We start from the raw sequence: 112139 nt of genomic DNA on the forward strand, positions 1-112139 counted from the left end.
CTGTCGATGATGTCGAAACCTTCCTCGAGGAAGATTTCCACCAGCTCGGGGTCGCGCTCTTCATGCCAGTTGGCCAGCGTGGTGCTTTGCGGCTCTGGCTCTGGCTCTGGCTCTGGCTCTGGCTCTGGCTCTGGCTCTGGCTCGACGATAGCCTCGACCAGAGGTGGCAGTTCGTCTTCGGGCAATACCAGCTCGACTTCGTCGATCAGCGGCAACTCTGCCTCAGGCTCTGCCTGGGGCGCTTCTTCGAGCACGATCTCGTCTTCGACCAGGGCTAGAGGCGGCAGCTCGACGCTGTCCGGCTCCACTATTTCGAGCGACTCGGCAGGTTCGTCGTCCGGCGTCGGCTCAACCTGAGCCGCGGCGGCCGACAGACTCTGCGGCGTACCACCCTGGCGGAACTGACGAATTGCCTGAATCAGGTCGTCACCAGAAACCAGCGGCTGGCGGGCCTGCAACTGATCGAGCATTTGCGCCAGGCGATCATGGCTTTGCTGCAACAGGCTGCCCAGCGCCGGCGAATAGTTGTAACGGCGATCAACCAGGCCCTCGTAGAGCGACTCCAGTTCGTGACCAAGGTCGCCAATCGGGCGAATCGCGGCCATGCGTGCACCACCCTTGAGGGTGTGCAGATCACGCTGCAGCGATGACAACGGCAGGGTGTTGTCCGGCTCACTGAGCCAGCGCTCCAGCGCCTGACCGGCGCTGTCGAGAATATCCACAGCCTCTTCGAGGAAGATTTCGACCATTTCTTCATCAAGGTCGGCGTCGACAGGGCTGAAGCCCAGTTCGGCCTCGGCCTGCAGCTCCAGGCCAGCGTCCTCGACGATTGCCGGCTCGACGGGCGTCTCTTGCCACTGCACCGGTTCTGCCTCAGCTTGCTCCAGCTCGGCAGTGGCCTGATCCAGCTCGATGATTTCCAGCCCCTCGGCGCCAGGCGCCAGCAAGGCCAGGGTACGCGGATCGATGGCTTCGCCCAGCAAATCACGCAGCGCCTGCACCCGCTCGGGTTGCGGACTGACCTCCAAGGCGGCAGCGACCTGATCCATCATGCCGATCAGCGCTTCGTGGGCCTTCTCCGCCTCATCGAAGAAGCGTTCGCTGACGGCCAGGCTGCCCTCCTCGACGGCGCCATAAAGATCCAGCAGGGCTTCGCAGAGTTCGTCGATCTGCGGCAGCTCGGCCATTTCGGCGCCACGGCCGAGGGTCGTCAGCTCCTCCAGCAGCGCAGACAGCTCCTGACGCTCGGACGGATGCTCACGCCATTTGCGCAGCAGGTCCTCGGCATCCAGCAAGATGTCCATGCCTTCGGCGAGGAAGATGCTGATCATCTGCGGATCGCGGCTGTCGCCGCTCTGCGCCATACGCTCGTCTTCGGCGCTTGCGAGACGCTCCTGATGCAGGGCCTGGACGCGGGCAAGAAATGCCTCGGCACCAGGAATAGGGGCCAGAGGCTGCGTCTCGAGATTGTCGAGACCTATACGGAACACGCCCTCGGCGCTGCTCAACAACTCGGCAGCCGCCAGGTCCACCTGAATCAGGTTGGTCTTGAACTCCTTGACCAGCTTCTCCAGCGGCGCAGCGATTTCTGCCACCGGTAGGATGCCGGCCATATAGGCACTGCCCTTGAGGGTGTGCAGCGCGCGCTGCAGGTCGTCGGTGACTGGCTGCGGCAGTTCCTGCGCGCAATCGGCGAGAAAACCCACCAGGGTGTCCAGATGGGTTTCCGCCTCGTTGCGGAAGATTTCCAGCAACTGCGGATCGAGGGGCTCGCCATCGAGAGGCGAGCCATTGAGGGGCTCGGCGTCGAGCGGTTGGTCGTCGACCGACTCGACCGGCTCGACGACATCGGTAGCGTCGTCAACGCCCGCGGGCTCGGCTACCTGCTGGGTGGCCGGGGCGTCAGATTTTGGGGGCGTCAGTCCCTTGGCCAGAGCATGTGCGGTGGCCGCCAGTAGATCGACATCGTCGCGCTGACGCTGCGCTTTGGCAGCAAATTCCTCGACCAGCGCCGGCATCAGCGCCACTACGTCGAGCACCACCCGCTGCACCGGCTCGTTTGGCTCGATGCTGCGGTCCAGCACGCGGTTGAGCAGGTTCTCGATGGACCAGCCCAGCTCGCCGATGATCAGCGCGCGCACCATGCGGCCGCTGCCCTTGAGCGTATGGAAGGCGCGACGCACTTCGATCAGCGCGTCCTTGTTGTCAGTATCGGCCTGCCACTGCGGCAGGTATTCGGCGATGGTTTCCAGCACTTCGCCGACTTCTTCGATAAAGACTTCCAGCAACTCTTCATCCACCGGCTCTTCATCGGCTGGCGGCGGCAAAAGGCTCGGCGGCACATCGGCGGCAGGCGGATTGATCGCCTGGACCGGCGCGGCCATCACGTCAGCCATTGACAGCGGCTTCTCTGCCACTGGTTCCTCGAGCTGGATTTGCGGCGCGCTGGGCAGCTCGACTTCCGGCAGTTCCAGGTCGGAAAGTTCCAGCTCGTCCCACTGATTCGCTTCGCCCAGCTGCTCCAGGCTCAACTCTTCGAGCTCCAGCGCCGGATCGGCCTGGGCGTCGAACAACGGCGCGGCAATGATATCTTCGCCCTGCGCAGTGGGCAGCTCTTCGAGCTCACCCAGTTCGAAGGTGAAGCTCTCGGCGCTCTCGCTCACTTCCGGCAGGTCAGGCGCGACGTCGATCAGCTCCAGCTCGGCACCGACTTCGTCAGGTGCATCGACCGACTCGAAAGCCAGCGGCTCGACCTCGGCGAGGGGCTCCTCGAGCTGTTCGTCCTCGGCGCCCAGCAGTTCGATTTCCTGCAGCGGGTCGGCCAGCGGTGCCAGGCTTTCCTCCTGCGGTTCGACGCGGTCGAGAATCGACGGCTTTTCCTTGAGCGGATAACCCAGTGATTCCAGGCTCTCCTCGGCGACGTCGAGAATCAGGTCGCCCTGCGTGCCATGGTCCTCGGCCAGACGCTCGAGGTAGTACTCGACGCTGGTGATGGCATCGGCCAGGGTATCCAGACTCTGCCAGTTGGGCACGGCCTTGCGCGCCAGCAGTTGCTCCTGGATGTAGCGGTTGCAGGCATTGAGCAGGTCGGCAGCGCGCTGCAGCGGAATCATCGCCAGGCCGCCACGAACCTGCGTCAGCAGGCCGGGTACACGCGCCAGGTGCTCGTGGTTCCACTGCGAGGCGATGAATTCGATGATCGCGTCCTTGGCCTGCTCCAGACCATTGCGCGCTTCCTTGATCACCAGCTGATGAATCTGCGCCACGTCGGTGGTGGGCAGATGGCTCTGTTCGTTCTTGCTGTCATCGCTCGGGCCGACCATGCCGGCCAGCGTCGCTTCGACGTAGAGCAGCGCACCGGCGACATCCATCAAGACGGCGTCGTTGGGCTCGCGCTGACCGAGAGACAGGCTGTGGACCACGTCGATCTGGTCGAGAATGACCTTGCGCGGCTGACCGAAGCCCAGCACCGCGAGGGTATCGGCGATCTGTTTCAGCGGTGCCAGCAGGGCGTCCAGCTCGCTGGGGCGAGTACGGTCGCTGCGCACGAACAGGTCCAGGCTGTCCTTGACCCGCACCAGCTCTTCGCAGAGAGCGGCCACCACAGAACGCATGGCATCGCGGTCGGGACCGGCCAGACGGGCACGTTCCTCATCCACCACCTCGTTGTCGGGCAGCGCTTCGTCGAGACGATACTGTTCCTTCAGCGCGCGAATACGGGGCGACTGCGCCGGCGCCTTGGCCACGTAGAACAGCAGGTTCTTGGTCAGTTCGTCGGTAGCGGGCTGGTTGATGCCATCGGCACCCTGCTCGACCAGACGCTTGAGTTCCTTGTCGACCTGACGCAGCAAGGTACGCACCGAGGTACCGTTGACCACGCTGCCGTTGGCCAGACCTTCGACCATGCCGGAAGCGATTTGCCACAGGCCGCCCAGCGGGGCGTCCTTGCACAGCGTTTCCAGGCGAGCGAAGACGCGCGCCATGTAACCGAGATTGGTGGCCAGATCCTGATTGCGGATCACGCCGACGAGGGCCATTTGCAGCATCTGCCGCAGTTTGCGCAACAGCACGGGAAGCTCGGCGGTACGCAGGCGAGCCAGGCTATCGGATGGCAGCGCCGGCAGGCGCGCGGACATGTCCGGGGAGAACAGGCTGGTTTCCGACAGCAGCTTCTCGCCACGGGCGGCGCGCAGGTCGTTGAGCAGCGGCAGCACGACCATGGGCAGGTCGCGGCGAGCGGTCTGGATACGGTCGAGGTACACCGGCAATTGCAGAATGGCCTGCATCAGCACTTCCAGGGCTTCGCCCTGGTTGGCCACGCGACCCTCCATCAGTGCCTTGGCCAACTGCTCCATTTCTTCGGCGAGCAACGCGGCGCCGTAGAACTCGACCATCTGCAAGGTGCCGTGAACCTGGTGCACGTAGGTCAAGCAGAAGCGCATGCGCGTAGGGTCCTGCGGGTTCTCGACGAACGCCTCCAGGGCTTGCCGCGCCTGCTTCAGGGTTTCCCCGATCTCGCCTTTGACCCACTCCAGGGCGACATAATCATGCCGATCACCCATAGCCACTCCACTCATAAACTTGGCCTTATCCCTTGCGGGTAAACGCCAGAACTCGCTCGTCGGCTACCGGCACCAGTTGCGGGTGCTGCCAACCGGCTACTTCGCCCACGCCCACGACCAGCAGGCCACCCGGCGCCAGGCTTTCGGCCAGGCGATTGAGGATGTCGCGGCGACGCCAGCGGCGGAAATAGATCAGCAAGTTCTGACAGAAAATCACATCCATGCCGGACATCGGCGCCTTGGCCAGTTCCAACACATTGAGCTTGGCGCAACACACACGCGCTGCCAGGCTCGGTACCACCTTGAAGCGTCCATCGGCCTGGGCGAGAAAGTAGCGCTCGCGCAGCTCGTCACTCACCTGCTCCAGGCGTCGTGCCGAGTAGCACGCCTCGCGTGCCTTGCTCAGTGCGCCCTGACTGATATCCGTACCGGTCACCGCGAAGTGCTCGGGTAACTCGCTGCCCTGAAGAACCTCCGCGGCCAGAATCGCCAGCGAATAAGGCTCTTCACCACTGGAGCAACCCACGCTCCACAATTCCCAGGGTTTGCCCAGGCCTGCCGCCAGACGCTCCTGCAGATACTGCGAGAGCACCTCGAAGGAAGGCGGGTGACGAAGGAAGCGGGTTTCCTGCACGGTCAGACGATCCAGCAGGGTCGACCACTCCACCGCGCCACGCGGGCCGTCGGTGACCTGACGGTAATAGCTGGCGTAATCCGTGACGCCCAGTTCGCGCATACGTGCACTCAGGTTGGTCTGCAGAAAGGCGCGCCGCTGCTCGCTGATCACCACACCGGTACGCGCCTCAAGCAACGTCTGCCAGTCGTGAAAATCGGCTTGCGACATATCGGCCACCGGGCGCAATGCCCAAACGCCCGCTGACTGCATACCTTCGCCCTGAGTCATGGCTGTATAGCGAAGGCTGCCGCCAGCCTCCGCACTCCTTTATCAGGCGTCTGGCAGGGTGAAACCGGACACCGACTTGCGCATCTCACTGGCCATCTTGGCCAGGTTACCAATGCTCTTGGCGGTGGCGGTGGTACCCGAGGACGTCTGCGAAGTGATCTCCTGGATCACGTTCATGGTGTTGGAAATGTGGCCGGCCGAAGAGGCCTGCTGACGGGCGGCGTTGGAAATGTTCTGGATGAGGGCCGCGAGGGTTTTCGATACCTTCTCGATCTCTTCCAGTGCCACACCGGCGTCCTGCGCCAGGCGAGCACCGCGAACCACTTCGGAAGTCGTCTGCTCCATGGAGATAACGGCTTCGTTGGTGTCGGTCTGAATGGTCTTTACCAGCGCCTCGATCTGCTTGGTCGCCGCCGAGGAACGTTCTGCGAGGCGTTGTACCTCGTCCGCTACCACGGCGAAGCCGCGGCCTGCATCACCGGCCATGGAGGCCTGGATCGCGGCGTTCAGTGCGAGGATGTTGGTCTGGTCGGCAATGTCGTTAATCAGGCTAACGATGTCACCGATCTCCTGGGACGATTCACCGAGGCGCTTGATCCGCTTCGAGGTGTCCTGGATCTGCTCACGGATGTTATCCATGCCGGTGATGGTGTTGTGTACGACTTCGTTACCCTTGTTGGCGATGGCTACGGAACGTTCCGCTACCGCGGAGGATTCCGAGGCGTTCGCCGATACCTGGTCAATCGACACGGCCATTTCGTTGATCGCCGCAGATGCACCGGCGATTTCCTGGGCCTGGTGCTCGGACGCTTCAGCCAGGTGCATCGCCGTGGCCTGGGTTTCCTGGGCCGCACCGGCTACCTGAACGGCGGTCAGGTTGATGGTGGCTACCAGGTCGCGCAGCTGGTCGATGGAGTAGTTGATGGAGTCAGCGATGGCACCGGTGAAGTCTTCGGTTACCGTCGCGGCCACGGTCAGGTCACCGTCGGCGAGGTCGGCGATTTCGTCGAGCAGACGCAGAATCGCGGCCTGGTTGCGTTCGTTCTTCTCGGCGGTCTCGGCCAGACGACGGTTGGTTTCACGCACCATCACCAGAGCGGTGAGGATGATCGAACCCAGTGCCAGGGCACCCAGCACGTAGCCGAACAGGGTATTGATGGCACGGCCCGAGGCCAGGTCTTCGAAACCGACGGCCAGCTCGGACGCCTTGTCCAGCAGGGTCTGCGACACGGTGAAGATGGAGCTCGCCGATTCACGTACCTGGAACAGTTCCGGCGAAGTCTCGAGAATCTCGTCCACCGAACCGGATACGAATTCGAACAGTTCGGAAATCTCGGCCAGACGCTCGAGAGCCTCCTCGTCGGTCACCTGACTGATTTCCATCGCCGCGTTGCCTTCGAGCATCGCAGCCAGTACACGACCGAACAGGCTGGCATCACGACCGAACATGTCGGCGGCCTGTACCGAGTCTTCGTCACCGGCCAGTACCTTGTTCACCGAGCCGAGGATACGTTCGGCCAGCAGCGACTGACGCTGGGCCACAGAGACCTGGGCTGCCGGCGCACCGCTCTCCAGCAGAATGTCGACCACTTCCTCGTACTCGACCTGCAGCTGCGGAATGGTTTCCGCCAGGGTGGCGGCTACCTGGTGCAGCGACAGTACGGTCTGCTCACTGGCGATAATGGCGTCAGTGTTCTGCCGCAGGCTGTCCCAGTCCTGTTGCACCGCAGCCATCTGCGCTTGCACCGAAGAGGGCGCCGGAGGCAAGCCGGTATTGGCATCGCCATCGGTCAGGTAGCTCCAGCGCTGCTGGAAGTCGTTACGCGCAGCACGCAGCAGGCCGAAGGCCTCTGCCTTGCCCGCCGCAGCCTCAGTGGCGTTGTTGGCGATACGCTGGGACAGTACCCGCAGCTCACCGGAGTGGCTGATGTACTCGGTATCGTAGTTGGACTGGGTATTGATGTAGGCGAAGTTCGCGAACAACAGCACGATGGAAACAATGAGCACGACGAACAGCGCCGCGATCAGCGTGCTGCTACGTGCTCCGACCAACAAATTACCTGCATTGAATTTTTTCATTTTCTGGCCCCCGCCTGGACCGACCGCACTACGGTTCCCATGTAACGCCAAAGGGTCGGAAGAACCGACCCAACCGAAAATCCACAGGCCTTCTAAAAACCACCTGCGTTGGCAACACTGCGTTGAAAGCAACCTCGAAATGCGCACTTACAGTAGCAAGCTGCACTTTCCGACCGCTTTCGCCTTGTCTTACCTGCCTCGACTCGGGCTTCCTGCTTCGCCCTACCTTCTGCATCCGTGCAGTCGTTGCCTACACTTTGAACGGCCTGCTAATACGCGACATCGAGAAAGACCTGATCGACTGCCAGCGCATGAGGGCTGAACACCAACCAGGGTTGTTCCCGCTGAAAAACACCATGAATGAACGGTGCAATGCTCGCCTCGAGAGGCGGCAACTGCTCGGAAAATGCATCCACGGGAAAATGTTGCATGCCGAAAACCTCGTCGACCGTAAGGCCAGCGAAGATTTCCTGATGGTCGACCACCAGCACTCGCCGCAGCTTGCGCAGCGGCGACAGTTCATTACCGAAGAATCCGCACAGGTCCATGACCGGCAGCAGACGGCCACGCACGTTGGCCACCCCTTTGACCCAGCCCTTCACACCCGGCAGCAGGGTGTAGCGCGGCTCGTGCAGCACTTCACCCACTTCTCCCATCGGCGCGACGAAGAACCGCTCGCCCATGCGAAAACCGATACCGCTCCAAGTCTGTACCGCTGCCTGCTGCGACGGCAGGCCAGCCGCCAGGACTCGGCAACGCTGATCAATCTCAAGGAGAATCTGGAAAGGAGTCTGCACGGACATGCCAGCCTTGGCCTTCTTTTTATTTAGTACGCGGACAGCACGGCATCAGCCGGCCAGCACCGCATTGAGGGTCTTCAGCAAGGTGTCTTCGTCGATCGGCTTGGTCAGGTAGTCCTTGGCGCCCTGGCGCTTGCCCCAGACCTTGTCGGTTTCCTGATCCTTGGTGGTGACGATGATCACCGGGATGTGACTGGTCTCGGCGTCCTTGGTCAGCTGACGGGTCGCCTGAAAGCCGTTGAGGCCGGGCATGACGATGTCCATCAGCACCGCGTCGGGTTTCTCCTGGCGAGCCAGAGCCACGCCATCGGCGCCGTTTTCCGCCTTGAGCACCTGATGACCATGCTTTTCCAGCATGGCGGTCAGCTTGTACATCTCGGTCGGGGAGTCATCAACAATCAGAATTCGAGCCATGGTGTTTCCCAATACAGAAGTGGCGTACGGCGGTCAGGCCGGAACGTCAGGAGGCTTGTTCCACTGGGGTGAAGTCGGGTACGTGAGCCTTGATAGCACCGAGCAGCTCTTCCTTGCTGAAAGGCTTGGTCAGGTACTGATCGGAGCCGACGATACGCCCCTTGGCCTTGTCGAACAGACCGTCCTTGGAGGACAGCATGATCACTGGCGTGGACTTGAAAGCACTGTTGTTCTTGATCAGGGCACAGGTCTGATACCCATCGAGACGCGGCATCATGATGTCGACAAAGATGATGCTGGGATGCGTGTCGGCAATCTTGGCCAGGGCATCAAAGCCATCGACCGCGGTGATGACATCACAACCCACTTTTTTCAGCAGAGTTTCAGCGGTGCGACGAATCGTTTTCGAATCGTCGATCACCATCACTTTCAAACCCTCGGTATGCTGTTCCATGTTCGCCCTACCATCGCCTCGGTGAGTCGTTATATTCGCGTTATCAGTATGCCTGAGGCCCAGTCTTCGATGGGGCTTGACCCAATCGTCGGGCCTTTTTAGCACACTCTCCAGATGCAATCTATAAGCCTGCCAGGGCAGCGCCGCCCTTGACCACGCGGCCCGGCCGGCGCCACCCTGACAGTCATCGTTCGGCGCAGCCAACCCGGCCTTCGCCCTTATCTCACGGAGTTTAACCCCCCATGAGCCTTCGTCTCGGGATCGTCATGGATCCTATTGCCAGCATCTCCTTCAAGAAGGACAGCTCGCTGGCCATGTTGCTGGCCGCTCAAGCACGCGGCTGGTCGCTGTTCTACATGGAGCAGCAGGACCTCTATCAGGTCCGTGGCCAGGCCCGCGCCCGCCTGCGTTCTCTGGAAGTGTTCAACGATCCGCAGCGCTGGTTCACCCTTGGCACGGAACAGGACACGCCGCTCGCCGAGCTGGACGTGATCCTGATGCGCAAGGACCCGCCCTTCGATAACGAATTCGTTTACTCCACCTACCTGCTCGAGCAGGCGGAGCGCGACGGCGTACTGGTAGTCAATCGACCGCAGAGTCTGCGCGACTGCAATGAAAAGCTCTTCGCCACCCAGTTTCCTCAATACACACCAGCGACTCTGGTAAGCCGGCGTCCCGACATTGTGCGCCAGTTTGCCAATGAGCACCGTGACATCATTCTCAAACCCCTTGATGGCATGGGCGGATCGCAGATATTTCGCCACCGCGAGGGCGACCCGAATCTTTCGGTGATTCTGGAAACCCTGACCCTGCACGGCCACCAGCAGGTCATGGCGCAGGCCTACCTGCCGGCGATCAAGGACGGCGACAAGCGCATCCTGATGATAGACGGGGAACCGGTACCCTATTGCCTGGCACGCATTCCGGCCGCCGGAGAGACTCGCGGCAACCTGGCCGCAGGCGGCCGTGGCGAGGCGCGACCGCTGACCGAACGTGATCGCGAAATTGCCGCAGCAGTCGGCCCTACGCTACGCGAAAAAGGGCTGATCTTCGTCGGGCTCGATGTGATTGGCGATCATCTGACAGAAATCAACGTCACCAGCCCGACCTGTATCCGCGAGATCGATGCCGCATTCGACACCCGTATCGGTGAACAACTGATGGACTGCATTGCGCGCAAACGCGGGTTAAAAGCTTGACGCAGGTGGCAGCCTGGCGCCTGCAACTTGCAGGCGCCTACTGCTACCCGGCAGACTGCGCGGCATTCGAAAGCAGACCCGATACGCGATGAACGCAGCAGCCTCCCTACCGACCGCCCCCTCCGCCACCGCCCGACCGGCGGACCGCCTGGGATTCACCCTGTTTCTCGCGGCAGCGCTGCACGCGGCGCTGATCCTCGGCATCGGTTTCACCCTGGAGTCGCCGCCAGAAATCAGCAAGACGCTGGAAATCACCCTCTCGACCTTCAAGAGCGAAGAAAAGCCCAAGGAAGCGGATTTCCTGGCGCAGGACAACCAGCAGGGCAGCGGCACGCTGGAACACGCCGCAGCCCCCAAGACCACCGAACAGGCGCCTTTCCAGGACAGCGAGGTGCGCAAGGTGACGCCGCCCGCGACCCCGCAGCAGCCCGCCACCAAGCAGGAAGCGCCCAAGGCCGCGGTCGCCACGCGCGCACCGCAGCAGCAGAAAACTCCGGTCAAACGCGAAGAAGCCAAGCCGGTCCCGGAAACGCGCCCGGCGCCGGTATTCGACTCCGCGCAACTGTCCGCAGAGATCGCCAGCCTGGAAGCCGAGCTGGCACAGGAAGTTCAGGCCTATGCCAAGCGGCCGAAGATCCATCGCCTCAACGCCGCCTCGACCATGCGCGACAAGGGCGCCTGGTACAAGGACGAATGGCGCAAGAAGGTCGAGCGCATCGGCAACCTCAATTACCCCGACGATGCCCGTCGCCAGCGCATCTACGGCAGTCTGCGCCTGCTGGTATCGATCAATCGCGACGGCTCGCTGTACGAAGTGCAGGTACTGGAGTCCTCCGGCCAGGCCGTGCTCGATCAAGCCGCGCAACGCATCGTGCGCCTGGCCGCGCCCTATGCGCCCTTCACCGGCGACCTGGCCGATATCGACCGCCTGGAAATCATCCGCACCTGGCGCTTCGAGCGCGGTGATCGACTGTCGAGCAACTAGACCAGCCTGATCAGCGGTGCGCGCGGCGCACCCCACGGGTCGACGCCTGCAACCCGGATGAAATCCGCGAACGTGCTGTCTCGGTTCTCCTGCTTACGCTTGTAGCTTGCCGCCCGTCGTTCCAAACTAGGCGCCATGAAGAAATCAGCCCCCACTTCGCTCAAGCACCACTTCCTGATTGCCATGCCGCACATGGCCGATCCGCATTTCGCTCAGACCGTCACCTACCTGGTCGAACACAACGAGCAGGGCGCGATGGGTCTGGTGATCAACAAGCCCAATGGCCTGAACCTGGCCGATGTGCTGGAGCAATTGCGCCCTGACGAAGAACCGGCGGCGCTGTGCCACAGCCTGCCGATCTTCGCCGGCGGCCCGGTACAGATCGACCGCGGTTTCGTTCTGCACCCCGCGGGCCCGCAGTTTCAGGCAACCCTGGAATTGGGCGAGCTGGGCCTGTCGACTTCGCAAGACGTATTGTTCGCCATCGCCGACGGCAGTGGCCCGGATCGCTACCTGATCACCCTCGGCTACGCCGGCTGGGATGCCGGGCAGCTGGAAGCCGAACTGTCCGAGAACGCCTGGCTGACCTGCCCCGCCGACAGCAGCATTCTTTTCGACCTGCCGTTCGATCAACGCCTCAATGCCGCAGCGGCGCGCCTGGGAGTCAACCTCAGCCTGCTGACTTCACAGGTCGGACACGCCTGATGAGTGACAAGCCACTGCGCCTGTTGCTGGGCTTCGACTACGGCACCAAGCAGATCGGCGTCGCCGTCGGCCAGGTGATCACTGGCCAGGCCCGCGAACTCTGCATACTCAAGGCACAGAACGGGGTACCGGACTGGAGCCGCGTCGAGGCGCTGATCAAGGAATGGCAGCCGGACGCCGTGGTGGTCGGCCTGCCGCTGAACATGGACGGCACGCCGAGCGAGATGAGCGCCCGCGCCGAGAAATTCGCCCGGCGCCTCAATGGCCGCTTCAACTTGCCGGCCTACACCCACGACGAACGCCTGACCACCTTCGAGGCCAAGGGCCAGCGCCTGCGCGAAGGCCAGAGCGGCGGTTATCGTGAACGCCCGGTCGATGCCATTGCCGCCGCCCTGCTGTTGCAAGGCTGGCTAGAGGAAAACTGTCCGGGCTGAGCGAGTCGGCCCGCACCAAGGAGTTTCGCCATGCTACCGAACCCCAACGACCTGCTGCCGGCCATGGCCAGCGCCCTGACCCAGCACCTGAACCAGCGCCAGATCAGCGAGCCGCGTTTCATCGGCATCCGCACCGGCGGCGTCTGGGTCGCCCGGGCCCTGCTCGCCGCCCTGGGGCGCGATGACGCGCTGGGCGTGCTCGACGTGTCCTTCTACCGCGATGATTTCACCCAGAACGGCCTGCACCCACAGGTGCAGCCCTCCGAGCTGCCGTTCGAGATCGAAGGCCAGCATCTGGTGCTGATCGACGACGTATTGATGAGCGGCCGCACCATACGCGCCGCACTGAACGAGCTGTTCGACTACGGCCGCCCGGCCAGCGTGACCCTGGTCAGCCTGCTCGACCTGAACGCCCGCGAATTGCCGATCCGCCCCGACGTGGTCGGTGCCACCCTGTCGCTGGCGGCCAACGCGCGGGTAAAATTGTCCGGCCCCACGCCGCTGACCCTCGAACTCCAGACGCTCGCCAACTGAGACTCCCCGCGATGACGCCACTCGCCGCCAAGCGCCCGCTACAGCTGAACGACCAAGGTCAGCTGCGCCATTTCCTCTCACTCGACGGCCTGCCCCGCGAGCTGTTGACCGAAATCCTCGACACCGCCGACTCCTTCCTCGAAGTCGGCGCACGTGCGGTGAAGAAGGTCCCGCTGCTGCGCGGCAAGACCGTGTGCAACGTGTTCTTCGAGAACTCCACGCGCACCCGCACCACCTTCGAACTGGCCGCCCAGCGCCTGTCGGCCGACGTCATCAGCCTCAACGTGTCGACCAGCTCCACCAGCAAGGGCGAGACGCTGTTCGATACCCTGCGCAACCTCGAGGCCATGGCCGCCGACATCTTCGTCGTGCGCCATGCCGACTCCGGCGCGGCGCACTTCATCGCCGAGCACGTGTGCCCGAACCTGGCGATCATCAACGGCGGCGACGGCCGTCATGCGCACCCGACCCAGGGCATGCTCGACATGCTCACCATCCGCCGCCACAAGGGCGACTTCGACAAGCTCTCGGTGGCCATCGTCGGCGACATCCTGCACTCACGGGTGGCGCGCTCGAACATGCTGGCGCTGAAGACCCTGGGCTGCCCGGACATCCGCGTCATCGCGCCCAAGACCCTGCTGCCCATCGGCCTGGAGCAAAGCTACGGCGTGCGCGTGTTCAGCGACGCCAACGAAGGCCTCAAGGATGTCGACGTGGTGATCATGCTGCGCCTGCAGCGCGAGCGCATGCAGGGCGGCCTGCTGCCCAGCGAGGGTGAGTTCTACCGCCTGTTCGGCCTCACCGAACAACGCCTCAAGCTGGCCAAGCCAGACGCCCTGGTCATGCACCCGGGCCCGATCAACCGTGGCGTGGAGATCGAGTCGGCGGTGGCCGACGGTCCGCAGTCGGTGATCCTCAATCAGGTCACCTACGGTATCGCCATCCGCATGGCCGTGCTGTCGATGGCCATGAGCGGGCAGAACGCCCAACGTCAACTCAACGCCGAGGAGGCCAACTGATGCGTACCGCAATCCTCGGCGCCCGCGTGATCGACCCGGCCAGCGGCCTGGATCAGGTCAGCGACCTCTATATCGATGGCGGTAAGCTGATCGCCACTGGTCAGGCGCCCACTGGTTTCGTCGCCGATCAGACCCTCGACGCTCAGGGCCTGATCGCCGCCCCCGGCCTGGTCGATCTGTCCGTGGCCCTGCGCGAGCCGGGCTATAGCCGCAAGGGCAGCATCGCCACGGAAACCCTGGCCGCAGCGGCCGGCGGCGTCACCAGTCTGTGCTGCCCACCCTTCACCAAGCCGGTACTGGATACTTCGGCCGTGGCCGAGCTGATTCTCGACCGCGCCCGTGAAGCGGGGCACACCAAGGTCTTCCCCATTGGCGCGCTGAGCAAGGGGCTGGCCGGCGAGCAGCTGGCCGAACTGGTCGCCCTGCGCGATGCCGGCTGCGTGGCCTTCGGCAACGGCCTGGACAACTTCCGCAGCAGCCGTACCCTGCGCCGCGCACTGGAATATGCGGCCACCTTCGACCTGCAGGTGATCTTCCATTCGCAGGACGCCGACCTGGCCGAAGGCGGCCTGGCCCATGAAGGCCCGACCGCCAGCTTCCTCGGCCTGGCCGGCATCCCTGAAACCGCCGAGACCGTGGCACTGGCCCGCGACCTGCTGCTGGTAGAACAGAGCGGCGTGCGCGCGCACTTCAGCCAGATCACCAGCGCCCGCGGCGCCGAACTGATCGCCAATGCCCAGGCCCGTGGCCTGCCGGTGACCGCCGATGTGGCGCTGTACCAGCTGATCCTCACCGACGAGGCATTGATCGACTTCTCCAGCCTCTATCACGTACAGCCGCCACTGCGCTCGCGTGCCGACCGCGACGGCCTGCGCGAAGCGGTAAAGGCCGGGGTGATCTCGGCCATCGCCAGCCACCACCAGCCGCACGAGCGCGATGCCAAGTTGGCGCCCTTCGCCGCCACCGAACCGGGCATCAGCAGCGTGCAGTTGCTGCTGCCGCTGGCCCTTAGCCTGGTGCAGGACGGCCTGCTGGATCTGCCGACGCTGCTGGCACGCCTGTCCAGCGGTCCGGCCACCGCACTGCGCCTGCCGGCCGGCAGCCTGAGCGTAGGCGGCGCTGCCGATATCGTGCTGTTCGATGCGCAAGCCTCGACCGTCGCCGGTGAGCAGTGGTACTCCAAGGGCAGCAACTGCCCCTTCATCGGCCATTGCCTGCCAGGCGCGGTGCGCTACACGCTGGTCGACGGGCATATCAGCTACCAGGGCTGAGCCGACACAAGCCCGCCAGCAGGCGGGCTTGCCAGCAGGATGTCGCGGGGCCGCCTAGGCCATGCGCACCAGCCTTCAGAAAACAGCGGTGCGCACGGCGCACCCTACCCCCGGTCCATTGTCCCGCTAACGCCCCGCCCATCCGCAACACACCTCACTCTCGCCACGACATTGGACGAATGAGTGACTCGACGGTCATGATCCACGTCAGGTTAGGCAGCCGAAATTTTCCAAATGCCACCGCCCTATGACCCTGCTCGCGCCCAGATGCGCCGGCCCGGCGTCGCGCTGGCCTTGTTCAGGAGCTTTTGATTTATGTCGCGCTTACCTGTGATCGTGGGTTTTGGGGGTTACAACGCAGCCGGGCGCAGCTCCTTCCACCATGGTTTCCGTCGCACCGTGCAGGAGTCGCTGGAACCCCAGGCGCGCCAGGAAACCCTGGCCGGGCTGGCACAGATGATGAAACTGGTGCGCGTGGTCGATGGCCAGTACCAGGATCAGGACGGCCAGCCGCTGAGCCTGGCCGAGATTGAAAGCCGCTACGCCAAGGAGATTCTGGCCGGCACCCTGGTGCGCCGCCTCGAGAAGCAGCACCTCGACCCGGACGCAGCCCACTGGCAGAAGAGCATCAGCGTTGCACCCAGCAACGGCGCCAGCCTGAGCTTTATCACCCAGCGCAAACAACTGCCCGAGCCGCTGCCGGCCAACTGGTCGCTGGAAGAACTCGAAGGCAATGAAGTACGCGTCACCCTGCACGACAGTTGCGAATTCAAGGTCGACAGCTACCGCCCGCTGGCGGTGAAGTCCGCCGGCCAGTTGCCCACCGGCTTCGAGCCGAGCGAGCTGTACAACGCACGCTTTCACCCACGCGGCCTGGCCATGACCGTGGTCGGCGTCACCGACGCCCTGCGCTCGGTGGGCATCGACTGGCAGCGCATCGTCCAGCACGTCGCACCGGACGAAATCGCCGTGTTCGCCAGTTGCATCATGAGCCAGCTCGACGAAAACGGCTTCGGCGGCATGATGCAGTCGCGCCTCAAGGGCGGTCGCGTCACCGCCAAGCAACTGGCCCTGGGCCTGAACACCATGCCGGCCGACTTCATCAACGCCTACGTGCTCGGCAGCGTCGGCACCACCGGCAGCATTACCGGCGCCTGCGCCACCTTCCTTTACAACCTGCAGAAGGGCATCGAGCAGATCGCCTCGGGCAAGGCACGCGTGGTCATCGTCGGCAGCAGCGAGGCGCCGATCAATCAGGAATGCATCGAGGGTTACGGCGCCATGGGCGCACTGGCCACCGAAGAAGGCCTGCGCCAGATCGAGGGCAAGAGCGAGGTAGATTTCCGCCGCGCCAGCCGCCCGTTCGGCGACAACTGCGGCTTCACCCTGGCCGAGGCCTGCCAGTTCGTGGTGCTGATGGACGACGAGCTGGCCCTGGAACTGGGTGCCGACATCCATGGCGCCGTGCCGGACGTGTTCATCAACGCCGACGGTTTCAAGAAGTCCATCTCCGCTCCCGGCCCGGGCAACTACTTGACCGTGGCCAAGGCCGTGGCCAGCGCCGTGCAACTGCTCGGCCTGGACGCCGTGCGTAGCCGCAGCTTCGTCCATGCCCACGGCTCCAGCACCCCGGCCAACCGCGTCACCGAGTCGGAGATTCTCGACCGCGTCGCCAGCGCCTTCGGTATCGAGCAATGGCCGGTCACCGCAGTGAAGGCCTTCGTCGGTCATTCCCTGGCCACCGCCAGCGGCGACCAGGTGATCGCGGCCCTCGGCGCCTTCAAGTACGGCATCGTGCCGGGCATCAAGACCATCGACGCCGTCGCCGGCGACGTGCATCAGGATCACCTGAGCCTGTCCACCGAAGACCGTAAAGTGGGTGAGCACGCGCTGGACGTGGCCTTCATCAACTCCAAGGGTTTTGGCGGCAACAACGCCAGCGCCCTGGTGCTGGCCCCGCACGTGACCGAGCGCATGCTGCGCAAGCGTCATGGCCAGGCCGCCTTCGACGCCTACCTGGCGCGCCGCGAGAGCACCCGTGCCGCCGCTGCCGCCTACGACCAGCAGGCGCTGCAAGGCAAGCTGGACATCATCTACAACTTCGGCAACGACATGATCGACGACCAGGCGATCTCCATCACCACCGAAGAAGTGAAGGTGCCGGGCTTCGACCAGCCGCTGGTGTTCAAGAAAGACGCGCGCTACAGCGATATGCTCGACTGAGCCTGTCGCATTCCCGTAGGGCGGGTGCAACCCGCCAATATCACGGCGGGTTTCACCCGCCCTACGATTAAAGCGCCCGCGCCAGTTCGATCAGCTCGCCACGCCATTCGGCGGCGGCCGGCAAGGCCAGGAACGAGGGATTGAGGAAGGATTCGCGCGCCTCGTAGGTGAGCACTTCACCGGCCAGATTCAGCACCTCGCCACCCGCCCCTTCCAGCACGCCCTGCGCTGCAGCGGTATCCCACTGGGAGGTGGGCGCCAGGCGCGGATAGCAGTCGGCATTGCCTTCGGCCAGCAGGCAGAACTTCAGCGAACTGCCGATATTGGCCAGCGCCGGCTCACCGAAACGGGCAGCCAGGCACGCGAGCAAGGTTTCCTGCGCCGGGCTGGAATGACGCTTGCTGGCCACCAGGGTGAACCCTTGCGCGGGCGCCAGACGCACGCTGATCGACTGCTCGCTGCCTGGCACCTCGCTGCGCCAGGCACCCAACCCCGCGCCACCGTAGTAGCAGCGACCATTGGCGGGAATGCCGACCACGCCAAAGACCACGCGGCCGCGCTCGATCAGCGCGACATTGACGGTGAACTCTTCGGAGCCGGCGATAAATTCCTTGGTGCCATCGAGCGGATCGACCAGCCACCAGCGCGTCCAGGCGGCGCGCTCGGCCAGCGGGATATCAGCGGCCTCTTCCGACAGTACCGGCACGTCCGGCGCCAGCGCCTGCAGGCCATCGAGCAGAATGTGATGCGCGGCCAGATCGGCAGCGGTCACCGGCGAGGCATCGGCCTTCTCCATCACGGCCACGTCGCTGCGCCAGTGAGGCAGGGTCGCCGCGCCGGCTTCGCGCACCAGTTCGATCACCCGGGGAATATAGGGATGGCTCACAGGCTGAACTCCCCGCGCTGGGTCAGCAGGTCGCGCACCAGATACAGCGCCGCCAGGGCACGCCCTTCGCTGAACTGCTCGTGCTGGGCCAGGCTGGATAGCTCGCGCAGGCTGATGCGATCGACCCGCATCGGCTCGGGCTCGTCACCGGGCAGGCGTTCCTCGTAGAGATTGCGCGCCAGTACCACCTGAATCTTCTGGCTCATATAGCCGGGCGACAGGCTCAGCTCGGTGATGTACTCCAGCTCGTGCGCGCCGAACCCGGCTTCTTCCTTGAGCTCGCGATTGGCCGCCACCAGCACGTCCTCACCCGGTTCGATCAGCCCCTTGGGCAGCGACAGCTGATAGTCGTCGGTGCCGCCGCAATACTCCTCGATCAGCACCGCGTGTTCGGCGTCGAGCATCGCCACCACCATCACCGCGCCGTAGCCCGAGCCCTTGCCGACCAGTCGCTCATAGGTGCGCTCCGTGCCGTTGGAGAAGCGCAACTGCACTTCCTCGACACGAAACAGGCGGCTACTGGCGACGATTTCGCGGGCGAGGACCGTGGGTTTTTGGCGCATGAGGCAACTCCTTGGCGGGACCGAGCGGGTTATCATACAGCGGCTTTTCGCATTATCCCTGACCGAGATTGCATCAAGGCGAAACCATCGCCTCAACAGAGACGCGCGCATGCCCGCACTGCCCTGGCACCAGATCGACACCGTCCTGCTGGATATGGACGGCACCCTGCTCGACCTGCACTTCGACAACCACTTCTGGCTCACCCACCTGCCGCAGCGTTACGCCGAGCATCATGGCGTCAGCCTGGCGCTGGCGCAGGCCGAACTGCTGCCGCTGTTTCGCGAGCATGCCGGTACGCTGAACTGGTACTGCACCGACTTCTGGAGCCGCGAGCTGAAGTTGTCGATCCGCGAGCTCAAGCGCGAGGTCGCCCACCTGATCGCTCTGCGCCCGGATGCCGAATTCTTTCTGCGCGCCCTACGCGAAGCCGGCAAGCGCGTGGTGCTGATCACCAACGCGCACCGCGACTCGCTGTCGCTGAAGATGGAGCGCGTCGAACTGGCGCCCTGGTTCGAGCGCCTGATCAGCTCCCACGACTATGGTTTTCCCAAAGAGGATCAACAGTTCTGGTTCGCCCTGCGCCAGGACGTCGACTTCGACCCGGCGCGCAGCCTGTTCATCGACGACAGCCTGCCGATCCTGCGTAGCGCCGGCCAATTCGGCGTCACCCATCTGCTTGCCGTGCGCCAGCCGGACAGCCAGGCCGGGCCGAAGGACACCGAGGAGTTCGCCGCAGTGGAGGATTACCGGGAGTTGCTGCTGGGGCTACCTGCGACGCACTCGCCATAGGAGCCGGCTTGCCGGCGATTCCGGAAGACTTCGGTAGCCGGCAAGGCCAGGCGCCCCGCTACTCCTGCGGGGAGGCGGGTTTATTCGGGAATGCGCAATACCTGCCCCGGGTAGATTTTGTCCGGGTGACTGAGCATCGGCTTGTTGGCCTCGAATATCTTCATGTAGGCGTTGGCATCGCCGTACTCGGCCTTGGCGATTGCGCTCAGTGTGTCGCCCTTCTTCACCGTAACGAAGCGCGCTGCTGGCGCAGGCGTGGTCACGCTGATCTGGTCATCGACTTCACCAACACCGGCGACGTTGCCCAGCGCCAGGAGGATCTTTTCCTTCTCTTCCTGGCTGGCCACTTCGCCACGGGCGATGACCTTGTCGCCCTCGACACTGACCTCGATATTCGGGTTACCCAGGCCAACCTTGGTAACGTGTGCCTTGAGCGATTCGGCGGCCTGCGCCTCCTGACCCACCAGCGACTCCCAGAGCTTGACCCCGGCGTCTTTGACAAAGGCAAACAGACTCATGGCAATTCCTCTCGTTCCTTGTGAATGACCGGGCAAGGCGCCCGAAGAGCAAAGTCTAGTTCAGGAAACACCCCTGATTAGCATTCGCGCATTAGAATCCGGGCAAACCAGGAGCCCCCATGGACATAAAGCAGCTGAAATTTCTCGTCGCCCTCGACGAGACCCGCCACTTCGGTCAGGCCGCTGCACGTTGCCACGTGACCCAGCCGACGCTGTCCATGCGCCTGCGCCAGCTGGAAGACGAACTGGGACTGGAGCTGGTGCGCCGTGGCCAGCGTTTCGAGGGGTTCAGCGCCGAAGGTGAGCGCATCCTGGCCTGGGCGCGCAGCCTGCTGGCGGCGCAGGATGGCCTGCTTGCCGAGGCAGCCGCCTGCCGTGGCCATCTGGTCGGCACCTTGCGCCTGGGCGTGGTGCCCCTGGCCAGTTTCGACCCCATGCGCCTGGTCAGTTTGTTCGCCGAGCGTCACCCCGGGCTGCGCTTTCAGTTGCACGCACTGAGCAGCGATCAGATTCTTGAGGGGCTGGTACGTAATCAGCTCGACCTCGGCCTGTCCTATCTCGACCGACTCGACCGTGAGCACTTCGCCAGCCTGGAGCTGGCCGAAGCACGTATGGGTCTGCTCTACGATCAGCGCCACTTCCACTTCGTCAGCAGCAGTCTGCGCTGGGAGCAGTTGGCCAATCTGCCCCTGGGCCTGCTCTCCACCGGCATGCACTTTCGCCAGTCCATCGATCACAGCTTCCGGGCTCGCGGCCTCAGCCCGCAGGTACGCCTAGAGGCCGATGCCGTGCACCACCTGACTCAAGCGGTCAGCGCCGGCCTGTGCTGCAGCGTCATGCCGTTGCCGGCCGACGGCGCTCCGACCGACGGTCATCTGCGCCTTCTGCCCATTGAGGACGCCCATACCCTGGCAGCTCAGGGCCTGATCATGCGGCGTAGCGCCCCTGCCTCACCGCTCGCGCAAGCCTGCTTCGAAGAGGCACGAGAGTGGCTGGCGGACGCTTGATAGATTTGCTCGATCAACACATCAAAGCCAACGATTAGACGCTCCCCACCCATGGGCCTAGGCTTAGCTGTGTCAATCTGTCACAGAGCTCGCCTCGATGGCCAAGCCAGCCGCACAGCCGCACATTGTCAGTGCCTATACCTACGCCGAACTCGGTGACGGTCGTGCGCAGCACGCTGCACTGGCCGAGGAATGTGCCCTGGCGATCAGCTACAACGACCTGAACCAGGCCGTGATGATGGTTTCCCCGCATCATCTGGAAGATTTTGCCGTAGGTTTCAGTCTTGGCAACGACCTGATCAAGTCAATCGACGACATCTATGACATCCAGTTACGCGGCCTCGGTGACAGCCGCGAAGCCCGCCTGCAAGTCAGCAGTCGCGCCTTCTGGGCACTCAAGCAGCAACGCCGGCAAATGGCCGGCACCAGCGGTTGCGGCCTGTGCGGCGTGGATGCTCTCGAACAGGCCTTGCCGGCCCTGACCGCCCTGCCCGGCGCCGCGCTGCCGCCACTGGAACACCTGACCGGTCTGCGCGAGCGCATCGCTGAGCAACAGCAACTGGCACGCCACAGCGGCGCGCTGCACGCCGCCCTGTTCATCGATGCCAGCGGCGAGATTCGTCTGTGCCGCGAAGACATCGGCCGCCATAACGCGCTGGACAAGCTGATCGGCGCCATCGCCCGCGAGCGCATCGCCACCCTTGGCGGCTTCGCCCTGGTTACCAGTCGCTGCAGCCTGGAGCTGCTGCACAAGGCGGTACGCGCCGGCATCGACACACTGGTGAGCCTGTCCGCCCCCACCGCCCTGACCGTGGACTGGGCGCGGCGTCACCGCCTCAACCTGATCCACCTGCCTCATCACAGCACGCCGCGGGTCTACAGCCCCGCGCCTGACGAAGAAGAACGACCATGAGCCTGCAACCCGTCAATCCCCGTTACAAACCCTACAGCGGCCCAGCCGCCGGTTGGGGCGCGCTGAACGCCGTCACCCGTTTCTGGCTGGACAGCAAACAGCCGTTCAAGAACCTGCGCGCGCTGCTCAAGACCAACCAGAACGGTGGCTTCGACTGCCCCGGCTGCGCCTGGGGCGATTCGCCCGAGGACGGTCACATCAAGTTCTGCGAAAACGGCGCCAAGGCGGTCAACTGGGAGGCCACCAAGCGCCGCGTGGATGCGTCCTTCTTCGCCCGCTACACGGTCAGCCAACTGCGTGAGCAGAGTGACTACTGGCTCGAGTACCAGGGTCGCCTGACCCATCCGATGCGTTACGACGCCAGCACCGATCGCTACGTGCAGACCAGCTGGGATGACGCCTTCGCCCTGATCGCCCAGCACCTCAAGGCACTGCCGAGCCCGGATCATGCCGAGTTCTATACCTCCGGCCGGGCCAGCAACGAGGCCGCGTTTCTCTACCAGCTGTTCGTCCGTGCCTACGGCACCAACAACTTCCCCGACTGCTCGAACATGTGTCACGAGGCCAGCGGCGTCGCCCTGGGCCAGAGCGTGGGGATCGGCAAGGGCAGCGTGACCTTCGCTGACTTCGAGCATGCCGATGCCATCTTCGTGCTCGGCCAGAACCCAGGCACCAACCACCCGCGCATGCTCGAGCCGCTGCGCGAAGCGGTCAAACGCGGTGCCCAGGTGGTCTGCTTCAACCCGCTGAAGGAACGTGGCCTGGAGCGCTTCCAGCATCCGCAGCACGCGCTGGAGATGCTCACCAACGGTTCCGAACCGCTGAATACCGCGTTCTTCCGGCCGGCGCTGGGTGGCGACATGGCCGCCCTGCGCGGCATCGCCAAGTTCCTCCTGCAGTGGGAGCGCGAGGCGCAGTCCAAGGGCGAACCGGCGGTGTTCGACCATGCCTTCATCGCCGAGCATACCGATGGCGTTGAGGCCTACCTGCAGTTGCTCGACGACAGCAGTTGGCAAGCGCTGGAAGCCCAGTCCGGCCTGAGCCTGCTGGAGATCGAACAGGCAGCACGCATGTACCGCCGCGCCGAGCGGGTGATCATCTGCTGGGCCATGGGCATCACCCAGCACCACCATTCGGTGGCCACCATCCAGGAAATCGTCAACCTGCAACTGCTGCGCGGCAACCTCGGCCGCCCGGGCGCCGGCCTGTGCCCGGTGCGCGGCCACAGCAACGTGCAGGGCGACCGCACCATGGGCATCAACGACCGCCCGCCGGTGACGCTGCTCGATGCCCTCGAAAAGCGCTTCCAGTTCAAGGTGCCGCGCGAGAACGGCCACAACACGGTCGAGGCGATCAACGCCATGATCGACGGCCAGGCCAAGGTGTTCATCGGCCTCGGCGGCAACTTCGCCCAGGCCACACCGGACAGCCCGCGCACGCACAAGGCACTGCAGAGCTGCGACCTGACCGTGCAGATCAGCACCAAGCTCAACCGCAGCCACCTCACCGTGGGCGGTGACGCGCTGATCCTGCCATGCCTGGGCCGTACCGATATCGACCACCAGGCCGGTGGCCCGCAGGCGGTGACGGTGGAAGACTCGTTCAGCATGATCCACGCCTCCTACGGCCAGCTCGAACCGCTGTCCGGCAGCGAGATGCGCTCGGAGCCGGCCATCGTCGCCGGTATCGCCAAGGCCACCCTGGGCAACCACCCGGTGGATTGGGACGCACTGATCGCCGACTACGACCGCATCCGCGAGCTGATCGCCGACACCATTCCCGGCTTCCACGACTTCAACCAGCGCGTCGCTCACCCCGGTGGTTTCTACCTCGGCAACTCGGCCGGCGCGCGGCAATGGAAAACCGCTTCCGGCAAGGCCAACTTCAAGGCCAATGCCCTGCTCGCCGACCTGCTGCCGCCGCAGGTGCGCGAGAGTGGCGAAACCCCGGATCTGATCCTGCAGACCCTGCGCTCGCACGACCAGTACAACACCACGGTGTATGGCCTCGATGACCGCTACCGTGGCGTGCGTGGTCAGCGCGACGTGCTCTTCGCCAACGAGGCGGACATCCTTCGCCTAGGCTTCAAGCCTGGCCAGAAGGTGGACATCCGCTCGCTGTGGAACGATGGCATCGAGCGTCGCGTCAGCGGCTTCACACTGCTCGCCTTCGACATCCCGGCCGGCCAGGCAGCCGCCTACTTCCCAGAGGCCAACCCGCTGGTGCCGCTGGAAAGCGCAGGTGTCGGCAGCAGTACGCCGACGTCGAAGTTCGTCGCTATTCGTCTGCAGGCGGCAAGCGCCGGCAACCTGCTGGGCAGCAGCGCAGCGAGCTGACCGGCGGCCAGGAACCTCGTACAGAAATCGTCGGTCAATGGCGTAACGCTCGCCATCTGGCGGTTTCTGTAATCGAGGTGTCCATGAAGTCTCTGCAACTCTTCTTTCTTTCCCTTGGCCTGAGCAGCGGTGGCTTCGCCTTCGCTGGCAGCACCGAAGCCGGTTTGGGCGGCGCCCTGGGTGGCGCTGTGGGGGCGATGGTTGGCCAGCAGGTTGGTGGCAACACGGGCGCAGCAGTCGGTGCCGGTCTCGGTGGTGCGGCCGGTAGCATGGTTGGTGCAGACCGTCGCAGCCGTACCGAAGCGGCCATTGGCGGCGCGCTGGGCGCTGCGGGTGGCAATGTCGTCGGCCAGCAGGTCGGTGGCAACACCGGCGGCGTGGTCGGTGCTGCAGTTGGCGGCGGCGCCGGTGGCGCGCTGGGCAACTACATGGGCAATGCCAGCTACGACGATGATCGTCGCGGCAAGCACCACCGTTACCATGGCAAGAAACACAAGAAACACCACAAACACTGGCGCCGTCACTGACGGATGCTGAGTACCCAGGGTTCATGGCGTCGGCCGAAGGCCACTTCGACCTGCGCCTTGAACCCTGTTTGGTCGTAGTTGCGCTCCCAGCCACGCGCCAGTTCGCGATAGCTGTAGGGAACGCTCAGACGATCGTTCTCCAGGCGAATGCTCGCGCCATAGCCGCCCTCCGAACCCTGGCGATAGGGTTCGATCCGCCCGGCCAGCAACACCTGGCGCTGCCGATCCGGCCAGCGCTGACGCAGTAACTGCGCATCCACGCCCGCATCCACCAGCATCAGACGGCTGGCCTGCTGCTCGACGAACTGCAGGCGACGCCGGCGATCATCGCGCGCCTGCTGCAACACCTCACTCTCGGGTTTGGCCTGCAGTTCGGCTTCAGCAGCACTCAATGCCTGACCGGCCTGCTCGACCTGGCTGCGGTACAGCGGCCCATCCAGCTCCAGCACCAGCCAGACTTCGCGTGCGGGCTGCCTGTTCAAGGCTTGCTCATCGCTCGCAGAGAAACCCAATTCGCGCAGCTTGGCCTCATTCAGCCAGGGCAGTTGCCAGCTCTCACCGGGGCGCTGCCAGCTCAGTTGCAGGCGCAGCACGCCATCGTCCTCATCGCGCAACCAACTGCCATGAACGCGCTGCAGCTCACGTTCACTGAGCAGCAGCTGCGCCTCGGGCTCGCCACTGCGGTTGTACCAGACGCCGCCCAGGGCGACGGCGTTGCTCAGCAGCACCACACCGAGACCAAGCCACACGGCCCGCTTCATTGCGCACCTCCTGGCGCGCTGCGCCGCCAGCGTTGCAGCACCACCAGCAGTAGCACAGCGATCAAACCGAGCAGGAGGAAGAACAGGTAGCGCGGCAGCAGTTGCCACCACCAGTCGAACAGTTTGGCGAAGAGCATGATCAGCGCGAAGACCAGACCGGTATTGACCACGTCCCCCCAGCCACGGCGAATGCCCAGCCATATCGTGAGCCCGGCCAGGACGAAGCCGAGCGTTTGATAGAACGCCTCGATCCAGCCTGTCGACCAGTCGAGATAGCTGCCGCTCCCCCAGTAGGACAGCACCAGCACCGGAGCGAGCAGATAGAGCAGACCGACCACTCGGTAGCAGGCGGCAAAGCCCGGATAGCGCCGCTGATCGAGCCATTGTGGCACCAGCAGCAGCGCCGCCAGCGGCAGGAACAGCTCCGGCCGTTCGCCCAACGACCACCAGTGCCAGCCCGCCCAGTCGCCAAGACGCGCAGCGACGAACAGACCGAAGCAGAGCAACGCCACCACCAGCAGCAGGCGCTGGCGGCACTGGTAGGCCAGCAGCAGCGCCAACGCTCCCCAGGGCACAAGGGCCTTGTCCGACGGGGTGATATTGAAGATCTGCCCGAGCATCGACAGGTTCAGCACGAAGCAGACGAACGCCAGCACGGCCGCCAGCTTGGCGTAGTAGCCAGAGGTATCGCGCGCCTGCAGCCAGAAGCACAGCAGCAGGCTGCCGAGGGTGCTGCCGAGGAGGATGGCGACTTGCGCAATGGCGTCGAACAGCCCCCAGAACTGGTAGAACAGGAAGAACAGCCCGGCCGCCAGCGCCAGCGCGCCGAACAGCGAGGCCAGGCGCATGCCCAGCGACAACTGGCGCGCACGGGCATCGGCATCAATGTCCAGGGTCTGCCGGTAGTGCGTCAACAACTGGCGATGATGGGCGGTGACCGCCTGTTCCTGCGCCTCACTCAGTTGCAACACCTGCTCGCGGCGCAGCTCGTCCAGCTCCTCGCGAAAGGCGGTGATGCGAGCGGCGCGTCGCTGCGCCTGCTCACGCTCGAGTTCGGACATGGACACTCCCTGGCGGATAAATTGTCCACAGCCTAGCAGTTGCGCCGAGCTAGGTCGTGAGCAGATGCTCCATCGCCGCGCGCAAGGTATCGGGTATCGCCACCGGGCGATTGCTCGCTCGGTCGACAAACACATGGACGAAGCGTCCAGCGGCGCAGGCCTGCTCCTCGCCGGCCTTGAAGATCGCCAGCTCGTACTGCACCGAGCTGTTGCCCAGCTTGCCGATGCGCAGCCCGACCTCGATGGCATCGGGGAAGGCGATGGAGGCGAAGTAGTCGCAGCTGGAGCTGACCACGAAGCCCACCACCGCGCCGTCGTGGATGTCCAGGCCGCCCTCGGCGATCAGGTAGGCATTCACCGCGCTGTCGAAGTAGCTGTAATAGGTCACGTTGTTGACGTGGCCATAGATGTCGTTGTCGTGCCAGCGCGTGGTGATCGGCTGGAAGTGGCGGTAATCGCCGCGCAGGTGTTGGGGTTGGTTCATCGATGATCCTTGGGTTGGAGTCGCGGCTAAAGCCCCTCCCACAGAACCGGAACCTTTGTGGGAGGGGCTTTAGCCGCGGCCTGAATCAGTAGGCAGCCTGATAAACGGCCAGGGCCTGCTGCTCGTTCATCTCGCGCGGATTGTTCACCAGCAGACGCTGCTGCAGCATGGCGTCCGCCGCCAGCGTGGGCAACATCGCCTCGCTCACGCCGGCATCGCGCAGGCGCGTCGGCAGGCCGCTGCGCTGGCTGAAGCCGGCCAGTGCCTCGATCAGTTGTTCGGCCTGCGTCGCCGCACTGCCCGCACGCAGACGCTCACCCACTACCAGCGGCGCCAGCTCGGCATACAGCGGTGCAGCGACCGGCGCATTGAAGGCCAGCACCTGTGGCAACACCAGGGCGTTGGACAGCCCATGGGGAATATGGAAATGCCCACCCAGCGGATAGGCCAGCGCATGCACCGCCGCCACCGGCGCGTTGGCGAACGCCTGCCCGGCGAGGCAAGCGCCGAGCAGCATGGCCTGGCGCGCCTGGCGGTTGCCGCCGTTGTGCACCACCTCATCGAGATTGGCCGCCAGCAAACGCAGCGCCTCGCGCGCCAGCAGGTCCGAAAGCGGGTTCTTCTTCAGCGCGCTGGTGTAGGCCTCGATGGCATGCACCATGGCGTCAATGCCGGTGGCAGCGGTAACCGCTGCCGGCAGGCCCAGGGTCAGGTCGGCATCGAGCAGCGCCAGATCCGGCAGCAGCAGCGGCGAAACCACTCCCATCTTGGTGGTCTCTCCGGTGGTGACGATGGCGATCGGTGTCACCTCGGAGCCGGTACCGGCGGTGGTCGGCACCTGGATCAGCGGCAGGCGCCGCCCGCGAGCATTGCCCACGCCATAGATCTCGCTCAGCGCCTGGCCGCAGTCAGGGTGCGCCAGCAACGCCACCAGCTTGGCCACATCCATCGAGCTGCCGCCACCGAAACCGACCACCAGCTCTGCCTGCCCCTCGCGGGCCTGGGCCACGGCGGCCAGCACCACGGCCTCGGGCGGGTCGGCCAGCACCTGGTCGAATACCTGCACGCTCATGCCAGCGCGGGCGAAGCCCGGCAGCAAGGGTTCCAGCAGGCCGAGACGGGTGATACCGGGATCGGTGACGATCAGCACGCGCTGGGCGCCGCGCTCGCGGCAGAGTTCGGCCATACGCAGGCTGGCGCCGGATTCGCAGAGAATCTGCGCGGTGGTGGCGAAGCTGAAGGGATGCATTGGGTTGCTCCTCTTGTTGTGGCCCGGATGGAATCCGGGGGTCGGTCGTACAAATGTCCCCGGATTGCATCCGGGCTACGCCGCTGCACGTCTCACGTGTAGGGTGCGCCGCGCGCACCAATAACCCGCGCTAGAACGCGAAGCTCTCCTCGTCCATGGCCATCAGACAATCCGCCCCGCCCAGCAAAGCTTCGCGGTGCGCGCTGGCACGCGGCAGCACGCGGCGCAGGTAGAACTGCGCGCTGTGCAGCTTGGCCTGGTAGAACTCCGTCTCGCCGCTGTCCGCCTCCAGCGCATCCTGCGCCCGCGCCGCGGCCTGCAGCCAGAAGCCGGCCAGCAGCAGGTAAGCCGAATACTGGAGAAAATCCACCGAGGTGGCGCCGATCTCCTGCGGGTCGCGCTGACAGGCGGCGATCACCGCACTGCTCAGCTCACGCCATTCGCCGAGACGCGCCTGCACCATGGCCGCCATCTGCGCCAGCGCCGGGCGATTGGCCTGCGCGTCGCACAATTCGCTGAACTCGGCCTGCAGCGCAGACAGTTCGGTGCCACCGTCGCCCAGCAATTTACGGCGGATATAGTCCAGCGCCTGGATACCATTGGTCCCTTCGTAAAGCTGGGTGATGCGACTGTCGCGCATCAACTGCTCCATGCCCCACTCGCGGATGAAGCCGTGCCCGCCGTAAACCTGCACGCCGTGGCTGGCCACTTCCTGGCCCATATCGGTGAAGAACGCCTTGACGATGGGGATCAGCAGCGCCGCGCGCTTGCCGGCCGCCTTGCGTGCCTCGGCCGACTCGGCGCCGTGCTCCAGGTCGAGCTGGCGTGCGGTGTAGGCAGCCAGCATGCGGCTGCCCTCGACCAGGGTCTTCTGGGTCAGCAGCATGCGCCGCACGTCGGGATGCACGATGATCGGATCGGCCGCCTTGTCCGGTGCCTGCACGCCCGCCAGGCCACGCGACTGCAGGCGTTCGCGGGCGTAGCGCAGAGCGCCCTGGAAGGCTGCCTCGCCAATGCCCAGGCCCTGCAGGCCGACCTGAAAGCGCGCGTCGTTCATCATGGTGAACATGCAGGCCAGGCCCTGGTTGGCCTCGCCCACCAACCAACCGGTGGCACCGTCGAAGTTCATCACGCAGGTGGAGGCCCCCTTGATGCCCATCTTGTGCTCGATGGCGCCACACGACAGCGTGTTGCGTTCGCCCGGCGTGCCGTCGGCGGTGGCGATGAACTTCGGCACCAGCAGCAGCGAAATACCCTTCACCCCCGCCGGTGCATCCGGCAGGCGCGCCAGCACCAGATGGATGATGTTTTCGGAGATGTCCTGCTCGCCGCCGCTGATAAAGATCTTGCTGCCGCTGACCTTGTAGCTGCCATCGGCCTGCGGCTCGGCGCGGGTACGCAGCAGGGCCAGGTCGGTGCCGGCCTGCGGCTCGGTCAGGCACATGGTGCCGGTCCACTGGCCGCTGACCAGCTTGCCCAGGTAAGTCTGCTTGAGCGCTTCGCTACCGTGCTTGTGCAGCGCCAGTACGGCGCCTTCGGTCAGCCCGGAGTAGACACGAAAGGACAGCGAGGCGCCCATCAGCATCTCGTGAAAGGCGAAGGCCACCAGCTGCGGAAAGCCCTGGCCGCCATACTCCACCGGCCCGGTCATGCTCGCCCAGCCGTTGTCCACGTACTGCCGGTAGGCATCGGCAAAGCCCTTGGGCGTGCTGACCTGGCCATTCTCCAGGCGGCAGCCCTCCTCATCGCTGTTGCGATTGAGCGGCGCGACCTCACCGGCGGCGAAGGCCGCAGCCTCCTCCAGCACGCCGTCGATCAGCTCGCGATCCAGGCCGTTGCCCAGGCGCTCGCAGTGGCCGGCAGCGTCGAACAGCTCGTGCAGCACGAAGCGCATATCGCGCAATGGCGCCTGATAACTCATACCTCGCCCTCCTGTACGTCAGCGAAACGCTTGTTGTCGCCCGCCAGGCGCTCGATCAACGCCGCCGGCTGCCAGTGGTTGCCAAAGCGTTCGGCCAGTTGCAGCAGCCGTTGGCGAATTGCGCCGACACCCTCGCCATCTGCCCAGGCCATTGGGCCGCCGCGCTCGGCGGGAAAGCCGTAACCGTTGAGGTAGACCAGATCGATATCACGGCTGTTGGCGGCGATGTTCCCCTCGAGAATCTTCGCCCCCTCGTTGACCAATGCCAGCAGGCAACGCTCGAGAATTTCCTCGTTGCCGATCTCACGGCGGGTTAACCCCAGGCGCTCCGATTGCATCTGCACCAGACCGTCGACGACCGGGTCATGCTCGGCCTGGCGGCTGCCGGGCGCGTAGAGGTAGTAACCCTTGCCGCTCTTCTGGCCGAAGCGGCCCAGTTCGCACAGGCGGTTGTCCACCTGCACCGCCGGATCGTCCTGGCCCTGGCCGGCCAGTTCACGGGCGCGCCACTCCAGGTCGATACCGACCACGTCGTACATGCGAAACGGCCCCATGGCGAAACCGAAAGCCTGCAGCGCGGCATCCACCTGATGCGGCCAGGCGCCTTCGAGCAGCAGCATGCGCGCCTCGCGCACGTAGGTATGCAGCATGCGGTTGCCGATGAAACCGTGACAGTTGCCGGCCACCACCGCCACCTTGCCCATGCGCTCGCCGAGTTCCTGAGCGGCCTGCAGCACGGCAGGCGCAGTTCTGGCACCACGCACGATTTCCAGCAGTTTCATGATGTGCGCCGGGCTGAAGAAGTGCAGACCCAGAACCGATTCCGGCCGCGAGGTGACTGCGGCGATGGCGTCGACATCCAGCGCCGAGGTGTTGCTGGCGAGGATGGCGCCGGGCTTCAGCACCGCGTCCAGCTCGCGGAAGATGCGCTGCTTGAGCTCGAGATTCTCGTAAACCGCCTCGATCACCAGATCGGCATCAGCCAGCGCCGCATAACCGTCCACCCCCTCGACGCGGGCTCGCCGCGCCGCGGCTTCGGCGGAATAGATACGGCCCTTGGCGACGTTGTGCGCCCAGGTCTGCTCGGCCATCTCCAGCCCCTGCTCGACCATCTGCGGGTTGTTGTCCAGCCACAGCACACGCAGGCCGGCATTGGCCAGGCTGATGACGATACCGCGGCCCATGGTGCCGGCGCCGATCACGGCAGCACAGCGAAGCGGCGAGACGACTTTATTCATTGTTGTTCCTCTCGTGCACAAACAGAAAAGCTTGGGTCACGATAAGCAAGCCGCTACTATTTTTGAAATTTAGTCTTGTGATACGACGTATTCAGTAGATGAATTTCACCAACTTCGACCTCAACCTGCTGCGGGTGCTCGACGCCCTGCTGCGCGAGCAGAACGTTTCGCGCGCCGCAGAACGCCTGGCGCTGAGCCAGCCGGCGGTGAGCAACGCGCTCAATCGCCTGCGCGTACTGCTCGACGACCCGCTGCTGGTTCGCGTGGGCAGGCGCATGCAACCCACTCCGCGAGCACTGGCACTGGAAGCACCGATCCGCAGTGCGTTACGTCAGCTGGAACAGAGCCTGAGCGCCGGTGAGTCGTTCGAGCCGGGTGAAAGTCGCCAGCGCTTTCGCATCGCCGTCACCGATTATGTCGAACTGGTGTGCATGCCACGCCTGCTCGACCGCCTGAGCCAGAAGGCACCCGGCATCGGCATCGATATACGCCACCTCAGCCCGAGCCTGCCGATGGAGGCGCTGGACAAGGGCGAGCTGGACCTGGTGCTGGGCCGCTTCGACGAAATGCCTGCGCGCTTCGCCCGCCGTCACTGGATGAGCGAAACACTCAAGCTGGCAGCACGTAACGATCACCCGCTGCTGCAGGGGCAACCGGATCTGGCCACTTTCCTGCGCCTGCGCCACCTCTGGGTACACGGCGGGCAGACCCGCGGCATGGTCGATCAGTGGCTGGGCGAGCAGGGCCTGTCGCGACAGATTCTCTACACCACGCCGAACTACCTGCAGGCCGCGCATATCGTCGCCGGCAGCGAACTGACGGCGGTACTGCCCACCGCCCTGGCCCGACATTTCGCCACGCTGCTGCCGCTACAACTATTCGATCTGCCCTTCACCCTCGGGCCCTTCCATCTGGAAGTGGTCAGCCTGGCACAGCGTCAGCGCGATGCGGCGCTGCAATGGCTGATCGAGGAAATCGTCGCGGTGAATCGTCAGGCCCAGGGCACGCACAGCGCACCCTAGGCGCGGGCCTGTTTATCGGCGCGACCGCCCAGGTACCAGCCGAGCACGCCCCACAGCGCGGCGCAGAGCGCACCGACCACGGCCACCAGCCAGGCGCCGTGGCCGAGCATGTCCAGCCCCGCCTTGGCCCAGCCGCTGAGGGCATCGCCGCCGCGGTAGACCACGGTGTCGATGAAATTCTTGGCCTTGTACTTGCTCTCGGCATCCAGCGGCGCGAAGAGCATTTCCCGCCCTGGCCGGACGAAGGCGTACTCGCCGATGCGCCGGACGATCATCAGCCCCGCCAACATGGCGAAGGTCGGCGCCAGCGCCAGGCCGATAAAGCCCAGGCAGACCAGCGCCGGCACCAGCGACAGCAGCACGCGCACGCCCAGCTTCTGCGCCACCCTGCCGGTGATGAATACCTGAGTCGCCAGGGCGCCGGCCTGCACGACGAAATCGATCACGCCGAACACCCGGACCTGCGCGGCGCGATCCGGAAACAGCTCGGCCACCAGGCGCGCCTGTTCGAAGTAGAGAAAGGTGCTCACCGAGGTGAGTAGCAAAATGAACGCGCCGATACCCAGCAGGTAACGCGAACCGAGCATACGCGTCAGCCCGCTGAACGGATTGCCCGGCACCGGCTTGCGCGGGCTTTCGCTGGGTAGCGCCCCAGGCCTTCCGGCGCCCTGGCGCTCGCGCCAGGCCATCAGGTAATGCTTGAGCGCCATGGCCGCACCGAGCAGCACGGCGGCCATCAGCATCAGGCCGGACTCGCCAACGGTGCCGATCAGGAGCGCGCTCAGCAGCGGCCCGCACAGCCCGCCGACGCTGGCGCCCGCAGCGATGAAGGCGAACAACCGCCGCGCCTGGGCGCCGTCGAACACATCGGCCATCAGGCTCCAGGCCACCGAAACGACGAACAGGTTGTAGACCGAGATCCACACGTAGAACACCCGCGCCAGCCACACGCTGTCGTGATCGACGCGAAACAGCAGGACGAAGGCCAGCAGGTTGAGACAGAAGAAGCCGTACACCCAGTCGATGAAATGGATGCGCGGGACTCTCGAGTTGAGCCAGGCGAACAGCGGTACCGCCAGCAGCATGACGACGAAGGTGGCGGTGAACAGCCACTGCAGGTTGTTCACCCCGCCGGTAATGCCCATCGCCTCGCGAATGGGCCGCAGCATGAAGTAGCCGGCGAACAGGCAAAAGAACAAGGCGAAGCCGGCCAGCACCGCAGCCAGTTCCTGCTCCTCGGCATTGATCGCCCGCGCAAGGCGCCGGGTCAGCGCCTGCATCTCAGGCGAACAGCTCGATGATGCGCTGGCGCTGCGCCGCGTCAGGCAGGCGGCCCTGACCGGCGAGGAGATTGTCGGCCATGTAACGCGGATTGGAGGTGGCCGGAATCACCGCAGTGACCGCCGGATTGGCGAGGATGAACTTGAGCATCAGCTGGGCCCAGGAAGTGACGTCCAGTTCCACCGCAGCCCAGTCGGGAAGGGTTTTCCCCTTGACGCGGTCGAACAGCGCCGAGCGCTGGAAGGGCCGGTTGATCAGTACCGCGATGCCCTTGTCGGCGCAGTACGGCAGCAGCTCACGCTCGGCGTTGCGCTCGCCGATGGAGTAGTTGAACTGGACGAAATCCACGGGCTCCTGGCGCAGCACGTCGAGCAGGCGCTCATGGGCGGAATCGAGGTAGTGAGTCACGCCGACGTAGCGTACCCGGCCCTGCTCTTTCAGCTCGCGCAACAGACCAAGTTGAGTGCTGGTGTCCTGCAGGTTGTGCACCTGCATCAGGTCGATGGTGTCGGTCTTGAGCGCGGCGAAGCTGGCCTCGATCTGCCGCTCACCTGCCGCGCGCCCCGAGGAGGACACCTTGCTGGCCAGGAACACCTTTTTGCGCATGTCGTCTTCCGCGGCCAGCGCACCACACACGGCCTCGGCTCGCCCGTAGCTGGGCGCGGTGTCCACCAGACTGGCGCCGCCATTGACCAGCGTCTGCAGCACTTCGCGCAAGGGCTGTAGCGCCTCCTCGGTCATTGCCACATCGTGGGTGCGCGACGTCCCCAGACCGATCACCGGCAGCAGTTCACCGCTACTGGGAATCGCCCGACTCAGCACCGTGCCTGAAGCGAAAGCGGATGACGGCAACCAGGGCATCAGGGCGGCTAACGCCGCCAGGCTGGCGCTGCCGTGCAGGAATCGACGACGACTGGGCATGGCGTGGCTCCTCTAACAGTGACCGGTTGGTTATAGGCACTGACCACGCTCAGACCAAGACGTTACATCCGCTGCTGGTCAGGTATGGGGGAAAGAACACATGCCGGTGAAACGCCTGCAGCCCGGCTATGACGGGAGGAAGAGGGGAAATGCGGCTGGCTACGAACGCAATATCCGGTAACCAAAAACGAAGCTGCGCCAGGCGGGATAACGACGCAGCGGTCGGGGAAAGGAATCAGGCCACGCGCGTGGCGGACTCGCTGATCAACATGCCGTGGGACACCAGATAGCAGCGCCTGCCGTTGCGTAGCGTCATCGGGCTACGACTGGCGATGACCCAGCCTTTGCTCAATAACTGCTCGATATGTGCACGCAGTGCGGGTAGATGGCGCTGTTCCTTCATGGCGACTCCTCATGTGATAGGTGACGCTGCACCCACTGCTCATCCGTGACACAGATCGCAAAATGGTAGTGGCGCAATGCCAGGAAAGAAAGCGGCGCGATTGTGCAATTTCTTGTAGGACATTCGCTATAGCTCACGCCTGATCAGGGCTGCACCAACACACTTTGCTGCTCGCCCTGGGGCACGGAAAACACCAGGTAGTCGTCCTCGAGTTTGCCGTAACGCAGCAGCGCCAGATCGAAGAGATAGTTCTGATGCAGCTTCCAGGGCGCCCGGTCACCCTGCGCCGGCAGCAGGTGCGAAGCCCGCTCGATATAGCCCGACTGCAGATCGAGAAACGGCTCCGGCCGCGCCCGACCGTCGCTGTCGCGCGGGGTTACCTGGCGCATGCCTATGGCGTCCATGTGGCGGATCAGGCGGCAGAAGTACTCGCTGGAGAGATCGGCCTTGAGCGTCCAGCTGGCATTGGTGTAACCCATCACCACCGCCAGGTTGGGCAGATCACGCAGCATGATGCCGCGATAGCCCATGCTCTGCGGTGCCTCGAAGGGGGCGCCATCGACGCTCACGTCGATACCGCCGAACAACTGCAATTGCAGACCGGTGGCGCTGACGATCACGTCGGCAGCCAGCTCCTCACCACTTTTCAGGCGGATACCCTGCGCGGTGAAACGTTCGATCTCGGCCGTCACCACCTGCGCCTTGCCCTGGCGCAGCACGCGAAACAGATCGCCGTCCGGCACCGCACAGACGCGCTGATCCCAGGGCTTGTAGCGGGGACTGAAATGGCGCAGATCGACCCGTTCGCCCAGTTGGCGCCGCACCAGCCCCAGCAGCACGCCTCGCACCAGGTTCGGAAAGCGCTTGGCCAGCTTGTAGAAAACCAGTTGCAGGGTAACGTTGCGCCCGCGCGCCAGACGGTACACCCAGGTCTCCGGCAACACCCGCCGCAGCGCGTTGGACAGCGCATCGCGCTGCGGCAGGTTGATCACGTAGCTGGGCGAACGCTGCAACATGATGACCTGCGCGGCACGCTCGGCCAGTGCCGGCACCAGGGTCACGGCGGTGGCGCCGCTGCCGATCACCAGCACGCGCTTGTCGCTGTAGTCGAAACCCTCGGGCCACAGCTGCGGATGAATGAAGGTGCCGCGATAGTCCTCACGCCCAACGAATTCTGGGGTGTAGCCGGCCTCGTAGCGGTAGTAACCGGTGCACATCATCAGGAACCGGCAGCTCATGCGCAGCGGCTCGGCCTCGTCACCGCGCTGTACCAGCAACTGCCAGGTAGCGCTGGCACTGCACCAGTTCGCTTCGAGCACCTTGTGCCGATAGCGAATCAAACGGTCGACGCCATGTTCGGCGGCCGTCTCCTGGATGTAACGGCGGATCGACGGACCGTCGGCAATGGCCTGCGGATCGCTCCAGGGTTTGAAGTTGTAGCCGAGGGTGTACATGTCCGAGTCGGAACGAATGCCCGGATAACGGAACAGGTCCCAGGTGCCCCCCATGGCCTCGCGCCCTTCGAGAATGGCGAAACGCTTGCCGGGGCATAGGCGCTTGATATGGCAGGCAGCGCCGACACCGGACAGGCCGGCACCGATGATCAGGACATCCAGATGTTCCACGGACATGGCGCACGCTCACGAAGCTCGGACAATGAACATCACCTTAGCCCATGCGCTCGTCATCCGATCTCTGGCAGGCCGTTGGAAACTACCTGTCAGTGCGGCCGAACGGCTTGTGCACCGTGCCGCCGACGCAGTCTGAGCAGCGCGACTGGCCTGGCGGGCCCCGGCAGCGCTAAGCTGTCGACATGACCACGCCATACCTGACCCCGTTCCAGACCAGCAGCACGGATGCAGCCAGCGGCCTGCGCATCGGTGGCGACTGGACGCTGGCCCATTACAGCCGGCTCGAGCCTCAGGTGCTGGCCCAGCGAGAACGCCTGCACGGCCAGGAAAGCATCGACCTCGACGAGCTGGCCGCGCTGGATACCGCCGGTGCTGCGCTGCTGGTGGAACTGCTGGGCAGCGAACGCCTGCGCCAACTCGCCCAACAGGACACCCTCAGCACCGAGCGCCGCGCCCTGTTGCTGGCAGTGGCAGACGCCATGGCGAGCACTCAGAACGTGCAGGAACATGCCACGCCTTCGGCACTGCGCGAGGTGCTCGGGCATATCGGTGAGGCGGTGGAAACCACCTGGTGTCATGGCCGGGAACTGCTCGGCTTCATGGGCCTGACCCTCAGCGGCATGCTGACGATTCTGCTGCGCCCGGCGCGCTGGCGCCTGACCTCCCTGGCCGCTCACCTGGAGCAGTGCGGGCTCAACGCCGTGCCCATCGTCGCCCTGCTGACCTTTCTGGTAGGCGCCGTGGTGGCCTTTCTCGGCGCGACCATCCTCGCCGACTTCGGCGCCAGCATCTACACGGTGAACCTGGTGGCCTTCTCCTTCCTGCGTGAGTTCGGCGTGCTGCTCACCGCCATTCTCATGGCCGGCCGCACCGCCAGCGCCTTTACCGCGCAGATCGGCTCGATGAAGGCCAACGAAGAGATCGACGCCATCCGCACCCTCGGCCTGAGCCCAATCGAACTGCTGGTGCTGCCGCGGGTGTTCGCCATGCTCATCGCCCTGCCGATACTGACCTTCATCGCCATGCTCAGCGGCATGCTGGGCGGCGCCCTGGTGTGCGCCCTATCGCTGGACATCCCGGCTGCCATGTACCTGTCGATCCTGCAGGACAGCGATCTGCTGCGGCACTTTCTGGTCGGCCTGTGCAAGGCGCCGATCTTTGCCTTTCTGATCGCCCTGATCGGCTGCCTGGAGGGTTTCAAGGTCAGCGGCAGCGCGCAATCGGTGGGCGAGCACACCACCTCGGCGGTGGTGCAATCGATCTTCGTGGTCATTCTGCTCGACGCCCTGGCGGCATTGTTCCTGATGGAGATGGGCTGGTGAGCCAGGAGACCGTCATCGAGGTACGCGACCTGAGCAACCGCTTCGGTGCACAGGTGGTGCATCAGCATCTGGATTTCGACCTTTATCGCGGTGAGATTCTCGGCGTCGTTGGCGGCTCCGGCACCGGCAAATCGGTGCTGCTGCGCAGCATCGTCGGCCTGCGCCAGCCCAACGCCGGTACCGTACGGGTGTTCGGTGAAGAGTTGCTGAGCCTGCCAGCCGAACGCCGCTCGCAACTGGAGCGGCGCTTCGGCGTGCTCTACCAGCGTGGCGCACTGTTCTCCTCGCTGACCGTCAGCGAGAACATCGCCCTGCCGCTGATTGAGCATGCCGGCCTGTCGCGCGCGGCAGCCGAACGCCTGGCCAGGGTCAAGATCGCCCTGGCGGGTCTGCCGCAGGATGCCGCCGACAAATACCCCAGCTCGCTGTCCGGCGGCATGGTCAAGCGCGCGGCCCTGGCCCGGGCTCTGGCACTGGACCCGGACATCCTGTTTCTCGACGAGCCCACCGCCGGCCTCGACCCGATTGGCGCGGCGGCCTTCGACCAGTTGATCCGTACCCTCAGCGACAGCCTGGGCCTGAGCGTATTTCTGGTCACTCATGATCTGGATACGCTCTACAGCATCTGCGACCGGGTCGCGGTGCTGGCGCAGAAGAAGGTGCTGGTGGCCGACCGCCTGGACGTGGTCGCCGCCACCGACGACGCCTGGATTCAGCAATATTTTCACGGCCCGCGCGGACGCGCAGCCATACAGGCCGCCACGGCGGCAGGGAGTCAATGAATGGAACCCAGAGCCCATCACGTGCTGATCGGCCTGTTCACCGTGCTCACCCTGGGTGCCGCGCTGCTGTTCGCCCTGTGGTTGAACAAGGCCGGCGCCGATCGCGCCTTCACCGACTACGAGGTGATCTTCAACGAGGCGGTCAGCGGCTTGTCGCAGGGCAGCGCCGTGCAGTACAGCGGGATCAAGGTCGGTGACGTGATCAGCCTCGGCCTCGATCCGGACGACCCACGCACGGTACGCGCACGCATCCGCATCGTCGGCCACACACCGATCAAGCAGGACACCCGCGCGCGCCTGTCGATCACCGGCATCACCGGCCTGGCGGTGATCCAGCTGTACAGCGGCAGCCCGGAAAGCCCGCCACTGGAGGGCAAGGATGGCCAGCCAGGCATCATCATCGCTGACCGTTCACCACTGTCCCGTCTGATGGCCAATGGTGAGGATCTGGTGATCAATATCACCCGTCTGCTGACCCGCGCCAACCGCCTGCTCTCGCGCGAGAATGCCGAGCGCGTATCCCGCACCCTGGAGAATCTGGAACAGGCCACCGCCGGCCTGGCCGACCAACGCGGCGAGCTGAGCGAGGCCCTGCAACAGGCCGGGGCCGCCACCCGCGAAGCAGCCGAACTGATGCGTACCGCCAATCGCCTGCTCGACGGCCAGGGCAGCCAGGCGCTGGACAATGCCGAGCGCCTGATGGCCTCGCTGGAACGCAGCAGCCGCAGCATCGAGCAATTGCTGGAAAGCAATCGCAGTGCGCTGGACAGCGGCATGCAGGGCCTTGGCGAGCTGGGCCCGGCGATTGGCGAACTGCGCGATACCCTCGGCGCCCTGCGCAGCTTCTCCCGCAGGCTGGAGCAGGATCCCACCGGCTACCTGCTGCGCAACGACAGCATCAAGGAGTTCCAACCATGAAGCGTCTGTCCCTGCTGCTGGCCGTCGGCCTGCTCGGCGCCTGCTCGATCCTGCCGCAGAGCGAGCCACTGGACATCTATCTGCTGCCGAGTGCTGCGATGCCCGCGCAGAGCCAGCGCGTCGACTGGTCGTTGCGGGTGAACAGCCCGGTCAGCAGCCAGTTGCTCGACGGCACGCGCATCGTCGTGCTGCCCGAGCCGGGGCTGGTCAACACCTACCAGGGCGTACGCTGGAGCGAACGCACGCCGCAGCTGCTGCGCGGCCGCCTGCTCGACGCCTTCCACGACGACGGCCGAATTCAGGCGCTGAGCAACGAGGAACAACGCCTGCAGGCCGACCTTGAGCTGGTCAGCGACCTGCGCAGCTTCCATAGCCAGTATCGCGATGGCGCTGCCGAGGCGCTGATCCAGCTCGACGTACGCCTGGTCGATGCACGCGACCAACGCATCCTCGCCAGCCGCCGCTTCAGCGTCAGCCAGCCGGCGCGTGATACCTCGGTGCCGGCGGTAGTCGCCGCCTTTGGCCAGGCGGGGGATCAATTGTCCCGCGAGCTGGTGGACTGGACGCTGAACCAAGGGCAGCGCGCTACCCCGTAGGGTGCGCCGTGCGCACCAGGCATTTCACACCTGATCTTCGGTGCGCACGGCCTAGGCGGCCCCGCGACATCCTAGGTAGCCAACCAGTCGCGCACCTCGGCGTAGGGGTACTCCTCCAGCGCAGCGAAACCGGCCAGCTGACGTGCCTTGAGCTTGGTGAACAGCGGCGTTGTAACACCGCAGAGAAAACGCGTCAGGCATTCATGGCTGGGTCTGTGCCCGACGTGCTGCTGGTGCTTCTCGACGAAGGCGGCGCATAACGCCTGGGCATCTCGTCCGCTCAAGGGCGGCAGCTCTGGCGGTTGCGGCAAGCTGGCGACACGGCCCTGGCACACCGAACAATGCCCACAATGCTCGGGCGCCTGCTCGTCGCCAAAGTACAGCGCCAGGCGCCGGCTCAGGCATTCGCGGCTCTCGAACAGCGCGAGCATGGCCTGGATGCGGGCGATCTCGCTGGCCTCATGGGCGCGAAAATGCGCGTGCAGGTCATTGGCCAGGCCGTCCAGATCAAAGCCGCCATCGAGCACGGCATAGACCTCGGTCATCTGCTTGCTTTCCAGCTCCAGCCAGCCCTTCTCCTGAAAGTAGTCCAGCGCCTTGACCACCCGCGCGCGCTCGGCGCCGTGGTCGCGATACAGCACGTCGAAATCCAGGGTGCTCCAGGTGCGGGCGCGGCGCGAGCTGGCCAGGATGGCCTCGACGAACTGGCGCCGCTCGCCTTCGAACTGCGCCAGCAAGGCCTCGTCCTCCAGCAGCAGCTTGAAGCGATACTCGGCGAAGTAGGCATAGCGCGGCGCGATGATGCCGCGTAGCTCCAGTTGCACCAGCAGGGTCTTGAGCGGTAGCGCGCGGATGTTGCTCAGTTCCGACAGCTGCCCGAGCATCAGCTCCCACTGCCCGCCCGTGCCCACCGCACGCAGGTCATCGAGCACGGCACGGATACTACCAAGCTCCGGCGTATCGCCGTAGACGAAGTTCTCCAGCACGCTGAGGCCATCGCGGCTGGCCAGCACCAGGCAATCCGAGGCCTGACCGTCACGCCCTGCGCGGCCGATTTCCTGGCTGTAGTTCTCCACCGACTTGGGCAGGTCGAAGTGCACCACATTGCGGATGTCGCGCTTGTCGATGCCCATGCCGAAGGCGATGGTGGCGACGATGCATTCCAGCTCGCCGGCCATGAAGCGCCGCTGGATCGACTCACGCGCATCAAAGGCCATGCCGGCGTGGTAGGCGCTTACCGCCAGACCGTCTCGCGCCAGTCGCTCGGCGACCTGTTCGGCGGTCTTCTGTTGAGTGACGTAGACGATGCTTGCCTGACCACGACGCGGCGCCAGCCATTGCTGCAAACGCTGCAACTTGGCGCCGCCGGGCAGCGGTTCGACCAGGAGGTTGAGATTGGGCCGGTAGAAACCGGTGGTGACCACGTCCGCCTCAAGGATGGCAAATTTCTCGCGCATATCGGCGATCACCTTGGGCGTCGCCGTGGCGGTCAGCAGCAGCACCTGGCCAATGCCGAACTGACGCTGGTAGTCGGGCAGCTTGAGGTAGTCGGGGCGGAAGTTGTGGCCCCACTCGGAAATGCAGTGCGCCTCGTCGACCACCAGCAGGGAGATCGGCACCTGAGCGATGAAGTTGCGAAAGCGCTCGTTCTTCAGGCGTTCCACCGAGATCATCAGGATCTTCAGCTCGCCGCTGCGGGCGCGGCTCATGACCTCGGCGGCCTGTTCGCGGCTCTGCGCCGAATCGATGCTCGCCGCCGCGATGCCATGGGCATGCAGGAAGGCCAGTTGGTCCTGCATCAGCGCCAGCAGCGGCGAGATGACCAGGGTCAGGTGCGGCAGGTGCAGGGCTGGCAGTTGATAGCACAGCGACTTGCCCGAGCCGGTGGGAAAGATCGCCGCTGCCGAGCGACCGGCGAGCACGGCACTGATCACCGCTTCCTGACCGGGGCGTAGTTGATCGAAACCGAAGACGCGTTTTAGGGTGGACATGCGCTGTCACTCCATTGACCGCTGAATGGTCCCTGACCATAACGCGGTTGCGCAGGGTGCGCCATGCGCACCTGCAGAGTCCCGTGGAGAACCGGTGCGCACGGCGCACCCTAGCCCGGAAACGACAAAGCCGCCCGAAGGCGGCTTTGTCAGAGAACACGGGTCAGCTTAGAGCTGCGGACCGGCGTTCTTGATCGCTTCGCTCACATCGAACTTCTGGAAGTTGTCGATGAACAGCTTGGCCAGGCTCTTGGCGGCTTCGTCGTAGGCGTTCTTGTCTGCCCAGGTGTTGCGCGGGTTGAGCAGGTTGGTCTCGACGCCCGGTACCGACTTGGGCACATCCAGGTTGATGATCGGCAGGTGCTCGGTCTCGGCACCGATCAGCGCGCCACTCTGGATGGCGGCGATCACACCACGAGTGGTGGGGATGTTGAAGCGCTTGCCGACGCCGTAGCCACCGCCGGTCCAGCCGGTGTTGACCAGGTAGACCTTGGAGCCGAAGGCATTGATGCGCTTGATCAGCAGCTCGGCGTAGACGCCAGCCGGACGCGGGAAGAACGGTGCGCCGAAGCAGGTGGAGAAGGTCGACTTGATGCCGCCGCCCGAACCCATTTCGGTGGAACCGACCAGCGCGGTGTAGCCGGAGAGGAAGTGATAGGCCGCCTGCTCGTTGTTGAGGATCGACACCGGCGGCAGTACGCCGGTCAGGTCGCAGGTCAGGAAGATCACCGCATTCGGCTCGCCGCCGAGGTTCTTCTCGCTGCGTTTCTCGACGTACTCCAGCGGATAGGCCGCGCGGCTGTTCTGGGTCAGGCTGTCGTCGGCGTAGTCCGGGGTGCGCTGCTCGTCGAGCACGACGTTTTCCAGCACGGTGCCGAACTGAATGGCTTTCCAGATCACCGGCTCGTTCTTCTCGGACAGGTCGATGCACTTGGCGTAGCAGCCGCCTTCGACGTTGAACACCACGCCCTCGCCCCAGCCGTGCTCGTCGTCACCGATCAGGTAACGCGACTCGTCGGCGGACAGGGTGGTCTTGCCGGTGCCGGACAGACCGAAGAACAGGGTGACGTCGCCTTCTTCGCCGATGTTGGCGGCGCAGTGCATCGGCAGCACGTCTTTTTCCGGCAGCAGGAAGTTCTGCACGGAGAACATGGCCTTCTTCATTTCACCGGCGTAACGCATGCCGGCGATCAGCACTTTCTTGGCGGCGAAGTTGATGATCACGCAGCCATCGGAGTTGGTGCCGTCACGCTCAGGCACGCACTCGAAGTTGGCGACGTTGAGGATCTGCCACTCGGCCTTGCCAGCCTGGTTGTAAGTGGTCGGGTTGATGAACAGCTGACGGCCGAACAGGTTCTGCCAGGCGGTCGCGGTGGTCATCTTGACCGGCAGGTAGTGCTCTTCGGCAGAACCTACGTGAACGTGGGAGACGAAGTGCTCCTGGGCGTTGTTGAACGCGGCGACGCGATCCCACAGGGCGTCGAACTTGTCGGCCGGGAACGGACGGTTGATGGCACCCCAGGCGATCTGCGCCTCGGTGCTCGGCTCCTGAACGATGAAGCGATCAGCTGGCGAGCGGCCAGTGCGATGACCAGTACGTACGACCAGCGCGCCGTTGGCGGCCAGTTCCCCTTCACCACGGCGAATGGCTTCTTCGACCAGTTGCGCGGCGCTGATGTCGGTGTACACGGCGTTGTTGGCTTGCGTCATGAGGGTCCCCGTCGGCCACTGGCCGAGTCTTCCGAACGTTGTGTAGTGCAGGGGCAACCGCACTACACGGTAAAAAAGTCGCGGGAGTATGCCAGAAAAGCGAACTGCTTGGCAGCCTCCGATCTGATAGAGAACGGCTATCGTTCAGAAAAGTTCATCAATGCCGTGTATGCGACGGCGCCTCGCTGCCAGCGCCAGCGAACAGCTGGGCGATATCGGCAGCGTCGAAGGCATAGCGCTCGTTGCAGAACTGGCAATCGATCACCACGCTGCCACCCTGCTCGGCCAGCAGCAGTTCGGCATCGGCCTGGCCGAGGCTGGCCAGGGCGCTGGCCGAACGCTCGCGCGAGCAGCTGCAACGGAACTGCAGCGGCTGTTCGTCGAACAGGCGCACATTCTCTTCGTGGTAGAGGCGATGCAGCAGCGTCGGATTGTCCAGACCGAGCAGCTCTTCGGCGGTCAGGGTGTCAGCCAGGGTCAGCACGTGGTTCCAGCTTTCCTGGCGCGCCTCGGGCTCGGTCTGATGGTGAGGTGGCAACTGTTGCAGCAACAGGCCGCGCGCACGCTGGCCGTCGGCCTTGAGCCAGAAACGGGTCGGCAGCTGTTCTGAGCTGGCGAAATAGTTGGACAGGCACTCGGCCAGGTCGACGCCTTCAAGGTCGACGATGCCCTGGTAGCGCTGGCCCCGGGTCGGATCGATGGTGATGGCCAGCACGCCATTGGGCATCAGGCTTTGCAGGTCGGCATCGGCGCCGATCTGCTCGGCTTCATAGCGGGCGATACCGCGCAGGTCACGCGCGCTGGAGCATTCCACCATCAGCAGCGACAGCGGGCCTTCGGAGCGCGCCTGCAGCACCAGCAGGCCATCGAACTTGAGGGTACCGACCAGCAGGGCGGCGGCGGCCATCATCTCGCCGAGCAGTTGCGCCACTGGCTGCGGGTAGGCGTGCTTGGCCAGCACATGAGCGTAACTTTCGCGCAACGCGACCATTTCGCCCCGCACGTCGGTGTCGTCGAAGAGAAAGCGTTGACTGAAGTCGTTCATGGCGGCTGGCCCAGGGTCTGTAAAAAGGCTGGCGATTTTATGCACAAACGCCAGCACAACCAAGGCCCGACCGTCATGTGCAGGTGTTCACACAAACAGGCGCCCCCTGAACGCCGACTGAACCGATTGCCTTCTACCCTTGTGTCACGGCACTTACTACCTATTATCCGCGCGCCTGAGGCTTGTCACATATTTGCAAAGGGATCTTCCATGTCGAGCACATTCATCAATCGCCACTGGCACCCACGCGCCATGCTGGTCTGTCATGTCGTCGCCATCGTGTTGCTCGTCAGTTGGCTGTGGCAGCCCACGCGCGAGTTGTGGGACGCCTTCGACCTGTGGCTGTTCAAGGTGCTCAACGACCCCGTACACGCCGCCGGTCTGTGGGCCAAGATCTGGGCCATCGGCAGCATGCGCCCAGTGGACCTGGGCGTCGGCATCGTGATGCTGGCGGTGATGCTCAAGGCCGGTCTGGTCTTCGAAGGCCATCAGGTGCGCCGCGCCTTGTTCGCCTTCCTGACGGCACTCCTGACCTTGCTGCTGCTGCGCGTCGGCTTCGCCGAACTGGTCAAGGCCATGGGCTGGCAGCGTCCCAGTGCCTCGCTGGTCGTCGAGGGCAGTGCCCGCCTGACCGAGCTGTTCCCCGGTTGGGAAGAGCGCTGGGACCTCAAGGACAGCGCCAGCCGTAGTTTCCCTGGTGATCACGCCTCGGTGCTATTGATCTGGGCCTTCTTCATGACCTTCTTTGCGCGCAACTGGCGCCTGCTGCTGGTCTGGGCGATCGCGGTGATCGGCATCCTGCCGCGCCTGGTCGCCGGCGCCCACTGGGGGTCGGATGCCTTCGTCGGCGGTGCGTTCCTGAGCCTGCTGGCCCTGGCCTGGGGTTGCTACACCCCACTGGGCTATCACACCAGCGAATGGCTGGAAAAGATCACCCTGCCGATCACCTCACGCCTGGCCAAGCTGCCGCTGCTGGGCCGCATGAGCATCGTCAGCGGGCGCTGAACCGGAACCGCAAGACAACGGACAAGGTGGGAGCGAGCTCTGCTCGCGAAGCTTTTACCGTCGTTCGCGAGCAAAGCTCGCTCCTACAGGCTTGCGCCTAATCCTCATCCGCCCAAGGGTGGCGCAGGCCACCTTCCTGCTGTTCGTTGAACTGATGGATCTGCCGACGCTGCTTCTTGCTCGGCCGACCGTCGGTCTGCATACCCACGGCGCCAGCCTTGCGCATCGCGGCGGCCTGCTCGCGGCGGGCGATGCTCTCTTCCGTCTCGCGATACAACAGTTGCGCCTCGGGCGCGCCACGGCGGACGCTGGATAAGGCCAGCACGACCACGGTGCGCTCATCGAAACCGGTGCGCAGCACGTATTCGTCGCCGATCTTCGGCTCCTTGCCCGGCTTGCAGCGCTCGCCACGGTGATGGACCTTGCCACCTTCTATCGCCGCCTTGCACAGGGCGCGCGTCTTGAAGAAGCGTGCCGCCCACAGCCATTTGTCCAGGCGGATCTTGTCGTCGTCTTTCTCGCTCAATGCTCTCTCAACTCCATAACCATCGCTTCATGCCTGCCCGCACCCCGCATTCACACATGGAACGGCGCGAACATAGCGCAACTCTTCACGTACAGGCAGATCGGCGGGTGTTTTCAAATCCCACACCAGCCCTATTCGCTGCAGGATCAGCAGCATCCACCACCCCGGATCCCACTCGCCCTTGTACAACCCCAGCCTTGCAGACCCCGGGAACGCGTGGTGGTTGTTATGCCAGCATTCGCCCATTGTCAGCAGAGCAGCGAAAGGTACGTTGTAACCCTGCACGCTCGCACCTTCCACGATATGCGCCTGGTCACCATGACGGTGGGCGAAATGCCCAATCAGCCAATGACCAAACACCCCGGCGGTGACTCGGGCGCAGACACCCCAGAACACCCAACCCCAGCCACCGATAGCAAAGAACAGAAGAGCCCAGGGCAGTTGCTGGAGCATCCAGGTTTTCTGCAGAAAACGATAAACCGGGTCCTCCGCGACTCGTGCCTCAACGAGAATTTCCGGTGGACGTCTCAGGCGCAACTCACAGTGCAATTGCCACCAGGCATCCACCAACGGCGCCCGCCGATGGCCAAAGAAATCGTGGCACGCCTTCTGCCGCTGGGCATAGTCGCGCAGGTCATGGGTACGCAGCAGACCGAGTGGTCCGCAGAGCCCCACCAGCACGCCGCAATAGACCAGGAAGTATTCCAACCACTTGGGACACTGAAAGCTTTCGTGGATGAGTTTTCGGTGCATGCCCAACGAATGCCCGCACAGCAGAACAAAAGCAGTCGTAACCACAAATAGCGCAAATGCCGACCAACTGAATGTCAGCGCACCGCCAACCAAGGCCCCCAGAGCCATCGCGCTGAACCAGAGGGAGCGTATCGGCTCCCAGTGAACCTCACCGTTTTCGACGTCCGCACCCAGCTGGACTCGGTGGTTTTTCAGACTCTGCGGAAATATATCCATATGTTCCTCCGCCGGGACACCGGCTCATTCAGACGCTTTCTTGGCCTGCGCCTCAGACTCGCGCTTGAGTTGCCCACCCGTCGGGCAGACCTCGAAAGCGAAACCGAGCAAGGTATTGAGCAAGCTGTCAGGGTTCAGCCGGTAAGCCACGAACTGCCCCCGTCGCTCGCTTACGACCAATCCGGCCGTAGTCAGTACAGCTAAATGACGGGAAATAGCAGGGGCACTCATCTCGAAGCGACTGGCAATTTCGCCCGCTGTCAGCTCCTGCGCGGAGAGATAGGCCAATATCTGCCTACGCGGCGTCGAAGCCAGCGCCTCAAAAACTCGATTAGCGTCCATTCACCACCACAATTAACAATTTAGTTAATTGCTTATATGCCTAAAAGAAAAAGGTGACAACTGGATCAAGCAAAAAACATGTGGGCAGGTGCGGTTGTCATACGCCCTGTCTAGAATGCCCATCCAAATACCCTGGAACGCCGCCTTGAAGACTTTCGACCAGCTCAGCGTGATCGGCCTGCGTGAGTGGATCAATCTGCCCGAGCTAGGCATCATCGGCTTGCGCGCCAAGATCGACACCGGCGCCAGCACCTCGAGCCTGCACGCCAGCGATATCCAGCCGTTCCAGAAGGACGGCGAAGACTGGGTGCGGTTCACCGCCTACCTCGGCACCCAGGTGCAACGCCGCCATCGCTGCGAAGCGCAGATGGTCTCGGTCAAACGCATCAAGAGCTCCAACGGCCAGGCGCAGAGCCGCTACGTGATTCGCACGCACCTGGCCCTCGGTGATCGCCTGTGGCCGGTGGAGTTCACCCTGGCCTGTCGCAAGACCATGCGTTATCGCGTACTCCTCGGTTCCAAGGCGCTGATCACCGGCCAACTGGTGGTCAATCCGGCACTCAGCTACGTGCAGGACAAACCCTCACTCTCCTCGTCCCTTCCAGGTGCCCAATGAAGATCGCCGTGCTGTCGCGTAACCCGCGTCTGTATTCCACCCGCCGTCTGGTGGAGGCCGGCCAGCAGCGGGGCCATGAAATGGTGGTGATCGACACCCTGCGCGCCTACATGAACATCGCCAGCCACAAGCCGCAGATCCACTACCGCGGCCAGGCCATGGACGGCTTCGACGCGGTGATCCCGCGCATCGGCGCCTCGGTGACCTTCTATGGCTGCGCGGTGCTGCGCCAGTTCGAGATGATGGGCGTCTACCCGCTCAACGAGTCGGTGGCCATCAGCCGCTCGCGCGACAAGCTGCGCGCCCTGCAGCTGCTGTCGCGCAAGGGCATCGGCCTGCCGGTGACCGGCTTCGCCCACTCCCCCGACGACATTCCCGACCTGATCCAGATGGTTGGCGGTGCGCCGCTGGTGATCAAGGTGCTCGAAGGCACCCAGGGCATGGGCGTGGTACTGGCCGAAACGCACAAGGCTGCCGAGTCGGTGATCGAGGCCTTCCTCGGCCTCAAGCAGGACATCATGGTCCAGGAATACATCCAGGAAGCCGGCGGCGCCGACATCCGCTGCTTCGTGGTCGGTGACAAGGTGATAGCGGCGATGAAGCGCCAGGCCAAGGCCGGCGAGTTCCGCTCCAACCTGCACCGCGGCGGCAGCGCCAGCCTGATCAAGATCACCCCGGAAGAGCGCATGACCGCCGTGCGCGCGGCCCGCGTGATGGGCCTGAACGTCGCCGGGGTGGACATCCTGCGCTCCAACCACGGCCCGCTGGTGATGGAGGTGAACTCCTCGCCCGGCCTGGAAGGCATCGAGACCACCACCGGCAAGGACGTCGCCGGCATGATCATCCAGTACCTGGAAAAGAACGCCGAACCTGGCCAGACCCGCACCAAGGGCCGCGGATGAGCCCAGTGTTCGACGGTCGTCTGGCGCTGATCGCGCCGGCCTCTGCCATCGCCGAAGACGTGCTCGAGGCGACCCTGGCCCAGCTCGACGTGCTGGGCATCCGCTACCACCTGGGCCAGCACGTGCGCGCCCGGCATCGCTACCTGGCCGGCACGCCGGAGCAACGCCTGGACGATCTGCACCAGGCCTTCGCCCTGTCGGACATCAGCGCCGTCTGGTGCCTGCGCGGCGGTTACGGCTGCGCGCAGCTGGTGGCGGATATCGACTGGGCTCAGCTGCGCCAGGCCAGCCCGCGACCGCTGATCGGCTTCTCCGATCTATCGATTCTGCTCGAGGCCTTTGCACAACAGGGTCTGCCGGCCATTCATGGCCCGGTGGCCAGCGCGCTCGGCCATCAGGTGCTGTCGGCGCCCGGCGGCCAGCGCGAACGCCTGGCCTCGATGCAGGCACTGTGGAGTCTGCTCAAGGGCAAGCACCGGCAGCTGCCGCTGCGCCATATCAGCGGCCCGCAGCATGTCATCGAGGGCACCTTGCAAGGCGGCAACCTGACGGCCCTGGCCAGCGTCTGCGGCACCCATGCCGGGTTGCGCCTGGCCGAGGATTCGATCCTGATTCTGGAAGACGTCGGCGAACCCTACTACCGCCTGGAGCGCAGCCTCTGGCAACTGCTGCACAGTTTTGCCGGGAAAAAGCCGAGCGCGGTCTGCCTGGGCAGCTTCACCGACTGCCCGCGGCGCGGCGTGCACCACAGCCTGGAGCAGATCATCGGCGAATACCTGGCGCAGCTGGGTATCCCGCTGTATGGCGACCTGCCCAGCGGCCATGGCGACAGCAATTATCCCTGGCCTTATGGCCAGCGGGCGCGCCTGGGCGGCGGCAGCCTGAGCTGGTAACCCGCCTCAGCGTCGACGCGCCCGCATCCAGGCAAGAAACGCCGCTTCGGTCATCGGCCGACCGAACAGATAGCCTTGCCCCAGGGCACAGTCGTGCTCACGCAACAGCGCCAGTTGACTGTCACGCTCGATGCCCTCGGCCACGCATTCCAGGCCGAGATTGCGCGCGATCATCAAGATGGTCTGCACCAGCATGCGTCCGCTCGCTTCGCCATCGAGATCGGCGACGAAGCTGCGGTCGATCTTCAGCCGGTCCAGCGGCAGACGCTTGAGGTAGGTGAGCGACGAATAGCCGGTACCGAAGTCGTCGATGGCGAAGCGCACGCCCTGCGCCTTAAGCTGCTGCATGTTGCCGATGCAGCGCTCGACATCTTCGAGCAGCACGCCCTCAGTGATTTCCAGTTCCAGGGACTGGGCCGGCACACCGTGCTGGCGCAGGCACTGCTCGACACGTTCCACGCAGCCTGCCTGACGCAGCTCACGCGGGCTGAGATTGACCGCCAGCACCAGTTGCGGCCATTGCGCCTGCCACCGCGCCAGCGCCGCGCAGGCCTGCTCCAGCACCCACTGGCCGATGTCCTGGATCAGCCCAGTTTCCTCGGCCAGGGGAATGAACTGATCCGGGCCGATCTCACCGCGTTCGGGGTGCATCCAGCGCAGTAGCACCTCGGCGCCAGCCACGCTGTTGTCGGCCAGCATCAGCTGCGGCTGGAACACCAGTTGCAGCTGCTGACGCGCGATGGCCTGACGCAGTTCGCTCTGCAACTGCAGACGTTGATCGATGGCAACCTGCATCTCCGGGGCGAAGAAATGCAGGGCGTTGCGCCCGGCATGCTTGGCCCGGTACATGGCGGTATCGGCCTGTTTGAGAATGTCCGAGGCTTGTTGCAGGCCCATCGGATGCAGGGCAATGCCGATACTGGCGCTGATCGCCAGCTCATGGCCGTCGATCAGGCAGCTGCCGTGCAGGCCGCGCAGCAGCTTCTCCCCAACCGCTGCGGCATGCTCGGCGACGGTTTGCGGCTCCTTGCCCAGGGCCTCGAGCAAGACCACGAACTCATCACCGCCGAGGCGCGCCAGGGTGTCTTCGGTACGCAGTTCGGCGGCCAGGCGGGTGGTGACTTCGCACAGCAGGGCATCGCCGATCAGGTGGCCGAGGCTGTCGTTGACCGTCTTGAAATGATCAAGATCAATGAACAACAGTGCCCCCAGACTTCCCTCACGATTCTCGCGATCCATGGCATGTTGCAGGCGATCGAGCAGCAGGCGGCGATTGGGCAGGCCGGTGAGTTCGTCGCTGTAGGCCAGGCGCTCGATCTCACGCTGGTAGCGCTGGCGCTCGGAGATGTCGGTGACACTGGCGCGAATCAGCAGGTTCTCCCCCGGCATGCGCACCAGGCGCACCTCGCAGGGCAACTGGCGACCGGCGCTGTCGCGGTGGTTCCATTCGAATACCGGCGCATCACCGGCAACGGCGCAGCGCAGGAATGCCTTGCCAGCGCGGGCAGACAGCCGACCGTCGGCCTGACGCAGCGGGCTGATGCTCTGGATCGACTTGCCGAGCAGTTCATCACGGCGATAGCGAAATAGACGCAGGGCGTTCTCGTTGCACTCGACGATGCCGCCCTCCGGGTCGAACAGCAGGATCGCCTCAGGCGCGTGCTCGACCAGCGTTCGATAGCGCGCCTCGGCCTCGTGCCGCGCGCTGATGTCCTCGACCAGCAGCAGGAACAGCGTCTGCCGACCAATACCGCCGCGCACGGCACGCAGGCTGACACGGGTGAAAACCACCAAGCCATCGGCACGCAGAAAGCGCTTGTCCATCTCGAACCCGTCGCTGCTGCCGAGCAGCACCTGCTCCACATGGGCCTGCTCGGCCGCCAGATCGTCCGGGTACGACAGCTGCTGCCAACTGCTGGCGAGCAGCTCCTCGCGACTACGACCGAGGATGCTGCACAGCTTCTGGTTGACCTCTTCCCAGCCAAAGCTCTGGGTAGTCAGTGCCATGCCGATCAGCGGCGCCTCGAAGAACAGGCGCAGGCGCTCGTCACGCTCGCGCAGTTGCGACTCCGTGCGCTTGCGTTCGCTGATGTCCTGCACCACGCCATAGATGCGCACCAGGCTGCCGTCCTGATTGCGCTCGACCATGCCACGCAGACGGGCTAAGCGTCCCCCCAGGCGCGCCGCCAGATGGACCTCGATATCCAGGTCGTCTCTTCCACTGAGCGCGGCCTGCAATGTCTGCATGATCAGCGTCTGGCTCGGCGTATCGAAATAATGCAGCGCCTGCTCGAGGTTCGGCGGCCCAAGATGAATGTCGCGCTCGACGATGCGGTAGCAGCCATCGCTCCAGAACATGCCGTAGTCGCTGATCTCCAGCACCCAGCCGCCCAGGTTGGCGATGTCTTCGGTCTGGCTGAACAGATGGCTCTGGCGCAGTAGCTGCGCGCGCTGCTGCTCGACCTTGGCGGCCAGTTCGACACGCTCGGTGACATCATGCTGCAGCCCGACGAAATGGCTGATGCCCTGCTCGTCGCGCATCGGCGCCAGCACCACCTCGTTCCAGAACGGCCTGCCGTCCTTGCGATAATTACGCACCACGGCATGACCACTGCGGCCATTCCTCAAGGCACCGCGCAGGGGTTGCAGCTCAAGCTGGGCGCGGTCATCGCCGAGCAGAAAGCGGCAGTTACGCCCCATTGTCTCCTCGGCGCTATAGCCGGTTATCTGGCTGAATGCAGCATTGCAGTAGACCAGTGGCAGATCGGCCTGGCGCGCGTCGGCGATGGTCACCCCCAGCGGGCTGGCCTCCATCGCCAGGTTGGCGCGGGCCAGTTGCTGCTGCATCTGCGCACTGCGCGCCAGTGCCTGTCGCAGATCGCCAAGCGCACGGCCTACCAGCAACGTGGCACCCATCAACAGCACGACGGCGAAGTGCAGCTGGTTACGCTGCAGATCCAGCTCACCGAAACTCAGACTGCCGCGCAGCAGCGGTAGCGGCAGGGTTGCGGCGTACACCAGCAGCACGCCATATAGAGCACCCGCGAAAGCGTGTCGTAGCGCCAGGACCAACATGCTCAGGCCAAGCAGCGGCAGGGCCAGCTGAGCCGGCAGGCGGGCGCTGAGCAGCATCAGCGCCAGAAATACGCCAGTCGCCAACAGCCAACCACCTGGCGAGCGGCTGATGGACAGAGTCGGCGCGCTATCTGCCAGCGGCTCGCTGATCCAGCCACGCGCACGCAGCAACGGGGTACAGAACGCCAGCAAGGGCGCCGTCAGGGCGAGGATGTTGATGGTGTCGCTCAACCAGATCGCCAGGCTGGCCAGCGCCCACTGCTCGCTGCTCTGAAAACCGGTCAGCCAGAGGTTGCTCTGCAAGCCGAGCGCCACCAACGCGCTCGGCATCAACACAGCGAAGGCGAGAAATCTCAGCAGATCACTCAGACGTCCCAGGGCGGGATCGAAAGGCTGACGCCGCAACAGCCACCAGCTCAGGGCTACGGCGGCGGTTTCCGGCAGGGCATAGAGCGGCGCCCACTGCCAGGGCAGGCCCCATAGCGGCACGCTGAACAAGGCGTTGAGGTACAACGCCGGCAGCACGCGCGGGCCCCACCACAGGCACAAGGCAAGGCCGAGCACCAGGGGCAGATAACACAACGCCACCCCGTCATTCAGGCGGGTCGCCAGAGAAATCCAGGTTGCCAGATGGAACATCGGCAGCGGCAGCCACCAGGTCCAGCTGGGCAAGCGGTCGGGGAAGGCGGCGGGCATGCAGGCCTCGAGTTGATGCGCTGGCACAGCATAGCCCAGCGCCAGAGCGCTTGGCAGCATATTGCCAGCACTCGAGCGCGGTAAGCAGACGCCTGGTTACACCGCGTCGCGCGGCAACAGCAGGCCGAGCGGCAGGCGCACCCGCGCCTCGAGACCACCCCCACTGCGGTTGCGCAGCTCGACGCTGCCGCCATGCAGCGCCGCGATGCGCTTGACGATGGCCAGGCCAAGGCCGGTACCGCGACCGCCACGCGCCCGATCACCGCGGATGAAGGGGTTGAAGATGCTGTCCAGCTCGGCCGGATCGATGCCATTGCCACGGTCCAGCACGCTCAGCACTACATAAGGCGCGTTGTGGTCGCCGGCCAGGCTGGCGACCACCTCGACGGCATCCCCACCGCCGTGATTGAGGGCGTTCTCCACCAGATTGGTCAGCAGACGCTTGGTCGAGACGCGGCGCAGCGGAAAAGGCGGGATCGGCTCGAGGCACAGGCGCACGCGCTCGCCGTTCTGGTTGTAGGGCGCCAGGGTTTCGCGTACCAGTTCGGAGAAGTCCAGCTCCTCCACCGGCTCGTCGCGCCCGTCGCGGATGAAGGCGAGGAACTGATCGAGGATGGCGTCCATGTCCTCGATATCACGCACCATGTCGTCGGTGAGTTCGGTGTCGTTGTCCATGAATTCCAGGGCCAGACGCAGACGGGTCAGCGGCGTGCGCAAGTCATGAGAAACACCGGCCAGCATCAGCTCACGCTCGCGCCCGGCCTGTTCGACGTCCTCGGCCATCTGGTTGAAGGCGCGGTAAACCTCGGTCATCTCGCTTGGCGTATCGCCTACCGGCAGGCGCACGCTGCGCCCCTGACCAAGCTGGCGAGCGGCAAAGACCAGGCGCTTGAGCGGTGCATTGAGCTGGCGCACGAAGATCCAGGCTGCAGCCGTGGACAGCAGGCCGATACCGAGGAACCAGCCGAGCACGCTCCAGATGCGCTGGCCACGCAGCGGATGCGGATACATCGGCACCCGCACCCAGCCATCGCCGAGACTCGGCGCACGCACCCACAGTGCCGGCGGCGTGGTCGCACGCACCCGGGTTTCGGTGTCGGGACCAAGCTCGGTTTGCATCTGCCGCTGGAAGATCTCGCTGTAGGGCCAGTGTTGTTCACTGGCCGGCACCTTGTCCCGCGGGATGCGCTTGAGCCCGGCGGCCTGGGCAATATGGTCGCGATCATCGGGGTTGGCTGCCCAATAGGCCCGCAAGGTCAGCGCCGCACCGTGGCTGTACTGGCGGTCGACCAGCACGTCCTCGTTCATCATCAGGTACACCAGGGTCAGTGCCTTGGAGAACAGCACGACCACGAGCACCAGCCAGAGGGTACGGGCGAAGAAACTTTGCGGGAACCAGTAGGGGGCTTTCATCAATACAGAACCGTAGGAGCGAGCTCGGCTCGCGAAAACGTGGCTTCGATTCGCGAGCTGAGCCCGCTCCTACAGGTCACTTGTTGCCATCGGGAACGAACACGTAGCCCACACCCCAGACCGTCTGGATATAGCGCGGCTTGGACGGGTCCGGCTCGATCAGGCGACGCAGGCGGCTGATCTGCACATCGATGGAGCGCTCCAGCGCATCCCACTCGCGGCCACGGGCCAGGTTCATCAGCTTGTCGCGGGTCAGCGGTTCGCGCGCATGTTGCACCAAGGCCTTGAGAACGGCGAACTCACCGGTGGTGAGCATGTGTACTTCCTGCCCTTTCTTCAGCTCGCGGGTGGCCAGGGACAATTCGTATTCGCCGAAGCTGACGCTCTCGTCCTCGCTACCCGGTGCACCCGGCACCACAGGCGCCTGACGGCGCAGCACCGCCTTGATCCGCGCCAGCAACTCACGCGGGTTGAAGGGTTTGGCCAGGTAGTCATCGGCGCCCAGTTCCAGGCCCTGGATGCGGCTGGACTCATCGCCCTTGGCGGTGAGCATGATGATCGGCATCTGGTTGCCCGCCTCACGCAGACGGCGGCAGGCAGAGAGACCGTCTTCGCCCGGCAACATCAGATCCAGCACCACCAGATTGAACAGTTCGCGCGCCAGCAGACGGTCCATCTGCTCGGCGTTCTCCACGGCGCGAACCCGGTAGCCCTGCTCATCGAAGAAGCGCTCGAGCAAACGGCGCAGACGGGCGTCGTCATCGACGATGAGAATTTTCTCGCCTTCAGCGGCAGGGGCAGCGGACTGGGTCATGGCGTCTCCTTGGACAGCCGTACTAAGGACGGCAAGTGGCGGCATTATCGCTCAGGCGCATGGGTGGGCGCTTTAGCCATTGTTAGCAGATTTTTCCCCGAACGGTTCGCAGCTCTCGTGAATGCGGTGTTTATAATGCGCCGCTTTCGTGTCTGGCCTGCATCTTTGCGGCCACCCTGTCGCTCAGGGCACTTCTGAAAACGTGGGTAGTATTTATATGGATAGCATCAACAATCGCATCGCCGAAGAGCTGGGCGTACGCCCGCAACAGGTTGCCGCCGCCGTGGCCCTGCTCGACGAAGGCTCCACCGTGCCCTTCATCGCCCGTTATCGTAAAGAAGTGACCGGCAGTCTCGACGATACCCAACTGCGCCACCTGGAAGAGCGCCTGCGCTACCTACGCGAGCTGGACGAACGCCGCGTGGCGATCCTCGCCAGCATCGAGGAGCAGGGCAAGCTGACGCCTGAACTCAAGCGCGAAATCGACCTCGCCGACACCAAGACCCGCCTGGAAGACCTGTACCTGCCGTACAAGCAGAAGCGCCGCACCAAGGGCCAGATCGCCCTCGAAGCGGGCCTCGGCGAGCTGGCCGACGCGCTGTTCAACGATCCGAATCTAGTGCCCGAGCAGGAAGCCGAGCGCTTCATCGACGCCGAGAAAGGCTTCGCCGACGTCAAGGCCGTGCTCGAAGGCGCCAAATACATCCTCATGGAGCGCTTCGCCGAAGACGCCGCGCTGCTGGACAAGCTGCGCAGCTTCCTCAAGGACAACGCCACCCTCAGCGCCCGCCTGGTGCCGGGCAAAGAGAACGAAGGGGCCAAGTTCAGCGACTACTTCGAGCACGACGAAGCGCTCAAGGGCGTGCCGTCGCACCGCGCGCTGGCGATTTTCCGCGGCCGCAACGAAGGCATTCTCAGCGCCAGCCTGAAGGTCGGCGAAGAGCTGCCCGGCGCCATGCATCCTTGCGAGCTGATGATCGGCGAGCGCTTCGGCATCAGCGCGCAAGGCCGCGCCGCTGACAAATGGCTGGCCGAGGTGGTGCGCTGGACCTGGAAGGTCAAGCTCTACAACCACCTGGAAACCGACCTGCTCGGCGAGCTGCGCGAAAAGGCCGAGGACGAGGCGATTGCCGTCTTCGCCCGTAACCTGCACGACCTGCTGCTGGCCGCCCCCGCCGGCCCGCGCGCCACCCTGGCGCTGGACCCGGGCCTGCGCACCGGCTGCAAGGTGGCTGTGGTCGATGCCACCGGCAAGGTGCTGGAAACCGCCACCGTCTACCCGCACGCCCCGCGTAACGACTGGGACGGCACACTGGCCATCCTCGCCAAGCTGTGCGCCAAGCACGGTGTCGACCTGATCTCGATCGGCAACGGCACCGCCAGCCGCGAGACCGACAAGCTGGCCGCCGAGCTGATCAAGAAGGTGCCGGGCCTCAAGCTGACCAAGGTGATGGTCTCCGAAGCCGGCGCCTCGGTGTACTCGGCCTCGGAGCTGGCCGCCCGCGAATTCCCCGATCTCGACGTTTCCCTGCGCGGCGCAGTAAGCATCGCCCGCCGCCTGCAGGACCCGCTGGCCGAGCTGGTGAAGATCGACCCGAAATCCATCGGCGTTGGCCAGTACCAGCACGACGTGTCCCAGCTCAAGCTGGCGCGCTCGCTGGACGCCGTGGTCGAGGACTGCGTGAACGCCGTCGGCGTGGATGTGAACACCGCCTCCGCCGCCCTGCTGGCGCGCATCTCCGGGCTCAACGCGACGCTGGCGCAGAACATCGTGCAGTACCGCGACGCCAATGGCGCCTTCGCCAGCCGCGCCGCACTCAAGCAGGTGCCACGTCTGGGCGAGAAAACCTTCGAACAGGCCGCCGGCTTCCTGCGTGTGATGAACGGCGACAACCCGCTGGACGCCTCGGCGGTGCACCCGGAAACCTACCCGCTGGTCGAGCGCATCGCCGCCGGTACCGAGCGCGATATCCGCTCGCTGATCGGCGATTCGGCCTTCCTCAAACGCCTCGACCCGGCCAAGTTCACCGATGAGCGCTTCGGCCTGGTGACCGTCGGCGACATCCTCAAGGAACTGGACAAGCCGGGCCGCGACCCGCGTCCGGAGTTCAAGACCGCCGAGTTCCAGGAAGGCGTGGAAACCCTCAAGGACCTCAAGCTGGGCATGGTGCTCGAAGGCGTGGTGACCAACGTCACCAACTTCGGCGCCTTCGTCGACATCGGCGTGCACCAGGACGGCCTGGTGCACATCAGCGCGCTGTCGGAGAAGTTCATCAAGGACCCGCACGAGGCGGTCAAGGCCGGCGACGTGGTCAAGGTCAAGGTGATGGAAGTGGACATCCCGCGTAACCGCATCGCCCTGTCCATGCGCATGGGCGATACCCCCGGCGAGAAGGTCGAAGGCGCACGCGGGGGTGCACGAGGCGGCCAATCGCGCGGTGGCAATGCACCACGCAGCGAGCGCCACTCCAGCCAGGACAAACCGGCACCTGCCACCGGCGGCATGGCCGCCCTGTTCGCCAACGCCAAGCAGTTGAAGAAATGAGTACGGAAGGCAATGTAGGCGCCAGCAGCGCCTTTTCCCGCCTGCTCGGCCTGGAGATTCTCCAGGTCGGCGGCGGCGAGGCGCGCGTGCGCCTGACCCTCACCGACGAACTGCGCAACCTGCACGGCAAGCTGCACGGCGGCGCGCTGTTCTCGCTGATCGACACCGCCATGGGCCAAGCCAGCCACAGCCTCGGTGACGGCGGCCCGAGCAGCGTGACCCTGGAGTGCAAGATCAACTACATCCGTCCAGTGTCCGAGGGCAACGTGCTGTGCCACGCCAAAGTGCTGCACGCCGGTCGCCGCACCCAGGTGGTGGAGGCCGAAGTACTGCAGGGCGACAAGCTGGTCGCCAAGGCACAAGGCACCTTCGCCTGCGTGTAATCGCTACCGCTCGGGCTGGTCTAATCTGGGAAACCGTTCACCCCTTGCAGAGTGCGGGGGCGATCCCCATATTGTGGCGACTGCCCAGTTAGGAATTGCATCTTGAGCGATATTCTCTCCCGCCGCCTGGCCCAGCTCGGCGAGCCGGCCAACCTGTCCCTGCTGGGTGAGTGTCTGCACGGCATCGAGCGCGAATGCCTGCGTGTCGATCGCGACGGCCAACTGGCCCTGACCCCGCACCCGCGGGCGCTGGGCTCGGCGCTGACCCATGCACAGATCACCACCGACTACTCCGAGTCGCTGCTGGAGTTCATCACCGGTACCGCCAAGGATCCAGCCACCACCCTCGCCGAGCTGGAAAGCATCCACCGCTTCGCCTACGACAAACTCGATGGCGAACTGCTGTGGAGCCCGTCGATGCCCTGCGCCCTGCCGGACGAAGAGACCATTCCCATCGCCCACTACGGCAGCTCCAATATCGGCCGCCTCAAGTACGTGTACCGCAAGGGGCTGGCACTGCGTTACGGCAAGACCATGCAGTGCATCGCCGGCATCCACTACAACTTCTCCCTGCCCGAGGGGCTGTGGCAGCTGCAACAGCAGAGCGAAGGCAGCGAGCAGAGTGCGCGCGACTATCAGTCGGCGCGCTATATCGCGCTGATCCGCAACTTCCGCCGCTACAGCTGGCTGCTGATGTACCTGTTCGGTGCCTCGCCGGCGCTGGACAAGGGCTTCATGCGTGGCCGTCCACACCACTTGCAGGAACTGGACGCCAGCACCCTCTACCTGCCCTACGCCACCAGTCTGCGCATGAGCGACCTGGGCTATCAGAGCAGCGCGCAATCTGGCCTGACCCCCTGCTACAACGACCTGGCCAGCTACACCGACAGCCTGCGCCTGGCAGTCGGGACGCCCTACCCGGCCTATGTCGAGGCTGGCATCAAGCGCGGTGACGAGTGGCTACAGCTGAACACCAACATTCTGCAGATCGAGAACGAGTACTACTCGAGCATCCGCCCGAAACGCGTCACCTACAGCGGCGAGCGGCCGATCCAGGCGCTGATGAGCCGTGGCGTGCAGTACGTGGAAGTGCGCTGCCTGGACATCAACCCGTTCCTGCCGCTGGGCATCGACGTGGCGCAGGCGCGCTTCATCGACGCGTTCCTGCTGTTCTGCGCGCTGGAAGACAGCCCGATGCTGGAAAATGGCGAGTGCAGCAGTTGCACCAGCAACTTCCTCAAGGTGGTCAAGGAAGGGCGTCGTCCCGGCCTGCACCTGCACAAAGGCAAGCAGCAGGTGGAGCTCAAGGTCTGGGCCAGCGAACTGCTCGAACGCATCCTGCCGCTGGCCGAACTGCTCGACCGCAGCCAGGGCAGCAGCCTACATATCGAGGCGTTGGCGCAGCAGCAAGCCAAAGTCGCGGATGTGGAAATGACGCCATCGGCCCAGGTGCTGGCGATTCTGCGGCAGGGCAAGAGCTTTAGCGAGTTCGCCCTGCAGCAGAGCCAGCGTCACGCCGAATACTTCCGCGCGCAGCCGCTCAGCGCCGAACAGAAGCAGGCCTTCGAGCAGGCCGCCCACGATTCGCTGGCCGGGCAGGCCGAGCTGGAGGCTCAACCCAGAGGCGATTTCGACGCCTTCGTGGCGGCCTATCAGGCGAGCATTCTGGCGTTGGCCGTCTAGGGTCAGCCGACACCAGCCACCCGGGACATACGCGGTGCGCGCAGCGCACCCCACGGGCCTCCCGGGATGGCACTCTCAGCCCATTGGGCCAATATTCGTCGACTGCGTCACAAAGCCAACCAGCGGAGCAAAAGCCAGGATGGACGGCAACTCCCTGAGCCGCCCGGCCAGCTAGCATTATCGGGTAAAGGACGATAGACGAGCAGCGCCCATGGCCGACGACGCCACGCCGCAATGGAGCCTGGAAAGCCTGACCAAGGCCTACCAGCAAGGTTACATGGCCGGCCTTACTGGCCAGCCCAGAACACGCCAGCCCTACCCTGACGAAATCCCCGCTGCCGCCTGGGAGGCCGGCTGGGACGATGGCTTCGAGCAGATGCGCCTGCAGCAGCACAGCGCCTGACGCGCTGAACGCATCGTGGGAGGGGCTTTAGCCGCGAGCGGTGAAGCAGTCGCGGCTAAAGCCCCTCTCACTCATCGTATTTGTCTCCCTACAACGTCTTCTCGAATACCTTGGAATTGCGCTGGTAGTTGTACAGCGACGCCCGCGCGGTGGGCATGCGCTCGACACTGCTCGGTTCGAAGCCGCGCTCGCGGAACCAGTGGGCGGTGCGGGTGGTGAGTACGAACAGAGTCTTGATCCCCTGCGCCCGTGCCCGCGCCTCGATACGTTCCAGTAGTTCGTCACCACGGCCACCGTGACGGTAGTCGGGATTGACTGCCAGACAGGCCAGCTCGCCGCAGTCGGAATCGGCAATGGGATACAGCGCCGCGCAGGCGATGATCAGCCCTTCGCGTTCGACGATGCTGAACTGCTCGATCTCACGCTCGAGCACCTCGCGCGAACGACGTACCAGAATGCCCTGCTCTTCCAGCGGGCTGATCAGCTCGATCAGGCCGCCGACATCTTCGATGGTCGCCTCACGCAGCGATTCGAACTGTTCCTGGGCCACCAGAGTGCCGTTACCGGTGCGGGTGAACAGCTCGCTGAGCAGCGCGCCATCGGTGGCATAACTGACGATATGGCTGCGTTTCACACCGCCACGGCAGGCCTCGGCCGCCGCGTCGAGCAGTTCGCCCTGGTAATTGCTGCCCAGGCGCGTCAGATGCGCCGGCACCTGCTGAGGGCGCAGCTCACGCACCAGCCTGCCCTGTTCGTCGAGCAGACCGTCTTCGGCGCCGAACAGCAGCAGCTTGTCGGCGCCCAGGTCGATGGCCGCGCGGGTGGCGACGTCCTCGCAGGCCAGGTTGAAGATTTCCCCGGTGGGCGAATAACCCAGCGGCGACAGCAGCACGATGCTGCGCTCGTCGAGCTGGCGATTGATACCCTTGCGATCGATACGCCGCACTTCACCAGTGTGGTGATAGTCGACGCCATCGAGCACGCCGATTGGCCGCGCGGTGACGAAATTACCGCTGGTCAGGCGCAGGCGCGAGCCCTGCATCGGCGAGGCGGCCATGTCCATCGACAGGCGCGCCTCGATGGCGATGCGCAGTTGGCCGACCGCGTCGATCACGCATTCCAGGGTCGGGGCGTCGGTGATGCGCAGGTCGCGATGGTAATGCGGGATCAGGCCACGAGCAGCCAGGCGCGCCTCGATCTGCGGGCGCGAGCCATGTACCAGTACCAGACGCACGCCGAGGCTGTGCAGCAGGACCAGGTCGTGGACGATATTGGCGAAGTTCGGGTGGGCGACACCCTCGCCCGGCAGCATGACCACGAAGGTGCAGTCGCGGTGGGCGTTGATGTAAGGCGAAGCGTGGCGTAACCAGGTGACGTAGTCGTGCATGTAGAGATCCGTTAGCGTGAAAGTCGCACAGCGACACCCTCCTTATACCCTTCTCCTTCCGGGAGAAGGCGGCGCGCAGCGCCGGATGAGGGAGGGCATGCCCGTTAGCGTCCAGACGTAGGGCGGGTACAACCCGCCATGAGCGATAGGGCGGGCTCGGGGCTGGCTCTCATCGTCGTTGCACGTCTTCACTCCGCGTCAGGCAATAGTGTTGGATCAACTGGCGCAGCAGCGCCACAGTAGGTTCGATGCGGGCCAGCTCCAGGTGTTCCCCGGGCTGATGCGCGCAATCGATGTCGCCGGGGCCGAGCACCAGCGTCTCACAGCCAAGTTGCTGAAGATAAGGCGCCTCGGTGCCAAATGCCACCGCTTGCGCGCTGTGCCCGGTAAGACGCTCGGCGAGGCGCACCAGCTCGGCATCGGCGGCCTGCTCGAAGGGCGGCACGGCCGGGAACAACGGGCCGTAGTCGATGCGCACCTGGTGCTTGAGCGCCAACGGCTGCAGCTTGCCGCGAATCGCCTCACGCAGCTGCTCCGGGTCCATCCCCGGCAGCGGCCGCAGATCGAACTCCAGCGCGCACTGGCCACAGATCCGATTGGGATTGTCGCCGCCGTGGATGCAGCCCAGGTTCAGGGTCGGTTGCGGGACACCGAATTGCGGGTTGTTGAACTCGCGCTGCCACTGGGCGCGCAAGCCGCGTAACTCGCCCATCACATCCTGCATGGCCTCCAGCGCACTGCGGCCAAGCGCCGGGTCGGAGGAATGGCCGCTCTGCCCGAGAATATCGATGCGCTCCATCATCACGCCCTTGTGCAGTCGGATCGGCTTGAGGCCGGTCGGCTCACCGATCACCGCCGCGCGGCCGAGTGGCCGGCCGGCATCGGCCAGGGCGCGGGCACCGGCCATGGAGCTCTCTTCGTCGCAGGTGGCGAGAATCAGCAAGGGTTGTTTGAAGGGCTGATCGAGCAGTGGCCGCACGGCTTCGATGGCCAGGGCAAAGAAGCCTTTCATGTCGCAACTGCCAAGGCCCACCCAGCGGTCACCGACTTCGGTCAGCTTGAGCGGGTCGCTCTGCCACAGGGCGGCATCGAACGGCACGGTATCGCTGTGCCCGGCCAGCACCAGGCCGCCGGTGCCGGAACCATAGCTGGCGAGCAGGTTGAATTTGCCGGGGGCGATCTGCTGGGTTTCGCAGGCAAAGCCGAGATCACCGAGCCAGGCGGCGAGCAACTCGATCACAGGCGCGTTGCTCTGGTCCCAGTTCGGCTGGGTACAGCTCACTGAAGGCGCTGCGATCAGCGCGGCGAACTGCTCTCGAAAGGACGGCAAGGGCATCGGTGCTCTCCTGGGTCGGAGCTCCATCATAGGAGCATCCAACCTCAGGGGAAACCTTCAGGGCGGGATCAAACCCCGCCAAACAGCGCACGCAGGATGAAGAAGAAGAAGATCGACAGCGCAGCGCCCACCGGCAGGGTAATCAGCCAGGACATGAAGATCTTGCCAATCACGCCCAGGTTCAGCGCACCGATACCACGGGCAATACCGACGCCGAGCACGGCGCCGACCAGGGTGTGAGTGGTGGAAACCGGCAGGCCGATGGCCGAAGCGCCGACCACCGTAGTAGCCGTCGCCAGCTCGGCGGCAAAGCCGCGGCTGGGGGTCAGCTCGGTGATTTCCTTGCCAATGGTGGCGATCACCTTGTAGCCATAGGTGGCCAGGCCAACCACGATACCCACCGCACCCAGCAACAGTACCCAGGCCGGCAGCGCCGCCTTGGCACCGACCATTTCGCCACCGCTCTGGATCACGCCAACGATGGCCGCCAGTGGACCAACGGCATTGGCCACGTCGTTGGAGCCATGAGCGAAGGCCATGGCACAGGCAGTGAAGATCATCAGTACGGCGAAGACTTTCTCGACACTGGCGAAGTGGAAGCTCTTGTCGGCCTCCACGTCGACCTTGATGCGACTGAGCAGGGCGATACCGATAAGCATCACCAGCACGCCGATACCCACCGCGAGCAGGAAGCCCTCGGCAGCACTGAGGTGCAGGCCGACATGCTTGAGGCCCTTGGTCAGGGTCATGATCGACACCATGAAGCCGGTGAGGAACATGTAGACCGGTACGTAACGCTTGGCGTTGGCGAAGGGGTTCTCAGTGTCGATGATCAGCTTCTGCACGCTCATGAATACGCCGAACGCCACCACCCCGGACAGCACCGGCGACACCACCCAACTGGCGACGATCGGACCGACGCCGCCCCAGTTCACCGCGTCCATCGACACGCCGACCGCAGCGAAGCCGATTACCGCACCGACGATGGAATGGGTAGTGGAAACCGGCCAGCCCTTGGTCGAGGCCACCATCAGCCAGGTACCCGCTGCCAGCAGCGCCGACATCATCCCCAGGACCATCAGGTTGGGACTGATAAGCGACGCATCGACGATGCCGCTCTTGATGGTTTCAGTGACCTGGCCACCCGCCAGGTAGGCGCCAGCGAACTCGAAGACCATGGCGATCAGGATCGCCTGCTTGATGGTAAGTGCACGCGAGCCAACGGATGTACCCATAGCATTGGCTACATCGTTGGCCCCAACACCCCAGGCCATGAAAAAACCGAAAAGGCAGGCAAGAACGAGCAGAACCAGCCCGTAGTCCGCAATCAGAGACATAAATTAGTTTTCCGTAGATCCCAGAAAGGACACTGGCGCTTAGCGCGCCAGCAGTTGTTCCAGTCGGTTGCCCACTCGTTGGGCACGGTCGGCGACATCGCCGACCCAGTCGATGATCTGATAGAGGAACATCACATCGACCGGGGGAAGGTCCTTCTCCAGCTTGAACAGGTTGCGGCGCACCTCGATCTGCAGGCGGTCGGTATCGTTTTCGATCGAACCGAGCTCCTCGATCAGGGTTTCCACAAGCACCGCTTCACGGCCGGCGAAACCGGTCTCGAGCAGCTCGTCCAATTCGTTCATTGCCTTCAGCGCCTGGGCGCTGGCGTCCACGCTGCGCTGCACGTAAGTGCGCATCAGCGGCTGCAGCGGCTGCGGAATAGCCATCTGGCGGCCGAGCATCAGGCCGGCGATGTCCTTGGCACGGTTGGCGACTTTGTCCTGTACACTGAGCAGCTCAAGCAGGTCCGAACGCGGCACCGGCAGGAACAGGCTCTTGGGCAGGTGCAGGCGCACGCTTTTCTTCAGCTTGTCGGCCTCGTGCTCCAGCCGGGACATCTCCTGTTGCACCTGTTCTACCTTGGCCCAATCCTCGGCCATTATGGCCTCGAAGAAGGGAACCAGGTTCGCCGCGCACTCGTGGGCCTTGGCGATATGCTGTTGCATGGGGCCGATGGGTGAACGGCCGAACAGGCTGACAAAGGGATTGATAGGCATAGGGTAAGCCCCCGTTTTGAGAAGGCCGCAAGTATAGGGACCGGCTTCGTCATTCGCCAGCGCGTGTCATCGGTCTGTCACATTTTCATAAAAGGCTATCTAGCTCGTCACCATGGTCAAAGAAACTGAAATCAAACTGCGCGCCAGCCGCGCCACCCTGGCAGCCCTGCGCGAACACCCGCTGCTGAAGAAGCGCAACAAGAGCGGCTGGCAGCGCGGCGAACTGTTCAACCAGTACTACGACACGCCGGACCGTGAACTGGCCGAGGCCAAGGTTGCCCTGCGTCTGCGCCGTGACGGCGAGCAGTTCATCCAGACCCTGAAAAGCCGCGGGCAGAGCGTGGCCGGCCTGTCCGAACGCAACGAGTGGGACTGGTACCTGAGCAAGGCCAAGCTCGATCTGAAGAAGCTCGATGACAGTTGCTGGCCGGCCAGCCTGGCCGAGCTGGACAAGAAAACCCTGCAGCCGCTGTTCACCACCGATTTCGTCCGCGAGAAGGCCGAAATCGCCTGGGGCCGCGGCAAGGCCAAGGTGGTCATCGAAGCCGCGCTGGACCTGGGCAAGGTGATCGCCGGCGAGGGCGAAGAAGAGATCTGCGAACTGGAGCTGGAGCTGCGCCAGGGTGAACCCGCCGCGCTGCTGGAGCTGGCCTGCGAGCTGGCCGCCGAACTGCCGCTGATGCCCTGCGATATCAGCAAGGCCGAGCGCGGCTATCGTCTGTTCGACGCTGGCAGCTACAACCTCAGCCTGCCAGCACCCGAGCTGCAGGGCGAGATGAGCCTGGACGACGCTTTCGCCGCACTCGCCTGGCACCTGCTCGGCGCCAGCCAGCGCCTGGCCGAGCAGTATCGCTGGAATGGTCACTGGAGCCTGTTGCAGCAATGGCTGGAGCAATTGATCGATCTGCGCGCCCTGCTCGCCAGCCTCGGCCAGGCGGCGCCGCGTGCCAGCTCGCGCGAATTGCGTGAAGCACTCGATGCGCTGCTCGATGACTGGCGTCCGCGCCTGGCGGCTGGGCAAAACGACGACAGCATGCGGCGTAATGCCCCAGCGCTGTTCGCCGCCGAGCTCGATGGCTGCCGCTGGGGCCTGCTGTCGCTGAAGCTGTCGCACTGGCTGCTGCTACGCAGCTGGACCACCGAGCGCAACAATCGCGGTAACCGCCAGGGCAACGCCGCGCTGGGTAACTGGCTGCCGACCCTGCTGAACGAAGAAGGCACTGCCCTGCAACTGCGTCGCTACCAGCAACAGCCGGAAGATCTGGCTGAGCAGATGCCGCGCCTGGAGCGCCTGCTGGTCTGGCTGCGCCTGGCCCGTGGCGTGCTGGAAGTACCCGAGGTCGACCGTCTGTATGGCGAGCTGAACAAGCTTTACGAACTGGCGCAGTTGGACCTTGACGACGAGCAGCGCCAATTGCGCGCCACTCAGACGCAGATCGTGAGCAGCCTCAAGGCCTGGAAGGCGTTGGTGAAATAGCGCAGAGCTCGGTGCGCACGGCGCACCCTACAACATGAAAAACGAGCCCCGCGGGGCCCGTTTTTGCTTTCAGCCAGAAGCTTAGTTGCTGCTGGTGCTGGTGCTGCTGGTGCTGCTGGTGCTGCGACGGCTGTCGACGACCTGCTGCCAGGACGGGTTGGTGGTCTCGTCCATGGCCTGCTGCATGGCCTTCTTGCGCTTTTCCTCGGCGCGATGGGCGAAGAACCAGGCCAGGAAGGTGGCGAACGACACCGCCAGCAGGATCAGGCTGGCCACCGCGTTGATCTCCGGCTTAACCCCCAGTCGTACCGCGGAGAAGATCTCCATCGGCAGGGTGGTCGAACCCGGACCGGAGACGAAGCTGGCCAGTACCAGATCGTCCAGCGACAGGGCGAAGGACATCATTGCGCCCGCCGCCAGCGACGGTGCGATCATCGGCACGGTGATCAGGAAGAACACCTTCCACGGCCGCGCTCCCAGGTCCATGGCCGCCTCTTCGATGGACATGTCCAGCTCACGCAGACGCGACGACACCACCACCGCCACGTAGGCCGAGCAGAACGTGGTGTGGGCGATCCAGATGGTGGTCATGCCGCGCTGCATCGGCCAGCCGATCAGCTGCGCCATCAGCACGAACAGCAGCAGCAGGGACAGACCGGTGATCACTTCCGGCATCACCAGCGGCGCGGTGACCAGGCCACCGAACAGGGTACGACCCTTGAAGTGGGTGATACGGGTCAGCACGAAGGCCGCCAGGGTGCCCAATGCCACCGCCGCAATGGCGGTGTAGCAGGCGATTTCCAGCGAGCGCATCACCGAGTTCATCAGCTGGGTATTGTCCAGCAGGCCGACGTACCACTTCACCGACCAGCCACCCCAGACCGTTACCAGGCGTGAGGCGTTGAACGAGTAGATGACCAGGATGACCATCGGCAGATAGATGAACAGCAGACCGACCCAAAGCATGATGTTGGAGAAACTGAAACGCTTCATGGGCGGCCCTCCAATTCTTTGGCTTGGTTACGGTTGAACAGGATGATGGGCACGATCAGGATCGCCAGCATCACCACCGCCAGAGCAGACGCCACCGGCCAGTCGCGGTTGTTGAAGAACTCCTGCCACAGCACCTTGCCGATCATCAGGGTCTCCGGGCCACCGAGCAGTTCGGGGATGACGAACTCACCGACCACCGGAATGAACACCAGCATGGAGCCGGCGATGATGCCGTTCTTCGACAGCGGCACGGTGATCTTCCAGAAGTTGTTGAAATTGCTCGAACCCAGGTCGGAAGCGGCCTCCAGCAGGCTGAGGTCATGCTTCACCAGGTTGGCGTAGAGCGGCAGGATCATGAACGGCAGGTACGAATAGACGACGCCGATATAGACCGCAGTGTTGGTGTTGAGAATCTGCAGCGGCGTATCGATCAGGCCAATGCCCATCAGCAGGCTGTTGAGCAGACCGTTGTTGCCGAGAATGCCCATCCATGCATAGACGCGGATCAGGATCGCAGTCCAGGTCGGCATCATGATCAGCAGCAGCAGTACGGTCTGGTTTTCTTTCGGCGCACGGGCGATGGCATAGGCCATCGGGTAGCCGATCAACAGGCAGAGCAAGGTGCTGAAGAAGGCGATCTGCAGCGAACCCAGGTAGGCCGACAGGTACAGGGCATCTTCGCTGAGGAAGATGTAGTTACCGAAATTCAACAGCAGCGTCAGCTTGTTGTCCGCCCACTGGTAGATTTCCGTATAGGGCGGAATCGCCACGTCGGCTTCGGCGAAGCTGATCTTCAGCACGATGATGAAGGGCAGCAGGAAGAACAGGAACAACCACAGGAAAGGTATGCCGATAACGGCATGCCGCCCAGTGGGCAGATAGCGCGCCAGTTTGCTCGGTTTCATGATTGCAGTACCACGCCGCTGTCGTCTTCCCAGTACACCACCACCGGATCGTCCCAGGTCGGGCGCTTGCCGCGGCGCTCGGCGTTGGCGATGAAGCACTGCACGATCTGCCCGGAAGTGAGCTTGACGTGGTACACCGAGTGGCCGCCGAGGTAGGCGATGTCATGCACATGGCCGCGGCTCCAGTTGTACTCGGGGTGCTCATGGTCGGCCGGCAGCGCAGTGGCCATCAGCAGTTTTTCCGGGCGCAGGGCGTAGCTGACGGATTTGTTCTCGGCGCGCGTACTGACGCCGTGGCCGATGTAGATCGGCTTGTCCAGATGCGGGCAGTCGATGATCGCGTGGTCGGCCTCGTCGCTGGTGATCTGGCCGTCGAACAGGTTGACGTTGCCGATGAATTCGCACACCAGGCGGCTGGTCGGCGTCTCGTAGATATCGATCGGGCTGCCGGTCTGGGCGATCCAGCCCAGGTGCATGATGGCGATGCGCTGGGCCATGGTCATGGCCTCTTCCTGATCATGGGTGACCATCACGCAGGTCACGCCGACGCGCTCGATGATCTCCACCAGCTCCAGTTGCATCTGCGAACGCAGCTTCTTGTCCAGCGCGCCCATCGGCTCGTCGAGCAGCAGCAGCTTGGGGCGTTTGGCCAGGGAGCGGGCCAGGGCCACGCGCTGACGCTGACCACCGGAGAGCTGGTGCGGCTTGCGCTTGGCGTACTGGGTCATGTGCACCAGCTTGAGCATCTCGGCCACGCGCTCTTCGATCTCGGCCTTGGGCAGCCTGTCCTGCTGCAGGCCGAAGGCGATGTTCTGCGCCACGGTCATGTGCGGGAACAGCGCATAGGACTGGAACATCATGTTGATCGGCCGCTGGTAGGGCGGCATGTCGGTGATATCGACGCCATCGAGGATGATGCGCCCCTCGGTCGGCCGCTCGAAGCCGGCGAGCATGCGCAGCAGGGTCGACTTGCCGGAGCCGGAGCCACCCAGCAGGGCGAAGATCTCGCCCTTGTTGATGGTCAGCGAGACATCGTCGACGGCCACCGTCTCGTCGAACTTCTTGGTCACCCGATCGATCTTGACCAGCACCTCTTTCGGTGTCTGATCCCCCTCGAGGGCTTTTTTGTAGGCGCTGGAGGCAACAGCCATTTAGGAAAACTCCCGGAAGATTGTGCCCGACCCCTGCGGCCGGGCAGGAACGATTACTGACCCGACTTGACCTTGGTCCAACTGCGGGTCATCAGGCGCTGCACGCGAACCGGCAGCTCGGCGGAGATGTACAGCTTGTCCAGCACCGCTTGTGATGGATAAACGGACGGGGCGTTGCGGACCTCCTCATCCATGAACTCATCCGCCTTGGTATTGGGGTTGGCATAACCGACGTAGTCACTGACTTCGGCGATCACCTCGGGCTCGAGGAGGAAGTTGATGAAGGCATGCGCCTGCTCGGCGTTTGCCGCGTCGGCGGGGATAGCCATCATGTCGAACCAGAGGTTGGCGCCTTCCTTCGGGATGCTGTAGGCGATTTCAATGCCTTTGCCGGCCTCGTCGGCACGGTCGGCGGCCTGCAGGATGTCGCCGGAGAAACCGGCAGCCACGCAGATGTTGCCGTTGGCCAGATCACCGATGTACTTGGAGCTGTGGAAGTAGGTGACGTAGGGACGCACCTCAAGCAGCTTGGCCTCGGCCTTGGCGTAGTCGTCGGGGTTGGTGCTGTTGGGGTCCAGGCCGAGGTAGTTGAGCATGGCCGGGATCATCTCATCGCCCGAATCGAGGAAGGCGACGCCGCACTGGCTGAGTTTCTTGATGTTCTCGGCCTCGAACAAGACGGCCCAGGAATCGATCTCCTCGATGCCGAGCACGGCCTTGACCTTCTCGACGTTGTAGCCGATGCCATTGGTGCCCCACAGATAGGGCACCGAATACTGGTTACCGGGGTCGTTGGTTTCCAGCTGCTTGAGCAGCGCCGGATCGAGGTTGTCCCAGTTGCTCAGCTTGCTGCGATCGAGCGGCTGGAAGGCGCCGGCGCGAATCTGCTTGCCAAGAAAATGGTTGGACGGCACCACCACGTCGTAGCCGCTGCGGCCGGCGAGCAGTTTGCCTTCGAGGGTTTCGTTGGAGTCGAAGACGTCGTAGATCGGCTTGATGCCGGTTTTCGCCTCGAACTTGGCCAGCGTCTCTTCGCCGATGTAATCGCTCCAGTTGTAGATGTGCACCTTGGGCTGGGCCAGGGCCACACCACAGACAGCGGAGGCCGCCAGGGCGATCAGAGACTTGGGCAGGGTAACTCGCACAGTATCATCCTCGTTATTGTGTGCCGCCCGAAAAAGGCGCGGCACTTTATAGGAAAATCTTCCGCCGATCAGCGTCCGCTCTTGATTCTCGTCCAGTCGCGGGTCAGCCAGCGTTGCACCTCGGGCGTACGCTCCTCGGCAACATAGAGCTTGGCCATGACCTCCTCGCTGGGATACACGCCAGGGTTCTCGCGCACGCTCTCGTCGAGCAGCTCGGTGGCCTTGAGGTTGGCATTGGCGTAGGCCACGTAGTTGCTGATCTTGGCGATCACGTCGGGACGCAGCAGGTAGTTGATGAAGGCATGGGCCTCATCGACGTTCTTCGAGTCCTTGGGAATCGCCAGCAGGTCGGCCCACATGGCGGTGCCTTCCTTGGGAATGATGTAGATGATCTCGTCGCTGCGACCGGCCTCTTCGGCGCGGTCGGCAGCCTGCAGCACGTCACCGGAGTAACCGAAGGCGGCGCAGATCTCGCCATTGGCCAGATCGGAAATGAACTTGGAGCTGTGGAAATAAGTGATGTACGGACGCACCTTCATCATCTGCTCGAAGGCTTTCTCGTAGTCTTCGCGCTTGGTGGTATGCGGCGACATGCCCAGGTAGTTGACCGTCTGCGGCAGCACTTCGTCGCCCGAGTCGAGCAGGGCGATGCCACAGGAGGCGAGTTTCTCGGCGTATTGCGGATCGAACAGCAGTGCCCAGGAGTCCAGCGGGACGTCATCGCCGAGCACGGCACGAGCCTTGGTGGCGTTCAGGCCGATGCCATTGGTGCCCCACAGGTAAGGCACCGAGTATTCGTTGCCAGGGTCGCCCGCGGCCAGGTTTTCCATGATGGTCGGGTCGAGGTTGACCAGATTCGGCAGCTTGCTCTTGTCCAGCTTCAGGTAGGTGCCGGCACGCACCTGCTTGGCCAGGTAATGGTTGGTGGGCACCACCACGTCGTACCCGCTCTGGCCGGTAGCCAGCTTGCCGTCGAGGGTTTCGTTGGCGTCGAAAACGTCATACACCACCTTGATGCCGGTTTCCTTCTCGAACTCGGCGATGGTGTCCGGCGCAATGTAGTCGGACCAGTTGTAGACCTTGACCACACGATCGGCTGCCTGAGCTGCAGACATGCCAATGGCAGCGGCGACAAGGCCGGCCAGCAGGGTAGAACGACGCATAACGTTTCCTCTTCTCGCGATTTGGGTACCTGGCGGGCGAACCCGCCAGGCGGCGTTGCTTCGTTGCTTAGCGGCCGGACTTGATCTTGGTCCAGCTGCGGGTCATGGTGCGCTGCACCGCCGGCGCCAGGTCCGGGAAGGTGTAGATCTTCTTCAGCACTTCCGGCGTCGGGTATACGCCCGGATCGGTACGCAGCGCTTCATCCACCAGCGGCGTGGCTGCGGCGTTGCCGTTGGGGAACTGCACGTAGTTGGTGATGTTGGCCATCACCGCCGGCTCCATCAGGTAGTTGAGGAACACGTGTGCAGCCTCGACGTTCTTGGCATCGGCCGGCACCGCCAGCATGTCGAAGAAGGAGCCCGCGCCTTCCTTCGGAATGTTGTAGCCGACGTTCACGCCATTCTTCGCTTCTTCGGCGCGCGCCTTGCTCTGATAGATATCGCCCGAGTAGCCGATGGCGACGCAGATGTTGCCGTTGGCCAGATCTGAGATGTACTTGGAGCTGTGGAAGTAAGCCACCGAAGGACGGATGGAGAGGAACAGCTCCTCGGCCTTCTTCAGCTCGTCGGCCTTGCTGCTGTCCGGTGCATAGCCCAGGTAGTGCAGAGCAGCCGGGAGAATTTCGGTCGGCGAGTCGAGGAAGGAAACGCCACAGGCCTTCAGCTTTTCCATGTTCTCGGGCTTGAACACCAGATCCCAGGAGTCGACCGGCGCGTCTTCGCCGAGCACGGCCTTGACCTTCTCGACGTTGTAGCCGATGCCGATGGTGCCCCACATGTAGGGGATCGAGTACTGGTTGCCCGGATCGCTCGGGTCCAGCGCCTTGAGCAGGTCCTTGTCCAGGTTCGACCAGTTGGGCAGCTTGGACTTGTCCAGTTTCTGGAACACGCCGGCCTTGATCTGCTTGGCCAGGAACGGGTTGGACGGCACGACTACGTCGTAACCGGAGCTGCCGGCCAGCAGCTTGGCTTCCAGCACTTCGTTGCTGTCGAAGACGTCGTAGACAACCTTGATGCCGGTTTCCTTCTCGAAGTTGGCCAGGGTGTCTTCGGCGATGTAATCGCTCCAGTTGTAGACATGCAGCACCTTGCTGTCAGCCTGAGCAGCGCCTGCCACGGCCGCAGTCAGGGACAACGCGAGAAGGGTCTTGCCGAATGTTTTCATGCGTACAGCTCCTGTTGTTGTGTCGTTATTCCAGAGGTCGCACAAGCCGTTCGAATCAGGCCGGCTCGCGCACTCTGGCGCAGTCTGGCAAGGTCATGGCACCGCTGACAACTTTCCGTGACTGCGGGCTTTCAGACCTACAGGTCACGCAGAGTCAGATCCAGGCACTTGCGCGCTTTCTCTATCAGTTCATCCACTTCCGCCTGGCTGATCACCAGGGGCGGCGCGATGATCATGGTGTCGCCCACGGCGCGCATGATCAGACCGTTATTAAAGCAGTGGCCGCGGCAGATCATGCCTACCGCCTTGTCACCCGAATAACGTGTGCGCGTCGCCTTGTCCTGTACCAACTCGATGGCACCGAGCATGCCGACGCCACGCACTTCGCCCACCAGCGGGTGATCCGCCAGCTCACGTAGACGACGCTGCAAATACGGTGCCGTTTCTGCTTTCACCCGTTCGACGATGCCCTCTTCCTTGAGAATGCGCAGGTTCTCCAGGCCTACAGCTGCCGCCACCGGATGACCCGAATAGGTGAAGCCGTGGTTGAAGTCGCCGTGCGCCTCGATCACCTCGAACACCTTGTCGCTGACGATCAACCCGCCCATCGGCACGTAGCCGCTGGTAAGGCCCTTGGCGATGGTCATCAGGTCGGGTTTCAAATCGTAGTACTGGCTGCCGAACCATTCGCCGGTACGGCCGAAACCGCAGATCACTTCATCGGCGACGAAGAGAATGTCGTACTTGCCGAGGATTTCCTTGATGCGCGGCCAGTAGCTGTCCGGCGGGATGATCACACCACCCGCGCCCTGAATCGGCTCGGCGATGAAGGCCGCGACATTCTCTTCGCCCAGTTCGAGAATCTTCTTCTCCAGCTGGTCGGCAGCCCAGACGCCGAACTCCTCGGGCGATTGCTCGCCGCCCTCACCGAACCAGTAGGGCTGAGGAATATGCGCGATGCCAGGGATCGGCAGGTCGCCCTGCTCGTGCATGAATTTCATGCCACCCAAGCTGGCGCCAGCCACGGTGGAGCCGTGATAGCCGTTGTCGCGGCCGATGATGATCTTCTTGTTTGGCTGGCCCTTGCACGCCCAGTAGTGGCGCACCAAGCGCAGCATGGTGTCGTTGCCCTCCGAGCCCGAACCGGTAAAGAACACGTGGTTCATGCCGGCAGGCGCCAGCTGGGAGATGGCATGGGCCAGCTCCAGCACCGGCGGGTGGGCGGTCTGGAAGAAGGTGTTGTAGAACGGCAATTGACGCATCTGCGCGCTGGCGGCTTCGACCAGTTCCTCGCGGCCATAGCCGACGGCCACGCACCACAGGCCGGCCATGCCATCGAGGATCTTGTTGCCCTCGCTGTCCCACAGGTGCACCCCCTTTGCTTCAGTGATGATGCGCGGGCCCTTTTCGGCCAGTTGCTTGTAATCACTGAACGGCGCCAGATGGTGGGCCTGGCTCAGGGCCTGCCACTGGGCGGTTTTCGGGTTGTTCGCTTGCTTGTTCATCACAACACCTTGCTAGCACGCAGCGCCATGAGCGCTACGCTGAGATTCGTGGCGCCGGCCGCGCCATGCGCGGCCGGCAACCCGTTACCGTTACACCGACAGCAGCAGGAACTCGCGCTCCCAGGAGCTGATCACACGTTTGAAGTTCTCGTGCTCGGCACGCTTGACCGCGACATAGCCACGGATGAACTTCTCGCCCAGGTACTTCTCGGCCACCTTGCACACCTCCATCCGCTCCAGTGCGGCTTCGATGGTCAGCGGCAGGCGCAGGTTACGGCGCTCGTAGCCACGGCCCTTGACCGGCGCACTGGGCTTGATGCCCTCGGCCATGCCGATGTAGCCACAGAGCAACGATGCCGCCAGCACCAGATAGGGGTTGGCATCGGCACCGGCCAGGCGGTTTTCCACGCGACGATTCTGCGGGCTGGCCTCGGGGACGCGCAGGCCCACGGTGCGGTTCTCCTCGCCCCACTCCACGTTTACCGGCGCCGAGGTATCGGGCAGGAAACGGCGGAACGAATTGACGTTCGGCGCGAACAGCGGCAACAGCTCGGGGATGTACTTCTGCAGGCCACCGATGTGGTGCAGGAATAGCTCGCTCATCGTCCCGTCATCATTGGAGAAGATGTTCTTGCCGGTCTTGATATCCACCACGCTCTGGTGGATGTGCATGGCGCTGCCCGGCTCGTCAGTGATCGGCTTGGCCATGAAGGTCGCCGCCACATCATGCTTGAGCGCGGCCTCGCGCATGGTGCGCTTGAACACGGTGATCTGGTCGGCCAGATGCAGGGCTTCGCCGTGACGGAAGTTGATTTCCATCTGTGCCGGACCGTCTTCGTGGATCAGGGTGTCGAGATCCAGGTGTTGCAGTTCGCACCAGTCGTAAACATCTTCGAACAGCGGGTCGAATTCGTTGGCAGCATCGATGGAGAACGACTGCCGGCCCACTTCTGGACGGCCGGAGCGGCCCATCGGCGCTACCAGCGGGAAGTCCGGGTCACTGTTGCGCTTGGTCAGGTAGAACTCCATCTCCGGCGCGACGATGGGCTTCCAGCCCTTGTCGGCATACATCTGCAGTACACGCTTGAGAATGTTGCGCGGCGACAGCTCGATGGGGTTGCCCTGCTTGTCGAAGGTGTCGTGGATCACCATCGCGGTGGGCTCGATGGCCCAGGGCACGAGGAACACGGCATTGGCGTCCGGGCGGCAGAACATGTCGATGTCCGCCTCGTCCAGCAACTCGTAATAGATGTCATCCTCGACGTAGTCGCCGGTCACGGTCTGCAGCAGCACGCTCTCGGGGAGGCGCATGCCCTTCTCGTCGAGGAACTTGTTGGTCGGCGAGATCTTGCCGCGGGCAATGCCGGTCAGGTCGCTGATCAGGCATTCGACTTCGGTGATTTTGCGTTCTTTCAGCCAGCTCGTGAGCTGGTCTAACTTGGTACTCATAGAGACCTCAGGGTTGTAGAACCAGCTTGAGTTATAGCGGGTTCAGCGTTGCCCCGCCTTCTCCCTGCAAGCCTCACCAAAGGCCTGAAAGAAGGCGAGATATTCGGGTGGATGCTACTAGGGGTGCGGCACCTCCGGCACCTGGCATTTCACTCCACCGAAATAAAATCGCTCACCCCTCTCCACGAACACCGAGCTGTCTAGTTCGCGACATAGCGCGAGCCAAGCGAAGCCAGCAAGTGGCTTGTGCATTGCGGAGCGCGGGCCAAGGCGCACGCCAAGGGGCGTTGCGCAGCCACGTACGCTATCGTGCAGGGTATGGAATGAGCGAACAGCCTGATAAGACAGGCCGCGCGGCGCAGAGGCCGCAAAGGAAAGATGTTGCTGCGTTGCAGCGGTCATGCTCATGACTGATCGAGCCCGCATGATGAGCAGACTCGCCTCGTTGATGAGGGAAGAGGTCGCGTGACCGATGGTCCTGGCGCAGGCGCTGACGCCGATGGCCGGCAGGCAAAACATGAGACACCCGTATTATTGCTGTTAGTGGGTTTGAACCGAGCTTAGCCTTGTTCATTTTTTTACACAATAGCTCTGTAAAAAATTGAACACACCCCACTGAGCACCCTGAAAGATCAATGCCTGGAGCAGGCTGAAAGGCCTTGAAATGCCCCAAAAATGGCCATCACGCCCCACTACAGGGCATCATGGGGCCCGCTTGACAGTAAAGTGCGTTTCGGATTGACTCACACCCATGCAGTCGCATGATTGATATATTTAACAAAAAGGTGTTGCATCATGTCGGTACCCCCGCGTGCCGTTCAGCTTAACGAAGCGAACGCGTTCCTCAAGGAACATCCCGAGGTCCAGTTCGTCGACCTTCTTATTGCAGATATGAATGGTGTGGTGCGCGGCAAGCGCATCGACCGAAACGCCCTGCACAAGGTGTACGAGAAAGGCATCAACCTGCCGGCCTCGCTCTTCGCCCTCGACATCAATGGCTCCACCGTCGAGAGTACCGGCCTTGGCCTGGATATCGGCGACGCCGACCGTATCTGCTTCCCCATCCCCAATACCCTGTGCAACGAACCTTGGCAGAAGCGCCCTACTGCGCAACTGCTGATGACCATGCACGAGCTGGACGGCACACCTTTCTTCGCCGACCCGCGCGAGGTATTGCGTCAGGTGGTGCAGAAGTTCGACGAACTGGGCCTGCGTATCTGCGCAGCCTTCGAACTGGAGTTCTACCTGATCGACCAGGAGAACGTGAACGGTCGCCCGCAGCCGCCACGCTCGCCGATTTCCGGCAAGCGCCCGCATTCCACTCAGGTCTACCTGATCGATGACCTCGACGAGTACGTCGACTGCCTGCAGGACATGCTCGAAGCCGCCAAGGAGCAGGACATCCCTGCCGACGCCATCGTCAAGGAAAGCGCCCCGGCGCAGTTCGAGGTCAACCTGCATCACGTCGAAGACGCGATCAAGGCCTGCGACTACGCACTGCTGCTCAAGCGCCTGATCAAGAACATCGCCTACGACCATGAAATGGATTCCACCTTCATGGCCAAGCCCTACCCGGGCCAGGCGGGCAATGGTCTGCACGTGCACATCTCGCTGCTCGACAAGAAGACCGGCAAGAACATCTTCGCCGCCGACGATCCGCTGCAGAACACCTCGCTGCGTCATGCCGTGGGCGGCATTCTCGACACCATGGCCGCGTCGATGGCGTTCCTCTGCCCCAACGTCAACTCCTACCGCCGCTTCGGTGCACAGTTCTACGTGCCCAACGCGCCGAGCTGGGCGCTGGACAACCGCACCGTGGCCGTGCGCGTGCCGACCGGCAGCGCCGATGCGGTACGCATCGAACACCGCGTAGCCGGCGCCGACGCCAACCCCTACCTGATGCTGGCGTCGATCCTCGCCGGTATTCACCACGGCCTGACCAACCAGATCGAACCGGGTGAGCCGATCGAGGGCAACTCCTACGAGCAGCTCGAACCCAGCCTGCCGAACAACCTGCGCGATGCCCTGCGTGAGCTGGACGACAGCGAAGTGCTGAACAAGTACATCGATCCCAAGTACATCGACATCTTCGTCGCGTGCAAGGAAGCCGAGCTGCAGGAGTTCGAGACCACCATCTCCGACCTCGAGTACAACTGGTACCTGCACACCGTGTAACACCGAGAAAGCCGGCCGCAGAGCCGGCTTCTTTTTGCCTGCCAACCGCCAATCGCCTGCTCCGGCGCCTTGCAGTTCGCCGCACGGCGACTGCGCTGACATGCATCAACCACCGGCGACCCAGCGCGCCGGATACTGTTGCCTTGATCAATCGGGGAGTTACTCATGCAACGCGCTCTTGCCGCCATCCTGCTAGGCCTGACCTGCGGCCTGGCTCATGCCGCCGACAGCATTCGTGTCTATAACTGGAATGATTACATCGCGCCACAGGTGCTGGAGAACTTCACCCGCGACACCGGCATCGAGGTCGAGTACCACACCTTCGCCAGCGCCGAGGAGCTGGCAGAGGCACTGGAAAGCGGCCTGCCGATCGACATCGCCGTACCCTCGCACAACGATCTGCCAGGCCTGATCGCCAGCGGCCGCATTCGCCCACTGGACTTCAAACTGCTGCCCAATCACACGCATCTGGACAAGCAGTTGCTGAGCAAGCTGGCTGCCGTCGACCCGCAAAACCAGCACGCCGTGCCCTACCTCTGGGGCGCGGTCGGCCTGGCGATCAATACACCGCAAGCCGAAGCCGCCTATGGCGGACCATTGCCGGACAGCTGGAGCCTGCTGTTCGAAGCCGAACAGAGCAAGCGCCTGTCCAGTTGCGGCATCAGCGTACTGGATGCACCGGATGAAACCCTGTCACTGCTGCTCACTTACCAGGGCCGCAGCCTGGCACGCAGCGCACCGAGCCGCGTCGAACGCGCCGGCGGGATACTCGACGCCCTGCGCCCGAACCTGCGCTATGTCGACAGCGAGCGCTATATCGAAGACCTCAACAACGGCCGCCTGTGCCTGGCCATGGCCTGGATCGGCGACGCCCTCGCCGCAGCCCAGGCCGGCCAGCCCGTGCGCTTCGTGGTGCCGGACGAGGGCTCGGTACTGTTCATCGACAACCTGGTGATCCCCGCCAATGCCAGCCGCCCCGAGCTCGCCCACCGCTTCATCGACTACCTGATGCAGCCGCAGGTGATCGCCCAGATCACCGCCGAGACGCTCTATCCCAACGGCAATGCCGACTCCATGCAATTCATTGACGGCGCCCTGCTGCAGCAGCCAGGCCTCTATCTGGATCAGGACACCAAGCGCCGCCTGTACCCACTGGAAGTCTTTCCGGAGAAACACGCCCAGGTACGCAACCAGCTCTGGCAACGTTTCCGCGATGGCGGCTGACTGCGCAGCCAGGCTTGCCTCGCCGAGGCCGCCTGGCGTCCAATAGCACCTCGCCCACCGAGGAGCTCACCATGTCGCGCCCCGCCAGCCCCCGCAAACCGCGCGCCAGCAGCCAGGCACGGATCGCCCAGATCCTCGCGGCGGCACGCGAACTGCTGGCCGAACAGGGCATGGCCAATCTGTCGGTTTACACGGTGGCCGAACACGCGGGCATTCCGCCCTCCTCGGTCTATCACTTCTTCGCCAGCGTGCCGGCCCTGCTCGAAGGGTTGACCGGCGACGTCCACGCAGCCTTTCGCGCCTGCCTGCTGGAGCCGGTGGAACACGCCGAGCTGGGTAACTGGCGAGACCTGTCGCGAATCGTCGAACAGCGCATGCTGGCGATCTACGCCGGGGATGCCGCCGCGCGCCAGCTGATCCTGGCGCAGCATGGCCTGGCCGAGGTGATCCAGGCCGACCAGCGGCATGATCTGGAACTGGGCCGCCTGATGCAGGCATTGTTCGAGCGTCACTTCCCCCTGCCGCAATTGCCAACGGATATCGATGTATTCGCCCTGGCCATGGAGCTGGGTGATCGCGTCTACGCTCGCTCCGTACAACTGTATGGCGAAATCACTCCACGCCTGGCCGAAGAAGGCATGCGCGTATTCGATGCCTACCTGGGCCTGTACCTGCCTGCCGCACTGCCGAAAAGACCTGCGCCGCTGGCGTGATATCCGCTGGGAGTCGCGTGGCGCCCTGACCATCTGCAGCTGACACCGCCATCGACTGGCGCGCACGGCACACCCTGGGTCCCGCGCACAGTCAATCCGACAAAAATCGGGAAAATTTCGGCGATTCGATTGCGGGCATCTTCTAATATCGATATTTATCGGATATAAATCGACCATCCCGCCTTGGTCGATGTTCAACCATGGCACCCTGAGAAGGCCTTCCGGCGACGCCGGGTCGGCCTGCGAACGCGCCAAGAGGTGTTTCATGTCCCGTATCGTTACCGTCGCTGCGACCCAGATGGCCTGCTCCTGGGATACCCCCGCGAACATCGCCAACGCCGAGAAGCTGGTGCACCAGGCTGCCGCCCAGGGCGCCCAGATCATCCTGATTCAGGAGCTGTTCGAGGCGCCCTACTTCTGCCAGAAGCCCAATGCCGACTACACCCAGTTGGCCACCACGGTGGAGGAAAATCCGGCCATCGCGCACTTCCAGAAAGTCGCGGCCGAGCTCAAGGTGGTGCTGCCGATCAGCTTCTTCGAGCGCGCCGGTCGGGCTCGCTTCAACAGCATCGCCATCCTCGACGCCGACGGCGCAAATCTCGGGATTTATCGAAAAAGCCACATCCCCGATGGCCCCGGCTACCACGAGAAGTACTACTTCAACCCCGGCGATACCGGCTTCAAGGTCTGGGACACCGCCTACGCACGTATCGGCGTCGGCATCTGCTGGGACCAATGGTTCCCGGAGTGCGCGCGCAGCATGGCGCTGATGGGCGCGGAAATCCTCTTCTACCCCACCGCCATCGGCAGCGAACCGCACGACGCCAGCATCACCTCGCGCGAGCACTGGCAACGTGTGCAACAGGGCCATGCCGGCGCCAACCTGATGCCGCTGGTGGCCAGCAACCGTATCGGCCGCGAAGAGCAGGACGGTTACGACATCACCTTCTATGGCAGCTCCTTCATCGCCAACCAGTACGGCGAGAAGGTCGAGGAACTGAACCAGACCGAGGAAGGCATCCTGGTGCACAGCTTCGACCTGAGCGAACTGGAGAAGGTGCGCACGGCCTGGGGTGTGTTCCGCGACCGCCGGCCGAACCTATACTGGCCGCTTTCCACGCTCGACGGTGAAAGCCTCTGCGAGTGAACGTAGCCCGGATGCAATCCGGGGCTTTTTCTCACGACTCCCCGGATTGCATCCGGGCTACAGGTGAAATATGACCACCCTGACCACCACACCACGCGCCGATGGCTTCCGCATGCCGGCAGAATGGGAACCGCACAGCCAGACCTGGATGGTCTGGCCCGAGCGCCCGGACAACTGGCGCAACGGCGGCAAGCCGGCCCAGGCGGCCTTCACTGCCGTGGCCAAGGCCATCGCCCAGTTCGAGCCGGTGACCGTCTGTGTATCGGCGGCGCAATACGAGAACGCCCGCGCACGCCTGGATGACGCCAACATCCGCCTGCTGGAAATCACCACCGACGACGCCTGGGTGCGTGATACCGGGCCAACCTTCGTGATCGACGACAACGGTGCAGTGCGCGGCGTGGACTGGGCCTTCAACGCCTGGGGTGGCTTCGATGGCGGCCTGTACTGGCCCTGGCTGCGTGACGACCAGGTAGCGCGCAAGATACTCGAGATCGAACACTGCAAACGTTACCGCACCGAAGGCTTCGTGCTCGAGGGTGGCTCGATCCATGTCGACGGCGAGGGCACCCTGATCACCACCGAGGAGTGCCTGCTCAACAGGAACCGCAACCCGCACCTGTCGCGCGAAGAGATCGAGAATGTGCTGCGCGAGCACCTGGCCATCGACACGGTGATCTGGCTGCCGGACGGCCTGTACAACGACGAGACCGATGGTCACGTCGACAATTTCTGCTGCTACGTGCGCCCCGGTGAAGTGCTGCTGGCCTGGACCGACGATGCGAACGATCCCAACTATCCGCGCTGCCAGGCCGCCATGCGCGTGCTGGAAAGCGCCCGCGACGCCAAGGGCCGTCAGCTGATCGTGCACAAGATGCCAATACCTGGCCCGATCCACGCCAGTGCAGAAGAATGCGCAGGCGTCGATATCGTCGACGGCAGCCAGGAGCGTAGCCCGGAGGTTCGCCTGGCCGGTTCCTACGTCAACTTCCTCATCGTCAACGGCGGCATCGTCGCGCCAAGCTTCGACGACGCCAAGGACGAAGAAGCCCGCGCCATCCTGCAGCGCGTGTTCCCCGAGCACCGCGTGGTCATGGTACCGGGCCGCGAGATCCTGCTCGGCGGTGGCAATATCCACTGCATCACCCAGCAGCAGCCGGCGCCGCAGAGCGCCTGAACCTTCCGCGCCCTGGCGCTGAACGCTCGCCGCTGAAGCACCTGCCACAGGTGCCCACGCAGTCATGAAAACGCCCGGTATTTGCCGGGCGTTCTCGTTTCCTTCTCCCGAGAATGACTACTCGAACGGTTGCGGCCGCGGCGTATCGTTGTTCGACGGCGGCAGGATCGGCAGGGCAAAGCTCGGCTGCTCGCCGGTCAGGGTCTTGAGGAAGGCGGTGATCTTGCCAATCTCGCCTTCGCTCAACTGCCGGCCGAGCTGCAAGCGCGCCATGATGTCCACCGACTCCTCCAGCTTCCAGTAGGCGCCGTCGTGGAAGTAGGGATAAGTCAGTTCGACGTTGCGCAGGGTCGGCACCTTGAACTTGAAGCGGTCGGCGTCCTTGCCGGTCAGGCCAGCCACGCCCTCGGCCGGGTTGCTGGTTTCATAGGGTTCGACCAGCCCCATCTTCTGGAACGAGTTGCCACCCAGCGCCGGCCCGTTGTGACAGGCGACGCAACCAATGGACTTGAACAGCTCGTAACCCTCCAGTTCGGTCTGGGTAATGGCCTGCTGGTCGCCCTTGAGCCACAGGTCGAAGCGCGAATTGGGCGTGACCAGGGTCTTCTCGAACTCGGCGATGGCGTCGGTCACTTCATCCAGGGTGATCTCGTCGGTCTTGTACACGGCCTTGAACGACTCGCGGTACTGCGGGATCGAGCGCAGCACATCGATGGCGAGAATGTGGGTGAAGGCCATCTCCATCGGGTTGGCAATGGGGCCGGCAGCCTGCTCCTTGAGGTCGGCGGCGCGGCCATCCCAGAACTGCGCGAGGTTGAGACTGGAGTTGAGCACGGTGGGCGAGTTGATCGGCCCTTGCTGCCAGTTGTGGCCGATGGAGCTGGGCAGGTTGTCGCTGCCGCCCATCGACAGGTTGTGGCAGGAGTTGCAGGAAATGAAACCCGAGCGCGACAGGCGCGGGTCGAAGAACAGCTGCTTGCCCAGTTCCACCTTGGCCGGATCGGTGATCTCGGCCGGTGCGATAGGCTCGACGGGTTCGTTGGCCGGTACATTGGCCCAGGCGCTGGCGCCCAGGCACAACCCGGCCATCAGGCTCAGAGTGCGCATGCGTATATCTCCTCAGGTATTGGCTGTTCTGGTTATGTCCTGACCATGCCCAGCGCAAACCCGGTGCGGCTTGATCTACATCAAGCCGCACATGCATGTCGCCTCAGTCGATGTGTTTCATTTCATTTTGCAGGTGCTGATACCCAGCAGCGGATACGCCGGGCAAAAGCGGAATATGCCGGTAGCCAGCGGCACCACACCGATCCAGCCCCACAGGCCGATGACGCCGGCCAGGCTCAGGGCAATGAGGATCAGACCTGCGGCGATACGCAGGCTACGGTCGAGCGTTCCAACATTGGCTTTCATCGAAGTTCTCCAGGTCAACGTCCGCGCCGGCCCTCCAGCGCGGTAAAGATCAGCATCCCGGCGAGCATCGCCGCGGTGAACAGCAGCGCTTGCCAGTGCCCGGTCAGCAGGATGGCAACGGCCGGCCCCGGACAGATGCCGGCGATACCCCAACCGACACCGAACAGCAGGCTGCCGCCGATCAGCCGGGCGTCCAGCTCGCGTCGCGTCGGCAACTGCATGGCGCCGCCGAGCAGTGCCTTGGCACGCCGTTGCGCCAGATTCAACGGCAGCGCCGCGACGCCGATGGCCCCCGCCATCACCAGGGCGAGAGACGGGTCCCAGTTACCGGCAAGATCGAGAAAGGCCAGCACCTTGGCTGGATCGGCCATGCCAGCCAGCAGCAGGCCGAGGCCAAACAGCAGGCCGCAGACGAATGCACTGAGTCTGGCCATGTTCAAGCTCCCGACAGATGACGCAGGACAAACACCGTGGCGAAACCGCTGACCATGAAACCCAGCGTGGCCACCAGCGAGCGTGGCGACAGACGGGAAATGCCGCAGACGCCGTGGCCACTGGTGCAGCCCGAGCCATAGCGGGTGCCGATACCGACCAGCAAGCCGGCGACGATCAAGCCCAGGCTGCCCGTCTCGAAGTGAATCGGCGGCAAAGCGGTGAACACTCCCCAGAGCACAGGCGCCAGCAACAGACCGATGAGAAAGAACAGTTTCTCGCCACGCCCTTCACCCTGGCGCTGCAGCAAGCTGCCGAGCAGGCCACTGATACCGGCCACCCGTCCATTGGCCAAGGCGAGTACGGACGCCGCCAGGCCGATCAGAGCACCGCCAGCCAGAGCACTCCAGGGCGTGAAAGCGGCCCAGTCGATGTTCATTGCTGGCCCTCGCAGAACAGTCGATACAGGGTCTCGATCACCGCCAGAGCAGCCGGGCTGCTGATGCGATAGAAGATCTGTTTGCCGTCGCGGCGGGTTGCCACCAGCCCTTCGCGGCGCAGCACCGCCAGTTGCTGGGACAGCGTGGGCTGCTGGATACCGAGCAGCGCCTCCAGCTCACTGACGTTGCGCTCGCCCTGCGACAACTGGCAGAGCAGCAGCAGACGATCCGGATTGGCCAATGCCTTGAGCAACTGCCCGGCAGCGTCTGCATTGGCACGCAACTGCTGGATATCGATGGATTCGGCCATGCAACACCTTCACTAAATACAATATGTATTTTTATATATTGTATTTAGGAAAAGTGTTAGCCCAACTGACCAGCGGTTAAGGAGGGGATTGAATAGGCCTTACAGGAGCGCGCCTATGCATGCACAGCACAAATCGTGGGAGGGGCTTTAGCCGCGACAAGAGCTCGCCGCTGAAGCACCTCCCACAAGGGGTATCGTCACCCCCCAGATTACATCCGGGCCACCACTGACGCCCTACGAGCGAATTGATTAGCGGAGCCCAGAAACGCAGAAACCCGCCGTAGCGGGTTTCCGGGTCGAGGCCAGATGAATCAGGCGTCAGCGTCAGCAGCGGCTTGATAGGCCGCAGCGTCCAGCAGTTTGTCCAGCTCGCTGGCGTCGCTCGGCTTGAGCTTGAAGAACCAGCTGCCGTACGGATCACCGTTGACGCTTTCCGGGCTGTCAGCCAGCGCCTCGTTGATGGCAATCACTTCGCCGCCAACCGGCGCATAGATATCGGAAGCGGCCTTGACCGACTCCACCACACCAGCTTCCTGGCCAGCGCTCAGTTGCTTGCCAACTTCCGGCAGCTCGATGAACACCACGTCGCCAAGGGCTTCCTGGGCATGGTCGGAGATGCCCACGGTCACGCTGCCGTCAGCCTCCAGGCGCGCCCACTCGTGGCTGGCAGCGTAACGCAGATCGGCGGGGATATTGCTCATGTGTCTTTCCTCGTAAGCGATGACGGCAAGTGGGCCGTCAGGACAATTTAGCAGGCCGCGACGTGAGCGAAAGCCAGCGTCGCGACCTGATCATTCAGATCAGGGCCTTGCCGTTACGCACAAAGCTCGGCCTGACCACCCGCACCGGGTACCACTTGCCACGGATTTCCACTTCGGCACGCTCGCCGGTGGCCGTCGGCACGCGAGCCAGGGCGATGGATTTGTTCAGGGTCGGCGAGAAGCTGCCACTGGTGATCTCACCGTCACCGATACCTTCGACACGCACCACCTGGTGCGCGCGCAGCACGCCACGCTCTTCCAGCACCAGGCCCACCAGCTTGCTCGGACAGCCGGCGGCGCGCTGCGCCTCCAGCGCCGGACGTCCGATGAAGTCGCGCGCGGCCGGCTCCCAGGCGATGGTCCAGGTCATGTTGGCGGCCAGTGGGCTGACCTGCTCATCCATGTCCTGGCCGTAGAGGTTCATACCCGCCTCCAGGCGCAGGGTGTCCCGTGCGCCGAGGCCGATGGGAGAAATACCGGCGCCGACCAGATCGTTGAGGAAGGACACCACCTCGGTCACCGGCAGCACGATCTCCAGCCCGTCTTCACCGGTATAGCCGGTGCGCGCAATGAACCAGTCGCCCTCGGGCAGCCCCTGGAATGGCTTGAGCTCGTGGATCAGTGCAGCGCGGGCCTGGGTCAGCAGCTCCGCGACGCGCGCGCGAGCCTTGGGGCCCTGAATGGCGAGCATGGCCAGGTCGCGCCGCTCACGCAGTTGCACGTCGAAATCGCCAGCCTGGGCGTGCATCCAGGCCAGGTCCTTGTCACGGGTACCAGCGTTGACCACCAGGCGGTAACCGCCTTCGGTGAGGTAGACGATCAGGTCGTCGATCACCCCACCCTGCTCATTGAGCATGGCGCTGTACAGCGCCTTGCCGGGGCTCTCCAGGCGGGCCACGTCGTTGGCCAGCAGACGCTGCAGGAAGGCCTGGGCCTGGCTGCCGCTCACGTCCACCACGCACATGTGCGAGACGTCGAACACGCCGCACTCGCGGCGCACCTGATGATGCTCCTCCACTTGCGAACCGTAGTGCAGCGGCATGTCCCAGCCGCCGAAGTCCACCATCTTGGCCCCCAGCGCCAGGTGCAGGTCATAGAGGGGGGTGCGCTGTCCCATGGGTTATCTCCTTCCGGGCTTGGCGAAGCGATTCAGACCCCTAGAAGCTACCTGCGTTGCCATTGCTGCGTTGCAGCCAGACTCGAAATGCTCATGTGCAAAAGCACATTCCGCTTTCTCGCCTGTCTGCGCCTTGCACTGGCGGCCTCGGCAACGCTTCTAGATGAATCTTGCCGGGTTACCCCGGCTCGCGAATGGCGCGCATTGTAGCCGCATGCGTCCGGGGGGTCATCCTGGCTTCAGGTCGTAGGGCGGGTGTAACCCGCCATGCCACGATACTGGCGGGTTGCACCCGCCCTACAGCGTTGTATTGATCAACCGAAACTGCGGGCCGAGCGGCGGATCAGCAGAATCACCGGCAACAGGCCGACCAGCACCAGGGTCAGAGCCGGCAGCGAGGCGCGCGCCCATTCGCCCTCGCTGGTCATCTCAAACACCCGCACCGACAGGGTGTCCCAGCCAAACGGGCGCATCAGCAGAGTCGCCGGCATCTCCTTGAGCACGTCGACGAACACCAGCAGCGCGGCCGACAAGGTGCCCGGCAACAGCAACGGCAGATAGACCTTGAAGAACAACCCAAAGCTGCCAACGCCAAGGCTGCGCGAGGCCTCCGGCAGGGACGGACGGATACGTGCCAGGCTGGTTTCCAGCGGCCCGAAGGCCACCGCCATGAAGCGAATCAGATAGGCCACCAGCAGCGCCGCCAGACTCCCCAGCAACAGCGGCTTGCCAGCACCGCCCAGCGCCGTGGACAGCGGAATCACCAGTTCACGATCCAGAAAGCTGAACGCCAGCATGATCGCCACCGCCAGCACCGAACCGGGCAAGGCGTAGCCGAGATTGCCCAGCGCGACGCCGAGACGCACACCACGATTCGGCGCCTGACGCCGGGCGAAGGCCAGCAACATGGCCACGCTGACCGTGATCAGCGCCGCCATGCCGCCCAGATAGAGGGTATGCAGGATCAACCCGGCGTAGCGCTCATCGAGATCGAAGCGACCGCGTTGCCAGAACCAGGCCAGCAGTTGCAGCAGCGGGATGACGAAGGCGCAGGCGAACACCAGGCCGCACCAGGCACTGGCGGCGAAGGCCTTCCAGCCATGCAGGTGGTACAGCGCCTTGCCCCGTGGCCGCTCATTGGCCGGCCGCGCGGCGCCACGCGCGCGTCGCTCGCCATAGAGCACCAGCGCCACTGCCAGCAGCAACAGACTGGCCAGCTGAGTGGCGCTGGTCAGGCTGTAGAAGCTGTACCAGGTCTTGTAGATCGCCGTGGTGAAGGTGTCGAAATTGAACACCGACACGGCGCCAAAATCGGCCAGGGTCTCCATGATCGCCAGGGCCAGACCGGCACCAATGGCCGGTCGTGCCATCGGCAGCGCCACACGCCAGAACGCCTGCCACGGGCTCTGCCCGAGCACCCGCGCCGCCTCCATCAAACCCTTGCCCTGGGCCAGGAAAGCGCCACGCGCGAGCAGATAGACATAGGGATAGAACACCAGCACCAGAACGATGATCACCCCACCAGTCGAGCGCACCCGCGGCAGGCGCAAGCCGCTACCGAACCATTCGCGCAGCAACGTCTGCACCGGGCCGGCGAAATCCAGCAGGCCAACGAAGACGAACGCCAGCACATAGGCAGGAATGGCGAATGGCAGCATCAGCGCCCAGTCCAGCCAGCGCCGGCCCGGGAACTCGCAGAGGCTGGTGAGCCAGGCCAGGCTGACGCCCAGCAGCGTCACACCCACACCGACACCGATTACCAGCGTCAGTGTGTTGCCGATCAAGCGCGCCATCTGCGTCTGCCACAGGTGCGCCCAGATCTGCTGATCCACCTCATGCCAGCTCAGCAGCAATACCGACAGCGGCATCAGCACCAGAGCGGCGACGGCAAGAACGATGGGATACCAGCGACGCTGGACGGGATGCGGCACGCGGATTCCTCGACTACGGAAATGACGACGCCCCGGCTAGGCGGGGCGTCGCAGTATAACGGCAGCGGCGTGGATCACCGAAGGTGCGATGAACGTTCCCACGCTCCGCGTGGGAATGCAGCTCTCGACGCTCCAGCGTCACAAGCCAACAGGCGTGACGCGGAGCGTCACTGGCGACGTACCCACGCCGGAGCGTGGGCACGATCCCCTTTACTGCCAGCCAGCGCGATCCATCAGCATGGTCGCTTCAGCCTGACGCTTGCCCGCCACTTCGGTGGCAACCGAGTCAGCCTTGAAGGTGCCCCAGGCAGCCACTTCCTCGGACGGAGCGACCGCCGGGTTGGCCGGGAACTCCTGGTTGACGCCAGCGAAGATGCTCTGTGCTTCCGGGGTGGTCATCCACTCCAGCAGCTTCTTGGCCTGCTCGGCGTGCGGCGCATGCTTGGTCACACCGGCACCGGCCAGGTTGACGTGCACGCCACGGTCGTTCTGGTTCGGCCAGAAAGGCTTGACCTTCAGATCCGGCTGCTGCTTGTGCAGACGGCCGTAGTAGTAGGTGTTGGTGATACCGACGTCGCACTGGCCGGCATCGATGGCCTGCAGCAGCGCGGTGTCATCCGGGAATACGTCGGTCGCCAGGTTGTTGATCCAACCCTTGACGATTTCCTCGGTCTTTTCGGCGCCATGGGCTTCGATCAGGGTGGCGGTCAGCGACTGGTTGTAGACCTTCTTGCTGGTACGCAGGCACAGGCGGCCTTCCCAGTTCTTGTCAGCAAGGGCTTCGTAGGTGGACAACTCTTGCGGCTTGACGCGCTCGGTGGAGTAGAAGATGGTCCGCGCGCGCAGCGACAGGCCAGTCCAGCTGTCGGTGCTGGAGCGGTACTGGGCGGGGATGTTGGCGTCGATCACGTCGGACTTGGTCGGCTGCAGCACGCCTTCCTGCTCGGCCTGCCAGAGGTTGCCGGCGTCGACGGTAATCAGCAGGTCGGCCGGGGTGTTGGCGCCTTCGGCCTTGAGACGGGCGATCAGCGGGGCTTCCTTGTCGGTGATGAACTTCACCTTGACCCCGGTTTTCTCGGTGTAGGCATCGAATACTGGCTTGATCAACTCATCGATACGGGCGGAGTAGACCACCACCTCATCGGCAGCCTGGACGGCAGTTGCCAGGGTGCTGAGAGTGAATGCAGCGAGAAGCGCGTTACGAGCCTTCATGGGACCAGCCTCTTGTGGGTTAGCAAAGTGGCTGAATAGTAGTGAATGTTATTTACCTTCTCAACGTAAACAGCGAGACGACACGCAGTAGTTATTACAAGTTGCGTCAGTTCAGGCCCGCGCCAGTTCCGGCAGGTCGCCGGCAAGCCCAAGCGCCTGACGAACGAACAACGCCTTGGCTTCGGCCTGGCCGTCCACCAGGTCGAGACCGATATTGCGCAGCAGGCGCAGCGGCAATGGGTCGGCCTGGAACAAGCGCTGGAAGCCTTCCATCGCCGCCATCATCGCCAGGTTGTGCGGCATGCGCCGGCGCTCGAAGCGACTCAGCACGCGCTCGTCACTGAGGCTCTCACCCCGCTCGGCGGCATGCAGCAGCACCTCTGCCAGCACGGCGGCGTCGAGGAACCCCAGATTGACGCCCTGCCCCGCCAGCGGATGAATGGTGTGCGCGGCATCGCCGATCAGCGCCAGCCCCGGCTCGACATAGCGCTTGGCATGACGCTGGCGCAGCGGGATGCACAGACGGCGGTCGGCGTGCAGCACCTTGCCCAGACGCGACTCGAAGGCCTTGCTCAGCTCGGTGCAGAATGCCGCGTCGTCCAGCGCCATCAGGCGCTCGGCCTCCACCGGCACGATGGACCAGACGATCGAGCACCAGTGCTCGCCGACAGGCCCGGCCAGCGGCAGGAAGGCCAGCGGCCCGTCGTCGGTGAAGCGCTGCCAGGCGGTGGCCTGGTGCGGTCGCTCGCAGCGCACGCTGGTGACGATGGCGTGGTGCAGATAATCCCATTCGCGCGTGGCGCAGCCGGCCAGGCGTCTGACCGCCGAATTGGCACCGTCAGCGGCCACCAGCAGCGGCGCGCGCAACTGGCGGCCATCGGTGAGGGTCAGCAGCCAGTCATCGCCGCTGCGGCGCAACTGCTCCAGACGCGCGCCGGGCAGCAGGCCGATCTGGCTGTCGTGCAGACGTTCGAGCAGAGCATCCTGCACCACACGGTTCTCGACGATATGGCCGAGCGTCTCGGCATGCACGCTGGCGGCGGCGAAGTGGATACTGCCGGTGCCGGAGCCGTCCCATACGCGCATCTCGCCATAGGGGCAGGCACGACGAGTGGTGATCCCCTGCCAGACACCCAGACGCTCGAGGATGCGCTGACTGGCCATCGACAATGCGCTGACGCGCGGCTCGAATGGTGCCTGCACATCGAACGGCGCCACGCTCAGCGGGCCGCCGTCGACGATCAGGATGTCCAGGCCGCTGTGTTCCAGCGCCAGGGCCAGGGTGCTGCCGACCATACCGGCGCCGACGATGATCAGATCCGCGCGCATATCACTCCTTAAACCCTGGGGTGCGCTGCGCGCACCATGGCTTCCGGTTGGTGCGCACGGCCTGGGCGGCCCCGCGACACCCTACGGAATTGGTCATAGATTGCGGGTTCCCATGCCCATCGCCTGACGAGCAAACCAGCGCTTGGCCGGCGGCAGCAAGTCGAGACCGAGCAAACCCAGGTTACGCCCGGCGGTCAGCAGTGGCTGCGCATTGCTGAACAGACGCGTCACCTGGTCGGAAAAACCGACGGTCATTTGTTGATCGAGCTGTTGCCGTTGCTGGTAGCGCTGCAGGGTGGCGAAATCACCCAGCGCTGCCTCGCTGCCGATCAGCACCTCGGCCAGCGCCAGGGTATCGCGCAGCGAGAGATTGTAGCCCTGGCCGGCGATGGGGTGCAGGCTGTGAGCGGCGTTGCCCAGCACCACCAGATGCGGGCGCACCTGCTCCTGCGCCTCGACCAGGCTCAGCGGGTAGAGATGTCGCGCACCCACCTGCCGCAAGGCGCCCAGGCGATAACCGAAGGCCTGCTGCAACTCGCTGAGAAAGCTCGCCTCGCTGGCGCGCAGCAGGCGCTCGGCGTCAGCGGCGGCGCGCGTCCAGACCAGCGCACAACGGTTGTCGGTCAAGGGCAGCAGCGCCATGGGCCCATCATCGGTGAAACGCTCGAAGGCCTGCCCGCGATGCGCCTCCAAGGGGCTGACGTTGGCAATCAGCGCACTCTGCCCGTAAGGCTTGCTGCTGACACCGATACCGAGCTGCTCACGCAGGCCGGAACGCCCGCCGTCAGCAAGAATGGCCAGGTCACAATCCAGGCTGCTTTCGTCGTTCAGGCTCAGCCGATAGCCGTCGTCGAGACGCTGCATACCGACCACCTCGGCCGGGCAGCGCCACTCGATCACATCCTGATCCAGTGCCTGCCACAGGCAATGGCCGAGCCAGGCGTTCTCCGCTACGTAACCGAGCGCCGGCACACCTTCCTCGATGGCCTGCAGGCGCGTGGCGCCGAAGCGGCCGCGGTCGGATACGTGGATCTGCTGAATCGGCTCGGCACGCTGGGCAATGCTCTGCCACAGGCCCAGGCGCTCGTAGATCAGCCGGCTGCCATAGGACAGCGCGGTAGAGCGCGCGTCATAGCTGGGCTGGTACTCGCTGCCCGGCGCGAAGGGTTCGATCAGGGCGATGCGCCAGCCACGCTGGCGTGCGGTTTCCTGCAGGGCCAGCGCCAGGCTGGCGCCGACCAATCCGCCACCGACAATGGCCAACTGTACGCGTGACATGGGCTCAGGCCGCCTCGCTGCGCGCGGCCGCCATCAATGCCTCGATCTCGGCGACGGTCTTGGGCACGCCGCTGGTGAGAATCTCGCAGCCCTTCTTGGTCACCACCACGTCGTCCTCGATGCGCACGCCGATGCCGCGCCATTTCTTGGCGACCTTGTCGTTGTCGGTGGCGATATAGATACCCGGCTCGACGGTCATCGCCATGCCCGGCTCGAGCACGCGCCATTCGCCGCCGACCCTGTAGTCGCCGACGTCATGCACGTCCATGCCCAGCCAGTGGCCGGCGCGATGCATATAGAAGGGCTTGTAGGCTTCGCTGGCGATCAGCTCGTCGAGGTCACCCTCGAGCAAGCCCAGCTCCACCAGCCCGGCAGTGATGACCCGCACCGTGGCTTCGTGGGCTTCGTTCCAGTGCCGGCCTGGAGCGATGAACTTGAATGCTTCCTCGTTGGCCTTGAGCACCAGCTCGTAGATGGCCTTCTGCTCGGGAGAAAACCTGCCGCTGACCGGGAAGGTGCGGGTGATGTCGCTGGCATAGCAGTCGATCTCGCAGCCAGCGTCGATCAATACCAGATCGCCATCCTTGAGCGCCGCGTCGTTCTCGCGGTAGTGCAGGATGCAGGCGTTGCGGCCAGCGGCGACGATGCTGCCGTAGGCCGGCATCTTCGCCCCACCCTTGCGGAACTCGTAGTCCAGCTCGGCTTCCAGGTGGTATTCGAACAGGCCGGCACGACTCGCCTGCATCGCACGGATGTGAGCGCGCGCGCTGATCTCGGCAGCCTCCTTCATCACCTTCACCTCGGCGGCCGACTTGTACAGGCGCATGTCGTGCAGCAGGTGGTTGAGGGCGACGAACTCGTTCGGCGGCGTGGCGCCCAGGCGAGCCTTGGCGCGGATGTGGTTGACCCACTCCATCAGCCGATGATCGAACTCCTGGTTGCTGCCGATGGCGTAGTAGACACGCTCGCGACCTTCGATCAGCCCCGGGAGAATGTCGTCGATGTCGCCAATGGGGAAGGCATCGTCGGCGCCAAACCGGCTGATCGCACCGTCCTGGCCGGCACGCAGGCCATCCCACAACTCGCGCTCGGGATCACGCTCGCGGCAGAACAGCACATATTCACCGTGCTCGCGCCCCGGGATCAGCGCCATCACCGCTTCCGGCTCGGGGAAGCCGGTGAGGTACTGGAAGTCGCTGTCCTGACGGTAGACATGCTCGACGTCACGGTTGCGGATATACACCGGCGCCGCCGGCAGGATGGCGATGCTGTTGGGTTCCATCTGCGCCATCAGCGCCTTGCGCCGACGGGCATATTCGGACTTGGGGATGCTGATCAAGGCAGGCTCCGACGATAAATCAGTGCAGGGACGGTTTGGCAGCAGGCGCCGCAGGCTTCGCGCACTCGGTAAACAGCAGCAGCGGCGCCACCCGCAGGTACTCCATCACCTCCATGTAGTCGCTCTCGCCATCTTCCGATTCTTCCAGGGCACTCTGCACCTGGGCGATGGCAGAGAGATCCTGCAACACTTCCATGGCTTCGGCGCTCAGTGCACCGTCGCGAGCGGTCAGGCCGAAGCCACCGAGAAAGCCCTGACACCACTGGCCCAGAGCGACTGCGCGCTGCGCCAACGGGGTTTCGTCATCCGGCAACAGCAGCACCACGGTGACGTCTTCGCTGCACAGCTCACCCTTGACCATTTCCTGCAGGCCGATCAGTGCCTGGCGCACGCTGTCCTGCGGCTCGCCGCCGAGCAGATCGGCAGCGTCGAGCAGCCAGGCATCGGCCTCGAAGCCGGCGCCAGCACAGCTGCGCCCGAGCAGCAGGCCGTGCAGTTCGGCAGGGGAAACGGAATGCCCGGCGCTGCTGAGCAGAGCGGCGAAGGCGGCGTAGGGAGAGCTTGGAATCGACATAGATAGCTAGGCGCCAGACGGCGCAATCTCTAGAATGGAGGCCTCGTATCCTAGCACCGGCAGACGCGGCAAGACCATCCGAGGCCGCCGGGGTGATGCCGTCATCTGCATCACACCACTGCTATCTGGGTTTGACCCGTAACCGGGACAGGCCTATATAGTCCAGCCAGCCATCCCATAGCGAGAGCCCATGGAAGACGCCGATCTGCACGCATTGACCGCCAAGCTGGAACTATTGATCCAGCGTGTCGAGCAGCTAAAGGCTCACAACCGACTCCTGCTGGCGAATGAACAGGCCTGGCGCGAGGAACGCGCCCATCTGATCGAAAAGAACGAAATGGCCCGGCACAAGGTCGAATCGATGATTTCGCGCCTTAAAGCCCTGGAGCAGGACTCATGACCCAGTCGAACACCGTGACCGTCCACATTCTGGACAAAGAATATTGCATCGCCTGCCCGCAGGATGAACGCGCCAACCTGGAAAGCGCGGCTCGCTACCTGGACAGCAAGATGCGCGAGATCCGTACCAGCGGCAAAGTGATCGGTGCCGACCGCGTCGCCGTGATGGCTGCCTTGAACATCACCCACGACCTGCTGCACAAGCAACAGCGCCTGGATCAGGACGCCAACTCCACCCGCCAGCAGGTTCGCGATCTGCTCGATCGTGTCGACCATGCGCTGGCCGACGACGCGAGTTCCTGAGCACCGTCATGCCTGCCAGTTCGTCGCAGGCCGCCCCGCAGCGCCTCTGTTCGGGTATACTGGCCGCAACTTCCTGGGGTGTGCGCCAGTCGGTGATGTCCCTGAGCCGATACGCACAACCACGGGGGTTGCACGTTGGGGCCGGTGTGCATGTCCGCCTGACGGAAAGCCTTAACGCCTCCTGCAACCTCCACCTTGAACTTTCGGGTTCAAGGGCTAAACCGACAGCGGCACGCCGGGAAGTCATCTTTTCCAGCAGTGACCTTCAGCGCTGCTACCCGCCTCGTTCCAACCCCACTTCATGACTACGCCAGCCACTCTCAGTCGCCCGCAACTGCGCCGCGTGCTGCGCCAGCGTCGGCGCGCGCTCAGCCGCAGTCAGCAACGCCTTGCCGCGCGCAACCTTTATCGCCAACTGGTGCAAAGCCCCCAGTTTCGCCGCGCCAGGCATATCGCCCTGTACCTGCCCAACGACGGCGAAATCGACCCGAGACCGCTGCTGGCCGCTGCGCAAAAACGTGGCAAGCGCACTTACCTGCCAGTGCTCAGCGCCTGGCCGCGCACCAAGATGGTGTTCCAGCGCGTCAGTCGGCACGAGAAACTGGCGGGCAATCGCTTCCGCATCCTCGAGCCGCGCCCGCAACCCAAGCGCCAGCGCAAGGTCTGGACGCTGGATCTGGTACTGCTGCCGCTGGTGGGTTTCGATGACCGTGGCGGGCGCCTGGGCATGGGCGGCGGCTTCTACGACCGCAGCCTGGCCTATCTGCGCATGCGCAAAAATTGGCACATGCCGACGCTGCTGGGCCTGGCGCATGAGTGTCAACGCGTGGATGAACTGGCGATGGCCAGCTGGGATGTGCCCTTGCAGGCAACAGTGACGGACAAGGCGTGGTATTGAATCGAGGGATGCGGCACCGCGTTCCTTGCGGCGCTTACGCTGGCAGTCCGCGAATCAGGGCTGCTGCGTTACATTGACCGAAGCATCGTTTTGACGCTCCCATAGGCTCTGGGTGTAACCCGTGGTAACCACGCCCAGGCTGAACAGTACGACGAGAACCCACAAAAGATCTGGCTTGCGTTTCATCTATTGCCTCCCCCTTCAAGGCAATGCGCGCGTTGGTCGCGCGTTATTGTTGTGTGCAATACGACAGCGCCAAGCGTTTAGCCGGACATTTTCCGCCAGTGCCAAGCGCTGCGCAATTTCCGGCGCCAACCGGCCGTCGGAGATCTTCACTCAAACAAGCGTCCGCTTACGGACAGACCTGCTGGAGCAAAGTTCATGCCTTATTGGCTGATGAAGTCCGAACCTGATGAACTATCGATCCATGACCTGCAGCGCCTCGGCAAAACGCGCTGGGATGGCGTGCGCAATTACCAGGCGCGCAACTTCATGCGCGCAATGAAACCGGGCGATCTGTTCTTCTTCTATCACTCCAGCTGTCCGCAACCCGGCATCGCCGGCATCGCGCGTATTGCCAACGAGGTTTACCCGGACCCAACCGCGCTGGACCCGCAAAGCCACTACCACGACCCCAAGGCCAGCGCCGAGAAGAACCCCTGGAGCGCCCTGGACGTGGAGTTCGTCGAAGCCTTCGACGAGGTGCTGGCGTTGCAGCACCTGAAGAACAATCCGCTACTGGCCGATCTGGCCCTGGTACAGCGCGGCAGTCGCCTGTCGGTGATGCCGGTTGCTGACGCCGAGTGGAAGGCGATTCTCGCCATGCGTTGAGTCGAATGCGGCACTATGCTATCACAGCACAGAGCCTAGGGAGTTATCCATGCCGGCACCTTCCGTCTGGCCGGCGCGACTCGCGCTGGCGTTCCTGTTGCTGGTGCTTAGCGGCGCCAGCGTCCTGCTCTGGCGTCAGATCGAGGCGGTGCAGCAGCAGCGCGTCGATGAGCGCATTGGCTATCAAGCACGCAGCCTGGCACGCCAACTGGAAAGCACGCTGCACCTGGAAGTGGCCAGCCTCGAACGCATCGCCCGCCTGTGGAACAGCTTGGGCCGCCTGCCGCGCGCCAGCTGGGACGAGGAAGTGGAACGCGCACTACGAGGTTTCCCCGCCTATAAGTCGATCCAGTGGGTCGGTGCCGACCTGCACATGCGTTGGCTGCTACCGGTAACCGGCAACGAAGCGGCGCTGAATTTTCACCTGGACCCAGAGCATCCCAACTACCCGCTGGCGATGGAGGCTCGCGATAGCGGTGAGCAACGTTTCTCCAACAGTTTCGAGCTGGTGCAGGGTGGCCGCGGCTTCGTGCTCTACACACCGCTGTACAGCGGGCAGGATGGCAGCAAGGTCTTTGACGGTTTTCTCCAGGGTGTATTTCGCGTCGAGCCGCTGATGCTGCAACTGCTCACCCAGATCGATCGCGATGCCTTCAACCTCGAATTGCTGGAGAACGGTCACAGCCTGTTCCGCCACGGCGCGGCGGACGCTGATGCGCAACACAGCCTGCAGCTGGGCCTGAGCCTGCTCAATAACCAGGGCTTCAGCCTGCGCCTGAGCCCCACCGAACAGCTGCTTGATCAGCTGGATTCTCCGCTACCCGGCGTGGTACTCGGCGCCAGTCTGGCAATCAGCCTGCTGCTGGTCGCCGCCCTCGCCCTCGCGCTGGAAAACAGCCGCCGCGCCCACGCCCTGCAACTGGCCAACCGGCGCTTCAAACTGGAAGCCGAACGCCGCGAAGAAACCGAGCAGCGCCTGCGCGAGAACCGCGAGCGTCTGCAACTGGTGCTCGACCTGACCGACTCCAGCCATGACGGCCTGTTCATCTTCGACAGTGACAGCCGCGAGCTGCTGCACATGAACCAGGCCACCTACGCCACGCTCGGTTATCGCCCCGAACAGTTCGCCGAGCTGCTGCGTGACGATCCGGAGAAACTCCTGCCAGGCTTCCACCGCTGGCTGGAGCAGGCGCGCCAGGCGCAGCGCGACAACCTCTCGCGGATATTCCAGCGCGAGCTGATTCGCCGCGACGGCAGCCGCCAGCCTGCCGAAATCAACACCCAACTGGTGCAGCTGCATGATCGCGAATACCTGATCGCCGTTTCCCGCGACAACAGCGAGCGCCTGCAACTGGAAACGCAACTGCAGCGCCTGTCGCAGCTCGATGGCCTGACCGGGCTGTACAACCGCCGTTACTTCGACCAGCAGTTGCAGGCCGAATGGCGCCGCCTGCGCCGCCTCGACGCGCCCCTGGCGCTGCTGATGCTGGATATCGACCACTTCAAGGCCTACAACGATACCCTCGGCCATCTCGCCGGTGACGACGCCCTGCGCAGAGTCAGTGCCGCCCTGCGCGAAAGCCTGCAACGCGAAGGCGACACGGCCTGCCGCTACGGTGGCGAGGAGTTCGCGATCATTCTCGCCAACACCAATCTGGAGGGTGCCGAGCAGGTCGCCGCGCGCGTCCATGCGGCTATCGCCAGCCTGGATATCCATCACCCGGCCAGCCCGTTCGGCCACCTGACCCTGAGCATCGGCATCACGGCGGTCGACCCGGTGAGCGACGAACAGCCAGGCGAACTGCTCGCCCAGGGTGATCAGGCGCTGTATCGTGCCAAGCATGAGGGTCGCAACCGAACCTGTCAGTGGCAGTCCCCCGCGCTTGACCTGCATCAAGCCCCCTGAGGCGCATCTGGCAGACAATGGAAATGTCGTGAAAGCCCCCAGCTATGGGGCGCTACAGGGAAGCCGAGATGATCAACGCAAAACGCCGCCTACCCTATCTGATTGCCGCCGGCGTCGCCGTGCTGGGTGCCTTGGCCTGGTGGCAGCTGCGCCCGAGCGGCCTGCCCGAGGGTTTCGCCAGTGGCAACGGGCGCATCGAGGCCACCGAGGTGGATGTCGCCACCAAACTGGCCGGCCGCATCGCCAGCATCGAGGTCGATGAGGGTGATTTCGTCGAGCCCGAGCAGATTCTCGCGCGCATGGACACCCAGGCGCTCGAGGCGCAGCTGCAGCAGGCCCGTGCCCAGGTGCGCCAGGCGCAGAACGCCGAGCACACCGCACTCGCCCAGGTCGCATTGCGCGAGAGCGAAAAGGTAAGTGCCATCGCCGTGGTACGCCAACGCCAGGCCGAACTGGATGCCGCGCAGAAACGCCATGCGCGCAGCGCCACCCTGGTCAAGCGCAACGCGCTGCCGCAACAGACTCTCGACGATGATCTGGCCCGCCTGCAGAGCACCCAGGCAGCGCTGGCAGCCGCCAATGCTCAGGTAATATCGGCCGACGCCGGTATCAGCGCAGCACAGGCCCAGGTCGAGGAAGCCCGCTCGGCAGTGGAGGCCGCCCAGGCGGGTGTCGACCGCTTGCAGGCGGATATCGACGATAGCCTGCTGCGTGCACCGCGCGCCGGCCGCGTGCAATACCGCGTCACCCAACCGGGCGAGGTGCTCGGCGCCGGTGGCAAGCTGCTCAATCTGGTGGATCTCACCGACGTCTACATGACCTTCTTCCTGCCCGAGCGCCAGGCCGGCCGCGTCGCATTGGGCAGCGAGGTGCGCCTGGTGATAGACGCCGCGCCGCACTACGTGATCCCTGCCAGGGTCAGCTATGTCGCCAGCGTCGCCCAGTTCACGCCGAAGACCGTGGAGACCGCCAGCGAACGCGAAAAACTGATGTTCCGGGTCAAGGCGCGCATCGATCCCGAATTGCTGAGCAAGCACCTGCAGCAGGTGAAGACTGGCGTGCCCGGCATGGCCTACCTGCGCCTCGATCCTGACGCCGAGTGGCCCGCGCATCTGGCGATCAAGGTTCCGCAATGAACCCGGCGGTCGCACGCCTGGGCGGCGTCGGCCTGCGCTACGGCCAGACCCACGCCCTCGACGCCATTGAGCTCGAGCTACCTGCGCAGCGCATGGTCGGCCTGATTGGCCCGGACGGTGTCGGCAAGTCCAGCCTGCTGGCGCTGATCGCCGGGGCGCGCAAGCTCCAGGACGGCAGCGTCGAGGTGCTCGGCGGCGATATGGCCGACCCCCGCCATCGCCGCCGCGTCTGCCCGCATATCGCCTATATGCCGCAGGGCTTGGGCAAGAACCTCTATCCGACGCTATCGGTATTCGAGAACCTGGATTTCTTCGGCCGTCTGTTCGGCCAGGACGCTGCCGAGCGCGAACGGCGCATCGACGATCTGCTGCGCAGCACCGGCATGGCCGCGTTCCGCGAACGCCCGGCGGGCAAGCTGTCCGGCGGCATGAAACAGAAGCTCGGGCTGTGCTGCGCGCTGATTCATGACCCCGACCTGCTGATCCTCGACGAGCCGACCACCGGCGTCGACCCGCTGTCGCGCAATCAGTTCTGGGAACTGATCGCCCGCATCCGCGCACAACGCCCGCAGATGAGCGTGCTGGTGGCCACCGCCTACATGGAGGAAGCCGAGCGCTTCGATCACCTGGTGGCGATGGACGCCGGCCGTGTGCTGGCCGAAGGCACCCCGGCCGAATTGCGCGCCCGCACCGGCAGCGCCAGCCTGGAGCAGGCCTTTATCGCCCTACTGCCGGAAGAACGCCGCAGGGGCCACCACGAAGTGGTGATACCGGCACTGACCGATAGCAGCGAGATCGCCATCGAAGCCAAGGGCCTGACCATGCGCTTCGGCGATTTCGTCGCGGTGGACTCGGTATCGTTCCGCATCCGTCGTGGCGAGATCTTTGGTTTTCTCGGCTCCAACGGCTGCGGCAAGAGCACCACCATGAAGATGCTCACCGGCCTGCTGCCAGCCAGCGAGGGCGAGGCGCTGCTGTTCGGCCAGGCAGTCGACCCGCGCGACATGGCCACGCGCAAGCGGGTCGGCTACATGTCCCAGGCGTTCTCCCTGTACGGCGAGCTGACGGTGCGGCAGAACCTGGTGCTGCATGCCCAGTTGTTCCACGTAGCCGCCGCAGAGATCGAACCACGGGTAACCGAGATGGCCGCGCGCTTCGACCTCGGCGAAGTCATGGACATGCTCCCCGAGCGCCTGCCGCTGGGCATCCGCCAGCGTCTGTCGCTGGCCGTGGCGGTGATCCACAAGCCTGAGATCCTGATCCTCGACGAGCCCACCTCCGGCGTCGACCCGGTCGCCCGCGACGGCTTCTGGCAGCTGATGCTCGACCTGTCGCGCCAGGACGGCGTGACCATCTTCATTTCCACCCACTTCATGAACGAGGCTCAGCGCTGCGACCGCATCTCGCTGATGCATGCCGGCAAGGTGCTCGACAGCGATACGCCCGAGGGGCTGATGGCCAAGCGCGGCCTGGACAGCCTGGAAGCCACCTTCATCGCCTACCTGCAGGAGGCTGTCGGCGAGCAGCCGGTCAGCGAAGCGCCACCGCTGGAACAAGCACCACCGGCGCAGCGCCAACTGTTCAGCCTGCGCCGCCTGCTCAGCTACGCCCGGCGCGAGGCGCTGGAGCTGCGTCGCGACCCGATACGCGGTGGCATGGCCCTGCTCGGCACGGTGCTGCTGCTGTTCATCATCGGCTATGGCATCAGCCTCGACGTGGAGGACCTGACCTTCGCCGTGCTGGATCGCGACCAGACCACCACCAGCCAGGAGTACCACCTCAATCTGTCCGGCTCGCGCTACTTCCTGGAGAAGGCGCCGCTCTCCGATTACGACGAGCTGGAACGGCGCCTGCGCAACGGCGACATCAGCCTGGCGGTGGAGATCCCGCCGCACTTCGGCCGCGACCTCAAACGCGGCGCCAGCCCGCAGATAGGCATGTGGATCGACGGCGCCATGCCGACCCGTGCCGAAACCATCAAGGGCTATGTGACCGGCCTGCACCAGCACTACCTGAGCGAGCTGGCGCGGCGTTCGCCACAGCCGCAGGCGGCCAACGCCGCCGAGCTGGAAGTGCGCTATCGCTACAACCCCGACGTGGAAAGCCTCAAGGCCATGGTGCCGGCGGTGATCCCGCTGCTGCTGATGCTGATCCCGGCGATGCTCACCGCCTTGGGCGTGGTGCGCGAGAAGGAGCTGGGTTCGATCATCAACCTCTACGTCACCCCGGTCACGCGCCTGGAGTTCCTGCTCGGCAAGCAGTTGCCCTACATCGCCCTGGGCCTGTTCAACTTCGTCCTGCTGGTTCTGCTGGCGGTCACCGTGTTCGATGTGCCGCTCAAGGGCAATCCGCTGACCCTGCTGGCCGGCGCCCTGCTCTACCTGGCCTGCGCCACTGGCCTCGGCCTGCTCATGTCGACCTTCACCAAGAGTCAGATCGCCGCCGTGTTCGGCACCGCCATCGTCACCCTGCTGCCGGCCATCCAGTTTTCCGGGCTGATCTATCCGGTGGCCTCGCTGGAAGGCGCAGGCGCAGTGATTGGCCAGCTCTACCCGACCTCGCAGTTTCTGGTGATCAGCCGTGGCATCTTCTCCAAGGCGCTGGAACTGCAGGACCTGGCCGGCCACTTCTTCGCCCTGGCGCTGACCATCCCGCTGCTGACGCTGCTCAGCGCCAGCCTGCTGCGCAAACAGGAGGTCTGATGGAACGCCTGGCCAATATCCTGCACCTCGGCATCAAGGAGCTGCGCAGCCTGCAGCATGACCTGGCACTGGCGCTGCTGATCCTCTGGGCCTTCAGCATGGGCATCTACTCGGCCGCCACCAGCATGCCGGAAAGCCTGCACAACGCCGCCATCGCCGTGGTCGACGAAGACCAGTCGCAGCTCTCAGAACGGCTGATCCAGGCTTTTCAGGAACCCTATTTCCGTACCCCGGAACGCATCGACCTGAGCGAGATGGATCGCGGCATGGATGCCGGGCGCTACACCTTCACCCTGAACATTCCGCCGAATTTCCAGCGTGACGTGCTCGCCGGTCGCAGCCCGGCGATCCAGCTCAACGTCGATGCGACGCAGGTGAGCATGGCCTTCACTGGCGCGGGCTACATCCAGAACATCGGCGCCAGCGAAGTAGCCGAGTTCGTCCGCCGTTATCGCGGCGACCTGCAGCAGCCGGCCGAGCTGGTGCTGCGCGTGCAGTTCAACCCCAACCTGACGCGCGCCTGGTTCGGCTCGGTGATGGAGGTGATCAACCAGATCACCATGCTGTCGATCATCCTCACCGGCGCGGCGCTGATTCGCGAGCGTGAGCACGGCACCGTCGAGCACCTGCTGGTGATGCCGGTGACGCCGCTGCAGATCATGCTGGCCAAGGTCTGGTCGATGGGGCTGGTGGTGCTGACGGCTGCAGCCCTGTCGCTGCTGCTGGTGGTCCAGGGCTGGCTACAGGTGCCGATCGAAGGTTCCATCGCCCTGTTCCTGGCCGGGGCAGCGCTGCACCTGTTCGCCACCACCTCGATGGGCATCTTCTTCGGCACCGTGGCGCGCTCGATGCCGCAGCTGGGCTTGTTGATCATCCTGGTGCTGCTGCCGCTGCAGATCCTCTCCGGCGGCACCACCCCGCGCGAAAGCATGCCGGAGCTGGTGCAGCAGATCATGCTGGCGGCGCCGACCACACATTTCGTCGCCCTGGCCCAGGCGATTCTCTACCGCGGTGCGGGGTTTGCGATCGTCTGGCCGTACATGCTGGCCATCGCCGGCATCGGCACGCTGTTCTTCGTCGCAGCGCTGAGGCGCTTTCGCAACACCCTGGCACAGATGGCCTGAAGAAACCGTGGGAGCGGCTTCAGCCGCGAATCGCTTTGGCGTTCACCGCTGAAGCAGCGCCCGTACGCGAAGTGGATTCGCCGCTACTGAATAATCAGGTTGTTGAACAGCAGATCGTCCACCACCGGTTTGCCCTCTTCCGCAGTCAGCGCCTGCTGCACCTGCTTGAGTGCTTCCTGGCGCAGCGTTTCGCGGCCATCGGGAGCGTTGATGATCTCGCTGGTCTGGGCCGAGAACAGCATCACCAGCTGGTGGCGGATCAGCGGCTCATGCTGCTTGAGCTTGCCTTCGGCCTCGGTGCCGGTCACTCGCAGGGACACGTCGGCCTTGAAGAACTTCAGACGATTGCCTTGATCAGCCAGGTTGCCGATCAGGGCTGGCGTCACGTTGTAGTAAAGCGTCGTTGGCGCCTCTTCCTTCTTTTCCGAAGACGCCAGGGCAGGCAGGCAGATCGACAGGCTCAGCAGCAGGGCAGTCAACAGTTTCACGTTCGGCACTCCATCGGGGATGTGCCTAGCATAGCCATCCGCAGGCCCGCACCCAAGCCCGGCGCTTATGCCGGGCTATCAGGCATCGGCATGCTCGTTGACCCTCAGCGGGCGCTTTCTACACTGCAAGGCACCCTGCAAGAGGAATGACCTTCATGAAAGCCCTGCTGTGCAAAGCCTTCGGCCCCGCCGACACTCTGGTCCTGGAAGTTATCGCCAGCCCCGAACCCAAGAAGAACGAAGTGCTGATCGAAGTTCACGCTGCTGGGGTCAACTTTCCCGACACCCTGATCATCGAAGGCAAGTACCAGTTCAAACCGCCTTTCCCCTTCGCTCCGGGCGGCGAAGCGGCAGGCGTGGTCAAGGCAGTGGGCGAGAAGGTCAGTCACCTGCGTGCAGGTGACCGGGTGATGGCGCTGACCGGTTGGGGCGGTTTCGCCGAAGAGGTCGCCGTGCCCGCCTACAACGTGCTACCGGTGCCCAGAAGCATGGACCTGACCACTGCAGCCGCCTTTGGCATGACCTACGGCACCTCGATGCATGCCCTCAAGCAACGCGCCAACCTGCAACCGGGTGAAACCCTGCTGGTGCTCGGCGCCTCCGGCGGCGTCGGCCTGGCGGCGGTGGAAATCGGCAAGGCCATGGGCGCCAAGGTGATCGCCGCGGCGAGCAGTGCCGAGAAACTGGAAGTCGCGCGCAACGCCGGTGCCGACGAGCTGATCAACTACAGCGAGCAGAGCCTGAAGGACGAGGTGAAGAAACTCACCGGCGGCCAGGGCGTGGACGTGATCTACGACCCGGTGGGCGGCGCACTGTTCGAGGAAGCCTTCCGCAGCATCGCCTGGAACGGCCGCTTCCTGGTGGTGGGTTTCGCCGCTGGCGGTGGCATCCCGGCCCTGCCTGCCAACCTGCCACTGCTCAAGGGCGCGTCTCTGGTCGGCGTATTCTGGGGTTCCTTCGCCCAGCGCCAGCCGCAGGACAACGCCGAGAACTTCCAGCAACTGTTCGCCTGGCACGCCGAAGGCAAGCTCAAGCCGCTGGTCTCGCAGACCTTCCCGCTGGAGCGTGGCGGCGAGGCCATCGATGCGCTCGGCCAGCGCAAGGCAGTGGGCAAGGTAGTGGTGCAGATTCGCTAGAGCGCTCAGGGGCGGGGGGCGGTAGCAACCCGCTCCTGCGACTCCACGCCTTGTAGCGTGGGCCGGGCGGCGATCCGCTTTAGCCCACACCAACCACCGCTGGTGGGCTAAAGCCCACCCTACGAGCAGCCAGATCCAACTGGCGATCTGCGCATAATGGGCGACAGGAACGAGTTGGAAGTTGCCTGCGTCGACGACGCAGGCGCCGGCTCATACGTAACCGAGCAGCACTAGCACCAGCACGATGACCAGCACCAGCCCCAAGCCGCCAGTGGGCCCATAGCCCCAGCTGCGGCTATGTGGCCACGCCGGGAGCGCACCAACCAGCATCAGAAGCAGAATGATCAGCAGTATGGTTCCCAAGCCCATGGCAATTTCCTCGCATGTCTGTGGCGGCCAACGATTGAGCGGCGCGCCTGGAGCCGGCAACCCATGTGCGGCTGCCGTTCTTACGCAGGGCATGACACTGCTGTGAAGCCAATGCCTGGCAATGCTCTCGATGCTTCGCCATCCCCTACATCAGTTACGACTAAGCACCAAATTAGAAAGTGCCAACTTTAAATCAGCGGGCCGAGCCAGGACGTGAAAACGAAAAGCTACTGGATGGACTGAAGCACAACGATGGGGTGGAACCCGACCTCCCCGCAGCAACGCGGCGGCGAAGCGACTGCGCCCCTCGGTCAGCGCAAGACGGTGGGCAAAGTGGGGGCGCAGATACGCGACGGAGCGCAGGGCGGCTGCAGTGCACCCGCCCGGCTCCCTCACCTCAGTAGCGCAGGCCGGTATTGAGCAGCAACATGGAGTCGTTGTTACCCGGCTGGTTCTGGTAGTCGCGCACGTGCAGCAGGCTGCCCTTGAAACTCATCGGCAGACGCGGCAACTCGTAGCGGAAGAACAGCTCGTACTCCATGTGTCGCCCCTGCGCCGAAAGCTCCAGGGCGGTGCTGCTCCAGGCCACGCTGTTGTCGGCATTGAGGCCTGTGGGCAACTGCAGGCGCGCCTCGCCGCCGCTCACCCGCAACGGCTGATAGACCAGCGCGCCCAACTGCCACTGTGCGTGCGGCTCCCCCAACAGGCCGAGGGTGAAACTGTCGCTGCGCAGATTGGCCGACTCCAGCCAGCGCCCGCCGGAAACCTTGCTCAGGCCGGTGTTGTAGCGGCCGAACAGCTGCCAGTGCTCGTTCAGCGCCAGGCTCAGGTTCAGCCCCTGGAACCAGGTGTGGCTGTCCGCCCCACCCAACCACTGCTCACCCTGCGTACCGAGCAGGCGCTGCTGCTCGGTCAGCACGCCGAGCTGCAAGCTGGCACTCAGCCCATGCTCGCCCTGATAGCGCCATTCGCTCTGCATGCCCTGCTGCCGGGCACTGTCGCTGCGATCGGCGAAACGCTGCTCGGCCTCGGCCAGTTGCACCTGCAGTGAAGCGCTCCATGCCGGGGCGAACTGCCAGTGCATGCCGGCACCAGTGGCCTGCTGGCCCAGACTCAGATAGGGGTTGCCGAACGCCTGGGTCACACCGCTGTCGCTCAGGCGCGAGTCCAGGCGAGCCAGACCCTGGCTCCAGGATGGATCGGTATTGAAACTGGCGCTCAATGCCAGGTCGCCCAGTTGCTGCCACGCCTGCACCTGCCCCATGGCCTGTAGCCCCGAGCCCTCCCCTGCTCCCGAGAAACGTAGCTGCAGGCCACGGCCGTCGCTCAGCGTCTGCATATGGTGTTCCTGCTCCAGACGCTGCCGGTAGGCTTCGCTGTCGATGCGCGTACGCTGGCTGCCAGCCTGCTCGGCGAGCATCTCGCCGCTGACCCGGAAGGGAGCGTCCAGACTGTCCTTGAGCACCAGATCGACCCGCGCCAGAGACTGGCGCAAGGCATTGCCCAGCGCCGGGCTCTGCGCCAGCCCAGCCTGGTCCAGGGTGATCAGCTCGCCACTGGCGGTATTGATCATCAGCACGCCGATGGGATTGCTCGCTGCCTGCAGATCGAGCAGCCCCTGGCCGTAGGTGTCGGCATCGGCATAGATGCCGCTGCGGTCCGCCGACACCAGCGTGCGCTGGGTGATCTGCGCGGCGCTCAGGGTCGGGAACAGATCCATCAGCAAAGCCAGCGCACCGGATACATGCGGCGCCGCCATCGAGGTCCCACTCATGTGCGCGTAGCCATCGCCGGGCATGCTCGAATAGACCATGCTGCCCGGCGCCGCCAGGCACCAGGCGCGGGCATCACCGCAGCGGTGCGAACCGGCGGAAATGCGCCCATCACTCTGAATGTTGACCACCGCCAGCCACTGCCCCTGCAGCTCCGGCAGCAGCACGGGCAGGGCCGCATAGAGACTCGGCTGCGCCGCCAGCGCCGTGTTGCCACTGGTGTTGTTGCCGGCGGCGAAGACGAACACCATCCCGGCCTGCTGCGCCTCGCGATACAGCGGTGCCAACGTGTCGCGGTAATAGGCGCGCTGACCCTCATCGAGGTCGTCCAACGTGCGCGAGCGATAGCCGCCCGTGGCGACGTTGCTACGTTCACCCCAGCTGTTGTTGGAGATGCGCGCACCGAGCTCGACCTGCCGCTGCAGCGCATCACGCGTACCCAGGGTGGTGCTGCCTTCAACGCCATCGTGGAGGAACTTGATCGGCAGAATCCGCGCCTCCGGCGCCACACCGTGCATGCCCTGGCCGTCACGTGCCGCCGCGATGGTGCCAGCCACGTGGGTGCCGTGGCCGTCGCCGTCGGTCATACGCGGCCCGCCATCACGCACCCACTCGCCGCCGGGGGCAATACGCCCACTCAGTTCGGGATGATCGATATCAACCCCGGTATCGACCACTGCGACGGTCACCCCGGCCCCCGTGGCACCACGAGCATAGGCATGCTCGGCACGAATGCTGGACAGCCCCCAGGTACGCTGGAATTCCGCAGTACGAAACTGCTCCGGATCGACCGGCTCGGCAGGCGGAGCAGGCTCCTCGGGTGGCTCAGGATCAGGGTCGGCCGGCGGCTGTGGTGGCACTGGCGCGGGCTCAGGCGCCACCGGCGGTTGCGGAGGCACCGGCACAGGCTCAGGCGCTACCGGCGGTTGCGGAGGCACCGGCACAGGCTCAGGCGCTACCGGCGGCTGCGGAGGCACCGGCACAGGCTCAGGCGCTACTGGCGGTTGCGGAGGCACGGGCACCGGCTGCGGCGCGCTGGGAGGCTGCGGCGCTGGCGGTCGGGTTTCCTCACTGGAGGAGCCCCCACCACCGCCCGACTTGCTGGCCAGCGCGCCTGCGCCAACAGCCGCCGCCACCAGGCCAAGCTTGCCGGGCGTGCTGCGAAACCACGCCAGACGCTCCGTCTGGGTGGCCTTGGCGATGTCCGCCAGTAGCGCCTGACGCTGCGGGCTGGCGTCCTCGCCCAGGTAACGGACCAAATCCTCGCGGTACTCGGGAAAGATCTCCAGCGCCGGCTCCAGCTGCAAACGCAGCATATGGTCCGGCAGCTGATAGAGCCGTACGAACTCGTTCTGGATCGCTCCAGGCAGTTCCACTGGCGGCAGCGGAACCGCCCAGGCAGGCAGCGCCAGACAGGCGCCAAGGGCAAGTGCGAACAACTGGCGAGAAACACGCGGGAAAGGTGGGGGCGGCAGCGCCATGGGATTCGTCCCTGTGCAATCCATGAAAAAGCCGCGGATTCTAGGGACGGCACCGGCCTCTGCAGTGCGTTATCTCTCGTTCTGTAATGTCTCTGGAGAGGGCGTGGCGCTGCTGCAAACCCTGCCCGAAATAAGCGGAACTGCTTCGAAAAAGGCGCTTCACGCGAGTTGGCAAGCTGCGGACCTGCAGACACCGCCTGGGCGGTGCTGCTCGATAGACACCGATTGATCCAGATGGGTGACTGGAACGACTCGGTCGCAGCCAAGAACGAGGAGTCGGGCTCGACCGGGGCAGCCCATCAGGTTCGGCACTGGAGAAACTCTGCCGTTAAAAACAGAGCAAGTTGCTTTGAGTCTTGACGCCAGGCCGGATAATGGGTGTCCCCTTTTCTCTTCAAAATCAATGACACTGACCCCATTGATTGTGCGATTTATCTTGCTCAGCACTTACCAAGATGGAGCTATTGCTACGTGATAAGGTTCACCGGCAAGCTCAGGCGCTGGAGTAGATTTGTGGGGATTCCTCAGAATCTGCCCCCTTTTTCTCAGTCACCTTTTTCTCATTAACCTATTGCTTATTAAAGGCATTTATCTCGCGCCAATAAATGCCTTCTGGCAAGCTCTGCCCCTTATTAAACAGCAAAAAAACCTCAATTACATCATCGATATTAAACCACTCATCTTTTTTTAACTGAACGCTGCCCGCACCAAATGACAGAGTAGTTCCGTCCTCAAAATTCGTGCTGGAATTTGAATGATAACCTCTAAACAGCTTTTTGCTTTTTGCATCATACCTCTCAATAAAGCATGTAACCCTGCCTCCAGCAACTTGCACATAGTTGCCATCTTCATCTGTTATGCATGCGAATGAGCTAGGCCCGTAGCTTTTTAATTTTTTTAGCGTTTTTATAAGCTTCGATTGATCAACACCAAATATTACAGAGCTGTTTTCGGCTTCAAGTTTCATTATTTCTCACCATCACGGCACATAGACCAAAAGGGGACACAGACCAAAAGGGGACAGCTTTATTTTCCGGGGTTACGCCTCGGCCTGCCCTGACCTCGTAGCTCAACCCGCTGCCCTTGGATTCTTTCTATTTCATCCACGAAACGAGCACTGCCGGTTAGCTGCCCCCTCTGCAGTGCTGCACGAATCAAATCAAGCTCACTTGATGGAACGGCTTGTCGCATGAATTCCATGTAACGGATACGACGCCTTTCAGGCGTGCCGCCAAGTGCGACGAAGCAAGGGTCCATGTCCAGCCAATCGCTGTCCGACTGATCCGTTACCCGCGTCCGATAGCTCGACCAAGGATAATCACCCGCCTCGGCAACCATACGGGCTCGAACCGGTTCAGCTCAATATAGCGACAGCAGGCAAGCAAGTAGGTGTCAGACTCAACCACGCTGGACTTGTATCGACTTTCCCAGAGAGTACCAGTTCGGCCCTCTAAACGATTCCGATAACGGGTGGCGCGCGCCGCCAGCGCTTTCATCAACTGCCCCAGCCCGGCGATCGCTTCACCGGGTGCCAGTAGCAGGTGAACATGATTGGTCATCAGGCAATA

At 64.0% G+C, this 112139-nt stretch carries 99 protein-coding genes, 1 other RNA gene and 1 pseudogene (1 of these 101 cut by a window edge); 42 read left to right on the forward strand and 59 right to left on the reverse strand.

The annotated features are described in order from the left end of the window. The 6 genes from BLR77_RS08285 to pilG all read right to left on the reverse strand — a co-directional run. Positions 1-4562, reverse strand: the 5' portion of a protein-coding gene (locus BLR77_RS08285) for an Hpt domain-containing protein (RefSeq protein WP_074676537.1). Its footprint begins 2752 nt before the window's first position; only the first 4562 of its 7314 coding nucleotides appear in the window; the start codon lies at positions 4560-4562; its stop codon lies beyond the left edge, outside the window. Between the two features lie 25 nt (positions 4563-4587). Further along, the gene (locus BLR77_RS08290; RefSeq protein ID WP_074676816.1) at positions 4588-5448 is read right to left on the reverse strand and encodes a protein-glutamate O-methyltransferase; all 861 of its coding nucleotides are present in this window, start codon (positions 5446-5448) and stop codon (positions 4588-4590) included. A 60-nt stretch (positions 5449-5508) separates the two neighbouring features. Further along, positions 5509-7545: a methyl-accepting chemotaxis protein gene (locus tag BLR77_RS08295; RefSeq protein WP_074676547.1), complete on the reverse strand. Its 2037-nt coding sequence runs from the start codon at positions 7543-7545 to the stop codon at positions 5509-5511. A 269-nt stretch (positions 7546-7814) separates the two neighbouring features. After that, positions 7815-8348, reverse strand: a complete 534-nt coding sequence (locus tag BLR77_RS08300; protein WP_074676549.1) for a chemotaxis protein CheW — start codon at positions 8346-8348, stop codon at positions 7815-7817. A 45-nt stretch (positions 8349-8393) separates the two neighbouring features. After that, positions 8394-8759, reverse strand: coding sequence for a twitching motility response regulator PilH (gene pilH, locus BLR77_RS08305; RefSeq protein WP_003458790.1), 366 nt, complete (start codon positions 8757-8759; stop codon positions 8394-8396). A gap of 46 nt (positions 8760-8805) precedes the next feature. Beyond that, positions 8806-9213 (reverse strand): twitching motility response regulator PilG, encoded by a 408-nt coding sequence (pilG, locus tag BLR77_RS08310; RefSeq protein ID WP_017678433.1) that lies wholly within the window; start codon positions 9211-9213, stop codon positions 8806-8808. A gap of 242 nt (positions 9214-9455) precedes the next feature. Between pilG and gshB the strand changes: the two genes are divergently transcribed. The 8 genes from gshB to BLR77_RS08350 all read left to right on the forward strand — a co-directional run bounded on the left by gshB (position 9456) and on the right by BLR77_RS08350 (position 17583). Next, positions 9456-10412 (forward strand): glutathione synthase, encoded by a 957-nt coding sequence (gene gshB, locus BLR77_RS08315; RefSeq protein ID WP_074676551.1) that lies wholly within the window; start codon positions 9456-9458, stop codon positions 10410-10412. A gap of 88 nt (positions 10413-10500) precedes the next feature. Next, positions 10501-11397 (forward strand): energy transducer TonB, encoded by an 897-nt coding sequence (locus BLR77_RS08320; RefSeq protein ID WP_074676553.1) that lies wholly within the window; start codon positions 10501-10503, stop codon positions 11395-11397. Between the two features lie 135 nt (positions 11398-11532). Next, positions 11533-12102: a YqgE/AlgH family protein gene (locus BLR77_RS08325; protein ID WP_074676555.1), complete on the forward strand. Its 570-nt coding sequence runs from the start codon at positions 11533-11535 to the stop codon at positions 12100-12102. Beyond that, positions 12099-12536 carry a Holliday junction resolvase RuvX gene (gene ruvX, locus BLR77_RS08330; RefSeq protein WP_139202916.1) on the forward strand — a complete coding sequence of 146 codons (438 nt, stop codon included), beginning with the start codon at positions 12099-12101 and terminating at the stop codon, positions 12534-12536. The genes BLR77_RS08325 and ruvX overlap by 4 nt, the downstream gene beginning before the upstream one ends. A 30-nt stretch (positions 12537-12566) precedes the next feature. Continuing rightward, a complete protein-coding gene (gene pyrR, locus BLR77_RS08335) occupies positions 12567-13070 on the forward strand; it encodes a bifunctional pyr operon transcriptional regulator/uracil phosphoribosyltransferase PyrR (protein WP_074676559.1) in 504 nt (167 codons plus the stop codon). An 11-nt stretch (positions 13071-13081) separates the two neighbouring features. Beyond that, a complete protein-coding gene (locus BLR77_RS08340) occupies positions 13082-14089 on the forward strand; it encodes an aspartate carbamoyltransferase catalytic subunit (RefSeq protein ID WP_074676561.1) in 1008 nt (335 codons plus the stop codon). Next, positions 14089-15360, forward strand: a complete 1272-nt coding sequence (locus BLR77_RS08345) for a dihydroorotase (protein ID WP_074676563.1) — start codon at positions 14089-14091, stop codon at positions 15358-15360. Before BLR77_RS08340 ends, BLR77_RS08345 begins: the two co-directional genes overlap by 1 nt. A 315-nt stretch (positions 15361-15675) precedes the next feature. After that, positions 15676-17583 (forward strand): beta-ketoacyl synthase, encoded by a 1908-nt coding sequence (locus BLR77_RS08350; protein WP_074676565.1) that lies wholly within the window; start codon positions 15676-15678, stop codon positions 17581-17583. Between the two features lie 67 nt (positions 17584-17650). Here the strand turns inward: BLR77_RS08350 and cysQ are convergent, their stop codons facing one another. After that, a complete protein-coding gene (cysQ, locus tag BLR77_RS08355; RefSeq protein ID WP_074676567.1) occupies positions 17651-18469 on the reverse strand; it encodes a 3'(2'),5'-bisphosphate nucleotidase CysQ in 819 nt (272 codons plus the stop codon). Next, positions 18466-19032, reverse strand: coding sequence for an ADP compounds hydrolase NudE (gene nudE, locus BLR77_RS08360; RefSeq protein WP_074676569.1), 567 nt, complete (start codon positions 19030-19032; stop codon positions 18466-18468). The genes cysQ and nudE overlap by 4 nt, the downstream gene beginning before the upstream one ends. Positions 19033-19141: 109 nt before the next feature. On the opposite strand from nudE, the gene yrfG reads away from it, so the two are divergent. After that, entirely contained in the window at positions 19142-19822 is a 681-nt protein-coding gene (gene yrfG / locus BLR77_RS08365; protein WP_074676571.1) for a GMP/IMP nucleotidase, read from the forward strand. An 80-nt stretch (positions 19823-19902) separates the two neighbouring features. On the opposite strand, the gene lysM is transcribed toward yrfG, so the two are convergent. Then, positions 19903-20340 (reverse strand): peptidoglycan-binding protein LysM, encoded by a 438-nt coding sequence (lysM, locus tag BLR77_RS08370; protein ID WP_074676573.1) that lies wholly within the window; start codon positions 20338-20340, stop codon positions 19903-19905. Between the two features lie 119 nt (positions 20341-20459). Between lysM and BLR77_RS08375 the strand changes: the two genes are divergently transcribed. From BLR77_RS08375 to BLR77_RS08390, 4 genes are all read left to right on the forward strand, one after another. Then, positions 20460-21347, forward strand: a complete 888-nt coding sequence (locus BLR77_RS08375) for a LysR family transcriptional regulator (protein WP_074676575.1) — start codon at positions 20460-20462, stop codon at positions 21345-21347. 97 nt (positions 21348-21444) lie between these two features. Then, positions 21445-22260, forward strand: coding sequence for a formate dehydrogenase accessory sulfurtransferase FdhD (gene fdhD / locus BLR77_RS08380; protein WP_074676577.1), 816 nt, complete (start codon positions 21445-21447; stop codon positions 22258-22260). Continuing rightward, positions 22257-24596 carry an FdhF/YdeP family oxidoreductase gene (locus BLR77_RS08385; RefSeq protein WP_074676579.1) on the forward strand — a complete coding sequence of 780 codons (2340 nt, stop codon included), beginning with the start codon at positions 22257-22259 and terminating at the stop codon, positions 24594-24596. The genes fdhD and BLR77_RS08385 overlap by 4 nt, the downstream gene beginning before the upstream one ends. 83 nt (positions 24597-24679) lie before the next feature. Next, positions 24680-25123 carry a glycine zipper domain-containing protein gene (locus BLR77_RS08390; protein WP_074676581.1) on the forward strand — a complete coding sequence of 148 codons (444 nt, stop codon included), beginning with the start codon at positions 24680-24682 and terminating at the stop codon, positions 25121-25123. On the opposite strand, the gene BLR77_RS08395 is transcribed toward BLR77_RS08390, so the two are convergent. From BLR77_RS08395 to BLR77_RS08420, 6 genes are all read right to left on the reverse strand, one after another. Then, the gene (locus tag BLR77_RS08395; protein ID WP_074676583.1) at positions 25117-25884 is read right to left on the reverse strand and encodes a DUF4824 family protein; all 768 of its coding nucleotides are present in this window, start codon (positions 25882-25884) and stop codon (positions 25117-25119) included. The genes BLR77_RS08390 and BLR77_RS08395 overlap by 7 nt on opposite strands. Beyond that, the gene (locus BLR77_RS08400) at positions 25881-26945 is read right to left on the reverse strand and encodes a DUF2157 domain-containing protein (RefSeq protein ID WP_074676586.1); all 1065 of its coding nucleotides are present in this window, start codon (positions 26943-26945) and stop codon (positions 25881-25883) included. The genes BLR77_RS08395 and BLR77_RS08400 overlap by 4 nt, the downstream gene beginning before the upstream one ends. Positions 26946-26994: 49 nt before the next feature. Beyond that, positions 26995-27429: an acyl-CoA thioesterase gene (locus BLR77_RS08405; protein WP_074676588.1), complete on the reverse strand. Its 435-nt coding sequence runs from the start codon at positions 27427-27429 to the stop codon at positions 26995-26997. A gap of 85 nt (positions 27430-27514) precedes the next feature. After that, entirely contained in the window at positions 27515-28678 is a 1164-nt protein-coding gene (locus BLR77_RS08410) for an iron-containing alcohol dehydrogenase (RefSeq protein WP_074676590.1), read from the reverse strand. A gap of 130 nt (positions 28679-28808) precedes the next feature. Then, positions 28809-30599, reverse strand: coding sequence for an acyl-CoA dehydrogenase C-terminal domain-containing protein (locus BLR77_RS08415; RefSeq protein WP_074676592.1), 1791 nt, complete (start codon positions 30597-30599; stop codon positions 28809-28811). Next, entirely contained in the window at positions 30596-31837 is a 1242-nt protein-coding gene (locus BLR77_RS08420; protein WP_074676594.1) for a 3-hydroxyacyl-CoA dehydrogenase, read from the reverse strand. The genes BLR77_RS08415 and BLR77_RS08420 overlap by 4 nt, the downstream gene beginning before the upstream one ends. Positions 31838-31935: 98 nt before the next feature. Here BLR77_RS08420 and BLR77_RS08425 point away from each other — a divergent pair, with 98 nt between their 5' ends. Continuing rightward, the gene (locus BLR77_RS08425) at positions 31936-32859 is read left to right on the forward strand and encodes a LysR family transcriptional regulator (RefSeq protein WP_074676595.1); all 924 of its coding nucleotides are present in this window, start codon (positions 31936-31938) and stop codon (positions 32857-32859) included. Here the strand turns inward: BLR77_RS08425 and BLR77_RS08430 are convergent. The 4 genes from BLR77_RS08430 to BLR77_RS08440 form a co-directional block, all read right to left on the reverse strand. Further along, on the reverse strand, positions 32856-34139 hold the full coding sequence (locus BLR77_RS08430) for an NTP/NDP exchange transporter (protein WP_074676597.1): 1284 nt from the start codon (positions 34137-34139) through the stop codon (positions 32856-32858). The two genes, BLR77_RS08425 and BLR77_RS08430, sit on opposite strands and share 4 nt — an antisense overlap. A 1-nt stretch (position 34140) precedes the next feature. Further along, on the reverse strand, positions 34141-35061 hold the full coding sequence (locus BLR77_RS08435) for an aldo/keto reductase (RefSeq protein ID WP_074676599.1): 921 nt from the start codon (positions 35059-35061) through the stop codon (positions 34141-34143). A gap of 235 nt (positions 35062-35296) precedes the next feature. Next, positions 35297-35464 (reverse strand): hypothetical protein, encoded by a 168-nt coding sequence (locus tag BLR77_RS25590; protein ID WP_169716319.1) that lies wholly within the window; start codon positions 35462-35464, stop codon positions 35297-35299. 143 nt (positions 35465-35607) lie between these two features. Beyond that, positions 35608-37095: a flavin-containing monooxygenase gene (locus BLR77_RS08440; RefSeq protein ID WP_074676601.1), complete on the reverse strand. Its 1488-nt coding sequence runs from the start codon at positions 37093-37095 to the stop codon at positions 35608-35610. A 182-nt stretch (positions 37096-37277) separates the two neighbouring features. Here BLR77_RS08440 and BLR77_RS08445 point away from each other — a divergent pair, with 182 nt between their 5' ends. Genes BLR77_RS08445 through BLR77_RS08460 form a run of 4 tightly spaced genes read left to right on the forward strand, consistent with a single transcriptional unit; the run spans position 37278 to position 40713 of the window. Next, on the forward strand, positions 37278-38417 hold the full coding sequence (locus BLR77_RS08445) for an MlaE family ABC transporter permease (RefSeq protein ID WP_074676603.1): 1140 nt from the start codon (positions 37278-37280) through the stop codon (positions 38415-38417). Beyond that, positions 38414-39199, forward strand: a complete 786-nt coding sequence (locus tag BLR77_RS08450) for an ABC transporter ATP-binding protein (protein ID WP_074676605.1) — start codon at positions 38414-38416, stop codon at positions 39197-39199. The genes BLR77_RS08445 and BLR77_RS08450 overlap by 4 nt, the downstream gene beginning before the upstream one ends. Further along, positions 39200-40117: an MlaD family protein gene (locus BLR77_RS08455; protein WP_074676607.1), complete on the forward strand. Its 918-nt coding sequence runs from the start codon at positions 39200-39202 to the stop codon at positions 40115-40117. It begins immediately after the preceding gene. Further along, positions 40114-40713, forward strand: coding sequence for an ABC-type transport auxiliary lipoprotein family protein (locus BLR77_RS08460; protein ID WP_074676609.1), 600 nt, complete (start codon positions 40114-40116; stop codon positions 40711-40713). Before BLR77_RS08455 ends, BLR77_RS08460 begins: the two co-directional genes overlap by 4 nt. A gap of 71 nt (positions 40714-40784) precedes the next feature. On the opposite strand, the gene BLR77_RS08465 is transcribed toward BLR77_RS08460, so the two are convergent. The 3 genes from BLR77_RS08465 to hslO all read right to left on the reverse strand — a co-directional run bounded on the left by BLR77_RS08465 (position 40785) and on the right by hslO (position 45459). Next, complete coding sequence (locus BLR77_RS08465) at positions 40785-42704, reverse strand: RecQ family ATP-dependent DNA helicase (RefSeq protein WP_074676611.1); 1920 nt, start codon at positions 42702-42704, stop codon at positions 40785-40787. A 168-nt stretch (positions 42705-42872) separates the two neighbouring features. Then, positions 42873-44414: a phosphoenolpyruvate carboxykinase gene (locus BLR77_RS08470; RefSeq protein ID WP_074676613.1), complete on the reverse strand. Its 1542-nt coding sequence runs from the start codon at positions 44412-44414 to the stop codon at positions 42873-42875. A 157-nt stretch (positions 44415-44571) separates the two neighbouring features. Next, complete coding sequence (gene hslO / locus BLR77_RS08475) at positions 44572-45459, reverse strand: Hsp33 family molecular chaperone HslO (RefSeq protein ID WP_074676615.1); 888 nt, start codon at positions 45457-45459, stop codon at positions 44572-44574. A gap of 210 nt (positions 45460-45669) precedes the next feature. Between hslO and BLR77_RS08480 the strand changes: the two genes are divergently transcribed. After that, positions 45670-46464 carry a phosphatase PAP2 family protein gene (locus BLR77_RS08480; protein WP_074676617.1) on the forward strand — a complete coding sequence of 265 codons (795 nt, stop codon included), beginning with the start codon at positions 45670-45672 and terminating at the stop codon, positions 46462-46464. A gap of 97 nt (positions 46465-46561) precedes the next feature. On the opposite strand, the gene BLR77_RS08485 is transcribed toward BLR77_RS08480, so the two are convergent. Genes BLR77_RS08485 through BLR77_RS08495 form a run of 3 tightly spaced genes read right to left on the reverse strand, consistent with a single transcriptional unit; the run spans position 46562 to position 48301 of the window. Beyond that, positions 46562-46990, reverse strand: a complete 429-nt coding sequence (locus BLR77_RS08485) for an RNA-binding S4 domain-containing protein (protein ID WP_017678397.1) — start codon at positions 46988-46990, stop codon at positions 46562-46564. A gap of 27 nt (positions 46991-47017) precedes the next feature. After that, entirely contained in the window at positions 47018-47959 is a 942-nt protein-coding gene (locus BLR77_RS08490; protein ID WP_074676619.1) for an acyl-CoA desaturase, read from the reverse strand. A 24-nt stretch (positions 47960-47983) separates the two neighbouring features. Next, a complete protein-coding gene (locus tag BLR77_RS08495) occupies positions 47984-48301 on the reverse strand; it encodes a metalloregulator ArsR/SmtB family transcription factor (protein ID WP_074676621.1) in 318 nt (105 codons plus the stop codon). Between the two features lie 145 nt (positions 48302-48446). Here BLR77_RS08495 and rimB point away from each other — a divergent pair, with 145 nt between their 5' ends. From rimB to BLR77_RS08510, 3 genes are read left to right on the forward strand one after another with little or no spacing between them, the layout of a single operon-like run. Next, the gene (rimB, locus tag BLR77_RS08500) at positions 48447-48917 is read left to right on the forward strand and encodes a retropepsin-like aspartic endopeptidase RimB (RefSeq protein WP_017678396.1); all 471 of its coding nucleotides are present in this window, start codon (positions 48447-48449) and stop codon (positions 48915-48917) included. Beyond that, positions 48914-49819, forward strand: coding sequence for a 30S ribosomal protein S6--L-glutamate ligase (rimK, locus tag BLR77_RS08505; RefSeq protein WP_074676623.1), 906 nt, complete (start codon positions 48914-48916; stop codon positions 49817-49819). Before rimB ends, rimK begins: the two co-directional genes overlap by 4 nt. Continuing rightward, complete coding sequence (locus BLR77_RS08510; RefSeq protein WP_074676625.1) at positions 49816-50712, forward strand: S66 peptidase family protein; 897 nt, start codon at positions 49816-49818, stop codon at positions 50710-50712. The genes rimK and BLR77_RS08510 overlap by 4 nt, the downstream gene beginning before the upstream one ends. A 6-nt stretch (positions 50713-50718) precedes the next feature. Here the strand turns inward: BLR77_RS08510 and BLR77_RS08515 are convergent, their stop codons facing one another. The 3 genes from BLR77_RS08515 to ompR all read right to left on the reverse strand — a co-directional run bounded on the left by BLR77_RS08515 (position 50719) and on the right by ompR (position 56710). After that, positions 50719-54483: a bifunctional diguanylate cyclase/phosphodiesterase gene (locus BLR77_RS08515; RefSeq protein ID WP_074676818.1), complete on the reverse strand. Its 3765-nt coding sequence runs from the start codon at positions 54481-54483 to the stop codon at positions 50719-50721. 96 nt (positions 54484-54579) lie between these two features. Beyond that, a complete protein-coding gene (locus BLR77_RS08520) occupies positions 54580-55896 on the reverse strand; it encodes an ATP-binding protein (protein ID WP_074676627.1) in 1317 nt (438 codons plus the stop codon). Positions 55897-55972: 76 nt separating this feature from the next. After that, on the reverse strand, positions 55973-56710 hold the full coding sequence (gene ompR / locus BLR77_RS08525) for an osmolarity response regulator transcription factor OmpR (RefSeq protein WP_074676629.1): 738 nt from the start codon (positions 56708-56710) through the stop codon (positions 55973-55975). 217 nt (positions 56711-56927) lie between these two features. Here ompR and BLR77_RS08530 point away from each other — a divergent pair, with 217 nt between their 5' ends. The 4 genes from BLR77_RS08530 (at position 56928) to rmf (ending at position 61724) form a co-directional block, all read left to right on the forward strand. After that, a complete protein-coding gene (locus BLR77_RS08530; RefSeq protein WP_074676631.1) occupies positions 56928-59255 on the forward strand; it encodes a Tex family protein in 2328 nt (775 codons plus the stop codon). Further along, positions 59252-59638 (forward strand): PaaI family thioesterase, encoded by a 387-nt coding sequence (locus tag BLR77_RS08535; RefSeq protein WP_074676633.1) that lies wholly within the window; start codon positions 59252-59254, stop codon positions 59636-59638. Before BLR77_RS08530 ends, BLR77_RS08535 begins: the two co-directional genes overlap by 4 nt. A gap of 102 nt (positions 59639-59740) precedes the next feature. Next, entirely contained in the window at positions 59741-61321 is a 1581-nt protein-coding gene (gene gshA, locus BLR77_RS08540) for a glutamate--cysteine ligase (RefSeq protein ID WP_074676635.1), read from the forward strand. A 211-nt stretch (positions 61322-61532) separates the two neighbouring features. Beyond that, complete coding sequence (gene rmf, locus BLR77_RS08545; protein ID WP_017678387.1) at positions 61533-61724, forward strand: ribosome modulation factor; 192 nt, start codon at positions 61533-61535, stop codon at positions 61722-61724. 88 nt (positions 61725-61812) lie between these two features. Here rmf and argA read toward each other — a convergent pair whose 3' ends face one another. The 4 genes from argA to BLR77_RS08565 form a co-directional block, all read right to left on the reverse strand. Further along, the gene (argA, locus tag BLR77_RS08550) at positions 61813-63111 is read right to left on the reverse strand and encodes an amino-acid N-acetyltransferase (RefSeq protein WP_017678386.1); all 1299 of its coding nucleotides are present in this window, start codon (positions 63109-63111) and stop codon (positions 61813-61815) included. Between the two features lie 169 nt (positions 63112-63280). Then, positions 63281-64447, reverse strand: coding sequence for an acetylornithine deacetylase (argE, locus tag BLR77_RS08555; protein ID WP_074676637.1), 1167 nt, complete (start codon positions 64445-64447; stop codon positions 63281-63283). A 68-nt stretch (positions 64448-64515) separates the two neighbouring features. Next, positions 64516-65784 (reverse strand): inorganic phosphate transporter, encoded by a 1269-nt coding sequence (locus BLR77_RS08560; protein ID WP_074676639.1) that lies wholly within the window; start codon positions 65782-65784, stop codon positions 64516-64518. A 39-nt stretch (positions 65785-65823) separates the two neighbouring features. Further along, entirely contained in the window at positions 65824-66501 is a 678-nt protein-coding gene (locus BLR77_RS08565; RefSeq protein ID WP_017678383.1) for a TIGR00153 family protein, read from the reverse strand. A 112-nt stretch (positions 66502-66613) separates the two neighbouring features. Here BLR77_RS08565 and BLR77_RS08570 point away from each other — a divergent pair, with 112 nt between their 5' ends. Then, entirely contained in the window at positions 66614-67978 is a 1365-nt protein-coding gene (locus tag BLR77_RS08570; RefSeq protein WP_074676641.1) for a CYTH domain-containing protein, read from the forward strand. An 81-nt stretch (positions 67979-68059) separates the two neighbouring features. Here BLR77_RS08570 and BLR77_RS08575 read toward each other — a convergent pair whose 3' ends face one another. The 8 genes from BLR77_RS08575 to BLR77_RS08610 all read right to left on the reverse strand — a co-directional run bounded on the left by BLR77_RS08575 (position 68060) and on the right by BLR77_RS08610 (position 77454). Next, positions 68060-68971, reverse strand: a complete 912-nt coding sequence (locus BLR77_RS08575) for an ABC transporter permease subunit (RefSeq protein ID WP_074676643.1) — start codon at positions 68969-68971, stop codon at positions 68060-68062. Continuing rightward, on the reverse strand, positions 68968-69876 hold the full coding sequence (locus BLR77_RS08580; RefSeq protein WP_074676645.1) for an ABC transporter permease subunit: 909 nt from the start codon (positions 69874-69876) through the stop codon (positions 68968-68970). The genes BLR77_RS08575 and BLR77_RS08580 overlap by 4 nt, the downstream gene beginning before the upstream one ends. Further along, positions 69873-71027, reverse strand: coding sequence for a polyamine ABC transporter ATP-binding protein (gene potA / locus BLR77_RS08585; protein WP_074676647.1), 1155 nt, complete (start codon positions 71025-71027; stop codon positions 69873-69875). The genes BLR77_RS08580 and potA overlap by 4 nt, the downstream gene beginning before the upstream one ends. Before the next feature lie 53 nt (positions 71028-71080). Beyond that, the gene (locus BLR77_RS08590) at positions 71081-72172 is read right to left on the reverse strand and encodes a polyamine ABC transporter substrate-binding protein (protein ID WP_074676649.1); all 1092 of its coding nucleotides are present in this window, start codon (positions 72170-72172) and stop codon (positions 71081-71083) included. A 68-nt stretch (positions 72173-72240) separates the two neighbouring features. Further along, positions 72241-73335, reverse strand: coding sequence for a polyamine ABC transporter substrate-binding protein (locus BLR77_RS08595; protein ID WP_074676651.1), 1095 nt, complete (start codon positions 73333-73335; stop codon positions 72241-72243). 67 nt (positions 73336-73402) lie between these two features. Beyond that, positions 73403-74500: an extracellular solute-binding protein gene (locus BLR77_RS08600; RefSeq protein ID WP_074676653.1), complete on the reverse strand. Its 1098-nt coding sequence runs from the start codon at positions 74498-74500 to the stop codon at positions 73403-73405. Positions 74501-74637: 137 nt separating this feature from the next. Continuing rightward, positions 74638-76005, reverse strand: a complete 1368-nt coding sequence (locus tag BLR77_RS08605; protein WP_074676655.1) for an aspartate aminotransferase family protein — start codon at positions 76003-76005, stop codon at positions 74638-74640. Positions 76006-76095: 90 nt separating this feature from the next. Further along, entirely contained in the window at positions 76096-77454 is a 1359-nt protein-coding gene (locus BLR77_RS08610; protein WP_074676657.1) for a glutamine synthetase family protein, read from the reverse strand. 795 nt (positions 77455-78249) lie between these two features. Here BLR77_RS08610 and BLR77_RS08620 point away from each other — a divergent pair. From BLR77_RS08620 to aguA, 5 genes are all read left to right on the forward strand, one after another. Then, the gene (locus tag BLR77_RS08620; RefSeq protein WP_047591612.1) at positions 78250-79629 is read left to right on the forward strand and encodes a glutamine synthetase family protein; all 1380 of its coding nucleotides are present in this window, start codon (positions 78250-78252) and stop codon (positions 79627-79629) included. A gap of 165 nt (positions 79630-79794) precedes the next feature. After that, positions 79795-80853, forward strand: coding sequence for a polyamine ABC transporter substrate-binding protein (locus BLR77_RS08625; protein ID WP_074676661.1), 1059 nt, complete (start codon positions 79795-79797; stop codon positions 80851-80853). A gap of 71 nt (positions 80854-80924) precedes the next feature. Then, positions 80925-81566 carry a TetR/AcrR family transcriptional regulator gene (locus tag BLR77_RS08630; RefSeq protein WP_074676663.1) on the forward strand — a complete coding sequence of 214 codons (642 nt, stop codon included), beginning with the start codon at positions 80925-80927 and terminating at the stop codon, positions 81564-81566. A gap of 265 nt (positions 81567-81831) precedes the next feature. Continuing rightward, positions 81832-82713: an N-carbamoylputrescine amidase gene (gene aguB, locus BLR77_RS08635; protein WP_074676665.1), complete on the forward strand. Its 882-nt coding sequence runs from the start codon at positions 81832-81834 to the stop codon at positions 82711-82713. 70 nt (positions 82714-82783) lie between these two features. Then, on the forward strand, positions 82784-83890 hold the full coding sequence (aguA, locus tag BLR77_RS08640) for an agmatine deiminase (protein WP_074676667.1): 1107 nt from the start codon (positions 82784-82786) through the stop codon (positions 83888-83890). 117 nt (positions 83891-84007) lie between these two features. On the opposite strand, the gene BLR77_RS08645 is transcribed toward aguA, so the two are convergent. From BLR77_RS08645 to BLR77_RS08705, 13 genes are all read right to left on the reverse strand, one after another. Then, positions 84008-84997, reverse strand: a complete 990-nt coding sequence (locus tag BLR77_RS08645; RefSeq protein WP_083366035.1) for a cytochrome-c peroxidase — start codon at positions 84995-84997, stop codon at positions 84008-84010. 117 nt (positions 84998-85114) lie between these two features. Next, positions 85115-85303, reverse strand: coding sequence for a YgaP family membrane protein (locus tag BLR77_RS08650; RefSeq protein ID WP_074676671.1), 189 nt, complete (start codon positions 85301-85303; stop codon positions 85115-85117). Between the two features lie 14 nt (positions 85304-85317). Beyond that, positions 85318-85737 carry a DUF6691 family protein gene (locus BLR77_RS08655; RefSeq protein ID WP_074676673.1) on the reverse strand — a complete coding sequence of 140 codons (420 nt, stop codon included), beginning with the start codon at positions 85735-85737 and terminating at the stop codon, positions 85318-85320. Positions 85738-85739: 2 nt separating this feature from the next. After that, positions 85740-86174, reverse strand: coding sequence for a YeeE/YedE family protein (locus BLR77_RS08660; protein ID WP_074676675.1), 435 nt, complete (start codon positions 86172-86174; stop codon positions 85740-85742). Further along, on the reverse strand, positions 86171-86485 hold the full coding sequence (locus BLR77_RS08665) for an ArsR/SmtB family transcription factor (protein ID WP_074676677.1): 315 nt from the start codon (positions 86483-86485) through the stop codon (positions 86171-86173). Before BLR77_RS08665 ends, BLR77_RS08660 begins: the two co-directional genes overlap by 4 nt. 311 nt (positions 86486-86796) lie before the next feature. Next, positions 86797-87186, reverse strand: a complete 390-nt coding sequence (gene gcvH / locus BLR77_RS08670; RefSeq protein WP_074676679.1) for a glycine cleavage system protein GcvH — start codon at positions 87184-87186, stop codon at positions 86797-86799. Positions 87187-87280: 94 nt separating this feature from the next. Next, positions 87281-88363 carry a glycine cleavage system aminomethyltransferase GcvT gene (gene gcvT / locus BLR77_RS08675; protein WP_074676681.1) on the reverse strand — a complete coding sequence of 361 codons (1083 nt, stop codon included), beginning with the start codon at positions 88361-88363 and terminating at the stop codon, positions 87281-87283. Positions 88364-88677: 314 nt separating this feature from the next. Further along, positions 88678-90294, reverse strand: a complete 1617-nt coding sequence (locus BLR77_RS08680) for an ABC transporter permease (protein ID WP_074676683.1) — start codon at positions 90292-90294, stop codon at positions 88678-88680. A 210-nt stretch (positions 90295-90504) separates the two neighbouring features. Further along, on the reverse strand, positions 90505-91506 hold the full coding sequence (locus BLR77_RS08685) for an extracellular solute-binding protein (protein WP_074676685.1): 1002 nt from the start codon (positions 91504-91506) through the stop codon (positions 90505-90507). 111 nt (positions 91507-91617) lie between these two features. Further along, a complete protein-coding gene (locus BLR77_RS08690; RefSeq protein ID WP_074676687.1) occupies positions 91618-92835 on the reverse strand; it encodes a 2-octaprenyl-3-methyl-6-methoxy-1,4-benzoquinol hydroxylase in 1218 nt (405 codons plus the stop codon). A 93-nt stretch (positions 92836-92928) separates the two neighbouring features. Then, complete coding sequence (gene ubiH, locus BLR77_RS08695) at positions 92929-94113, reverse strand: 2-octaprenyl-6-methoxyphenyl hydroxylase (protein WP_074676689.1); 1185 nt, start codon at positions 94111-94113, stop codon at positions 92929-92931. A 4-nt stretch (positions 94114-94117) separates the two neighbouring features. Continuing rightward, the gene (pepP, locus tag BLR77_RS08700; protein WP_074676691.1) at positions 94118-95452 is read right to left on the reverse strand and encodes a Xaa-Pro aminopeptidase; all 1335 of its coding nucleotides are present in this window, start codon (positions 95450-95452) and stop codon (positions 94118-94120) included. Between the two features lie 19 nt (positions 95453-95471). Next, complete coding sequence (locus tag BLR77_RS08705) at positions 95472-96026, reverse strand: YecA/YgfB family protein (RefSeq protein WP_074676693.1); 555 nt, start codon at positions 96024-96026, stop codon at positions 95472-95474. Between the two features lie 190 nt (positions 96027-96216). Between BLR77_RS08705 and BLR77_RS08710 the strand changes: the two genes are divergently transcribed. The 4 genes from BLR77_RS08710 to BLR77_RS08725 all read left to right on the forward strand — a co-directional run bounded on the left by BLR77_RS08710 (position 96217) and on the right by BLR77_RS08725 (position 97626). Continuing rightward, the gene (locus BLR77_RS08710; protein WP_003458652.1) at positions 96217-96426 is read left to right on the forward strand and encodes a TIGR02449 family protein; all 210 of its coding nucleotides are present in this window, start codon (positions 96217-96219) and stop codon (positions 96424-96426) included. Beyond that, on the forward strand, positions 96423-96728 hold the full coding sequence (locus BLR77_RS08715) for a cell division protein ZapA (protein WP_074676694.1): 306 nt from the start codon (positions 96423-96425) through the stop codon (positions 96726-96728). Before BLR77_RS08710 ends, BLR77_RS08715 begins: the two co-directional genes overlap by 4 nt. Positions 96729-96795: 67 nt before the next feature. Next, positions 96796-96974: non-coding RNA, 6S RNA (gene ssrS / locus BLR77_RS08720), on the forward strand. 55 nt (positions 96975-97029) lie between these two features. Continuing rightward, entirely contained in the window at positions 97030-97626 is a 597-nt protein-coding gene (locus tag BLR77_RS08725; protein ID WP_074676696.1) for a 5-formyltetrahydrofolate cyclo-ligase, read from the forward strand. Positions 97627-97680: 54 nt separating this feature from the next. Here the strand turns inward: BLR77_RS08725 and BLR77_RS25800 are convergent, their stop codons facing one another. Further along, on the reverse strand, positions 97681-97812 hold the full coding sequence (locus BLR77_RS25800; protein WP_256579501.1) for a hypothetical protein: 132 nt from the start codon (positions 97810-97812) through the stop codon (positions 97681-97683). A 195-nt stretch (positions 97813-98007) separates the two neighbouring features. Between BLR77_RS25800 and BLR77_RS08730 the strand changes: the two genes are divergently transcribed. From BLR77_RS08730 to BLR77_RS08750, 5 genes are all read left to right on the forward strand, one after another. Beyond that, positions 98008-98457 (forward strand): EVE domain-containing protein, encoded by a 450-nt coding sequence (locus BLR77_RS08730; protein ID WP_074676698.1) that lies wholly within the window; start codon positions 98008-98010, stop codon positions 98455-98457. A 49-nt stretch (positions 98458-98506) separates the two neighbouring features. Beyond that, entirely contained in the window at positions 98507-100363 is a 1857-nt protein-coding gene (locus tag BLR77_RS08735; protein WP_074676700.1) for a sensor domain-containing diguanylate cyclase, read from the forward strand. Positions 100364-100431: 68 nt separating this feature from the next. Beyond that, the gene (locus tag BLR77_RS08740; RefSeq protein WP_238380539.1) at positions 100432-101499 is read left to right on the forward strand and encodes an HlyD family secretion protein; all 1068 of its coding nucleotides are present in this window, start codon (positions 100432-100434) and stop codon (positions 101497-101499) included. Continuing rightward, a complete protein-coding gene (gene rbbA / locus BLR77_RS08745; protein ID WP_074676704.1) occupies positions 101496-104201 on the forward strand; it encodes a ribosome-associated ATPase/putative transporter RbbA in 2706 nt (901 codons plus the stop codon). Before BLR77_RS08740 ends, rbbA begins: the two co-directional genes overlap by 4 nt. Beyond that, a complete protein-coding gene (locus BLR77_RS08750) occupies positions 104201-105325 on the forward strand; it encodes an ABC transporter permease (RefSeq protein ID WP_074676706.1) in 1125 nt (374 codons plus the stop codon). The genes rbbA and BLR77_RS08750 overlap by 1 nt, the downstream gene beginning before the upstream one ends. 83 nt (positions 105326-105408) lie before the next feature. Here BLR77_RS08750 and BLR77_RS08755 read toward each other — a convergent pair whose 3' ends face one another. Next, complete coding sequence (locus BLR77_RS08755; protein WP_074676708.1) at positions 105409-105813, reverse strand: flagellar basal body-associated FliL family protein; 405 nt, start codon at positions 105811-105813, stop codon at positions 105409-105411. Positions 105814-105968: 155 nt separating this feature from the next. Between BLR77_RS08755 and BLR77_RS08760 the strand changes: the two genes are divergently transcribed. Next, complete coding sequence (locus tag BLR77_RS08760; RefSeq protein WP_074676820.1) at positions 105969-106949, forward strand: NADPH:quinone oxidoreductase family protein; 981 nt, start codon at positions 105969-105971, stop codon at positions 106947-106949. 210 nt (positions 106950-107159) lie between these two features. Here the strand turns inward: BLR77_RS08760 and BLR77_RS08765 are convergent, their stop codons facing one another. The 4 genes and pseudogenes from BLR77_RS08765 to BLR77_RS08780 all read right to left on the reverse strand — a co-directional run. After that, the gene (locus tag BLR77_RS08765; protein ID WP_072423525.1) at positions 107160-107318 is read right to left on the reverse strand and encodes a DUF3309 family protein; all 159 of its coding nucleotides are present in this window, start codon (positions 107316-107318) and stop codon (positions 107160-107162) included. A 397-nt stretch (positions 107319-107715) separates the two neighbouring features. Next, the gene (locus BLR77_RS08770; RefSeq protein ID WP_074676710.1) at positions 107716-110571 is read right to left on the reverse strand and encodes a S8 family peptidase; all 2856 of its coding nucleotides are present in this window, start codon (positions 110569-110571) and stop codon (positions 107716-107718) included. Between the two features lie 568 nt (positions 110572-111139). Beyond that, a complete protein-coding gene (locus BLR77_RS08775) occupies positions 111140-111538 on the reverse strand; it encodes a hypothetical protein (protein ID WP_074676712.1) in 399 nt (132 codons plus the stop codon). A gap of 59 nt (positions 111539-111597) precedes the next feature. Then, a pseudogene (locus BLR77_RS08780) lies at positions 111598-112139 on the reverse strand (transposase); the annotation flags it as partial.

It is taken from the genome of Ectopseudomonas alcaliphila (genome assembly GCF_900101755.1).
Classification (GTDB): Bacteria; Pseudomonadota; Gammaproteobacteria; order Pseudomonadales; family Pseudomonadaceae; genus Aquipseudomonas; species Aquipseudomonas alcaliphila.

Coding starts and splice junctions, on each gene's coding strand:
- BLR77_RS08290 (WP_074676816.1), bottom strand. CDS start 5,448: ATGCAGTCAGCGGGCGTTTGGGCATTGCGCCCGGTGGCCGATATGTCG.
- BLR77_RS08295 (WP_074676547.1), bottom strand. CDS start 7,545: ATGAAAAAATTCAATGCAGGTAATTTGTTGGTCGGAGCACGTAGCAGC.
- BLR77_RS08300 (WP_074676549.1), bottom strand. CDS start 8,348: ATGTCCGTGCAGACTCCTTTCCAGATTCTCCTTGAGATTGATCAGCGT.
- pilH (WP_003458790.1), bottom strand. CDS start 8,759: ATGGCTCGAATTCTGATTGTTGATGACTCCCCGACCGAGATGTACAAG.
- pilG (WP_017678433.1), bottom strand. CDS start 9,213: ATGGAACAGCATACCGAGGGTTTGAAAGTGATGGTGATCGACGATTCG.
- gshB (WP_074676551.1), top strand. CDS start 9,456: ATGAGCCTTCGTCTCGGGATCGTCATGGATCCTATTGCCAGCATCTCC.
- BLR77_RS08320 (WP_074676553.1), top strand. CDS start 10,501: ATGAACGCAGCAGCCTCCCTACCGACCGCCCCCTCCGCCACCGCCCGA.
- BLR77_RS08325 (WP_074676555.1), top strand. CDS start 11,533: ATGAAGAAATCAGCCCCCACTTCGCTCAAGCACCACTTCCTGATTGCC.
- pyrR (WP_074676559.1), top strand. CDS start 12,567: ATGCTACCGAACCCCAACGACCTGCTGCCGGCCATGGCCAGCGCCCTG.
- BLR77_RS08340 (WP_074676561.1), top strand. CDS start 13,082: ATGACGCCACTCGCCGCCAAGCGCCCGCTACAGCTGAACGACCAAGGT.
- BLR77_RS08345 (WP_074676563.1), top strand. CDS start 14,089: ATGCGTACCGCAATCCTCGGCGCCCGCGTGATCGACCCGGCCAGCGGC.
- BLR77_RS08350 (WP_074676565.1), top strand. CDS start 15,676: ATGTCGCGCTTACCTGTGATCGTGGGTTTTGGGGGTTACAACGCAGCC.
- nudE (WP_074676569.1), bottom strand. CDS start 19,032: ATGCGCCAAAAACCCACGGTCCTCGCCCGCGAAATCGTCGCCAGTAGC.
- yrfG (WP_074676571.1), top strand. CDS start 19,142: ATGCCCGCACTGCCCTGGCACCAGATCGACACCGTCCTGCTGGATATG.
- lysM (WP_074676573.1), bottom strand. CDS start 20,340: ATGAGTCTGTTTGCCTTTGTCAAAGACGCCGGGGTCAAGCTCTGGGAG.
- BLR77_RS08375 (WP_074676575.1), top strand. CDS start 20,460: ATGGACATAAAGCAGCTGAAATTTCTCGTCGCCCTCGACGAGACCCGC.
- fdhD (WP_074676577.1), top strand. CDS start 21,445: ATGGCCAAGCCAGCCGCACAGCCGCACATTGTCAGTGCCTATACCTAC.
- BLR77_RS08385 (WP_074676579.1), top strand. CDS start 22,257: ATGAGCCTGCAACCCGTCAATCCCCGTTACAAACCCTACAGCGGCCCA.
- BLR77_RS08390 (WP_074676581.1), top strand. CDS start 24,680: ATGAAGTCTCTGCAACTCTTCTTTCTTTCCCTTGGCCTGAGCAGCGGT.
- BLR77_RS08395 (WP_074676583.1), bottom strand. CDS start 25,884: ATGAAGCGGGCCGTGTGGCTTGGTCTCGGTGTGGTGCTGCTGAGCAAC.
- BLR77_RS08400 (WP_074676586.1), bottom strand. CDS start 26,945: ATGTCCGAACTCGAGCGTGAGCAGGCGCAGCGACGCGCCGCTCGCATC.
- BLR77_RS08405 (WP_074676588.1), bottom strand. CDS start 27,429: ATGAACCAACCCCAACACCTGCGCGGCGATTACCGCCACTTCCAGCCG.
- BLR77_RS08410 (WP_074676590.1), bottom strand. CDS start 28,678: ATGCATCCCTTCAGCTTCGCCACCACCGCGCAGATTCTCTGCGAATCC.
- BLR77_RS08415 (WP_074676592.1), bottom strand. CDS start 30,599: ATGAGTTATCAGGCGCCATTGCGCGATATGCGCTTCGTGCTGCACGAG.
- BLR77_RS08420 (WP_074676594.1), bottom strand. CDS start 31,837: ATGAATAAAGTCGTCTCGCCGCTTCGCTGTGCTGCCGTGATCGGCGCC.
- BLR77_RS08425 (WP_074676595.1), top strand. CDS start 31,936: ATGAATTTCACCAACTTCGACCTCAACCTGCTGCGGGTGCTCGACGCC.
- BLR77_RS08430 (WP_074676597.1), bottom strand. CDS start 34,139: ATGCAGGCGCTGACCCGGCGCCTTGCGCGGGCGATCAATGCCGAGGAG.
- BLR77_RS08435 (WP_074676599.1), bottom strand. CDS start 35,061: ATGCCCAGTCGTCGTCGATTCCTGCACGGCAGCGCCAGCCTGGCGGCG.
- BLR77_RS25590 (WP_169716319.1), bottom strand. CDS start 35,464: ATGAAGGAACAGCGCCATCTACCCGCACTGCGTGCACATATCGAGCAG.
- BLR77_RS08440 (WP_074676601.1), bottom strand. CDS start 37,095: ATGTCCGTGGAACATCTGGATGTCCTGATCATCGGTGCCGGCCTGTCC.
- BLR77_RS08445 (WP_074676603.1), top strand. CDS start 37,278: ATGACCACGCCATACCTGACCCCGTTCCAGACCAGCAGCACGGATGCA.
- BLR77_RS08455 (WP_074676607.1), top strand. CDS start 39,200: ATGGAACCCAGAGCCCATCACGTGCTGATCGGCCTGTTCACCGTGCTC.
- BLR77_RS08460 (WP_074676609.1), top strand. CDS start 40,114: ATGAAGCGTCTGTCCCTGCTGCTGGCCGTCGGCCTGCTCGGCGCCTGC.
- BLR77_RS08465 (WP_074676611.1), bottom strand. CDS start 42,704: ATGTCCACCCTAAAACGCGTCTTCGGTTTCGATCAACTACGCCCCGGT.
- BLR77_RS08470 (WP_074676613.1), bottom strand. CDS start 44,414: ATGACGCAAGCCAACAACGCCGTGTACACCGACATCAGCGCCGCGCAA.
- hslO (WP_074676615.1), bottom strand. CDS start 45,459: ATGAACGACTTCAGTCAACGCTTTCTCTTCGACGACACCGACGTGCGG.
- BLR77_RS08480 (WP_074676617.1), top strand. CDS start 45,670: ATGTCGAGCACATTCATCAATCGCCACTGGCACCCACGCGCCATGCTG.
- BLR77_RS08490 (WP_074676619.1), bottom strand. CDS start 47,959: ATGGATATATTTCCGCAGAGTCTGAAAAACCACCGAGTCCAGCTGGGT.
- BLR77_RS08495 (WP_074676621.1), bottom strand. CDS start 48,301: ATGGACGCTAATCGAGTTTTTGAGGCGCTGGCTTCGACGCCGCGTAGG.
- rimK (WP_074676623.1), top strand. CDS start 48,914: ATGAAGATCGCCGTGCTGTCGCGTAACCCGCGTCTGTATTCCACCCGC.
- BLR77_RS08510 (WP_074676625.1), top strand. CDS start 49,816: ATGAGCCCAGTGTTCGACGGTCGTCTGGCGCTGATCGCGCCGGCCTCT.
- BLR77_RS08515 (WP_074676818.1), bottom strand. CDS start 54,483: ATGCCCGCCGCCTTCCCCGACCGCTTGCCCAGCTGGACCTGGTGGCTG.
- BLR77_RS08520 (WP_074676627.1), bottom strand. CDS start 55,896: ATGAAAGCCCCCTACTGGTTCCCGCAAAGTTTCTTCGCCCGTACCCTC.
- ompR (WP_074676629.1), bottom strand. CDS start 56,710: ATGACCCAGTCCGCTGCCCCTGCCGCTGAAGGCGAGAAAATTCTCATC.
- BLR77_RS08530 (WP_074676631.1), top strand. CDS start 56,928: ATGGATAGCATCAACAATCGCATCGCCGAAGAGCTGGGCGTACGCCCG.
- BLR77_RS08535 (WP_074676633.1), top strand. CDS start 59,252: ATGAGTACGGAAGGCAATGTAGGCGCCAGCAGCGCCTTTTCCCGCCTG.
- rmf (WP_017678387.1), top strand. CDS start 61,533: ATGGCCGACGACGCCACGCCGCAATGGAGCCTGGAAAGCCTGACCAAG.
- argA (WP_017678386.1), bottom strand. CDS start 63,111: ATGCACGACTACGTCACCTGGTTACGCCACGCTTCGCCTTACATCAAC.
- argE (WP_074676637.1), bottom strand. CDS start 64,447: ATGCCCTTGCCGTCCTTTCGAGAGCAGTTCGCCGCGCTGATCGCAGCG.
- BLR77_RS08560 (WP_074676639.1), bottom strand. CDS start 65,784: ATGTCTCTGATTGCGGACTACGGGCTGGTTCTGCTCGTTCTTGCCTGC.
- BLR77_RS08565 (WP_017678383.1), bottom strand. CDS start 66,501: ATGCCTATCAATCCCTTTGTCAGCCTGTTCGGCCGTTCACCCATCGGC.
- BLR77_RS08570 (WP_074676641.1), top strand. CDS start 66,614: ATGGTCAAAGAAACTGAAATCAAACTGCGCGCCAGCCGCGCCACCCTG.
- BLR77_RS08575 (WP_074676643.1), bottom strand. CDS start 68,971: ATGAAGCGTTTCAGTTTCTCCAACATCATGCTTTGGGTCGGTCTGCTG.
- BLR77_RS08580 (WP_074676645.1), bottom strand. CDS start 69,876: ATGAAACCGAGCAAACTGGCGCGCTATCTGCCCACTGGGCGGCATGCC.
- potA (WP_074676647.1), bottom strand. CDS start 71,027: ATGGCTGTTGCCTCCAGCGCCTACAAAAAAGCCCTCGAGGGGGATCAG.
- BLR77_RS08595 (WP_074676651.1), bottom strand. CDS start 73,335: ATGCGTCGTTCTACCCTGCTGGCCGGCCTTGTCGCCGCTGCCATTGGC.
- BLR77_RS08600 (WP_074676653.1), bottom strand. CDS start 74,500: ATGAAAACATTCGGCAAGACCCTTCTCGCGTTGTCCCTGACTGCGGCC.
- BLR77_RS08605 (WP_074676655.1), bottom strand. CDS start 76,005: ATGAACAAGCAAGCGAACAACCCGAAAACCGCCCAGTGGCAGGCCCTG.
- BLR77_RS08610 (WP_074676657.1), bottom strand. CDS start 77,454: ATGAGTACCAAGTTAGACCAGCTCACGAGCTGGCTGAAAGAACGCAAA.
- BLR77_RS08620 (WP_047591612.1), top strand. CDS start 78,250: ATGTCGGTACCCCCGCGTGCCGTTCAGCTTAACGAAGCGAACGCGTTC.
- BLR77_RS08625 (WP_074676661.1), top strand. CDS start 79,795: ATGCAACGCGCTCTTGCCGCCATCCTGCTAGGCCTGACCTGCGGCCTG.
- BLR77_RS08630 (WP_074676663.1), top strand. CDS start 80,925: ATGTCGCGCCCCGCCAGCCCCCGCAAACCGCGCGCCAGCAGCCAGGCA.
- aguB (WP_074676665.1), top strand. CDS start 81,832: ATGTCCCGTATCGTTACCGTCGCTGCGACCCAGATGGCCTGCTCCTGG.
- aguA (WP_074676667.1), top strand. CDS start 82,784: ATGACCACCCTGACCACCACACCACGCGCCGATGGCTTCCGCATGCCG.
- BLR77_RS08645 (WP_083366035.1), bottom strand. CDS start 84,997: ATGCGCACTCTGAGCCTGATGGCCGGGTTGTGCCTGGGCGCCAGCGCC.
- BLR77_RS08650 (WP_074676671.1), bottom strand. CDS start 85,303: ATGAAAGCCAATGTTGGAACGCTCGACCGTAGCCTGCGTATCGCCGCA.
- BLR77_RS08655 (WP_074676673.1), bottom strand. CDS start 85,737: ATGGCCAGACTCAGTGCATTCGTCTGCGGCCTGCTGTTTGGCCTCGGC.
- BLR77_RS08660 (WP_074676675.1), bottom strand. CDS start 86,174: ATGAACATCGACTGGGCCGCTTTCACGCCCTGGAGTGCTCTGGCTGGC.
- BLR77_RS08665 (WP_074676677.1), bottom strand. CDS start 86,485: ATGGCCGAATCCATCGATATCCAGCAGTTGCGTGCCAATGCAGACGCT.
- gcvH (WP_074676679.1), bottom strand. CDS start 87,186: ATGAGCAATATCCCCGCCGATCTGCGTTACGCTGCCAGCCACGAGTGG.
- gcvT (WP_074676681.1), bottom strand. CDS start 88,363: ATGGGACAGCGCACCCCCCTCTATGACCTGCACCTGGCGCTGGGGGCC.
- BLR77_RS08685 (WP_074676685.1), bottom strand. CDS start 91,506: ATGAAGGCTCGTAACGCGCTTCTCGCTGCATTCACTCTCAGCACCCTG.
- BLR77_RS08690 (WP_074676687.1), bottom strand. CDS start 92,835: ATGCGCGCGGATCTGATCATCGTCGGCGCCGGTATGGTCGGCAGCACC.
- ubiH (WP_074676689.1), bottom strand. CDS start 94,113: ATGTCACGCGTACAGTTGGCCATTGTCGGTGGCGGATTGGTCGGCGCC.
- BLR77_RS08705 (WP_074676693.1), bottom strand. CDS start 96,026: ATGTCGATTCCAAGCTCTCCCTACGCCGCCTTCGCCGCTCTGCTCAGC.
- BLR77_RS08710 (WP_003458652.1), top strand. CDS start 96,217: ATGGAAGACGCCGATCTGCACGCATTGACCGCCAAGCTGGAACTATTG.
- BLR77_RS08715 (WP_074676694.1), top strand. CDS start 96,423: ATGACCCAGTCGAACACCGTGACCGTCCACATTCTGGACAAAGAATAT.
- BLR77_RS08725 (WP_074676696.1), top strand. CDS start 97,030: ATGACTACGCCAGCCACTCTCAGTCGCCCGCAACTGCGCCGCGTGCTG.
- BLR77_RS25800 (WP_256579501.1), bottom strand. CDS start 97,812: ATGAAACGCAAGCCAGATCTTTTGTGGGTTCTCGTCGTACTGTTCAGC.
- BLR77_RS08730 (WP_074676698.1), top strand. CDS start 98,008: ATGCCTTATTGGCTGATGAAGTCCGAACCTGATGAACTATCGATCCAT.
- BLR77_RS08735 (WP_074676700.1), top strand. CDS start 98,507: ATGCCGGCACCTTCCGTCTGGCCGGCGCGACTCGCGCTGGCGTTCCTG.
- BLR77_RS08740 (WP_238380539.1), top strand. CDS start 100,432: ATGATCAACGCAAAACGCCGCCTACCCTATCTGATTGCCGCCGGCGTC.
- rbbA (WP_074676704.1), top strand. CDS start 101,496: ATGAACCCGGCGGTCGCACGCCTGGGCGGCGTCGGCCTGCGCTACGGC.
- BLR77_RS08750 (WP_074676706.1), top strand. CDS start 104,201: ATGGAACGCCTGGCCAATATCCTGCACCTCGGCATCAAGGAGCTGCGC.
- BLR77_RS08760 (WP_074676820.1), top strand. CDS start 105,969: ATGAAAGCCCTGCTGTGCAAAGCCTTCGGCCCCGCCGACACTCTGGTC.
- BLR77_RS08765 (WP_072423525.1), bottom strand. CDS start 107,318: ATGGGCTTGGGAACCATACTGCTGATCATTCTGCTTCTGATGCTGGTT.
- BLR77_RS08770 (WP_074676710.1), bottom strand. CDS start 110,571: ATGGCGCTGCCGCCCCCACCTTTCCCGCGTGTTTCTCGCCAGTTGTTC.
- BLR77_RS08775 (WP_074676712.1), bottom strand. CDS start 111,538: ATGAAACTTGAAGCCGAAAACAGCTCTGTAATATTTGGTGTTGATCAA.